Raw genomic sequence first — 115,343 nt, 5'->3', positions numbered from 1 at the left:
TGAGGGAACACTTGCCTTTTTAATTGCAACACTCGCTATTCACCTAATGGTTCTTCTAAGTGTATATGAATTTAATGTAAGAATTGCACTTGTCACTATCTTTAGTTCACTTGTTGTGACGGCCGTCGACTTTATGGATTTTAAAATCGATGACAACCTAACGATTCCTCTATCAACAGCAGGAGCTCTTTGGTTATTTATGGCAATCTTTCTCTAACTGGGTTCTAAAAGAATTTTAGAAATTTCTTTTTCTTAATTTGAACACGACGATAGAAGGCTTCATTCTTGGCCTCGTGCTTTACTTCCACGAGACCTTCTTTGATAAATTCATTTAGGTAGGACTCAAGCACTTCCATATTCACTTCATCAAGAAGACTAAGATCCTCACTTTTGATTGAGATGAGGAGATTCTCCATATTCATCCACTCAAAGAACGAGATATTCTCCAAGATAATCTCCTTGGCCAGATCCATATCATCATTTTGTAAGTTCTCATTGGTTTTAGAATTCACTTTAAAATTCCCCTCGCCCCATCTATTATAGAACATATGGAAAATAATACTAGTCGCACAATTGTTGGTACAAATCTCCCGATTGATTCGCTTGAAATGGGTAATCCTAAAGCACAGAAAACACTTTTAGTTCTTCATGGCTTTGCTCAAAATAATGAACAAATCAAAGAAAATATCGTTGATAAATTATCACCTCAAATTCTCGAGAGTTTTCGTATCCTCATTCCAAATGGAGTTTTTCCTATTCCAAAAATTAGGCCTAAACAAATTACATATCGCTATAGTTGGTACTTCTATGACCACACAAGACAGAAATACTATATTGATATGAGTACTCCAATAGAGGCCCTTGGAAACTTCTTAAAAGCAAAAGACATTGAGTTTAAAGATGTTACTATTGTTGGCTATTCTCAAGGGGGCTATCTGGCCCCAATTATGGCAAGTAACCTTCCAGGAATCCATGCGTCGATTGCCATTAATGCAAACACACGAGTCGATAAACTTGGTGAAAATTTAAACTTTAAGCACCTTTCAATTCATAACGAAGGTGACCCTGTTGTCGAATTTGAAAATTCTCACAATAGCTTTTTGCAGCTAAAAAAGAAAATTACAGATGCTCAATACGAAAGCTTTAAGATTAATACTCATGAGATTTCACCTGAGAATATAAAGGCCCTAGAGTCATACTTACTAGAAATCAAATAAGAGCTTTAAAAATTCTTTTCGTGAGTTAATATCCACAGCGCGCGAAGTATTAAAAGTTACGTGTCCTTCACCTTTGTGAAATTCGATATCCCACATAGACTCTGATGAGTAAGGAAGAATACTATAGCGAGAATCCACGATCGTATTACCTTCTCCCCAATGAAGATAGCCACTAGTAAAACTTCTAAATCTCTCATAATCATAAGGGAACTTATCTGACTTATAATGCTTTAAAAGATTCTTAATTTCTTTTTCTTTAACAATGGAAGCGCTCTCACTTTTTGGATAGAGTTTGATCTTACCAAAAGGGATACTTTTGACGGCATAGAACTTAGCCTGATCTTGGTCAACAACAATTCCACGCCAAACCACATTATTAAAGATTGTCGGCTTAATCATCTTCCTCTCAGTATGCTCATTAATGAGCCCCTTTGTTGTCAGAAAGTTTGTCACACGCTCTCTCTGGTAAAAACCAAGAGACATGAATGCAACGACATAGATGATGGCCGCAGTATTAAATTTTAAATTCTTAGTACGAAGACAAATGATGACAAGAATAACAAGTGGAATTGTACAAAGTGGATCAATAACGGCAACAGTATTTAAAGCAACTCTAGTGGAAGAAAGGGGCCAAAAAAGTTGCGTTCCATAATTTGTAAATGAATCAAGAATACCATGTGTAGCATATGCACAAAATGTATAAAGATAACTTCTTTTAATAGGAACTCTAAATAGTTTAAGAAATAAACTAACGACAAGAGCACCTATAGGAATGAAAAAGAGTGAATGAGTAAAGTGTCTGTGAAATTGTACGTGAAAAAGTGGATCAGTAGATGAACGAATAAGAATATCGAGGTCCGCGGCCATTCCAGCAAGGGCACCCCAAAGAGCTATCACCTTTAAACTAGGTGCTTCTTTAGATTTTTTAGATACTTCATTCTTTCTGCGTATCTTTGGCTTAATTTTGGTCGCTCCTAGAGCTGCCATTGAGCCAAGTACGGCCTGTGATAATGGGTCCACTAAAATCCTCACTTTATGTATTTACCAAGAGTATGTTACCATAAATTCATGAAGTTTTTAAAAGACCAAGCACTCCTTGCAGGCATAAAAAACATTTGTATACTATCTGGTGCCGGAATCTCTAAGGAGTCGGGATTAAAGACCTTTCGCGACCAAAATGGACTTTGGGAAAATCACGATATTTACGAAGTGGCCTCTCCCTTGGCCTTCAACAATAACCCCAATTTAGTTCACGAATTCTATAATCAAAGAAGAAGACAACTCCAATCAGGTGAGGTTCATCCAAATGATGCTCATCTGGCCCTGGCCGAACTTGAAAAGTCAGCGAAGTTTGAAACAACAATTATCACTCAAAATGTCGATAACCTTCATGAGAGGTCTGGCTCAAAGAATATCTTTCACATGCATGGACAGCTTTTAAAAGTTCGCTGCAAGAAAACGAAGAGAGTTTATGAGTGGAAAGATGATCTTACAGTTGAAGATCGCTGCCAGTGTTGTCATACAAAGGGTAACCTAAGGCCACATATCGTGTGGTTTGGTGAAGTTCCGCTTTATCTCGACGAAATCCAAGAAGCACTCCTAAACTGTGATCTCTTTATTTCTATTGGAACATCAGGGCTTGTCTACCCTGCTGCCAATTTTGTTGCTATCGCTAAGAGCGCTGGTGCTCACTGTCTTGAGATCAATCCTCACCCGACAAATAACGCCGAACTCTTTGATGAAACGATCGCTGAAGTCGCAACGCGGGGCGTACGCCACTTTGTGGAATCCATGCTCAAGATCTAGCGTGCAGAAATTACATATTTCATAAAATCACTTTAATTTTCGTTACCCCTTGGCTATAAGTGGGCACTCAATGCTATTGGAGAAGTATATGAAATCAGTGATTTTAACACTTGCGATGCTTTTTGCAGTTACATCTAATGCAAAAGCTTCAAGTAATATTAGAGAAATTTGTGAAAACGCTTACTATGCCACTGGCTATACTAAGCTTCATCAATATAATCTCATCGTCAACTGGGCCCGTATTTCGGATCATGCCCTAGTTGATCTTGAGAATATTATCTACTCAGACAATTTCAGAGTTCTAGCTGAAAAAGTTCTGGGTAATAACAAATCAAAATATACTTTTAAAGAAACTGGAAAACTAAATTCATATCAATATGAAGCTGCCCTTAGTGAACTTGCAAAGATCACTGGAAATCAGGCTTCATGTGTTTATGATCTTTAATCATTAGAGGGAAAAAATATGAAAAAATTATTACTAGCTGCTACACTTTTTATTTCTGTAAACGCAAGCGCAAACCAAATTAAAATTTGTGCGATGGAAGCTCAAGAAACTTGTAAAGAATTAACAAACAAAGAAGATTTCTACACATGTTTCAATTCAGTACGTGACTACTGTATTGATAGCTATATGTACCAATCAGGAAACAAGTCAATGCCATGGTGTTTTGATGAGTGTGCTCTTGTTCAAGACGAAGCTCAAAGAAATCTTTGCTACGAAACTTGTACTGAAAAATAATTTAGATAAATAAGTACAAATAAAGAAGGCACCCATTGGGTGCCTTTTTTTATCTTTTAACGCTCGATAATTGCAACAACACCCATTCCACCTGCTGTACAGATAGAGATTAGTCCACGTCCGCCGCCTTTTTCTTTTAGCATTTTTGCAAGGCCTGCTACAATTCTTGCACCTGTTGCACCAAATGGATGCCCAAGAGCAAGTGATCCACCTTTAACATTAAGCTTTGAGCGATCAATAGATCCAAGAGCAGCGTCTAGGCCAAGCTTTGTTTTACAGAATTCTTCATCTTCCCATGCCTTTAAAGTACAAAGTACTTGAGCAGCAAAAGCTTCGTGAATTTCATAAAAGTCAAAGTCTTGTAGAGTAAGACCAGCACGTTTTAGAAGTTTAGGAACGGCGTAAACAGGGGCCATTAGAAGTCCTTCCTCTTCAATAAAGTCAACTGCTGCCGACTGACAAGTTGTGAAGTATGCTGAAACTTCTAAGTTGTGTTCTTTTGCGTACTCTTCAGAACATAAGAAAACACAAGAAGCACCATCAGTAAGAGGTGTTGAGTTAGCTGCTGTTAAAGTTGCTTTGTCAGATTTTTCGAAAGCTGTTCTTAAAGAGCCCATTTTCTCAACTGTTGTGTTAGCTCTTAGAATTCCATCACGCTCGAGACCTTTAAATGGCACAACTAGATCATTATAAAATCCTTCATTATATGCACGCTCAGCATTTTGATGAGACTCCCACGCAAGTTGGTCTTGATCCTTACGAGCAATATTCCAACGTTGGGCCATAAGCTCACAACTTTGTCCCATTGAAAGACCTGTACGAGGCTCTTTTACAGCAGGAAAGGCAGGCTTAAGGTCAGCAGGGCGAATACTCATCAGTGCCTTAATGCGCTCACCTGTTGAGCGAGCATAATTTGCACGGCTCATGGCATCTGAGAACTTTTTAGAAAATTCAACCGGGATATCACTATTAGTGTCAACACCACCAGCGATCCCGCACTCAATTTGTCCGGTTGCAATTTTCATTGCAATAATATTTGAGGCCTCAAGAGAAAGTCCACAAGCTTTTTGAATATCTGTTGCAGGAGTGTGAAAAGACAGTCCTGATTCAATTGTACACTCACGCGCAAGAGAGAAGTCATAAGCGTGCTTACTTACAGCACCAAGAACAACCTCACCAACTTCTTGCCCTTTAAGATTCATCTTGTCGACTAAACCTTTTAAAGCAGCAGTCATTAGCTCCTTGTTAGAAACACCCTGATACTTTGTCCCAGACCTTGCAAATGGAATACGTGATCCCGTGATAATACAAACTTTTCTTTGTTCCATTAGATTTCCTTTTTATTAATTTGCCTTTTAATTTATAAGGCTTTTTAGTTCGAAAATTATTTTACGATAGCTACTCAAGTGAAAAAATTCTTCTAACTCTAAAAGTATCGTGTTTAATTTTAATTTTTCACGGCCCTCAATACACTTGAGAATTTCCACAACATACTTTTCAATAACAATAAAACATATCGCAAGTGGTGAAAGATTTGACGTGTAAACATCAGGAAAGCCCACACCATTTAATGAACCATGGTGCTGACGAACAATAACATCAATGCCTGTTGGAATTCCTGATATTTCTTGAAGCATAGTAGTGGTCATATTGGCGTGTTCTAAAACAAGCTTCTTTTCTAATTCACTTAAGTCCACTTGTGCCATATCATCGAGAGAGTGAATTTTTAGAAGTTTCTCTTCACGTAAGAGAATATCGTGAAAAAAGCAAATATAACAAACCTTATCCATTGTTTGCTTTAGCTGTTCTCCTCTTCCCCATCCGAGATTTGGAATAATTTGATAGAAGAATAGGCTCGCTAGATAATTTCTTTTAAATGCGTATGTCGTTTCATTCTCGAGTAGAGAACGAAGTAGTGTAGATAACTTCTTTGAGCTACTTACAGTCTTTGTCATGGCAACAATTGACGTTCTAGCTAGCTTCACAGTTTGTGGAGTGATTCCTATTTCATTGAGAAGGTTTTGAGAGATCTCAAAGGTATCACTACTCACTTCCATCACTTTCTTATCTTCTTTGAAGGCCTTTACCACCTTAGTTAGTGACTGAGCAAGGATTTGCCCCATAAGCTTTTCAAAGTCTTCTTTTTGTACAAAGAAATGAGTAAGATTATTTTGCTCATAGCGCCTTACAATATCCTTATCGAGTATATCATTGGCATAGATTCGTTTTACAAAATGCTCCACACCCGCCTTCGTCATTTTTATATAGATATCACAGGATGGATTTGAGAGTTGATAAAAGTTAGCGATTTCAACACTCACAAAATCAGGCATCTTTAAGTGCCTTAGTTCTTCATCCGTAATATTTAAGCTTTTAATAAGTTGAAGGCTAATATCTCTAAGAGAGAATCTTGATGGTAGAGAAACAAAGCTTCCATAATCAATTTCCATCTCACCCAAAATAACAATAGGTTTTTTAATCGTGTGATCGATCATAAAATTAACAAAATTTTGACCGCCAGGGATATTCCTCCCTTCACTATCGATATACTTATTTTCGCAAATTATTCCATCGAAGCTTGCTAATTCATCTGCATTCTTTAAAAGAGAAGAGTTCTCTAGGCACTCAATCTCGAAAGAGTACTCATTTGTTAAGTACTCTCTCACACTTGATTGGATACGCTCATCAGAATGGATGATCAGCAGTTTTCTCATTAGAACGATCTTCTCTTAAAAATAGAGTTAAAAATAAATCCCCATATCGCCAAAGTTGCCACAAGGTGAACAAGACCAAAGACAAAACTCTTAACTATATCTAAGTTTAATTCGGCTCCTAGAGATAACATATCAGCAAGACCTGAGATCTCTCCAATTCTTGGCAGTAGCCAATAAAAGATAAGGCCAAAGATTGATGAAAGGTTAATACCTGATAGAGCAGGATTGCCGGCCTGGATATAAGTGTAGACACCAACCGAGGCAATAACATAAAAACATGTTAGAAGTAGTGTTCCAATCTTATTGAAGAATAAACTAAAGAAACAACTAACAAACATGATAATTAAAATTTGTAAGAAGTGTGGAATAAGAGAAGCGGTCATCTTTATCATTGAAAAATCCACTCCCTTAGGAACAAGGTCATTAGATATTAAGATAATGATACCGATAATAAGAATGAATACTAAGTAAAGAAAACTCAAAAGGGCGCCACCTAGCATACGATTAATCACGTATGATGAGCGATTGATCGGTAGTGCTAAAATTTGAGAAATAACTCCACTTTCTAGATCACTACGAAAGATATTGGCAGAAATAAGAGCGGCCACTAGTTTTGCACTTAGGCTAATAATCCATATAACAACTGTCATACTAGCTGTTGCTAGATAAGTACTAAAGCCCGACTCTTGAATTTCAATTTGTAGAGTATTACTTAAAACACCACCTAGGTACATCACGACGACAGTCATAGCGAATAAGAAAATGACTGATTTATTTCGAACTTCTTTTTCAATTGTATTTTTAATTAGCGTAAAATTAAACATGAGCTTCCTCACTTTCCTCTTTCGTCCCTTTAACAAGAGTATAGAATCGATCCTCTAGAGACATTCCATCACGTACATCATCGATTGGCCCCTGGGCCTGAACTTTACCGTGATTTAAAATAATAACTTTCTTTGCAAATTTCTCCACCTCAGAAAGAATGTGCGAGTTGATTAAAATTGTTTTCCCTTTGCTTGAAAGTTCGAGACAAATATCTTTCACATCTTTAATCCCAATCGGATCAAGGCCAGAAAATGGTTCATCCAAAATAATTAGATCCTTATCTGCAACAATTGCGATACAAAGACCTACTCGTTGCATTTGTCCCTTTGATAACTCACTGAGTTTTTTCTTACCTAACTCTCCAATTGAAAGCTTCCCTAAAGCCTCTTTAATTCTCTCTTTGACTTGAGACTTTTCAACTTGATGAAATTCAGCAAAGAACTTAAGAGTTTCCTCGACAGTAAAATAATTATAGAAAGTGAATTTTTCAGGTAGGTAGACAAGCCGTGATCGTGACATTGGCTCACTTGAATCAATATCATAAATCGAAATTTTTCCACTATCTGCACTAATGAGGTTTAGCATACACTTTACAAAAGTTGTCTTCCCAGCACCGTTTGGCCCCAAAAGAGCAACAACATCCCCATGCTCTACAGTCAGTGAAAAGTCAGATAATGCCTTTTGGTCTCTATAGCTCTTAGAGACATTTTCAACGTTAATTACGCTCATATATAAATCCTTATTTATCGAGAATTGTTTTAGAGTTGATACTACGTGGGCGCTTCTGCTCATCAATGGCCACGTAAGTAAAGATACCATCAGTTACTCTAACTCTTTCTGTTTCAAACTTACGAATAACCCAAGCTTCAACCTTAACGGCAAGAGATGTATTTCCTTCTCTTACAGTTGAGCAGTAGCAACATAGAATATCCCCAACCCCTACAGGTTGGATAAATTTCATTGCTTCAATTGCGATAGTTGCCGTACGGCCATTACAGCGCTTTCCAGAATAGATTGCACCGGCGATATCCATTTGCGAAAGAACCCAACCTCCAAAGATATCACCATTGTGATTTGTATCACAAGGCATCGTTAGCGTGCGAACACATAGTTCTCCTACTGGTTCATTTTCACTATTTTTTCCCACCATTTATATCCTTTTAAAGTCAGTTATAATAAATATAAAATATACCTATAATTTTAGAGTAAAAGGTCATTCAATGCTAGAAAAGAAAGAATTGCAACTCATTGGACAAGCTGTTGTTGTGAGCAGTGTTATGGTGGGACTATTAAACGGAGTATATCTATCTGGTATTTTCCCACAAGATGGAATGGTTTCAAGATTGCTAATTCTCTTAGGTGGAAATTTCATCAAAGGTGGCTACATTCAGTGGCTAACATATTTGGCCTTCTTCTGGTCAATCTCGGAAATAAAAGCATTAAAGGCCCAAATAAAAGCAGAGAAATCCTACTTTAAGGCCAATCTGCTGCCGACAGATGAAAAGCACCTGCTCATGTCTGATGATGTTGTTCAAATTGGTCAGAAAGTGAAAGACTTTGAGAAGAAGTACTCAAAGACTCTTTTAACTCAACTCATTAAAAACTCTTGTGCGAAATTTCGTTCAACGAAAAATGTTTCAGAAGTTCTTGAGGTTATTAATATCATCACTGATCTACATCGAGACAACTCAGAAACTGAACAATCCAACATTCGCTACCTTTTATGGGCCATTCCGTCTCTAGGTTTTATTGGTACCGTACTTGGTATCTCAAGCGCACTCATGTTAGCAAACTCTAAAGACATGCAACTGATTACTTCTACTCTTGGTGTTGCCTTTGATACAACACTTGTTGCACTTATTCTAAGTATCATTCTTATGTGGCTCTTTCACGACCTACAAAAAGCAACAGATCAATTTCATATGAAGACAAAAGAATATGTTATTGAAAACCTTGTTAATAAGATTGAGATGTAGGAAAGCAAAGAATGCGCCAAAGAAAGTCCATAGACGTTTTTAATATTTCATTTCTCGATTTACTCTCAGGAGCACTTGGAGCGGTTATCATCCTCTTTATTGTTGTTCCAAAGAATGAGACTCCTGTTGTCGAAAAACCGAAAGAAGTATGTGTTGATAATTCGCAGGCCCTGTCTCAATGTGAGAAGCTTGCCAAAGATCAAAAGAAAGTCATTCAAGAACTTACTGCACAAATTACTCCACCTAAGGCCAAACCTGAGCCAAAGCCTGAACCAAAACCAACTCCTACTCCAGTTGCCAAAAGCGCTGATGTTGGATTTAACTTTAAAGGCAAACGCGTGGCCTTTCTTATTGATGTTTCAGGCTCAATGGGTACAGATGATCGCATCGGCCAAGTTAAAGCAGGACTTAAGATGCTTATTGCCTCAATGGGTAAGGACTACTATGTCGACATTATCTATTTCCCTGGTAAGAACCGAAGTTCACAATATGCGCTGTGGGGTGTTTTACAAGACCTTAGGGACCTTAAAATAAAAGAAGAGGTATATGAATTTTTGGCAAGCCTAAGGCCTTATGGCGCAACACCAACAAGGGCGGCCCTTAAGTACGTGATTGATCAATACCCTCAACTAACCGATATCGTTCTCCTAAGTGATGGCTCCCCTACGAAGTCTGGACGAACAACTTCACCGGATAATATCGACGACATTGTTAGGGATATCACTGACAAGAATAACGTGCGAAAAGTACAAATTAATGCCATTGGTGTTGGGGCAAAGAATTTCAGTAAGTCGTCGGATTTATATAAATTTTTAAAGAATTTAACAGATGCCAATAACGGTTTTTTCTATGGCTTCTAAAGTTGGCGAAATTTACGGATTTTGCTAACCATAGATTTTATAGTGATTTTCACCTAAGTTACTGATTTAACTGAATTATTTACTCCGCAACTTCAGCGACTTATCCAAAATTGTCATAATAGTGTCAATGAACATGGCACTTAAACCAACATTTCGTCAGCACATTGTCAGAGTCTTGTTAAGAGCAAGTTTTTCGGCACTCTTTTTTGGAGCAACTCTCCTATTTACCTCATGTGCTGGGCCAATGAATCCGTTCGGAAGTGACACTCTTTCAATTATTAATGACGGAGATCATTTCGAGAATCTTGAGGCCTTTACTAATATCTTAGATAACCATCTAAACTTTGATAATGTTGGAACAAGTACAATTGGTATCGAGTTCTTTCCAAAGAAACAAAATCGTCACACTGTTTATGACCTCTATATTAAGATCAACTCAACTCGTGGAAAACTCAACCCTGAAAATATTGTGATCTTTTGGAATGGTAGAAATATCACTTCTAGCTTTAAAAATAATAATAAAGTTATCTATGAAGATGACCAAAATATTATTTATAAAATCAACCGCCTAAGTCTTCCTGCAAGACTTGAGACTGATATTAAAATTGGCTACCAATACCGTGGAGAAATTCGTTCACTTTATCGTTATGAAGAACCTTCATGTAAACAATTTACAGCTGCCAATAATACAACAACTATTACAACGACTGACCCATTCAATGTAAAGTCGAGCTTTATTGATCTAGTAAAAAAAGAAGCATCTAAAGTGCATACTAATCCTTCAATGCTTCTAGGTATTATTGCCCAAGAGTCAGGCTTTAATTATCGCTCGGTAAGCTCTGCAAAGGCAATTGGTCTAACACAAGTTACCGATGCAGCAAGCCAGCACGTCATTAAGAAGTATGACACATGGAAAGTAGACAAGAGAATTGAAAAACTTCCGTATGGACTCGTAAAGTTTATGGTTAGATCTGGAAAGATTAATCAAAACAATGATTGGCGACTTAATCGAAAAAAATCTGTTATCGGTGGACTCGAGTATATTGAATACCTAAAGAAGTATTGGCGTGGCAATATCGATCTTGTTCAAAAGTCATATCCAAAAATAAAAAATCTTAAGACATTTGAGAAAAGCCAACTCTTTACAGACTTGATTCTTGCTAGTTACAACTCTGGCCCATTTAGAGTGAAGTCTCAATTAATAAAGTTAGAAACAGACTGGCGTAACTCTGATCGCCTTCAAGAAGCAAAGAATTATATTAATCGCGTAAATAGTTATTGTTATCACTTTACACAAAATGACACTCAAGGAGTCATCAATGAAGATCAAGCCATTAATCTTTAATATTTATGCATTTGTATTTATTGCAATTGCAGTTAGCATCCCAATTCAGGTCATGTTCCTCTACGGTCATGGTGCAACTGATATTGGTGCCATCTGGTCGAAAATGACAGTCTTTAACTTCATGGTTATGGCCTCTTGTTTTCTTAATGCTTATTTCTCATTTACAGCACAAGATGACATCAAGTGGAGCTTTCCATTATCGATTGGCTTTGTTTGTTTAAATAATTCGATTGTCTTAGTTTATGGTAATGACTTTGAAGCAGCTTCAGTTATTCTATCAACTTTTGCCTATATCCTTATGACTTCATACTTTATCCTAAGTCATGAAACAAATGTTATTAACTCACCTGCTGCTCAGTGGTGGAAAACAGCAATTCGCTACCAAGCACCCCTTCCAACAAAGGTTTCTTCAACAGATATTCCAATTAATCTTGGTGAAACTTTTGATATCTCAAGAACAGGTGCTTATATCTCTTATAATACGCCTACTCAAAAAGAAATCTTCAATTGTGGAGACACTTTTACTTTCAATATCGGAACAGATTTAGAACTAAAGGCCAAGGTCGTTAGAAAGTCGAATGCTGTCGGACGCTACCCAGAGGGAATGGGGGTACAATTTGTCGAACTTGGTGTTGGTGAAAGACTTCAATTAGAAAAGCTTTTAACAAGCCTTAGACAAAGTGTAGATGAAGAAAATATGGATAGTGATAACGATTACGAAGAGTACAATAACGCTGCTTAGTCGTCCCCTAAGTAGCTAAAATAACGAGCTTGATTTTTAAATTGGCAGGACCTCACTGAGGTCCTGTTTTTTTATTGGGGCCATATTTCAAGTAAATTCTACAATCTCCTACCATCTGTTCATAAATTACCGTAAAAGCAAAGTATGTTACGTACAACTCTAATAATTTTAGCAACATCACTAACAGTGGCCCAGCCCCTTGACCTCAAGGCCCATGGAGACACTGATCAACCATTCAACCAAGCAGAATTTAGAAAACGCTTATCTGCACTTATGAAAAAAGGAAAGCGAACGCTCTACTATAAAACAGCAAGGCTTTATCTTTTTAATAATATCTACGCTTACAACAAGAATGGCTCTGAGAATAAGTATCTAAAAGATCTCTACTGTGGAAATGAATACGAAAATAATGTTGATATTCACTTAGATCAAGAAAATCTTCCTGATGGAAATATTATCAATACTGAACATACTTGGCCAAAGTCTCGTTTCTTCGAATATGGGGACTCAGTAGAACACGGCAAGAATGAATATGACGATATGGTTGCAGATATGCACCACCTCTTCCCAACCGACTCTTTCGTTAACAGCATGAGGGCCTCATATCACTACGGTGAAGTCGATGAGAATAAACTTCAAGACTGTGGGGAATCAAAATTTGGGAAAAATAAGAAGTATCCGAATATGCCGTTATTTGAACCACCAAATGAAGTCAAAGGCGATATCGCTCGTGGACTATTCTACTTTGCTGTCACATATGAGCTACCAATCAATGATCGTGAAGAAGAATTTTTAAGAGCATGGGATAAGTTAGACCCGGTATCTGAATTTGAAAAGTTTAGAAATGATGAAGTAGAAAAGTATCAGGGCAACCGTAATCCATTTATCGATTACCCTGAACTAATTAATTTGCTAACGGACCTTTAATTATTTAATCTTTGCCATCTCACTTGCTGGATCCTTAGAGTTTCCATTCAAGCGACGATCTAAGATCATTTTAAAATGAGAATATGGGTATGCGCCTTTAACTGGAACACCGGCCACGACAAAACCAGGAGTGCCACTAAAGCCCAGTTTATTTGCACTTGCTACGTCCGCAGCAATCTTATTTTCAACACGTTTAGAGTTAACTAGTCCTTTAATTTTGTTAACATCTAACTTCATCTCTTTGACGAGACTAACAAAGTATTTTTCACCATGACGGACTTTGTTTTGATTCTTCAAGATTATCTCATGAAAATCAAATGCCTTTTGTCCATACTCAATTCGAATTGCTTCATAGTACTTGGCCGCAAGTCTAGCATTAGGGTGGATTGAATCAATAGGAAGATGACGATAAACAAATGCAACATCATCTTTATAATCATCAAGAACCTGCTTAACAGTCTCTAGAGCGCGATAACAGAATGGACACTGAAAATCAGAGTATTCATAAATAATAACTTTTGCATTCGGATTACCAATAATTAAGTCCTCGCTGTGTTTTTCAACTTCAATTGGATTCTTAAATGCTGCTTCTAAAATTTCTTGCTCTTTCTTATTGCGATCTTCAAGGGCCTTCTCTCTCATTTGAGACGCCATCTTCTGGAGTGTTTCCATGAACAGTTGTGGATTTTTTTTCATGACTTCAGTTAAGATTTCAGGATTCTTCTCCAATGTTTTTTGAAGATCACTTGCTGATTGCTTTGACTGGCAAGATGCTAAGAACAAGGCAACAAAGGCAAAAAGAAGTGGAATGGTTAATCGCTTAGACATAAATGGCCCCTAGTAGTTTTCGTAACTTTTGTTAACAAACCTTTCGTAACATTATGGCCAAGCTTTATTCACTATACGTTAGAGTTATGTCAAATCTTTGAAAAGAATATAAAAAAAGGGCCTTATGAAGGCCCCTATTTATCAGTTATTCGACGTTTTTAATTTTACTGAGCAAATTGTGGGCGAAGCTTGTAACCAATTCCACGAACCGTTTCAATTAAGTTTTCATTAAACTTCTGACGTAATTGTAGAACGTGTGTATCTACTGTACGAGTTGATGGATAGCATTCATATCCCCATACCTTATTTAAAATTTCATCACGTGAAAGAGCACGGTTTGGATTTTCAACAAGTAGCTTTAGAAAATCAAACTCCATTTTTGTTAGTTCAACTAAATTTCCGTCCCAAGTAACTTCTCTCGTATCATTATCAATTTTAAGCTTTCCAAGAGTTAGCACACCCTTTGTGTCAATTTCCTTGGCCGTTGCACCTTGATCTCCTATTCTAAGTTGAACTCGAATACGAGCAAGAAGCTCACGAGACTCAAAAGGTTTTGTCATATAATCATTTGCCCCTGACTCAAGTCCTACGACTTTATCTATTAAGTCAGTTTTGGCCGTTAGAATAATCATTGGCGTGTTATTATTATTTGCACGAATCTCTTTAAGAAAGTCGATCCCTTGCCCATCAGGAAGCATCCAATCTTGGATGATAAGGTTAAATCCTTTTAGATCAATTTTTCTAGCTTCTTCAAGAGTCTGTGCCCAAGTTGTGTCAAACCCTTCCATTTTAAGAAAATCAAGAATTCCTTTTCCTAGTGAAATATCATCTTCAACTAATAGAATCTTATCCATATTTACTTCCTTTTAGGTAGCGTAATAATAAATTTCGTCGGCTTCTTTACCAACTCAATCTTCCCGCCCCATTCATCAACTATATTTTTAATAATATTTAAACCTAAACCAGTACCAGAACTCTTAGAACCTTTCACAAACTCACTAGTCAGTGTATCCAGATCCTTTGTAATCTCACCACCATCACCAACTTCAACAACAAAGAATTTGTCCTTCTCATAAATCTTTAAATAGTGTTCTTCTGCACCATGAATAAAAGAATTCTCAACAAGGTTCTTTATTAAAATTTGAAACCAGTAATAATCAACAAAGATCGTATCATTGACATCGATTGAGATATCAATTTCCTTATCGTAAGTTTCCTTAATAGGAATGATTGTATCATAAATAAGATCTTCTAAATGTTCTAACTTTTCATAACTGAATGTTAACATACCTGAAGCATTTGACCCCTGTAGGTAGTGCTTAGACTTCTCCGTTAATCGTTGTAAGCGGTAAACTTCACCTGCGATACGCAAAACATCTTCTTGCTGGTCTTCCGGCAAAGAACCAAGAGAGCGATTCATTTTTTCGACGATGAGTAGTAAAGATGCAACAGGTGTTCTAAACTCGTGAGTTAGAACCTGAAGGGCCATCTTCTTTCGACTCTCTTCAACCTTATCATCCTTAATTTTGCTAAAGAGCAACCAAAGAATAATAAAGAAGATAACAATAATCCCTGTAAATGATGTCAGGGTCGATGTGGAAACTGTTTGTAAGAGGTGTCTGGTATTTTGTCTCCAACAGATTGGGCCATCATTATAAACACACCACTTCCCTGCTCGTGCCCTTGTGATTTGATAAGGAGTTTGATCTAAGAATCTCTCAATTGAATCATTAGCATAGAAACGATACTCTAAGACATTGTATTGTCTTGGGTATTTGATCCTAGCAAGTAAGAAGTTCTTAGCAAGAATTGTTCCCTCTTCGTTAATAATATCTTGAAGTGTTTCTTGGGAAAGACTTGCAAGAAGTCCATAGATCCCACCTAGTGGGCCTATTTCACGCTGTAATTGTGCAAGCTCAGAGACATGAAAGTATGAAAGCCTTCTTCTTACCCATGAAGTCTGCGAAGCCTGACCTGTTGCTAATTGGTACTGGAAAAGAAGATAAGCGTAACTTACACCTGACTCATGAATATAAGGTGGTGACTTAACAAACCAATTCGGAATATTTCTAATTCTTCCACAACGAATTTGCTCCCATACTCCCTTCTTGCGCGTTCCCGTTAATTGAGATTGAAGAATTTCAATATTTGAACACCCTTTTGAACTTGAAAGAAGAGATGCATCAAATTCTTCAATTGCAAGGGATGGATTAAGAAGCTGGAACTGCTCATCTGAGTAATAAAGAGATGAGAAATTAACAATGGCGTAAGGTGTAATTGAGGTTTGCATCTTAACTTTTAGCTCATTAATTTCATCAATTTGGTACTGACTAGCAAATCGAGGAGCAAAAGTTTTTAAAACAAAACTTCCAGAGAAAAAGGCAACTATTAACGCCGTGAATATAAGTACAATATAAGGTTTCATTAAATCTAAGTAATCCCAGCATTTACAATATTAAACGTATCGTTAATAATTGTCCTAAATAAGTCAGAATATTGTCAATTAATCTTATGGCACACAGCAAGACAAACAAAAGGACGTCAAATGCTCATTCTTGGAGTTGATTTAGAAGGTATTAACGAAAATTTAACGCAAAAAGGTGTAAACCTTGAAGTTGACCGCGTTACAGAAATTGGAGCAGTTCTTTGGGACACACGCATCAACTCTCCAGTTAGAATCTTCTCAGAACTAATCGATGAAAAAGATCGTTTAAAACTTACAGAAGAAGTTATTGAGCTTACAGGTATTGACGAACAATTACTTGCTGAGTGGGGTCGCCGCGGTGATGAAATCAAAATGGCCCTTGAAAGAGTTGCCTTACTCATGAAGAAGGCCGACTATATGATGGCCCACAATGGTGCTAAATATGATAAGCCAATGCTAACGGCGATGTTTAAAAGATATGGTATCGAGATGCCTAATAAAGTCTGGATCGATACGCAAGAAGATGTAGAGTACCCAAGAAAAATCACTCACAAGTCAATGGCACTTCTAGAGCACTCACATGGCTTCATTAATCCATTCCCACATAGAGCTGTAACTGACGTTCTTGCAATGCTTAAGATCGCTTCTCACTATGACTATGTAAGAATGGCAAAATTAGCAAGTGCTCCAAAGGTGCGTATCGTTGCAGAATTAAAAGCACCAAATTGGAAAAATCGTCAAGAAGTTGAAAAATTCAATGCAATCAAACATAAGGTTGCACGTGCAAGATTTCAATGGGATCCAAATGAGAAGGTTTGGTCAAAGATTGTTTCTCAAGTTCATATTGATGAAGGAAAACTTCTCTTTGATTTCGATTGGAGACTTTCATAAGATACTCGACTCGTCCTCTACCACCATATAAATTTCGTCCAGGAGTGAATCCTCACCCCTTAAAAACTGGTGGCCATATGGAAGTTACAGGCGAGCCTCAAACAGCTCGCCTAAGTTCAAGTGATGACTTTAAAAATAATGAAAATTATTTATTTGCCATAGATTTAGTGAATGAAGGCTATTTCTGGGAGGCCCATGCTTACCTAGAGTCTCTGTGGAATGAACATAACCGAACAGATGACTTTGCCATTTTATTTAAGGCCATTATAAAAATTGCGGCAGGTCTTTTGAAATTAGAAATGAAGCAAGAAAGTGCATTTAGAACACATTTTGAGCGCTGTCTCGAACTCTTAAATGAATTACACTATGAAAAATTTTGCGGAATCGAAATCGAAGAACTAAAAGTCTTGGTTTCTCATATGCTCAGCGAATCTTTCGAAAGCACCCCAGAGTTCTTTATCAAACTCAGGCTTTAGTTGCTTCTTATCCATGGCCTTTCTCATACAGTAGAGCCACTCATCTCGCTCAGCGAAGCCAATTTTAAATGGAAAATGTCTCTTCCTCATTCTTGGATGGCCATACTTTTCAATATATAAACTAGGGCCTCCTAACCATCCAGACAAGAACATAAAGAGCTTCTTATTAGCACTCTCAAGTGAGCTTGCATGAATCGCACGACACTTTGATGCCTTAGGATCAGTATCCATAACTTCATAGAAGTCATTGACAAGTTCTTGAACGCCCGCGGCGCCACCTAGTTTATGATAAGGAGTCATTTTTAATTTTCGAATAAGGATTTCGGGTAGTTTGATTTTCATAATAAAAAAGGGAGTCTTAAGACTCCCCTTTTTATATCACTAGTTTTGGATATTGTTAAGTAGGCGGTAAGCTTCAATACGTCCAGACTTAGCTTTTGTGATAAGTCCTGGATTAGGAACAGAAGTCGAATAGATTCTTTCTTTTATTTCAGAGAAAGAAAGTCCATCTTCTTTTGAAAGAAGAAGTCCTAGAACCCCTGAAACCATTGGCGTTGCCATTGAAGTACCAGACATTTTCTTGTAACGGTTATTTGGAACAGTTGAAAGAATATTTGATCCTGGAGCAAATACGTGAACTGTTTCTTGTCCATAGTTAGAAAATGATGAACGATTCCCTTTTCCATCCATTGCACCAACTGTGATCACGTTAGCAACATCATAGTTTGCTGGATACGTTGGTCTTGAATCATTATCCATTCTTGAGTTACCAGCAGCTGCTACGAAAAGAACACCTTTATCACGTGCATTCTCAATCGACTCTTTTAGTGCTTCAGAGTACTCTCCTCCACCCCAAGAGTTTGAAAGAATTTTTGCACCATTAGCAACAGCATAATCAATTGAAGAAATTGCATCAATTGTCTCACCTGAACCACTATCACTTAGGAATTTGATCGACATAATTTTTACATTTGCCATAACACCCATAATTCCAGTTCCATTGTGACGAGCACCAATTACACCAGCACAGTGAGTACCATGAGAGTGCCCATCCATTGGGTCACCATCTTTATTTGCAAAGTCATATCCGTAAACATCATCAACAAATCCGTTTCCATCATCATCAATTCCATTTCCTGCGATTTCACCTTCATTCTTCCATGTATTAGCTTTTAGATCAGCGTGAGTGTAATCAACACCAGTATCAATAACAGCTACAACGAGGTCGCGGTTACCTGTTTCAACATTCCATGCAGCAGATGCATTAATGTCCTCACCAGCTTTTCCTCTTGAGAACCAACCACCAGAGTTGCTTCCATCATTTAAAAGTCCCCACTGTTTCGAAAATTGCTCATCGCGATTTTCAGTTAGTGAAGAATCATCTTGTTGAGGAGCTGAAAATTCATTTAAGTTAATGATCCAGTTTTTCTCAACATACTCAACCGCAGGGTCTTGAACAAGACCTTCGAATTTTTGCTTAACGACAGCAAATGTACCAAAGCTTAGTTTTCTAACCTGAGCATCGGCCATATTTGTGTTAACAAAAGATTCGTAACCTGGCTTTAGTTTAACAATGTAACCATTGTAATTTTGAGCTGAAGCGCTCAGTGCACACGTCATACCTAGTGCAAGAAATAGTTTTTTCATGATTTATCCTTATGTTCATCCGTGATCAAAAGTAATTCGGGTAAAAAAAATGATTTCATTTAAATTTTCTTAAGACAAGTTCAGATTTCAGGTTGTAAGAAGTTGTTACAATACCCGAGTTTTCACATTGGTCTTTTAAACCTTTTCCTACTTTATTGATTTAGGTATTATGAAGGGCAAATTATAAAAGGATTCTAAATGTCAGATACGACTGAATTAAATAAAGAAAACAAAAATGAAAACCCGTTCATCAACATTCTTTGTAATGTTGTGATTCCATCAGTAATACTAACGAAATTTTCTGGGCCAGAAAAACTAGGGCAAGTTAATGCTCTTATTATTGCTCTTGGCTTTCCACTTTTATATGGAGCGTGGGACTTTATCTCAAAAAGAAAGTTTAACTGGATTGCGGCCATTGGTCTTGTCAGTGTTCTCCTTACAGGTGGGATTGGTCTTCTTGAGCTCGATCGCACATGGATGATAGTGAAAGAAACTGCTGTTCCACTTGTGATTGGTCTCTTTGTACTAGCATCGCAATTTACAAAGAAGCCACTGATAAGAACTTTATTTGAACAAATTTTTGATATGGAAAAAATCCACCTTGCCTTTGAAGCAAGAGGTTTACACGACGACTTCAAACAAAAGATTCATGTGGCAGGATTCTACTTTTCTTCAACATTCTTTCTTTCAGCATTTTTAAATTATGTTCTTGCGGTCATCGTTCTGAAAGGAGCACCAGGAACAGTTGAATTTAATGAAAGCCTAGGAAGAATGACTGCTCTGAGTTTTCCAGTTATCTCTGTTCCTACTTTAATCGTGACAGTGGTTATTATTTTTACATTAGTTAATTACATCAAGAAACAAACACAGCTTCCATTAGAAGAAATGGTTAAGCAGCAATAATAAAACCAAATACAAATGAGGGTTTATGAAATTTAATCAATTAGGAAATACAGATATAAAAGTGAGTGAAATTTGTCTTGGGACAATGACATGGGGTGAACAAAATACAATAGAAGAAGCTCATGAACAACTTGATCTAGCAATCGATTACGGCATCAACTTTATTGATACAGCAGAAATGTATCCAGTGCCAGGCCAACAACATACTTACACTAAAACAGAACAATTCATTGGAAAATGTGATAAAATACAAACTCATAGAGACAAGTTTATTCTTGCCTCAAAAGTAGCAGGCCCTGGACCAATGGATAGCTATATTAGAAATAGTGACATTAGAAAGAGTGCCTTTTCAAAAAGTGATATTAAAACAGCTTGTGAGGCCTCACTTAAAAGGCTTAACACTGAATACTTAGACCTTTACCAGATTCACTGGCCATCACGTGTGACAAATTTCTTTGGGCGTCTAAATTACGAGCATATCACTCCTGAGATAGAAGTAAGCTTCAATGAAAGAGTCGAGGCCATGGATGAGCTTATCAAAGAAGGAAAGATTCTTCACTGGGGTCTCTCAAATGAATCACCTTGGGGAGTTATGAAATATCTTGATGCGGCCAAGGAAACAAATACGGCGCGTCCAGTTTCAATTCAAAATCCATACTCACTACTTAATCGTTCATTTGAAGTTGGTCTTGCAGAAATGGCAATCCGTGAGAAAGTTGGACTCCTTGCCTATTCTCCTTTGGCCTTTGGCGCACTCTCAGGAAAGTACCTTGATGGAAAAAGACCTGCAAACTCTCGCCTTACTGAGTACGGCGACTACTTCACTCGCTACTCATCAGAGCATGCACAAAATGCGATTAGAGCATATGTCGAACTTGCAAATGATGTAGGGCTTTCTCCTGCTACTCTTGCTCTTGCCTTTGTTAACAAGCGTGAATTTAATACATCAAATATCATCGGTGCAACGACGATGGAGCAGTTAAGAGAGAACCTTGCCACAAGTGAAGTGACTCTTGATAGCGACACTCTGAATCGTATCGAGGAAATACACAAGGTATTTACTATACCTTGCCCATAGGGCCGGCACTTTCTGCCACTCACTCCACATAAGTTCTTGATTTAATTTAATTTGATAAAATCTAGAACAAGAACTTATGTGGAGGCGTTCATGTTTTCAAAATTTAAGCACAAGAGTGAATTTGATCTTGGCAAACAAGAGCTTGCAAAAATCTTCTTTGAATTAGAAGAGTTTGAAGATGCACCTCTTAAGATGGCCCTAGCAAGTTATGAAAACTTAAAAGCTGGAACAAAATCCACAGAAGACTTCTTCTACTACCTCATTGAAGATTCAATCTTTACTTCCCTCTATGCAACTTTTTATGAACGCATTTTCATGGCCATCAATCAATATCCAGAACGTGCCCTTGAATTAGTTGAGAGCTTTAGTGCGGACGCCGATGAAAGGGAGCAAGTTATTGCAACTCAAACTCAGCAGCATCTGGCCTTTGTCGAAAACTACGGAATGTGTAGCGGATGCGGTTCATGCGAATACCATCAAGACGTCGCAGAACTTATCGCCCATTACCAAAAAGGTGATATCGACTTCTTTACTGAATTGTATATCGGTATGCAGACAATCCAATTTGCCATGGAATACTTTCTCTATGATTATATTCCAAGTGATCCAAAACTTGTTAAGCTTACGGCCCCGGCCCTTATGCAAAACTGGCGTGAATTAATCTACAATTACGCCAAACTTAAGGCCCGTGAGCTCTAGAGCATAAACTTACAAGTTCTATCTTTAAGCTAGATAAAATTGCATAAACTAAAACTCCTTAATATCATTAATAGGATTATAAAAAGGAGTTTATAATGAAAGTACTAATTAGTTTACTAATGCTTCTGCCTGCTTTAGGTGCAGGACTTCAAATCGGTAACGACCTGGCCTCTAATCCAGTCGAAGGTAGCATCCGCTTAACATGTAATGACAGAAATCAGCACCAAATTCGCTACGTAAATTGTAGTGCCAATTACCTAAGCCCATCAGAGTTTTCACGCTTTGTTTTAGAAGAAGGTGAAAAAGTTGATGCAGACGAAGTAACTCTATACTACAAGGATCATAAAGGACGCAAGAAATCGAAGTCATCTTCATTTGATGCTGAAAAAGGTGAAAGTTCTAAGAAGTTTAATCTTTGGATCTACACTCTACTTCAAAGACCACTACTTAACTACTACGGTGAAAATGAAATCGAGTACAAGCTAGAAAAAAATGGACGCGAAGTTGCAACTGGAAAGTTCATTGTTAATGTTGAAAAACAAGACACAAAGTACTGCCAAAGTGCAAGCTACTGGTCAAGCAATATGGATGACTGTCGCTTCCCACAAAACTTCTGTGCTCGCTACTTCCGCGATTACAACTACTGCCAATAAAAAAGCAAAATACAAAGCCTCCAGTTTGGAGGCTTTTTTTATATTTAAAATTTAGAAATTAGTTAAACGCGGTAAAGAGAAGCGGCCCAAGTAAAGCCTGCACCAAAGGCAGCACTTGCCACAAGCATACCAGGCTTAAGAACGCCCTCTTTCATCGCATCGTGCATTCCTAGAGGAATTGTCGCTGCAGTTGTATTTCCATATTTTTGAATTGTATTGAAAACTTTCTCTTCAGGAATTCCCATCACCTCTGCAACTTTAGAATTGATTCTTAAGTTTGCTTGGTGGAATAAGAAAACATCAACGTCGTCAACTGTTACACCGTTTTTGGCCATAAGCTTTGAAAGTGCTTCAGTCATTCTTTTTACAGCGTGAACAAAAACAGTCTTCCCATTCATTTGTGGATAGTGAAGTTTTTCATCAAGCATGGCCTGTGAAAGTCTTTCTGTTGAATCAAAACCAGTTCCCGCAGCTGGAAGCCAAAGCTCCTTTGCATACTTTCCTTCACTATGAAGAGAAGCATCGATAAAACACGGCTCAGTCTTCTTATCATTAACTTCAGTTGCACTCATAACAATTGCACCTGCACCGTCACCAAAGAGAACTGAAACATTACGTCCCTCAGGAGTTTGGTCGAGACCTTTAGAGTGAACTTCTGCACCGACAACCAGAATATTTTTATTTGAACCACTAACAATAAATTTATCAGCAACAGTCATGGCATAAAGAAAACCAGAACACTGTTGACGAATATCGATAGCAGGAATTTCTGAAAGACCTAGCTTATCTTGTAGGAAACAACCTGTTCCTGGAAAGTCAAAGTCAGGAGATAAAGTTGCTAAGATAATCATGTCGATATCTTCTTTATTAATGCCCGCATTTGCAATGGCCTCTTCACTTGCCTTAAGCGCAAGATCAGAAGTCGAAGTCTTTGCATCAACCCAATGACGTTGCTCAATTCCAGTACGTTGAACGATCCATTCATTAGAAGTATTCATCATTTCTTCGATATCTGAATTTTTAAAAACTTGTGGTGGAACGTAAGAACCCACACCAATAATTTTACTTGCCAAAACACCCATAGTATTTCCTTTTCATAAATTTTCTTACATCTGAATTGGTGATTGATATCTTTTCAATTTAACACAATATTCGCCTATGCGATAGAGAGGTGGCTTACAATTTTATTTTTCTTAAATTGCCCCGATGTGTTTTTTATGGGCCAATTCTTGCTCTGTTTTTTTATTGGCCAAGATATGTTTTCTTGTTAACATATAACTATTCCAAGGAAGGAATTAAAATGACTAAGCTTAGTCACCTTTTGGTGCTTATTTACATTCAAATGAGTTTCAGCGCAGCTGCCGCATACAACTCGACCCAACTGACGAAATACCCTTACTATCCTGAGGATACGGCCCAGTTTATCTCAAACACTCTAGAAAACGCGAATAACATTAACCATTTAAATGCGTCATCACAAATCAAAGCAAAGCTTAGACAAATCCTAGTTTCTGCTCATATTAGAACACCAAATAAAAATGACTTACTTGCTAAAGACTGCAAGGGTAGACAAAATTGTTTTACTCAAAGAGTTCCAAGAAATTATAAAGAAGCTAGAAAGTATCTATTTGGAGATGTTTACCTTCAAACTTCTTCTCAGGGTTATTATGTAAAGGATATTTACTGTAACCAGGAAGTTGATGAAAGTGATGGTATTGGTAAAATGCAGATCCCAAATCATCAAGTCATGAATTGCGAACATAGCTGGCCTCAATCAAGGTTTAACCCAAGAGAGAGCCGCAATACACAAAAGAATGATCTTCATCACTTATTTCCTGCAAACTCAAGAGCTAATTCATCACGTAGCAACCACCCTTTCGGTGAGGTTAACGGCCGTGTTGTAAACTCAAATTGTCAGGACTCACATATTGGTGAAGTGAATTATGCAAATGAAACAACAACTTCGTTTGAGCCACCTGAAGAAATCAGAGGAAATATTGCAAGAGCACTATTCTACTTCTCAACTCGCTACAATATTTCTATCGATGAAGCTCAGGAATTTTACTTAAGAAAATGGCATAATGAAGATCCTGTTGATGCATTTGAAGAAAGAATTAACAATCGAATTTATGAAATTCAAAATAGTCGCAATCCATTTGTTGACGATGAAACATTAGTTGATGCTATTAAAGATTTTTAAACTTACCATTGTACTTATCTTAGCTAATTTAATTGCCTCATGCGCAACTAAGCAAACACCTGTAAAGCCTTTAACACAAAGAGAGAGGCAACTTCTCTACTACAAAAAGCTTCGTGCATATAAGTGGGATGAGATTACAAAGAAACGTGCTCAGCAACAACGTCGCTATCATAAGAATAAGAAAATTACTGTTGAAACGAGGAAGAAGAAAGTTTCTCCTAAACCTAAAAAAGTTTCGCCAGTCATTCCTGTTGATCCCAATGAACAACGTATTGAAATTGAACAACTTATCTCTTTTCATTGTATAAAAGAGCGAATGGATAATTGTGATGAATTATCGACTAAAATCTACGAAAAATGCCTCCAAGAGTTTAACCCTGGAGACAAGAGACTTACTTACTGTGTGACAAAAGCTCTAAAATAACTATTCGTTACCTGCTTTCTTTTCTAACTCTTTTTGAAATTCTTTGAGTTCTTTTTCAGCTTTCTTTTTAAGTTCTTCTTGTTTCTTCTTTAAGGCCTCTTTCTGCTTACGTCTCTCCATGAGATCACGTACAACCCCTACTCGTTCAGCATTAGGCCCACTTGCTTTCCCAGCTTTTCTTCATCCTCCTCACTTACAGCATCCTTCTTCTTTGGTTTGACTTTTGAAAAGTGCCAGTAGGCCTTTACTAGATCCCTGGCCTCTTTTTCTTCGAGCTTTAATCTTTCCTTCAAATTCATAGATTTCTCCTTGCCATCATGGTTGAGTGGTCAACTATATTCTATTTGGCCATATGAATCATTTCATATCAACTTAAGATAGTTTTAGATTTTCGAACAAAGTAAAAATTAACTTTGTGTTAAGTTTTTCTATTATTTTTAAACATTAGAGACTGGTTGTTGAGTTAAGTAAGTATCAGATGTATAATTCTATGGAATGAAGAGTTTAGTAATCAATACCATTGTTAATGCAAGTGTCGATGAAATATTGAATAATTTTAATGCGGACACCATGCAGGAGGCAACTCCTCCTTTTATCAATTTAGAAGTGCCACGCTTCGACGGTAACTCTGTATCTGATCAAACTCACCTAATCACTTCAATCTGTGGCCACTACCAATCTTGGGTTATCGAAGTGACTCAGAAGAAAGAAACTTCTGATGGGATTATCATTCGAACAGAGGCCATTGAAACCCCATTTCCATTCACAATGTGGATTCATACGTATCATATTCGCGATATTGGAAATGGCCAAACAAAGATCACAGATAATATTAAATACAAAACTGAAAACTTTGCATTTGATTTACTTATTTATCCAATTATCTACTTCATTATGTACTACCGAAAACCAATTCTAATGGATAAGTACAATAAAGAATTAAATATCTAATTATGGCCAAACGAAATCATTGCCCAAAGTGCCTACGGCCGCAAGGCCAGTGTCTATGTCACACAATTGTACAAGTGCCTTTAGAAAATAGGCTGATCATTCTACAAGATCAAAAAGAAGCACTTCACCCTTTTAACACGGCCAGACTGGCAAAGCTTGTTGCACCAGATATTGAACTTGTGACAAGTGAGAATATCAACGAAGAGTTAATACAAGAGATTAAGAGACTAAGGCCATTCCTACTTTTTAAAAATGAAAAATCGATTGCTTTAAATGCTGAAAATATTCACTTATTAGAAAGTAAGAACTTCATTGCCTTAGATGGAACCTGGAAGAAGGCCAGAAAGATCTATCATACATGGCCCCAGCTAAGTGAACTGCCTTGTTTTCACTTGGAATTAGATGATCAAAAGACAATTTATCAAAGTATTCGTAAGTCTTGCGGGGAAACACACCTATCAACTCTTGAGGCCATCACAGCAACTCTCTTTGCCCTAGGAGATATTCAAGAGAATCAAAAGCATCAATTTCTTGCGCCGTTAAAAGAGCTTATAAAACAACAAGAAGCCTTTCATCAAAAACCTAATTAATGCTATCATATTCAAATGAAAATGATTCTAAGCCCTCGAATTAGCGATCTTGATCAGTGTCCATATTTAAAAGAGGAAATGGAACAGCACGAGTTTTTCTTTAGTTCTGAATTAAATGATATTGAATTAGATTTTCTTCTCGAGCGTGGTTGGAGAAAATTTGGTCAATTCATCTTTAGGCCACTATGTCCCAATTGCCAAAAGTGTATTCCCATTCGAGTAGATCTTAAGAAATTCAAGCTTACAAAGAACCAAGTAAAATTTCTAAAAAGAAATCACAACAAAGGTATACAAGTAAAATTCTCACCGCTTTTATATAGACAAAAGCATTTTGAGATTTATCGCCTTCATGGCCAAAACCGCTTTGTTGACAGTATTGATGCAACAATCATTGATAACGAATTACTTTTTAAAGAAACATTCTATCGCTTTACAGGAACTCAGCTTCTAAGTGAAGTTTTCTTTGATAATAAATTAGTGGCCTTTGGAATTTTAGAGCAATCCCAAAACGCTTTAAGTAGCGTTTACTTCTGTTATGATCCTCAATTTGAAAAGATGAGTTTAGGTCATCTTGGAGCACTTGCTGAAATTATGCATGCAAAGAATATGGGACTTGAATATTACTATCTTGGCTACTGGATTGAAGAGAATGATTTTATGAGATACAAGTCTCGTTACACTCCTTACCAATTATATGACTGGAGCTCAAAGAGCTGGGAAAGCTAGTCGACAATATAACGAAAAGTTAAGTTGATTCTTTCATCAACCTGTTTGGCCGTCTTATTTAATTGATGCTTCCAATTGTGTTGAAGTGCGCCTTTCATAAGGAGTAGGCTCTTATCTTCAAGAACTATCTCAACTTTTTCAACGGACTTATCAAAGCGATGCTTTAAAACGAATTTTCGAGACTCTCCAAATGAAGCAGAAGCAATGACAGGGTTTCTCCCAAGGCTTAATTCATCGTCACTATGCCAGGCCGCATAGTCCTTCCCATCACGGTATAGATTACAAAGACAGCCGTTAAATTGATGCTTTGTTATTACTTCTATCTCTTCTTTTAAAATGCTTAAGCTCTCATTCCAATTATGACGAGGCAACTTAACACCTGAGTAACTATATTCTTTATCATCACTATACCAAGCATGGAGTCTTGGAATCGCGTGGGTTTTACCATAAAGAGTGATTTCCCCTTCTTGCCACCTAAGGGAATTCTTCAAGTCATTAAATTCAATCTTAGTTTTTGCAAAGAAATTTGGATAATAAACGACAATACCGTCTTTTAAATTGTAGACAACTTCTTTACTATCATTTTCACATGCTCCAAAAAGATCAAATTGACTCATTACTCTCCTAAAAATTAAAATTCAAAATTTAATAATCCTAAATACGCTGTGGCAGCATCAAACTCATGCCCATCAATATTATAAAGAGAATAACCAATTGTTAAGTATGGATTCCAGGCAGCTAAATTAAAATCGAATCGTGCCCCTAAGTCACTAATTGTAGTATCAAGATTATAACAATAATCAACTTCGCAAAGATCAGTCTCTCCATAATTAAAGGCCATGTAAGCACCTACTCCAAAGCCACTTGTCACCATATAAGAATAAGAGAGATTCACTCCCGCACCAGAATAATCGACCTTTTTTAAGATATCGTATTCAACACCATTTTCTAACGTGATTGTATCCGCCTTTAGTGAGCGGATCCCTAGGCCAAGGCGAAATTTATGATTATCAACTTTCTTAACTCCACTGATTGAAAGCTCATTTCCGATCAGATTTAAAGAGGCTCCGTAAAAATCCAGTGTCGATGCAATGGCACTTATTCCAAGCTGAACTTTAAAATTGTCTTTTTCAATTAAGAGCTCAGGCGCCACTACTTGTGTACTCTCTACAGTCTTAGGACTTTCTTGTTCTACTTTTTCGCCAGGCGCCTCTTCTACTTCTTTAATATCTGCTTTTTGCGTTGAAAGAGACTTAGCTATTTCTTTTGCCAGCTCTTGCTTAATAAGAAGGCGCATTTGTTCATCTTTAATTGTCGAATTGATCTTATCAACTTGAGTATTATACTCTTCTAATGAAAGCCCAAATGCTTGAGTTGAAAACGCCAAAATAAATAATAAAGATGAAATCCTCTTCACTCTTCTTCCCCCATGTCTGTACTTGCTAATATCAAAGCAACCTGGAGGCCAATCTTATTTATGAATTATTAGCAACTTAGAAAAACTCAGTGCATACTTTCTAAACAAGGAGCCTAATCTTAGAACAATTTTAAATATTGAGAACGAATAGAATCAAACGCCACGAAAAAGACACGGCCGAAAAAGCGTAAAAGATGCCTAAGTATCTAAAATTGCAACAAATCTTATATAATAGTAAGGAGATGGTCACATTTTCGATAAAATACTCTTATAAGGTGAGGAGAACGCTATGAAAATGGCAAGCGGACAATTTATAATTATCAAGAAGTTATTAATAACTCTTATTTCATGGTCAATGCTTTTGACTCCTATGGCCTACGCCCAAGAACAAACAGATGTAAATACACAGGCCCAACAAGAACAAGTTCAATCAGAAGAAGATGGCCGCACAGAAGTACAAAAACAATCTGATCCCAACTACTGTTATCACGATGGAACAAATCAGAAGTGTGATGGTGGAAATGTCTACAACTGTCACCTCGAACAATGTGTTAATGCCAATGACAATAAGAACTACAATATGGAATACCAAAATTGCGGGATTGATAAAAAGTGTCAGGAAGATCTAAAGGCCGATGCAAAGCTCTTTACTAATCATAAGACAAGCGGGCCAAAAGGTGCTTCAGATACAATGAGCTATCTGGCCGCAGCTGCTCAAGTAGGTCAAGGTTGTGTTCTTTTATTCGGTGGAATGTGCCAGACAGATGGGATCGGAACAATGCTCTCAGGCGCAATCATACTAGCAGTTGCTCTTATGTCTGCCATGGGTGATGGCTATAAGAAGAAATTTAAAGGTTATAAAGACGCCTTAGCAAAACTTGATGAAAAAGATGAAAAAGCATGGAATCACCAAACTCAAAGAGTTGCGCTTGAAACTGAAGTACAACTTTTAAAAGATATGGAAAAAGCAGCACAAGATAAGATGAAGCATCATAAGAGAATTATGATGATGATTACAATCTCTACTGCTATTGCGGCCATTTGTGCGGCCCTGACAATCTTTGGTTGTCCGGCCTCAAACCCATGTACATATTGGGTATTAGGTCTTGGTGCTGTCGCACTCGCTCTTGAAAGCCAGGCCCTGTCTTCTGCCAAGAAGGCCCATAAGAGTGCAAAGAGTGCTAGAGAAAAAACAGAAGTTGTTCTTAGAAAGCTCTTGGCACGCTATAATAACCAATACAATCCGGCCTCTAGTCAGAAGACAGCTGTTGCCAGTGCTATGGCCACGCCAGGCTCACAGGGCTTAGGGATGACTAATAATGATGCGACATTCGACGTGGATGAAGTGAAGTCAGAAAAGCTTAAGACAATTCCTAAGATGGATATCAAGATGGGGAAACTTGGTACAACAGGTGAAAACTTTGCCAACACAATTGGACTTAGTGAAGTGCAAGGTGGCTATAATAAAACGAAGGCCACGGGTAACTCAAAGTACGTAAACGAAGCACTTGATAATAATGCTGCAAAAATTAACAAAGCGGCCAATCGTGTTCTTAAAACTCTAGCAAAATCTGATAAGACCAGTGACAAGGCCAAAAAGGCAATCAATGCGATTCTTGATCCAGCAGGAAATTCAAAGTATTTAGCAGATACGCTAGCAGGTCATGTATCCCCTGTTCAGATGGCACTTAATTATAGAAGAGCTGGTGGACGTAATGCGGCCAGAGATATCGCTAAGAACTCACAAGAGCTAGAAAGAGGAACAGGAGAAGGTCTTGCCGTTGCATATGACCCTGCTTCAAAAGACTACCTAAACAAGCTTAAGAGTCAACTTAATGGTTTTGAAAGTTTACTCGACAGTGAAGATGGAGTTATGGCGCTATCTAATTTTGATCCAACAGTGAATGAAGATGCTGTTGAGCAATTAAATGACGAAGAAATTGTTGATGATAAAGGAACAATCCACAAGGACTCAAAGCTGTCCCTGTGGAAGATTATTTCAAATCGTTACAATGTTATAAAATTAAAAAAGACACTAGAGTAATAAACTAAGCTTCGCAGCAGCTATCATCTCTTTGAACCTGTTGTGAAGCTTTCTTAGCTTCAATCACTTCACATATCTTATTAAATTCTTTTAAGAAGATATGTTTAAATTTTACCATCTCATAATTTGCAGAAATACCATGACGCTTCTTAGGATCTTCGTCAGGAATACCTACTTGTACAGGGTATCTAAGTGTAAGGTAATCTGCAGGTAGCTCATGCACACCAATACCAAATGGTAAAAACTTATTTCCATTTGTAAGAACAGGCCTTCCACAACTTAAGGCCTTAAGCGAAAAATGAGGAAACTTATCTGTCGTATCAATAAGATACTTCGTTCCAGCTAAAAGTGGAGCTAGCTCACCTGAGCAGCGATCCCCAAAGAAGAGCTCAGGGTGCTTAGTTGCATATTGCCCTAAGTGATCATGCTTTCCGATAAATTTAAATTTTTTATCACCGTAAATATCGATGATCTTATAAACCTCTGAGCTAGTTAGTGGCTCACAGTTAATTAAGAAGTAATCACGCTTAAACATTCCCTCTGGGAGAATCTTGTAATCTTTTAAAGCAATTGCTGGCGTGACTTGAGTTGCACTTGGAAATTCTTCTAAGATTGCATCTTCATTTGACCAAAGCGTATTTGCTCTTTTCAAATATTTTCTTTGTTTCGTACGAGTGAATGCTTTAAAAAAGAACTCCTTGAAAGAGGATTTCTTCTTAATAGAATTGATATCTTCAACAAAGTAAGTAAAAAGATAAGTATCATCACACATCTTGATTTCTTGAGAAAAGCCACGTGATAGATTAACTACAAGGTCAACACTACATGGAATAAACAATCCTCTCGCAGCACCGTGAACTAAGTGAGACTTATCAACAAGGTCTTCCCACGACTTAACAAAGCGGTTTAGAAATGTTGAGTGAATCTTTCTTTGTTCAACTGGCCCTAGAACCTGACCTTGCCTGTGAACAAGAGTGTAAAGTTCGACGTTATCACCGATAACACCAAGTATTGTTTCTAAACACTCAATATAATAATCTCTTTCAATAACAGCATCACAGCTGACAACAACTTTTAACATATTTATTCTCTAAATCTATTTTTTTATATCTCTAAAATATTTTGCAGTTTTTTCGATACCTTCCGCAAAAGTCACCTTTGGCAAGTATCCTAACTTCATAACACGATTGATATCAGGTCTTCTACGTTTTGGATCATCTTTTGGCAGTTCTTGATATGTTAATTTTGACGATGACTCGAGAGCAGAAACAATTAACTCTCCTGTTTCCTTAATCGTATATTCATCAGGGTTTCCAATATTATATGGCATATGATCACCTAGCATAAGCACATGATCAATGGCATTGGCCAGATCTGTAACATAGCAGAATGAACGAGTCTGACTTCCATCACCATAAACAGTGATGTCAGCCCCCTCAAGCGCTTGGTTAATAAAATTAGGAATAACACGGCCATCATCAGGACGCATACGAGGTCCGTAAGTATTGAAGATACGTATGATACGAGTATCCACTTCAAATTTTCTAAAATAAGTCATTGTTAATGCTTCTGCGTAACGCTTTGCTTCATCATAACAACTTCTTGGCCCAATTGGATTAACATGTCCAACGTAATCTTCAACTTGTGGGTGAACTTCTGGATCCCCATAGACTTCGGAAGTTGAAGCCTCTAAAAACCTTGCCCCATGATCTTTTGCAAGCTCAAGAAGATGTTGTGTCCCAATAGAGTTTACCATCATAATTTCTAATGGGATTATCTTAAAATCAATTGGTGAAGCAGGTGATGCTAGTGAAAGGACAAAGTCAAATTTCACATCACCAAAATCAGGAAGACCTTTAATAATATCGCACTCAATAAAATGGAAATTCTCATACTTAGAGAGAAGCTCAATATTTGATTTAGAACCTGTAATAAAATTATCTAATCCGTAAACGGTAGCGCCTTTTTCTAGGTAAAGCTGGGCAACAGTTGAAGGAACAAAACCTGCGGCACCTGCAATTAAAAAGTTCCTACCTTTATGGTCCATTGGTAATTGGTTCATCTAAACTCCTGATATATCTAATTAACTTGTACGTTTAATTCGTGTTTTCTATTTGCCAATTGTAGCATTGTTGATCCGAGCAGTAAAAATGCTCCACCCAATAGCTGAACAACGCTAAGCTTCTGGTCAAGCGCAACCCAGTTGATTATGACCGCAAAGAATGGAAAAGACATCTCGGCAATAGTACAAACCTTAGCAGACACTAGCCCTAGCCCTCTATAGTAGAAGTACATTCCAAAAATTCCAGAAATAAGGGCCAAGATACTGACCTTTCCCCATAACTCTATTGGAAAATTAAGTCCTGTGCCAGTTCCGATCATGAAAGGAATAATGGCAAGCAGACCAACAGCAAAGCGCAGTGACATCACTTCTTTTTCAACCCAATTTTTCTTCATTAGGTATTTTCCAAATACTGTCGCGCTCCCCCAACTCATGACTGAAATGAGGGCCAAGCAAAGTCCATAGAGAGACGAGCGATCAAAACTGACCTGTCCAGTCTTAATCAAATTAATAGCACTATTAATATCCTGATAGCTAATTAGTATTGCCCCAAATAATGAAACTGCTGCCCACAAAAGAAAGCGCTTCGTGATGCGCTCTTTTAAAATAAGATAAGCAAGGCTTATCGCAATAAATGGTTGAAGCTTTTGTAAGAGAATAACCAGCGATGGATTTAAGAGTGCAAATGATTTTGTAAAAGTTAAAGTTGCAATGGCAGAGCCCATCGCACCAATCATAAAGAAGCAAAGCATTTCAAATGGCTTCATCTTTAAGATTTTCTTTCTCGCAATATAGAGAGTCGGAAGAAAGAGAATGGTAAGAAATAAGTGCTCACCAAAAACAATGATCTCACTGCTATTGTACTTATAAAGCAGAGGATAACGAATAAGCGTATCCAGCGCCCAAATGAAGCAAGCAATGAGAATAAAGCTTAAACCTTTCACTTCGTAAAGTACCCACTCATGAATTCATCAAAAACTAATTTTGCACGATCCGCCGCAAGTTGTTTTTTGACTTTCTTGCGGTTCTTACGATCACGTCTTTGTTCTTTAGTAAGAGTAACCGGAGGAAGAAGACCGAAGTTAATATTTGAAGGTGTTGGCTTAGGAACAGTCATAATATAGTTAACGAGAGCACCTAGGCCTGTCTCCACAGGAAATTGCTTAACTTCCTCACCTCTTAACTTCTTAAGAAGTTGAAGCGCTACATACTGCCCCATGGAAGCTGATTCTGTATAACCTTCAACACCAGTAATCTGACCAGCAAAGTAAATATTAGGAAACTTTTTAACACTTAGATCAAAATCGAGAAGTGTTCTTGAGTTAATAAAAGAGTTTCTATGAACAGAGCCTAGGTGGAGAAAGCTTGCATTTTCAAAACCTGGGATCATTTTAAAGACACGTGTTTGCTCAGGGTATTTTAGACGAGTCTGAAATCCCACCATATTAAATGCCGAACCAAGTAGGTTTTCACGTCTTAGCTGAACACAAGCATATGGAAGAGAACCATCAGGTAATTCCAGTCCAATAGGCTTCATACATGAGAAGCGGGCCGTATCAACACCACGCTCTGCCATAATATCTACAGGCAAGCATGACTCGAAGAATTTATAATCTTCAAAATTCTGGGCCGGTACCTTCTCTGCCTTAACAAGCTCAGCGATAAAAGCCTCATACTGTTCCTGATTCATTGGAGCATTTAGATAATCCGCTTCCTCACCTTCTTCTTCACTTACTGGCTTGTGACGATCTTTATAATAAAGTTTTGAGTAATCAAGACTGTCGCCATCAACAACTGGTGCAATAGCATCGTAGAAGTAGAAGTCGTCATTTGAAATATTTTTAACGATCCAATTTGATAGGCCTTCAGTCGTTAGGGGGCCAGAAGCGATAATACAAGCATCTGCCTGATACTCGGCCATTAGGGCCTGTGGATCAGATGCATCTTGTGCAACAATTGTGATTTTTTCATTTTTATGAAGACGATCAGTTACTTCCCCTGAAAAACCATCACGGTCTACCGCAAGAGCATCTCCTGCCGGAACTGCATGCTTTCTAGCAGAGTCAAGGATGATCGATCCAAGAGCGTCCATCTCATATTTAAGCAGTCCATGACCAGAAGCTGGATTCATCGACTTAAGTGAGTTCGTGCATACTAATTCTGCGAATGCATCGATTTTTTGTGCAGGGTTTTTCTGGATCGTTTTATTTTCTACAAGAATAACTTCAACACCATGATTAGCTAAAAAATTGGCGGCTTCACTACCGGCCATTCCAGCACCAATAACAATTACTTTATGCGAATTAGACAATTTCAACCTCTTCAATATACTTAAATGATGATATAGACCTTATATATGCAAACATGCTATAAAGTCCATTAATTACCAGTATTTAACGTATATTATTAACATAGAGACGACGCAATGCAAATAGTCATTCATCAAACCGATCACACCATTGGCAACTTTACACAAGTTTACAAATACATAGAGAACCTTGTTCAATCTCAAGGCTTTCAGAATAAGATTCACATCTTTCCTGAGACATTTTTAACAGGATACCCTCTTCAGGATTTAGTTCTACAAAAAACATTTATTCGCGAATATCACGAATTATTAGATGCTCTAAAAGAATTATTTGCTAAGACAGATTTTGAAGATCATACGGCCATGTTAATCGGTGGGATTCGTTATGACTTTGAAGAGAATCATGAGATTCCATCAAATATCTATAACGTTATTTATGAAGTCACAAAAGATTCAAACCTAAATGATATCTATAAAAAATGCCTGCTGCCGGCCTATGATATTTTTGATGAAACGAAATACTATACACCAGGAGATTCTGCGACAATTTGGACTCTTGGTGATTACAAATTTGGCCTACTTATTTGTGAAGATATGTGGCACTCAAAGCAGTATGCAATTGACCCGCTCCAGCTCTTAATGGATAAGGCCCAAGGTGAAAGTCTAAATGGTGTCATCAATCTAAGTGCATCGCCTTGGAATATCGATAAAGAAGATAAGCGCCTTAAAAGGGCCAGTGAAATTTCAAAGGCATTTGATATCCCTTTTTACTACGTTAATAAAGTTGGGGCCGAAGACGAGATCATCTTTGATGGTGCAAGCTTTGTCGTCAATGGCACAGCAGTTATTGCCAAGGCCAAGTCATTTGTGGCCGATACTATGGAAGTTGAGGTTGGTCCAGCTGTCAAAATGCAAAAGCTAGGAGCAGCACCTCAGGGGAAACACTCATGGGAATCCCTTTTTGGCCCTCATATTGAGAAGACTCCTAATGGAGCAAGGCTTAGGCCATTGAGTGAAGAAAAGCTCGATGCAATCTTAGGTGCCATCAACTTAGGTCTCCAAGACTATGCCAGAAAATGTGGCATGAATAAATTTCTAGTTGCCCTTTCGGGTGGAATTGACTCGGCCCTTGTCCTAACGCTAGTGAAATTATTTCTTCGTCCTGGCCAAGAGGTCGAAGCTATTTATATGCCTTCAAAGTTTTCGGCAGGACTTAGCTGGGAGATCAGCGAAGAGCTATGTAAGAATCTTGGAGTAAAGCTGCATAATGTACCAATTAAGTTTCTACACTCATCAGTACAAAACCTATTTCAAGACTCGCTAGAGCCACTATCAGGACTGGCCGATGAGAATATTCAATCACGCCTTAGAGGTGCCTTACTGTATGCACGTTCAAACCAAACTGGAGCGATGGTTATCAACACATCTAATAAGTCTGAACTTGCTGTTGGTTACTCAACTCTATATGGAGACTCGGTTGGGGCGCTAAGTATTCTTGGGGACCTCTATAAGAGTGAAGTTTTCGCCCTATCAAGGCATATCAATAAGAACTTCAACAATATTATTCCGGCCGCTGTAATTGAGAGGCCACCAAGTGCTGAGCTTAGGGCCGAGCAAAAAGATGAAGATTCTTTACCTCCATACGATACCCTCGATATGATATTAGAATCATACCTTTCTTATCGTTACGACATGGAAGACCTTCTTAAGCTTGGGTTAAACAAAACTGAAGTTGAAAGAGTCATTAAACTGATATTAAATAGTGAGTACAAAAGGCAGCAGTTCTGTCCTATTTTAAAACTTAAAGATAAAAGCTTTGGTTTTGGAAGACGTGTGCCGATATGTAAGAAGGTTGATTTTAATTTAGACTAGTCTATTGATTTAGGGAGTAAGAAAAAATGAATAAGACATTTGAAAAAGTAGTTAATTCTTTCGATGATGTAAAAGCAATGGTTGATAATGTTATTGCTAATAAATCTGTAAAAGAAGTAGAAAAGAACGTGCTGAACTTTATCGGTCAAGTTGAGAAAGAGGCCCGCAACGTAATGGATAAGGACGTTAAAAAAGTTGTCCTAACTCTACAAAAAGAAAAGAAGAAAGTTGAAAAATTTGTTGATTCAACAATTCAAAAAGAAGTAAAGGCCGCTAAAAAATATCTTGATGGACACATCAAAGATGTTCAAAAGCTTCAAAAGACACTTGATAAGTATCTTAAAGATGAAATGAAAAAAGCCAAAAAAACTGCAACAAAGAAAGTCAAAGAGGCCGAAGCCACAATTAAGAAGAAGGCCAAAACGGCAAAGAAAGTCGTAAAGAAAAAAGCGGCAGCAAAGAAAGCTCCGGCGAAAAAAGCGGCCCCAAAGAAAACGGCAAAGAAGACGGCCAAAAAAGCGACCAAAAAGGTAGCTGCAAAAAAAGCTCCAGCAAAGAAGGCTGCGGCCAAAAAAGCAACTAAGAAAACCACAAGAAAAACTGTAAAAAAATAGTACTCGACACTATTGAGGGAGCCTAATGCTCCCTCAAATATCCCACAAGGTGATATCATGGAAAAGAGTCTCAATTCACATATTCAAAAACTTCTTCCTAAGTTTAAGGCATCTAAGAAAACAGAAATTAATTACCTCCTGCCAAAAATTGCAACGATGCAAGAAAATGAACTACGTCAGGTCCTGCATAAAATGGCCGGAAGTTTCTCATGCTATAACTTTCTTAAAATCGGTGCATCCCTTAAGGCATTTGAAGTCGACCAAGATCTTGACTCTAAGCGTGATTTAGTAAAGAAAACTCTAGAAGAGATTTTAAACGAACTCTAGTCCAAATACCTATTTTTATTAACAATCCCTATCTTTTGAGTGATAATGCCCAAATACTCAAATTAGAATAAGGGAATTTATTTGAAGAAACTTGAAAGAAACTTAGGACTCTCATCAGTTATTTCAATCAGTATTGCATCAATGCTTGGATCTGGAATCTTTGTTCTACCAGGCCTTGCATTCGAAGTGACAGGTCCATACGTATGGATCTCGTATTTACTGGCCGGACTCTGTGTTCTTCCAGCAGCACTATCTAAATCAGAACTTGCCACGGCCATGCCGGCTTCAGGTGGTACTTATATTTATATTGAAAGAACGTTTGGGCCAATGGCCGGAACTATTGCAGGCCTAGGTCTTTGGATCTCACTGCTGCTTAAGGCCGCGTTTGCTCTTATGGGATTTGGTGCCTACCTTGGTGCTATAAGTGCAGGTTTTGATCTTAAGAACTTTGCTCTCATTCTCACAGCAATTATTACAATATTAAATATTGTTGGAGTTGGAAAAGTTAGTGGCCTTCTTATCGCCGTTGTTCTTCTTTCCACAATTGGCCTTACTGTATTAAATATTGGAACTCTCTCAACGGCCCAAGTTATCACAGGTATTCCATTTTCATTTTCACATATGGACTCAATTCTCTTGGCCGCAGGTCTAGTTTTTATTTCATATGCAGGTGTTACAAAGGTCGCGGCCATTGCAGAAGAAATTAAAACGCCAGAAAAGAACCTCCCTAGAGGAATCCTATTATCTCTTTTGATTGTCACACTCCTTTATTGTGTCACAACCCTGGCCCTTGCTAAGTACTTACCAATAGAACAGTTAAAGAATAACCTAAGACCTATTTATACTCTGGCCTATGAGTTTGGAGGAAAGGGATTTGGGATGATCATGGCGATTCTTGCCATCCTAACCATGACTTCCATGGCGAACGCTGGCCTTCTTGCGGCCTCTCGTTTTCCATTTGCCATGAGTCGCGATTACTTAATCCCAAGACTATTTGGTCACCTTGACCGTAGGTTCCTAACACCAGTATGGAGTATCCTTGCCTCAGGCCTAGTTGTCGCCTGTGCAATCTACTTTTTGAATATTGCTAAAATTGCAAAGCTTGCTTCGGCCTTTATTCTAACAATTTATATGATTGAGAATATTGCAGTTATTGCTCTAAGAGAGACACATATTCAATGGTATAAGCCGACTTATAAGTCGCCTCTCTACCCATATGTTCAAATTTTTGGAATCATTTCAACGCTCTACTTACTTGTTATGATGAAGGACCTTGCTGTAATTGGGCTTGTCTCGATTTCTGTCCCAGGTATCTTAATCTATCTCTTCTACGCAAAGGGACGAGTGAGTCGAAAAGGTGTACTTGGAATAAGAGGAAAGAGAACAGACCTTGTTAACGAAGCTCAATTCCCAGCACCAGCGGCTTCTGAAAAGCTAAGCCTTGACCAAGATGCTAATGTTGTCGTTGCACTTGTTGGTAATGAGAGATCTCCAGAAATGCTAATTGACATGGGAACGACACTAGCTGGTGGCGAACATATTGAAGTCGCCCACTTAACAGAAGCCCCTGAACAAACAGATCTGAATGACTTTACCGATGAGGATCCTAAACTTAGATCCCTTCGACGCCGAGTTATTGCCATGGCCATTGAAAAATCGACACCTATTAACTTTGATCCTATCGTCACTCACGACCTCTCAAAGTCTATATTTGAAATTGGCCAAAGACTTCATTGCAATTGGCTCTTTATGGAATGGAAAGGACGCCTTCGAGATACTTTCACAACTCAAAGTCCTGTTGCATGGCTTAGATCACATCTAAATTGTCACCTTGCCATCTTTAGAGACAATGGTGTTCGTTATATGAGAAAGATTATGGTTCTCATTGATCAGAATTCTAATGATGTCACCCTGATTCAGGCGGCCCAGCAAATAGCAGAGGCCCACAAGGCAGAAATTACTTTTATCTATCTCACTGATAAAGATCTTACGATTGAAGAGACATCGCAAGTTGAAGAGTATATACGCTTAATCAGTGATGATATGACGGTTAGAACAACTGGGCATATCATTAAGTATCTCGACAAAATTGACACTCTAGAGACGCTTACAGTTGAATATGATCTACTCGTATTCAATTCAAATAAGAAGCATAGATGGTTTCATGTATTTGGGACTGAAGATGACCAGATTATGGCAAAGGCCTCTTGCTCAGTACTAGGGATTCATACGGGAACAACGAACTAAAGAAGTTCTGACTTTGGAAGGGTGATCATAAAGGTAGTGTACTCTGAGTCAGGGTCATAAGTAAGAGTACCACCATGATCCATAATAATTTCACGGCTGATATTTAAGCCGAGACCTGTTCCCTTTTCTTTGGTTTTAGTTGTATAAAAGCGGTTAAAGATTTTCTGAGCAATATCTTTTTCAATTCCTTGGCCACTATCGAGAACCTCAACAACGACATGGTCTGTATCATCAAGAAGATTGATTTCAATCCATTGTTCTTTAAGTCCAGCAATAGCATCGTGTGAGTTATTAAATAAGTTGATTAGCACCTGTATAACTTCTGATGAATTAATCGTAACGAGATCTGAATCCGCATCATTTGAAAACACAATACGTAGGTTTTCATCAACAAGACCTGTTTTAAACAAGGCAATTGAGTCGTGTATAATTGATGAAAGACTTGTCATTTCACGCATTGAGCGATCATCTTGAGAGTAGATATTAAGGGAACTCACAATATTTGCGATACGGTTTTTCTGATCACCAATTGAACGAATCTTCTCTAAGAGCTGATCTGAAGTGATCTTTTCACCTCGACGCTCTATGGCCTGAACTTGAAGTTCAATAATAGCAAGAGGGTTATTTACCTCATGGGCGATGTTGGCGGCCATCTGTCCAAGAGCTGTCCACTTGCTCATTTTATCAATTGTAGCTTTCTGAGATTCGATTTCACGATTTCGACGAAATCTTTCGGTCACATCGGCCGTACGGTCAAGAAAGAAGTGACCAAGTTGATTAAAATCATGATACTCCATCGAGCATTCAAATACCGACTCTTCATCTTCATCAATTTCGATAAAGACAGTATCTGTGATAATTTCGCCGATAGACTTCTTTGCACGTTCTGCTCGTTGATAGAACTTCTTAAGATTCTTTCCACTAACAACGTCTTTAATATTTTGTCCCACTAAAGGCTTATCATTCCAAGTAGCGTCGACCTTTGAGACATAAACAAAGTTATAATCCTTATCAAAAACAGTAAAAATATCAGAACTTTGTTCAACCATTTCTCGAATAAAGAAATTCGTTGAACTAGTGGTCAAATTAACTTCGTATGGGCGTATTTTAGAAAGAACTCTTTTATTTCCATCATCATCTAAGAAGGGATTGAACTCCACATCCCAAGTAATGGTCTCTTGATTAAAACGATTCGTTAGAATGACTTGCTCACTACAAAACTCACCATCTAGCGCTTTCGCAAAAGATCGTTTTACTTTTTCTACTTCACCTTCACTCAAGTGGCCCTTGTAGTAATCATAGACACTCATGCCAATATAATCTTCTGAAAAGCCAAAAAGAGTTGTTGAAACATAGAGGAAGCGGGCCTCATCATCAAACACAGCAACACGAACATTTTGCTCTTCAAAACTACCAAGCATTAATAAATCGATAAGTTGCTGTGTATTCATATACCGTCTAGTTCTCGTTCTATACGAATTTTACCACACAATAGTTCTTCTTCCCTTTCTTAAGAATCAGACAAGACTCACTCGCCAGATCTGAAGTAGTTATCATGTGTTCGATATCTGCATTTTTAATATTATTAATAGCAACACCGTTTTGAGTGACCATTTTTCTTGCCTCTCCCTTAGATTTAAATAAAGGAGTGGCCGCTAACATATCTAAGTAGCTAATTTCACCTAATTGAGATTTATCAAGCTCTACTGATGGAACGTCATCAAAAATACCTGCAAGTTCAGCATCTGTTGTATTTTCAATTACTTTTCCAAAGAAAAAGTCTGTTGCTTTTTGAGCGGCCTCAATACCTTCTTTCCCGTGAACAAGAGTTACAATCTCCTCTGCAAGACGCTTTTGTGCGGCCCTTAAATGAGGTTCAGTTTCTACTAATTTTTCGTACTCAGCAATTTCTTCTAGAGTTAAGAAAGTTAAAGTTTTAAGATACTTAATTACTGAAGAATCATCAGAGTTAAGTAGGAATTGGTACATCTTATAAGGAGACGTCATTGTTGGATCAAGATAGATTGCTCCACCTTCAGACTTTCCGAACTTCTTACCATTTGAATCAGTCAGAAGAGGAATAGTCATACAGAAAGCAGGTTTCTGATGCATCTTACGAGTAAGATCCATTCCCGCCGTCATATTTCCCCATTGATCAGCTCCACCAATCTGAAGACTTACATCATATTCTTTATTAAGGTGAGCGAAGTCATAACCCTGAATAACCTGGTATGTGAATTCAGTATAACTAATTCCTACTTCAGAACTAATACGTGACTTAACAGAATCTTTAGCAAGCATTTCACCAACACGGAATCTCTTTCCAACGTCCCTTAAGAATTCTAAGAAAGAAAATTTCCCAATCCAGTCAATATTGTTAACCATAGTGGCCGCATTCTCGCCTTCAAAATCTAATAGATTCATAAGCTGTGCTTTTTGGCCCTCAAGATTTTTTAAAACTTGATCTTCAGATTGAAGATTTCTTTCATCACTCTTACCTGAAGGATCTCCAATCATTCCAGTTGCTCCACCAACAAGAACGTAAGGCTTATGCCCTTGTCTTTGGAGGCGCATCATCGTTACAACCGCAAATAAATTTCCTAATTGAAGAGATTTTGCCGTTGGATCATAACCACAATAAAAAGAAATTTTCTTATCATTTAAGATTTCTTTTAATTCTTCATGTGAGTACTGATTTACAATCCCTCTTGCTTCTAATTCTTCAAAAAAATTCATTACGCTAATCTCTCTTTAATTATTTCAATTGGAGTAAGTGCCACAACAGTTTTTAAATCTGGCCCATGCGCTCGTCCTGTCAGACAAACTCGTGTTCCCATAAAAAGTGGCTTACCTTTAATTTTTAATTCTTTCTTTAAGTAGTTCATCCACTCACCAACTTGATCTTCAGTAACGTTAGTCGTTTGATCAGCAAGTTGTGCTTTTAGATATTCCTTAATTTGTGGAGTTGTCTCCCAAGTAAGCGCCTCATTATATTGGTCGTCCGCATCCACTCCAGCATCAAAGAAAATCGGAAGATGTTCAATAATATTGCTAAACAGCTGGACCTTCTCTTTCATAAGAGCTGCAAACTTAACTTTCCAAGCGACGTCTTGCTTATGGTAATCACTCCCCTCAGGAATAAAACGATCAAAGCCAGCTGCAATATCTTTGTCATCTAATTTTCTTAGCCACTGCTCGTTAAAAAAGTTAAGCTTTGCAATATCATACATTGCTGACGATTTAGAAAATCTCTCATAACCAAATTTATCGCCAAGCTCATTAACATCAAAAATATCCGTCTCATCTGGGTGTGACCAACCAAGAAGACATAGGTAATTTGCTAAGGCCTCTGGAAGATAACCTTGATCTTTGTATTGTGTTACCGAAGTTGCACCGTGACGCTTTGAAAGCTTTTGACGATCGTGACCAATAAGAAGTGATACGTGACCAAAATTTGGAGGTGTAACACCCATTGCATCGTAGATCATAAGTTGGCGACAAGTATTGTTTAAGTGTTCTTCTGCACGGAAAACATGAGTCATTTCCATCTTTGCATCATCAACAACACAACAGAAGTTATAAACAGGCATTCCATTAGCTCTTAAGATAACGAAGTCCCCTACCATATTCTCAGGAAATTTAACGTGCCCTTTTACAAGGTCTGTAAATTCCCAAGTCTTTCCTGGATTCTTAAAACGAATAACATACTCTTCACCAGCATCAATTCTCTTTTGTGCTTCAGCTGGATCAAGGTCACGGTATTGTCCGTGATATGCATGTGGGTCTTTATTTTCATTTGTTGCTTTTTCAGTCAAACGCTCTAGCTCGATACTTGTTAAGAAACAAGGGTAAGCAAGGCCACGTTTGACAAAATCCCAAGCAATATCTTTATAAATATCAAGTCTTTCAGACTGACGATATGGACCAAAGTCACCACCCTTATCTGGGCCTTCATCGTGCTCAATTCCCATCCACTTAAGATCAGCAATCTGTGCTTCTTCATACTCACGCTTTGATCTTTCAAGGTCAGTATCTTCAATTCTTAAGATATACTTACCACCATTTGCCTTTGCAAATAGGTAGCTATAAAGAGCGGTACGAGCGCCACCAATGTGTAGGTAGCCAGTTGGAGAAGGTGCAAAACGAACACGAACAGTCATGTAAATTCCTTTGGGTAATTAAACGTATTTAAAATAACTTAGTTGAGCGTTATTATAGCTTTTTAAATAGGAAATGACACTTTCTAAGATGAAATTTTTAAGGAAAAACAATTGAAATCATAGACTGTTCAAGATGGAATCCACATGGTCGACATTCTTTAGGCGCTTGGACATGGAACGTGACACAATGCAATTCTCACCGTAACAAGTATTGGTGATATTTTTAAAGCAAGAACTAAGTAATTGAAAATAACGTGGTGTACCAATAACAATACGGCCAGAGCCATCCTCTTTGGCAATAATTTTACTGGCATGCAGCTTTAAGCACTCATCAACTCCAAAAGTTGTGTACTCTAATAAATACTGCTTGCGGGCCTTAAGATATCGATTCGCAAGATCAACTTTTGGATGAGAAGCATAAGAGCTAAGGCCAAACAGCAATTGACAGGATACGAATAAACTCATTAACTTAGTCATAAATTGATTCTAACAATATATTTTCCTTTAGCAATGAGAAATAAATGCGCAGAGAAATTGAATTAAATTCCAATGGACTTGATACTCTTGATGACTACTTAGTTGAGTGTGGCCGCTTATTTGATTTCCCAAGCTTTTACTCAAATAATATCGATGAGCTCTACGAGTTCATTCAAACCTATACAGATAAAAACTTAAGTTTATATTGGTCAAATACTAAAGATGCTCAAAATAAATTAGGCCAAGATTACTACCGTCTAAAAGAAGTATTTGATTTGATTAGTTCACAATATAGTGAATTCCAATTTCATGTTAATGAGTAAGATAACTCGTCTGCCCCGAGCTTATCTCAATGATTGAAGTCCTTGGACCTTGGGTAATAATAAGCTCACCTCTAGTGTCTCCATCAGACAAATAACCCTTATAGAAGTAGAGGTCATCTCTAATATGAATGAATTGAAAGCGCATACCACGTTGAATATTTTTAGAATGAACCCAAATAGGCCCTTTCTCCTTAGTTCTTAAATACACTGCAAATGTATTTATATCTTTCGCATAATTAATTTTAACTTTCTGATTACCTAGAAACTCTTTTTCAAAAATTGCCAAACTAGAATTCTCACAGCGTGATGGTGAGATGAGACAATTTCTTGAAACAAGTGTTGTGGCCGGAGTTCCAAATATGCGAAAGCGCAAGTGGACTCCATCTATATTATAATGAGTTGAAATCTTATCTTCACTTACTAGATTAGGATTAGAACTCGATGGAGCAACGGCAAAGTCACCCTCAATATCAAAGATACTCGGGGCCAAAGTTGCGGAAATTGTCACATAATTCTTATCTGCAATCATTTCAAAAAATTGTCGACTCTTAAAGTACTCCATCGTTTCAATGACTTTCTTTGAGCCTATCTTCATATTTTTTAATTCTTTCTTTCCAAGAATCGGTAAAATAAATGTACCAAGAGAATAGCCAAGATTTGCGATAATTGCCCCGTAATACGGCGTGGCCATCGTCATAATATTCTTCACTCTAAAATGGATAGGGTCTTGGGCCTGATACATATTTCTAAGCCAAAACATGGTTATGAGGCCACCTTGAGAATGAGCGACTATTGATATTTTAGAATGACTCTCCTTAAATCGATCATGCATAAAAGAGTCAAAACTTTGAATAAAATCATCGAGATTTAACTTATTATTACCGGTATCGTATTCAAAGAAGTGTGAGTTTATGCACTCATTTGGATGGTATTGATTGAGGTACTGGGCCCAATAACCGAAGGCCCCTTTATTGCTTGCGATCCCGTGAATAAAGACCACATCGTGAACTTCATGAGAGTTACTAGTGCCACAAGTAGCACTAGTATTAAATGATAAGAGAAATAGTAAAGATAGTACTAAAAATCTCAACTTACTCCATACCTTCTGGGTAGATTTGAATTGCATGATTTAGCGTTGTTTGTACCCAAGCATATTCCCTTGCAATAAGTGGTGCATTTAAGAAATCTTCTTCACCTTCTTTGACAAGATCGTAATCATATTTTGGCATATTCTCATTTGGATAAATTGAATCGCGAACGTAGAAAACACCTTTAGAAGCACATCCTACTTCTTCAAAACGTTTTTGAACCGCATTTCCCTTGGCCATAACTTTTTCAGCATTAGCTAGGTATTTCTTACGCCAAGTTTCACTCTTCGTTTTTTCTGCCTTCTCTAGGTAGTAATCACGTTTTTCTTCCATATGTGGTTTAAAAGAAGAAACAAATGGGCAACCTTTAGTGTCAGCATTGTCATTATAACCAAAAATATAATTAGCGTGCCAAAATCCCTTGTGATTATAAATGACTAAAACAGGCGCATTTCTTTTATGAAGCGCTTTCTTAATTCTTTCAACAATATCAGCTGGTGCCTTTGCTACGGCCCATTGGTCCTTATCAGCATCAACATGAAGAACTTCTCTTTTAAATTTTGGGAGTTTGAATTCAACAGCATTTTTGTCAATTGAATCTGTTAAATCAATCCAGTTAAACTGAGTTCCATATGACCCATCTTCATCATTAGCATCTGTTACGACACGCTTGCCCTCTACTTTCTTAAAGTTTCCTTTTGTGAAGCGGTAGTCCTGATTAGAGAACATCACAGAACTTTTATTAATTCTTCTGATATTATCAGTTCTCCAATTTTCAATTTCTTCTTGATTTGTCTTATTTGTTTTTAAAGACATATAGTAGCGTTCTGCAAAATTGATTTTCTTATCACCCTCTAGGTTATTAAGGCGGTTATACCACCACTCAACTACACCAGTGTGAGACATATAAAGACATGAGCCAGCATCTTCTTGTGAAGGAGCTGCTACTACATACTTCATTAACTCATTAAAACCACCAGCTGTAACTTCCTCTTCTACAAAAGCATTTGGATTGATTGTACTTACGTAGTCTTTTGGAAGTGATTGATTGCTTGAAATTTCAGAGATTTCGGCCTGTGCTGAGAAAGTAGAAATGGCCGCAGCGATTGCGAGTAAAGTTTTAAACATATTCCCTCTTTTAAAGTAAATTCTTTTCATGTGTGAAGGGTAAAATGCTAGCAAACTTGAACCATAATCACAAAATTTATGGCCAAATGAAGCGATGCGCATGCTTTAGCTGCGCATCAAGTATTGAGAATTTGATTTTCTTCTAAGAAAGATAGATGACTACTGATGCGCCAATTGCAGTAATGGCCAGAAGAATCCAAGTATTCATAGCAGAACTTCTTTTCACTTCTTTACGGTTTGTTACATACTTCTTATTGCGTTTATTCTTATTAGATTTACCCATTTCATCCTCCATAAATAATCACAGGCAAATTATTTTATACAAATTTTATAGCGAGTGCATAGACCGAGTGCTTCACTCGGAATACAACACTCATAAAAAAGTATTTTCTACCTAGCGACAAGCGAGTTAAATCACCAAAATAACTATGATATTATAGTATTATGACAGGAAGAAAATTACTTGATCAAATTATTATTGCACTCTTGCTACTGACGACATTGGCCACTGTTGGTGTCTTCGTTTACACCAATATTATCTATAAGAAAGAGCTGCCAAACAGTGCAACAGAAATGCAAGCGTTAAAAGATGACTTCAAGCAAATCAACTTCCCGACAACTTATGTCTTGGATAAAATTACTGTAAACCTAGACTCAGCAACTCGCCGTCTCAGATTTCTCGATGTTCAAATAAACCTCGTTCTCTTCAGCGAAGAAGATTCGAAGGTGCTTGATCCAATCAGGCCTCAAATTTACGATATCATTATAGATGTTGCTGCATCTATTGAGCCAGATGAGCTTAACTCTCTTTCAGGTAAGCTAATTTTTGAAGGACGAATTAAAAAGCGTATCAACTACTTAGCTAAGAAAAAAGTTGTTAAGGAAGTATTTTATTCAAAATTCGTTGTTCAATAACCACTTAAATCGAATCTATGTTATAGTTTAGAAATCATGAATCTATAATCACTTAGAAATCCATTCCTTTATTTCAATCAATTAACCGAGGTGATTATCGTGAACACTTCTCTCATTTAAAATTCATTTTTCCATTTACACAATTTTAAATTGAGAGGTCTCCATGCGATCTTACTTACTGCTATTCTATCTAGGACTAGGGCTTCCGGCATTTGAAGCTCGCTTTAGTTTTAAAACACAAAGTAAAAATACAGAGAGTATTTCTACCGAATACGACTTAGCTGAGCGAAAGCAGAGGCTAAGAAAGAAAACACGACTTTATAAAAAAGGGAAACGTCGTCGAAAAGAAAAATTTCGTCAAAAGCATTTTGCACTTAAAGGAAGTCATTCAAAGGATTCACGCTATAGTAATGGAAATAAGCTAAGAAGAATGTTTATTAATATGTAAGGCCAAAACGTTATAAGGCCCGCGAGGGAAGCGGGCCTTAAGACAACAACACATGGGAATTTAAAAAAGGAATTTTTAAATTACTCGCAACGGCCTTCATTTACATAAATGGCCTTTGCACGATATAGTTCACACGAATTTGGAAAGCTAATAAATGCATCCCCATCGATGCCACTAATGGCACCACAAACAGGAGCGAAAATTTCTGGACATACGTTAAGTTGTCTCGGCTCATCAACCCAATTCTTACAGTTTAGAACGGCTTCAAGCTTATACTTACCTAGTCCTTCTTGCTTAAGAGCAAATTGTCCATCTTCACAGCTTTGAGTTTCAAAGTACTCATTAACTAATTCGATTTCTTCATTTTGCTCAGTGATAATAACTTTGAAGATTCTTCCTCTAAATGATTGAGAATCTAGTAGATCACCATTAAGAATAATTTCTTTTGCGCTTACATTCATTGCTAGTACTGCAAGAAAAATAACTGAAACTAATTTACTCATAATCCTACTCCCTAAACCTTTCTAAAAGAATTCAAAGTCTTATCTTGTGAAAGGAGTTATAGAACAAAGAATAAATTAGTAGAAATTATATATAATAATCATTATCCATAATTATATGTTATACTTAAGCGGACATAAAATGGCCAAGGTATTGAAATTATGAATATTGACTATATTTCTATTCCAACTTTACGCGTTTTCATCGAAGTTTATGAAACGATGAACATGTCTCAAACAGCAAAAAACCTTGCCATGACTCAACCTGGAGTCTCTCAGCATATCAAATCCCTTGAGGGACTGCTCCAAATATCGCTCTTTGATCGGATTAATAAGAAGGTTCTCCCAACGGAGCAGGCCCACAGGCTTTATAAAGAATGTCGCCAAATTCTTGAGAATCTAGAAAGGGCCCTTGGAGAAGTTTCAGCGAAGAAAAATACTCTTAAGGGAACTCTTCATATTGGGATGCCTATCGAGTTTGGTAACAATAGGCTCTTACCTATTATTGCCCAATGGTTAAAACTACACCCAGAAGTGTCTCTTCAAATTAACTACGACCATGCCGCTAGACAAAGCCAACTTCTTTTAAATGGTGGCCTAGACTTTGCCATTACCGATAGTTTCAATTTTCCAAAACAAATTGCGACTAAAAATTTATCAAGTGAGCGACTTATTCTTTGCTGCTCAAATGAGTATGCATCCCAACATGGACTGAGTGAGAATGCAAAATTTAAGAAAGCAGACGAGCTAGACTTTATTGCTTACCTTGAAGGCTCACCAGTTATCACGAGTTGGTTTAAGTACCACTTAAATAAGAACTTCCACAAACAACCAAAGGCACAGTTAATGGATGTTCAGGGGGTTTTACGTCTTACTCTTGCAGGTGTTGGTATCTCTGTTTTACCTCTGCACGTTATTGAGCGCTCTGATAATAAATCAAGGCTTATGCTTTTTAAGGGGTCAAAAGAACATATGATAAACGAGCTAAACCTCGCCTACTTAAATGCCAGAAAACTGGGTCCAGTGGCCTCTAGTTTATTTGAATTTTTAACTGAAAATATTTAAGAAGAACAAAAAAAAGCCGCTTAAAAAGCGGCCTTTATATAAAAAATTTATTTTGAATTATTGCTTCATTCCAGGAGCTGTCGACTCGTCAGTTGTCGTAACATTTGACTCTTCGTCAGTTAATCCATTTAGGTATTCTTCAACCTGAGCCTTAGTTACTTTACCTTCAGCGATAAGCTTATCTCTTAATCTTAGGTCTAAAATTTTCTCTTGTAACGCTCTTGAAAGTCTCATTGAATTTCCTTATTTAAAAAATTAACGATTGATATATTTATAATAATGTAGCTTTATATCATGTGTTATTTGCTTTGGAAACCCCTAAAAATATCAGGGACTTAAAAAGCTTACTGCCAAAACCTCGGCTCATCTGGGTTTGGACGCTCCTCATCATCAACCAAGCGCAAATGACTCTTCTTTTTCTTACTTGCCTTCTTTCCACCTTGTTTAGGAGAAATACGGGAGCCTTGGTTACGAACATAGCTTCCCAGTGCCCTGAAACCTAAAACAAATACAGCACCAAAGATCATTGAAGCGATATTTGCAAAAGCCTGTGCTCCACCAGGAGTAAAGAAGCCTTGATACACATTCATCCCTGCCAGAATTAAACAGAAGTACTTGGCCTTAACCGGGATGATCATAAAGAATTGAAAAATACGATCTGGATAAATACAAGCATAACTCACACACATTGCAGACGATAAAAATGCCATTCCATGAAATGGATAATTAATCGTTGCACCACCCATAAAGAGTGCAAAAAGAGTATAAGCAAAAGCATTCACAAGAACAGCAATGATAATATACTGAACGTACCTTCTTGCTCCCCAGCGTGCCTCAAGATCACTTCCAAGAAACCAAAAAAGAAGTCCTGTGAAGACGACATTGAATAGGCCAGTATTCACAAATGGATAAGTTACCATTTTATAAATCAGACCGGCCTTAAGTGCTGAAACATTAAGGCCAAAAATATTAACAAGGGAAATATTTAGAAATTGTGCAAAGACTGCGCTAATGACAAAAGAGGCGACAATGATCCCAATGAGATACTTGTTTACCTTTGTTAGTGGCGGCAGATAAATATTTTGCATTCTTTCTCCTTACATCTTTTGAGCAATCTCAATGAGAACTCCACCTGTCGATTTCGGGTGAATAAAGTTCACTAAACAATTATTCGCTCCCTGGCGTGGCGTTTCATAGAGAAGATTATAACCTAAGTCCCTAAGCTCTTGTGATTTTTTTGCAACATCTGGAACGCGATAACACATGTGGTGAATCCCTGGACCTTTTTTCTCAAGATACTTCGCAATTGGACCTTGGCCATCAATTGGTTCAAGTAATTCAACATGAGCATTTTCATCAATATGAGCAAAAGAAGTCGTCACTTGCTGATCTTCAACCACTTCTCGGTGGTTAAATTCTAAACCTAAGTCACGGTAAATTTTTTCGGCATTATCTAGATTCTCAACTGCGATCGCAATATGATCTAGGAAACAATCTTTATTAAACATGATTTCTCCACTTTTCTTACTTAATCGTTTTAAGCATTATAGAAAAGTCAGCAAACTTGAGCAACCTTACAGATCACTCAAGTTAAAAGGTGGCGAATCCAGAACATCCTCACCTGAACAATCAGCAGGTGTCGTTGGAGTTGCTGGCTCCTGAGGTGTAATTGGTGGCTTACAAAGGCCATTTACACAATCGCCAAAAGTTGGAACAGAGTAACATCTCTTCTCACAAGAAAGAGCGTTATTCGGGTCGTTGACGCGAATGAGGTAACACTGTCTAACGTATTCGATACGACAGAACTCTTTCGAAACACAACTTTGGTTCGGAACTTTTGAACAAAGAACTTGTTCAAAGTCATTATTAATATGATCACGACATGTATTAGTCGTCCCATCACAACAAAGAGAAGCACAGTCAAAGTCTGAACCACAGCTATTTCCAGTTGGAAGGTTTCCAGTTGAATCAAAGTCATCACTACACTGCCCTACAATTGAGCGCGAAAAACAACGATTATTAAAACAACACTCTCCAGATCCACATTCACGATTTGCACTACATGACTTTAGTGAATTAAAGTCGTAACCATCTTTAGCTCCAAGACCTGTTTTAAGAAGTTGTAATTTAATTTCTTTCGTTTCAGCAATTTGAACCTCAAAACCGTCTTCCATTGTAAACAGCTCAATTGTTCCTGTAACGTTACAACTTGAAACCGTCTCACCTGTTGAAGCGTTATAATTCTTTGCTCTAATATTACAACCATCCATATAGTACGTATCACCGGCCGCGTTTAAAGTTTGAACTGAACGATTTGCAAATGGTGATTGTGAACCTAAGTATTGAATCCCTGTTGTTTGATAATTAATTTTTCCAGCACGTGGGAATAAATAGGCCCCAGTACCTGAAGCAATATTTGAGAAATCTGCAGCACCTGCTAATGGCGCTTTAAAGATTGCACTTGGAGTTGTTCCCGACTGATAAACTGCTGCACCTTTAATTTCCCATTCGTCTTCATTGTGAATACGATATGGGCCTCTATAGTCATAAGCTCCTCCACCTAGAGCAAGAGCTGTTCCTACGGCCGCAGGGTGATTCACACCAAAGAGACTTTGAAACATCGCCGAGTCTTTCTTATCAGGAAGACACTTATAAAGATTTGTTTCTAGTGATTCATTTGCAAGAAGATTCCCTTCAATATCAATTTGTTCAAATACAGGAGTATTTGTTTTCGAAACTGTTTCAGCATTTACAATTTCGTCATACCAAAGAGTTTGATCTTTAATTTTTGCATAAGAATAAAGACATACATCCCCTGCCTGATTACAGTATGGATGACTAATTGAAGATGTAAAAGTTGGGTCATCTTCTAAACGAAGACCACGACAGTAAAGACCTGCATTAGTTGCATCACCTTCAACATCTTCGGCCGTATCGTTGTCATAATCATTGTAGTCAAATAGATCATACAGAAGTCTAATATCGTTAAACTTCTTATCTGCTAAATCAAATGTGATCACGTTAATTGTCGAAAACTCTGTAATCCCAGAACCCGGAACTTGACCTACAACACCGTCTAAAACAATTGGTGTTCTTTCACGTCCAAAAAAGAAGCGTCCTTTAACAACACGATTCTTTAGTGATGAAATATTTAGGCCTGTTAAATGAAGCTTTCCTCTGAAGTCTTTTGGAATCGATACTTTCTTTTTAAAAGACCCTGTATTCGGATCAATAATTTGTGTGATTTCAACGGCCGTCGATTCAGGAATACTAGTAACAACTTCGTTGTCGCCATCTGTAGCATTATTGCCTCCAGATGATCCGCCACTCCCGTTATCACCACTGCCAACTTCTTCAGAAGGATTCTCCACAAGATCTCGCACAGAACGAGGCTGCTCCATACAAGAGACAAAAAGTGAAAGTGTGAATAGGTAGACTAAGACATTCTTCATCATTTATTAGGCCTTAAGTTAATAATCTTCACTCTACTTATCGAAATGAGCGAAAATTAAGTTAACCCTAAGTAAATATTAACCCTGAACTTGAAAAATATGCCGATTAGTCTCTAAGGAGCTGAATTTACGAATTAGATCGTAAATCAGCTGCCCTAAATATGTGCAATTTCGAGAATTTGTGTAAAGAATTAGGCCTTTCTAAATAAAGAAACGATAACACCTGTTAGAACATCTTGAATAAGAGTCAATAACAGACAAATCACGTAAATTAATTCAATAGCAATCCCTGCTCCAGGAGCATAATTCGTCACGACCTGTGAGATTCCAGAAATGATAAAAACCATCACCAGATAAAAGAAGTACGTTGCCCCAAGAGTTGAAACTTTCTTCTTTGTGATAGCAAAATTAGACTCTCCTTCTTTATCAAAGAGAATCGCCGTCATGGCCACGAAACTATAGAAATAGGCCACGTAGAAAAAAGGAATGATAAAGAAAGCGGCCCCTAATAACATCAAAAGAGATGTTAAAAAGCCATAGAACATATACGTTGGGATATCCCAGAGTACTTTTGAAACTCGATATTGTAATTTCTCAAAAGCAAAGAAAAAGAAATTAAGAATGAATACTGACTGAATGATTGTCCCAAAGACATTAACGGCCGCGACAGTGATAACAGTCATATCATCTTGAACATTAAAGTATGCAAGGCCATAGGCCTTAAGCGCAAATGATAGAAAGAATAGTGGCAGATAATGAGGAAGGTTTCCCTTCATTGCACTTACCGCTTCATACATTGAATCAATAAAAGAAAAGTTCTTACTTACTTCAATTGTTTCCTCTTCATGATGCATATCCATTTGCATCCCCCTTTGATCTAGTCTTCAATATATTCAAAAGTTCGCTTAGCATGATTCTTTCTCACCCCTGGAACCTTAAATAATTGACCGTGAAAAGAAATATAAATCCCTGCATCTGCTATTTTAGCAGCATAAAGGCTTTCTGTAACATTTTGAAAGGCATCACTGTCAACAAATCCCATAGGCTTCATAGCGCCAGTGAAAATAATAGGAACTTGTAGGTCCTTTGCACCGTCTAGAGCGTCGTAAACAAATTTAGCAGACTTTGCCATGGTATCAGTTCCGTGTAGAACGATAAGTGGAATATTTTTCTCCAACTGTGCCTTAATTGTTTTTAACAGGACCTGACGGTCATAATCAGTAAAATACAGAGAGTCTTTATTAATGATATTTGTAATATGAAGCTTAGTATATGGAAGCCTTAGACGGTCAATAATAGTCTGGCGAATAAAAGAGTCGCGATTCTTTAATGAACCGTCACTTTCACTATAAGACTTCTCGATTGTTCCACCTGTTGAAATTAATTGTATATCTTGAACATGGTTTTCCATGTGCCTTCCTCTCTATAAAAAATTGATTTCTATCTTATACCTAATTTTTTCAATGATTTTAAGAATTTAAGTAATTTTTTTACTCTCCACCCTTGACGTAGACACTTTAGCTCCCATCTTTGAAGCGTAAGACAATTATCTACTTGATTATATATGAAGGAGTATCGATGACTAATCGCACAGGACAGATTTCCGTTGCTACAAGTGACATTTTTCCAATTATTAAGAAATGGCTTTACTCAGAGCATGATATTTTCATCCGCGAGCTAATTGCCAATGGAAGTGATGCTATCACGAAAAGATCAACTTTAGCTCGTCAAACAGGAGCAGAACTACCAACAGGCAAGATTTCAGTGGCCGTTGATAAAGAAGCAAAGACCATCACCGTTACAGATAACGGGATTGGGATGACTGAAGAAGAGGTTGAAAAATATATCGCTCAACTTGCCTTCTCTGGCGCAGAAGAGTTTATTAAGAAAATGGAAGATGCTGGTGGTGAATCAAATAAAGATATCATTGGTAAATTCGGTCTAGGTTTCTATTCGGCCTTTATGGTTGCAGGAAAGGTAGAAATTGACACACTTTCAATGACAGAAGGTGCAACGGCCACAAAGTGGACTTGTGAAGGTGATACTGAATACACTTTCTCAGATTCAGATAAAAAAGAGATTGGGACAACAATCACTCTCCATATTAACGAAGACTCTGTTGAGTTCTTAAATAAGTGGAAACTTAATGAAACTCTTTCTAACCACTGTGACTTCATGCCATATGAAATTGCACTTAGTGATGCTAATGAGAAAGATGAAGATGGAACGCAAAAAGCACCAACAATTATTAATGATACAAACCCAATTTGGAAACGTGATCCAAAAGAACTAACAGATGAAGACTATAAAGGCCTTTATCGTAAGCTCTTTCCAATGGACGGTGAACCACTATTTTGGATTCATCTAAATGTCGATCACCCATTTACTCTAAATGGTATCCTTTTCTTCCCTAAGTACAATCCAATGAAGCCAGTTGGAGATAAGAATATTCGTCTATACTGCCGTCAAGTCTTTGTATCAGATAACGTAAAGAATATTATCCCAGAGTTCTTAGGTCTTCTAAAAGGTGCTATTGACTCACATGATATTCCACTCAACGTTTCACGCTCTTCTCTACAAGGAGATCCAAACGTAAGAAAGATTTCAAACTACATTGTTAAGAAAGTTGCAGAAGCACTTAAAGTTCTTAACAAGAAAGATAGAACAAAATATGAGAGTATCTGGGAAGATATTGGACTCTTCGTTAAGTACGGTTGTGTATCGGATGAAAAATTTGATGCAATTATGCGTGAGCGTGCCCTATTCAAAACAAACGAAGGAAAATTCGTTACACTTAATGAATACCTGGAATCAGTACCTGCTGAATATACAGAGAAGATGGCCGGGAAAGTCCTATACTTTGAAAAAGATGCGGCCAATCAATCACTACTAGCACAGCTTAAGGAAGTTGGACTAACTGCACTTGAGACTGACAATCATATTGATCCACACTTTATTCAACACTCAGAAATGAAGAAATTCAAAAAGGGTGAAGAAGAAGTTGAGATTAAATTTGTAAGTGTCGACTCAGAGATTGAAAACCTTCTTGGAAAAGAGTCAACTTCTGAAGACGATATAAAAGTCAAAGAGATGTTTGCTAAATTCTTAGATATCAAACTTGAAGAAAAAGAAGGTGAAGCACCGGCAAGCAAGGGACTTGAAATTGGACGTATGGCCAATGCACAAACTCCAGCATACTTTAAAGTTGATGAGTCAATGAAGCGTTTTGCACAAATGACTCAATCAATGGGTGGAGACCACCAATTCCCAATTAAGAAAACTCTTGTTGTAAACACATCGAACCCACTCGTTCAAAGTGCATTCAAAATCCACACAAGTGGCAAAAATGAAGACTTAGCTAAGAAGCTATGCCAGCACGTTGAAGACCTTGCGGGAATCTCTAGCGAAGGCCTCAAGCCAGAAGAAAGAGATGTATTCGTAAAACGTTCTCAAGAGCTTATTAGCGAATTATCTAATCATATCAACTAAATAGTACGCGCCACCTTTTCGTGATTTTAAGACGTTAAGAGCTTAATATTGAGAAAAGGTGGTGCATATCTCTATATAATTTTCAAAACTTACCCTATCAAGACATTTTTCGTTTATATTCTCACCAAATAAATCTAAAGAATAAATTTGAGGGAAAAAATGAAAAAAATTACTTTATCAATTTTAATGGCATTAACAATTACTAATTCGGCCAATGCCCTTGAAGCAACAAAAGACTTTTTAGATACAAGCTCGATGGTGACAACGGGATGGGTTTATGCCGCGGGCCTTTATACAGAAATGACTGCAACGCTAGGATTTCAAACTTCGTTTGCAGCAAGTGTTTCTTCACTACAAGTTACGGCAAGAGCAATTAATGGCCTTAATCGCGAAGAAGTAGAAAGAGCGATTGAAAGAGAAGATCAAGACACTCTTGATTCGATTAGAGATCTTATTAGATACGAGCTAGAAGAAGCTGGAGAGATTTCTTCTGGTGATGAGTTAAGTAATGAGGAAGTTGATATTCTTCTTTATGTTATTCTAACAAAATAAATTTTCAAATAAAAAAAGGCCAGTTCAAAACTGGCCTTTTTTATATCTATCCTTTGCTTTAATTTATTTTTCTAAAATGCTGCATTCTTCTCATCAAAGCTTCTTGCGAAAGTTTCAATTGAAACAACATTTGTATTCTCATCCATTCCATCGGCATGCTTAAAAGCTACATTCTTATTATGTGCGCTCATTGCATTTCCATTTGTATGAGAACGCTTTTCATATGTACGAGAATTCTCTTCTCTTTCAAGCTCTTCTTTACAAGAGATACAACAAGTTGCGATTGGTCTTGCATGAAGTCTTTTGATTGAGATTTCATCTCCACACTCTTCACACTCTCCGAAAGTACCGCTAGCGATTTTTTCAAGAGCACGATTAACTTTGTTCAGTAGGAATTTGTCTCTTCCCATGAGCTTAAGTTTAAGTTGAGCATCTCTTTCATTTGAAGTTTGGTCGATAATGTCACCACTGGTCTCGTTAGTTAGTACTTGCTCGACACTTCCTGTTGCACTGACCAGCTGATTTTTAAGATTAATGAATAAGTTTTTGAAATGTTCTTTTTGTTCAATGTTCATAGTATCTCCATTCAATCTAAAAATTAGTAGTCCTTCACGTCATACCTAAAGTCTTCTTCCTGATAACTTTAGAGAGATTCCTTTCTCTGCAATTTATAAAGCAATGCCCGTGCCAACTTTTTAGTCAGTTATTCGGATAAATTTTATGGAATTAGGTGGTGCCAGGGAGGGTTTTGGTGCCAGACTGACTTTTTAAGGCCAGTATTGGCACTGTCAGAACGCACCAGTCCTCAATTTTAGTTGAGTTTATACGAGCTTATCATCTCGCGAGATAATCAGACGTTCATCATCTATCATCTTTGAATAGATTAGCATAACTTCCTGATGGGCCTCTAGGGCCTGAGACCTTGGAATTTTTTTCTGGGTAAAGAAAAGAATGTCTTCACGAATACTCTTAGGAAGCTTTGCAAGAATACCATTGCGATCCTCTTCCTTTTCAAGCTTTAATGCATTCGCTAAGGTTTCAGTCTTAACTTCCCTTAAGAACTCACTCATCATTTGAGGAGTGATAAATTGTAGATCTTTTAAGCGGTACATACTCGTACGTAACTTATCAGCTAAATCAAAATCCATTTTCGTAATATTTGAAATTAAGGTTTCCTTCTCTTCTTTATTCATTAAAGAGATGGCCTCAAGAATTGCTTCAAACCCAGATTCTTTAGAGTTTTTCGACATATGGATTTTCCTTCATCAGGTGATTCTTAACATAGTCGGCAACACCTTCATCAACAATACGGAACTCAAAGTTAGGAAGAATCTTTCTAAACTTATCCATATCTGCTTGTGTGTAGTATTGATATTGATTACGAAGATGCATCGGCATATCGATGAACTCAACATTAGGTTCACGTCCCATAGCAATGAATGTTTGATTGACTAGATTAAGAAAACTGTCTGCTCGCCCAGTACCGATATTGTAAATACCAGAGTGCTTGGCCATCTCCTTCTCAGATAATTCAAGCATGGCGTTGACGACATCCTTAACATAGACGAAATCACGCAGCTGCTTTCCATCCTCATAACCTTCTTTATGAGACTTAAAGAGCTTTACCTTACCTACTTCATTAATTTGTTCAAATGCCTTATGAACAAGAGAGCGCATTTCTTCTTTGTGGTATTCGTTAGGCCCATAGACATTGAAGAATTTTAACCCAAACCAATGCTTTGGACGATCTGTTTGGTTTAATACCCATTCATCAAATAATTGTTTTGAGTAACCGTACGGATTAAGTGGACGAAGCTTACCAAGCTCCTCTTCCTTGTCTTCATAGCCAAGTTCACCATCACCATAAGTAGCAGCAGAAGAAGCATAAATATAAGGGATATTTAAATCAAAGGCCAAGTCAAAGTAGAACTTCGAATGACCAACATTATTAGTCATTAAGTAGTCCATATCCATCTCAGTCGTCGATGAACAGGCCCCCATATGATAGATGCAAGAGATTTGCTTATGGACTTCCTCTAATTGAATATCAATGAATTCATCAGCATGAAAATACTCAGCATACTTTACGCCTTTTAAGTTCTTCCACTTCTCATTGTGATCGAAGCGATCAACAATGATAATATCATCGCGTCCAAGCTCATTTAGTTTAGCAACGAGAACGCTCCCTATAAAACCAGCGCCACCAGTTACTAAAATCATGCCTCACCTTCTTTGCTTTCTAGTCTCATTAGACTTGTTAGAGAAACTCCACACATTGTTAAAAGCGCTAGAAGCTTATAGCTATCAAGGCGAACATAGAGTTTATGATAACCTCTTAGTTTATCTTCAAAAACCTGGTACTCTTCATCTGTATGAGCGTAGTTTGATTTTGCAATCTGAGAGTCACGAATTCCAGGAGAAAGCTTAGTCGTATAAACGATAGCAAGAATGAGAGTTGTTACAGCGATAAACTTCATAACAACAGATGTCTTGCCTTCTTTCTTATAAAGAAATGTGGCCATAATAAGTAGCACGGCAAAGATCATTTCAATAATATTAAATGAAGTGAAGATGATCCCACCTAGTGTTCCAGCTTCTTTTAAAGAGCTAACATTTCGAAAGATACTAGGGGCCGCAATGAAGTCGATGAAGACCGTTGCAAAAAACCATGAAAGGCAGACGCCAAAAATTAAACTTAATAATACGTGTTTCTTTAGTAGTGATTTCATAAAGAAATCATACCGCCTATTTCATGTGATGACGAGAAAGATATGGGTGAACAATTAACGCAACGGCCAAGATACCCAATTCAAAAAGTGCGACAAGAGGTACCCAAAGGCCCATCATTGTTATCACATCTGGAGGTGTCAGCATGGCAGAGACCACAGCAAAGCCAACATAAACATAGCGTCTCATTTTAGCTAGCGACTGCTTTGTCACTATTCCCATAAAGCCGAGAATAAGAAGAACATTTGGTAATTGAAAAATAAGCCCTAGAAAAACGAGAACCTTACTTGAAAGAACCAAATAATCCTTTAGGCCAATTGTGGCCTCAACATTCTGCACTCCAAATCCCATGAGAGTTTCAAATGTAAGAGGAAAAACGATAAAGTAGCCAAAGCTTACACCAGTGGCAAAAAGAAAGAGGCCGATGATGAGGAAAGGTTTAACGGCCTTCTTCTCATGATCGTAGAGACCAGGAGAAATAAACTTCCAAACCTGGTAAAACCACAAGGGACAAGAAAGAATAACACTTGAGTAAAATGCTACTTGAAATTGAGAAAGTACTTTATCGAGAAGTCCAAGGTAGACGACCTTGCCCCCACCAGAATCACCTAAAGCGTTTCTAAGTGGCCTTAGCAGAATCTCCTGGATGAGGTCCCCATAGGCATAGCAAACCACAAAAGATACTAAAATAATGATTAGTATTTTAATAAGTGCAGAGCGCAACTCTTCTAAATGGTCAATTAATCCCATCTCTTTCAAAACTTACCCTAGTTTTCCATCCATACTTAAAGTAAAATAAATTGATACTAATAATTTAACACAGTTAGAACGAATGAAATACCCATTATTAATTTTTATTGTTAATTTTATGATCACTCTTCCTGCCCAGGCCAAGACGATATTGCTGTGCCTAGGACAAGAGGAAAGCTACTATGCTAAGAGACACGATACAGGTCCACGCTATCACTTAAATCAAATTATGATCAATGAGATTTCTTCTGTAGGTAACCCTCAGTTCTCAAAAGGTTATTACAATAAGTTTTGTTCTGACCCAAGTAAGTCACCAACTCTGAAGCTTCTTAAGGCCCTAACAACAGGCCAAAGAAATATCTTTGACTTTAAGGAAGAAGACGGTGGTATTGGTGTTCAATATTCAGTGTCGACTTATAATGAGTTTCGTCTAAAGTCTATTAAGATCCTAATGGAGTATCTTGCCAAAATTCAGATGCAAGCAAGCAGCGCAGACTGTCTTGAACAAAATATTCCTGGATTAAAAGAGTTCTATGCTCGCTATCGCTATCTTGAAGGAGAAGTAAGTCTCTCAACTCTAAAAGGTTCAAAAGAGTCGCTGTTAAAGATTTATGATTCTTTAGAAAATATTGATGCGATATTAATGAAGTGTAAAAAAACTAAATAAAGAAAATACTTAATTGAGAATCCAGTGCAGTTAAAGTAGAGATAAACTCTTTTGCACTTGCGGCCTCTTCGTCACCAATAATATAAAGATGGTGTCCAATAAGTCCCTCGACACTAATTCCTCCAAGTTTTTCAGCAAGAGGATAAATATCTTCTAATAGGAATTGATATGGCCTTTTTCCTGCAACCATATCTTTTTTGAAACCATTGAAAGTCACACTTGGAACAACCTTTTCCTCGCGACTTGTTTTAAACATTGGAATGATATCGGAAAGACAAGAACCACACCCACCTGCGGCCTTTGATAGGTTCGTGATCGTTAAAGGATCACTAGCTCCCCTTTCTATAAGAGCTGCAACTTCACTACGACTCACGCCAAAACATCGACACAGAGTATTTTCTGTATCAATGGCCATGAGTTGATTAGGAGAAAAATAACTTAAGACTTCTTTAAAGAAGCTAAACAGCTCTAGTGACTGCCCTGTGTTTTCGACAAGAGCAGCTTCAATTTCATTTAACAATTGTGATTTAGAGCTCTTTGCCTTTTCAAGAACCGACACGATGATCTCTTTTAAAGAACTATCATTACTTTCTACAAAGTACTCACGCACTTCATTGAGCTTAGAAAACCTAAGCTCAACTCGGCATGGATTATTAATCTTTAAATCTGGTGCAATTAGGCTCGTATTCACTATTAAGGATGAACCTCATAGCTTCTAAGAGTTAGAATCTCAAAGCCACCTTCTGTAACTAAGATTGTGTGCTCAAATTGTGCCGACCACTTCTTATCCTTTGTAAGAACTGTCCAACCATCTTTAAGAACTTTACAGTCCTTTACACCTAGGTTGATCATTGGCTCAATAGTAAAAGTCATACCAGGCTTCATCTCTGCGCCCTTACCTCTCTTACCAACGTGAACAACTTGAGGGTCTTCGTGAAATTCACGGCCAATACCGTGGCCACAATAATCTTCAACGACACCATAACCGTGATCGTGAGCAATCTCCATAATAGATGCTCCAATATCACCAATGTGGCCACCTGGACGCACCTGTTTAATCCCTTCCATCATACATTGATAAGTAACATCAACAAGCTTCTTAACTTCATCAGAAACATTACCAACTAAGAAAGTTTTATTTGTATCACCATGGAACTTATTTAAATATGTAGTGACGTCGATATTTAAAATATCACCATCTTTAAGAACATCTTTTGTACTAGGGATTCCGTGGCAGACAACTTCATTAAGTGAAGTACAGACCGACTTTGGAAAACCGTGATAATTTAATGGTGATGGATAAGCACCATTTTTAATAATATATTCATGACAAAGATTATTTAATTCCTCTGTGCTCACACCAGGTTTTACGAATGGTTCAATATACTCAAGAGTTGATGCCGCTAACTTCGACGTTGCTCTCATTAATTCAATTTCGCGTTTCGACTTGATCGATATCATACTTTTCCCTTCGGTTCATTCTAAGTACTTAAATATACATTCCTTTTAACATAGTTTGATCCACTAAAGAATAGACAAAGTTAAAAATTTTACAATTTACAACACGCTAAGTACCTAAAATGGCATAATGGCGCGAAAGAATTCAAGAATTAGGACTTTAAAATGAAACAAATTATCGCCATTTTCCTCTTAACAATGAACGTACTCTACGCTCAGGCCCAGAGCAAGAAAGACAATAAATTGTTCCACTCGACAATGACTCAGATAAATGAAATCCAAGATAGAATAAATGACACAGGCTATGACCCATTAAAGCTAGGCTACAATATTCGTGAACTTGAAAAACTAATCAACGCAAGTCGACAACTTGTGAACGTCACAACAGAGTACAGTAAAGTTCTCTACCGACAATCAAAAGATGATAAACCAATTCGTGGTGCCGACTTATCCATTATTGGTAACCTCATGAATACAGCTGCACTTATTATGGAAAAGTCCAGCCTCTACACAGTTAGAGATTTTAGACAAAGTCGTTCTTACTCAGAAATTGATTATGCACAAATTAGAGTTACAAACCTGCTTGCAAAACTTAATTATGTGAATCTCTACTTTGCGACACATAATATATTCTATAAGAATCCAACGATAAAAAAATTAACAAAAGAAGTTATTAAAGTTCTGGATAACGAGAAACAAGTCGAAGTTCTCAAGCAATTTACAAAAATAGCAAAGAGTGACAAGTTTAATGATGAACTACAAAGTGACCTTAGAGTCTTTCTTGATAATCACTACTACTATCTAAAGCTTTTAAATCCTGACCTAACAAGAGGAGTTGTGCTTGTAGAGAAGTTTCAAATCGAAAAACACTTACTTGGAAAGAGACTTCCAACTATTAAGTTTTATAGTATTGGCGATTGGTTTATTGAGATCTTTAATCGTACGACAAATTTCATCTCAGGACTATTTGGAAACCTTGTTGGGAAACTACGTTTTCGCCATGGTCATATGTATGCCAACGAACGAGCACTCGATTACCTCGATACGGTACTGAAGCCGCTGGATATTATTGCAGAAAAAACACCATTTGCTGCAACAGACTTCTTTATCCCAGGACACTTTGGTCATATCGCCATCTATCTTGGTACTGAACAAAAACTAAAACGAGCAGGGCTATGGAATACTCCATATATAAAGAAATATCATAATGATATTCGCAAAGGAAAAACGATTGTTGAATCAATTCGTCCAGGAAGCCGTCTTGTTTCTCTTGAAGACTTTCTAGAGATTGATGAAATCACAATAGTCCGCGAAAAGGGAATTCTAGAAAATAAATGGGCAAGAGAAATGGTGACAAAGGTTGCACTTGAGCAACTGAATAAAAAGTATGACTTTAACTTCGACGTGACAACTCTTGATAAGGTAGTCTGCTCAGAAGTTCCTTACCATGCTTTTGGTCATAAAAGGTGGCCAACAAGCTATATCTTAGGACGAAATACAATTTCTCCAGATGAGATCATTGAAAATGCATACCGTAAAGGATCTGGAATTGAGTTTGTTTCATCGATAAAGGCCAACAAAGAGAAAGAATTATTCAAGGTTTCAAAAGAAGAGATGGCAGAGAATCTGGACTTTGATTATGATGATTCGCGAAATATGTTCACAAAGAAGATTAAATCATGCCGTTTAATTAAAGTTCTTGATCATGATCAACACTCAACGATAAATGGCCGATATCGCACAATAAAAAAGTGTAAAACGATCAAGCAGGACTTAATTTACTCTAGCTTCTAGCAAAGCAAAGGAAAAATTGATAGATTAAGGGTATGAATTATTACTTCTATCGACCAGAGATTTCTAGCTATCAAGGAGAGGCCTTTCGCGTAAAAGAAAGGCAGTCACTAGGCCAGCTTGGTATCAAGTGTGTGGACACACCTATTGAGATTCCAGAGGGTGAAAATGTTATTGTGATCTCAACAAGCTACACAAATAACGAGAGCATTGTAAAATCGCTTGAACATGCCAATATTGCACTGTGGATTCATCCAAATTCAGGCTATGATAACTTCTCTCTTGAGTTTGTAAAAAACGCAAAATTCCCTATCGTTTTAGGAAATGAAATAAGAGCAAATGCAGTTGCCCAATTCTATCTCCAGGCATTACTAAACCATCAAGGACAAATTCCTCACAGATATCAGTGGGATGAAGCGAGAAGCTATAACCGAGAACTTTTACACACAAAGAAAACTCTAATCATAGGTCGTGGCCCAATTGGTGCAAGACTAGGCAATGCCCTTGAAACACTTGATGTAAATATCAGCTACTACGACCCATACCAAAATAAGCAGCAAAGTACAAAGTACTTTAAAGAAGAGCTGGCCAACTCTGATATTATCATCATGGCCTGTTCACTAAATAAAACGTCTTATCACATTCTCAATGAAGATATTTTTTCGCTCTTAAAAGATAATGTTCTCATCATGAATGCTGCCAGAGGTAAGCTTATCGACCAGCAGGCCCTCGTAAAGTTCTTAAGTAAAAATAAGAATGCCCATGCAATTATTGATGTATTTGAAAAAGAGCCAATTGACTTTAATGAATTTAAACACCTTCCTAATATAACCCTAAGCTCACATATTGCAGGAGTGTATAAGGGAATTAACGACGCTATTATAAAGTTTGAAAAACGTGTTATTCGAGACTATCTTCACGACCAGGAACTTGACCTTTATAAAACAGCACTCCTAAGCTCTCGAGTTAAGGGTGATTTCTTAATATAAATTTAAGGACTATATATGACTAAAACAAATGAAACATTATTAAATGATTATCTATGCCCTCCAGGTTTTGGAGTATTCACAGTTAATACAGCGAAAGACAGAAAAGATAAATTAACTAAAGTTCTCTATAACACAACAGAAGATCAAGATATCAGAACAGCTTGGGCAAATGAACTCTCTAAGCTTGCAGATGTACATGGTTGCGCTATTTTAGGAGTTGCCTCTGACTGTGGAGGAGGAATTCAAAGAGGTGCAAACTGGGGGCCTTTATTTCTTAGAAATACACTAATTGAAGAACATCTTGAAGTGTATAAGCAATGTTTTGATTTAGGTGATATTAGGGTAATTCCTCACCTATTACATGATAAATACTTAAATAATGAAACAATAAAGAGTGCTCAAAATGCACTATACGGTGGAAAGCAGCTTAGTGTTTCTCCGCTTAGTATTGCAAAAGCAAGTGTTGATGAGGTTTTCAAAAATAACAAAGATCTAAAGATCTTTAGCATTGGAGGAGACCACTCGGTAAGCTTCCCACTAGTTAAGGCCTGGATCAATAATCGCAGATCACTTGGTAAGAAAGTTGGACTTATTCACTTTGACGCACACACAGACCTTTTAAGAGAAAGACTTGGTATTGATTACTGCTTCGGTTCATGGCTAACACATGTCTTAGATGATCTTGAAACTCCTAAGCATTGTTATCAATTTGGAATTCGCTCAACAGGAAAATCAAAAGAGCACTGGGAAAGTGAGTTTGGCCTAAACCAATACTGGGCCAAAGATGTAAAAGAAATTGGGGCCAAAGAGCTAGCACTCAAAACAATTGAAGAGCTTAAGGCACAAGGAATTGAAGAGATTTATATCAGCTTTGATATTGATGCCCTAGATGAAAGTGTTGCAAGTGCAACTGGAACACCTGAACCAGAGGGACTAATGCCACATGAATGTGCTACAATGATTAAAGAGTTTACTAACGCCTTTAAACTAACTGGTGCTGATATGGTAGAGATTGCTCCATTAGTAGGCCTAAGCGAAGAAGGCTCTCGTACAACACTTGAAGTAGGAGCTGCAATGAGCGCTCTTATGATGGAGGCCATGATACGTGCCGATAATTGAGTTTCCCCCAGTCGAAATCGCAGATGAGCAAGGGCTATTAGCAATTGGTGGAGACCTCCATCATGACTCTCTTCTACTGGCCTATCAAAGTGGAATCTTTCCTTGGCCAATATCCCAAGAGTATCCCCTTGCTTGGTTCTCACCTCCGCAAAGAGGAGTTATTCGCTTAGACGACATTCAAATAAGTCGATCCCTAACTAAATTTGTCAAAAAAAGTGAATGGACAATATCATTCAATCAAGATTTTCTAGAAGTCATCAGACAATGCCAAGAAGTTCACTCAGATTCTTTAGAAGGTACTTGGATTACAGATGAGATCATTGAAGGCTACTTTAATTTATTCCATAAAAACTTTGCCTATAGTGTAGAAGTTAGAAATGAGAAAGATCAACTTATTGGCGGGCTCTACGGAGTTAGCATGGGACATTTCCTAAGTGGTGAGTCCATGTTTTATAAAGAGTCTAATGCTTCAAAAATTGCCCTATTAGCAATTCTTTCGATAGTTAAAAGCAACCACATTCCATTTCTTGATACTCAAATGGTTACACCTATTACTAAATCGTTTGGAGCTATTGAATTAGATCGAAGTATCTTTATTAGCGAAATTCGACAATTATTTAATCAAACACCTATCGAATTTCCAAATACTAGAATACCTGTTAAAGATCTACTTAAGTCTTTTTAATTTTAAATATAATGCGGCCCTCTTAAAAAAGATCACAATACGCCAGCGGCTTTGATAAATATTTTTAGATAGAATCATTTTACAATTTCCTCTTCACTAATCCCTAAAGCATTCCATTCACAAGCAATTTGTGAAAGAGCGAATTTCTTTAGTCTTTTTGAGAAGTATTTTAAATTTGCCATTGTCGGCGACATCAAGTGAAAGCGATCAATCACACCATCTTCTTTGAGATATGAAATGATAGAAACGTCACCAGAAGATACTTGTGTTGTTGCAAGAAATATCCCTGTTTTAATCGAGTTAGGCTTATGCTCAACTCCTTTTCTTATAATAGGATATTCTTCACAGATTTTAATAATATTTGAATAGGTATTCTTTAATTCTTTTAAACGAATCAACAGGAGTTCATAAGTTGTTCCATTAAGAGCAAGGAACTCAGTACTTGCAAGATCACTATATTCATAGAAAGGTTCATACTTCTTACTATTATAGTGATAACCATAGCTTTGTAGAGGCATTGATTTAAGTGAAAAATCGAGGGCCCCAAGATTTGAATGAAAGTAGCTTTCTAAATTTAAAAAGTACTTATTCCCCTCTATCGTCTGAATGATATCATTTATAATTTCCTGATAATCATGAATACGATCTCTAATATCGTAAACCCATTTGCGATCTTCAGAGTTAATTAGCTTACTAAGCTCGTCTTTTGATTGAACCTGTGAAAGATTTGTGAAATTATTTAGAGTCTCAAACTGATAATTTAAAACTTGATGTAACTCTTTGAAGGATGAAAGATTAAAAACTTTCTCTAAACACTTTAAATTCTCAAGTGCACAAAGAATTTCATAAATAAACATACGATGAATTTTTACGGAGCTACTTGTCTCTATGTTTTCAACGTACTCACTTAATTCAAGACTTAACAAAGATGTAATAGTCTTCAGAGGTAAGTTTGACTTTAATAATAATGAGATGGCCTCTTCAAGGCCCTTTCCTTCAATTTGCTTTTCTAAAGACTCAGACTTACTAAAGTCAAAATCAAAGAAGCTATCACTAATACGATTTTCATCGATATTAAAACGAACAACTGAACTTGAAAGTGGGTTATTAAACTTTTTAACCGGAACTTCGACTTCTTCACCAGTCACTTTAAGGGGCGAAAGGTACGACTTACATAAAGAATCTTCAAGGTTATCTTTTTCTAGGTGGTATTTCCCCTTAGGTGTAACAACCTCATATTGAATACGATCTTCTTTTCGATAAAAGTGAACACCAAAGTTTCGATTAACTTCGGCCTCAAACCAAGTCATTGACTCAAATAAATGAGAAAATGAAAGCGCTGTTTGTCCATAGCCTAATGAGAGGGCATAGAAATGTCTTTTGTGATTATTTAAATTTTGAAATTGATAGATAAGTAAAAAGCGCGAATTTAAAAGATTATATTTTTCCTTAAGCTCACCTGCATTTAAGAGGTCAAGACATGTCAGGCCAGAGAAAACAATATGTTGATTATCAAAGTTAGAAAGCATAAGCATTGATAGCTCTGCTTTTGATTTTACCTGAATTTCGTTCGTGATATCAAAAATATTCATCTATTTAATTATCCAATTACTTTAAATTAAATCTTACGTCGTATGGAAAGATTGGCCCAACTTCTTTATCTGGAGCACAACTTTGTTTCTTACCGTTTGACCACACCCAATTATATATCTTTTGATTGAATGTGTCTGCACCACTATCGTATTCAATATAGCGATAATATGGGGCCCCTGAGTTAGCAGCACTAGATAATAATGTGATTGCTGCAGGAAATGAAGCTGCAATTTCACGATCACGACACCCACCAATTAATTTTCTTTGATCGACAACAAACTTACCTTTGCTATCTCTCACATTGCGCACCCATGTCTTTAAACGACAGTCAAAATAATAGCCTGTTTGAACAGCATTTTCAAAGGCCGTTAAATATTCTAGCTTCCAATGCTTATCCTTCTCTTTTTGAATATTAAACGGACGCACATACTTTCGACATAGACTAAAACGATCAAGGTGATTGCGATAGAATTCAATAAATCGTTGTGAAATCCCTTCTTCTTTTCTAAAAATGACGAGGGCATCATCATAGACCTTACGACACGACGTTTTTAATGTTTGTAGTTCACTATTTGAAAACAAGTGACCAGAGTTGATTACATATTTAAGAGCACGATTGGGTAGAATTGGAGATTCTAAGCGGTAGGCTCCCTTTAGCTTTCTTCCTACATCGTTGCGGCCCATTGAGTTTTCGATAAAGGCCTTAGCATACTTCCAATCGACATATTTCTTTAAGGTATTAAGCCCTTGAACCTCTTGAAGAGACTCATCAAGCATACTCTTTGCAATTAGAATTACTTCTGAATTCCAGTCATCATTTAAGTCACACAGCCCCGTTAAACAAGATTTTAAAATATAGCCACCAATGATTTGAACTTGAATGGTTTCCTCACGCGGGAAGCTACCATCAACAAGGTATTTTAAGTCACCGAAGACGGCCACTCGCTGAGGCTTTCCATCCCGGCCTAGAAGTCTTGGAATAACGGCCCAAGAAAAATTTGGAGTTGATATATTTGATGTGTAATCATTCCAAATATCTTTTTCTTTACAAAATTTACGTTCTTTGAAAATTCGTCCACTAACTAAATCAAGTTCGAAATGAACCTCACTATCACGGGGCGTTGTAATAAAAACATCCACAAGCTTAGTACGCATATCAATACGTGGTGCAAAGTCGAAAAATAAATGAGGAACAACTCTCCCCTCATAAGTTAGATAATTGAAATTGCCTTCTCCTGAAAACCAAGTCGGCTTAACTTGAGAAGTTGGTAGAACAATTTTTTTTGTTGCACATCCTACAATGAAAATTACAAGTAAAAGAAAAATGAATTTAGTAGTTTTTTTGAATTGACAAATATACACGTTATAGTCCAAAATCGTTAAACACAAATAGCGGTTCGGTGTTGGAATTGGTAGACAATCTGGATTTAAAATCCAGTGGGGGCAACCCCGTGCGGGTTCAAGTCCCGCCCGAACCACCATTCCTTTTCTTAATTATCAACGGATACATTTATTTAATCAAGGACTTAGACTGATTCAGTCCGTTTTTTTGAAACGCATTGCGAAATACTGAATTAAGCAGCTTTCTTAGAGTCATCGTTATTGTTAAGGATTTCAATCATACGCTCTCCAATAACTTCCATGATCGAGTCCGAAACAGACTCAAAACGCAGCCCAAAGCCTCTAGGACGATTCTTTGATGCTCTCATGATAGTGAAGTCAACTGCGAGTGCGCGGCCAAATAGGCCTTCAGAGATATAGATTGTTCCACGAGTATTTTTGTCAAATTCTTTCTCAAATTTCGTCACTTCAACAAATCCTCCACTAAGGGAAAGATTTGTCAGGTAGCCCTTATAATCTTTTTGAACACCTACAAGTGAAAATGAAACCAGTTCTTGAAGATCGACTCGATACTCAGTTCTTTCAATTTGATATTTATTATTTTCTGGATTTTCTTTATCTTCAGAAACCAATTGCGCTTGCGTATTTAGCTCAAGGCATTCTTTGGCAGCAACCCAAGGTGCACCGGCCTTCTTTTTAACAAGTGTTTCAGATGTAATAATATTCTTCTCTAAGTCAACTAGCATTTCATCGAAGCGTAAAGGACCAACAACACCGGCCCCCGTATCATATTGCCATGACTTCTTATTAGAGATTTCAAAAGACTTACCATTTTTAAGTCCTTCAATATTTAATCGATCAAGTTCTAAGTCATCAACTTGAGCGCGGGTCGCTATTTCAAGTCCACCACTTGAGATATCAAACTCTCCTGTAGCTTCTTCACTTAAATCAATTTCAACAGTACGGTCCTCATCTTCTAAGACAAGTGAGTCACGTGAAATAAGGTTAATTTTAGGTCCAGCACTAGTAATTTCTTCTTGTGGTGTAACATCTTCAATCTTCACTTCTTCATTGACTGCAGAAATGCCGATCTTACTATCAGTATAACTCTTGAAATTTTCTAATTCTTTTTCTGCAACTTCTAGTTTTGCATTCAAGGCCTTGGCCTTTGCTATTACTTTTGAAAGATTCTTTCGTGCAATTTTATTTTCAACGGCGAGATTTTTATATTTGATTTTAAGTGCATTAAATTTCGCTTGGTACTCTTGAGAGTTTGAATTTCCATCCTCCAGCTCACGTGCTGTGGAGAGAACTTTTGTTATCTTACGATTAACATCACTGATAAGATTAGTTTCATCTAAGATAGATTCTAGCTTACCTATAATGATCTCGCTGCGATCACTCCCCGATGAACCAATAAGTTGTGTGATATCTCCGATCCTCTCTTCGACATTTGAAATCTTTTGACCAAACTCATCTCGAAGTTGATTTCCGATTGTTGAAACTTCATCTTTTACAATTTTAGAAATTGCGCTTAGTAATTCATTATTTTGGGTACTCTTAATCTCTAACTCTTCTTTCTTAATACTGTGTCCATCTGGTGCAGATTGAGGTTTTTCAAAGCTCTCAGGACTTGGCTTAAGAGCGTCAATCACAACTCGAGGTAAACTCATCTTAGATAACTCAAACCATTGTGACTTCTTAACATCAAAACCATACTGATTCGAAAAAACGACACCTGAGAGCGCTTCAACGTAGAGATCGTTAATATCGATTTCTCTAAAAGTTGTGAATGTGTCTGCGATGAAAAGTTTCTTCAATATTTCCTCAGCTGTTCTATCTAGTATATCGGTAAGATTTAAACTAAAATTTAATAATATTAGTAGTTTACTCTGTTTTTGTTTACAAACTCCTATTTGATTAATGATAAGGTATTGAATTGTGGAAGATTCCAATAAAAACCACTTAGAAAAAAGAGAAGAAGAATTGGCCAAATTAATTGGCTTTCAAGTGCAAGTTGTTGAAAAAATCGAAGCAGGCTTAAATGAGAAAGTACAAACTTCACCTGAAGAACTTTACCTTTGTGGCCTACAAGAAGAGGCCATTAATACTTCCCTTTCAGACTTCTATGAGATTCTTGCGAAAATCAATGAATTAAAAGATGCAAAGGAAATCGTCATCTGCGATATCGGAGCCTCTTATTCAAAGATGGCCTTTGTCGCAAATCACTTCTTTCCAAATATCAAGATCATTAGTATTGAGCCAGTCAAAGAGCGAATTGATTATGCAGCAACTAAGCTATCATGTACGAAGCACATCTTCATCAATGATATCTTTCATAAAGACTTAATCAAAGACTATAAGATTGATTACTTCTTCCTCTACTTTCCTGTTGGAAAGATTCTAGATGAAATCATCGCGCAAATAGATGCTCCTATTATCGCCATCGAATCCCATGGTGAACTCTTGAATCGCCTGGGGCATAGTTTCTCTAAGAAAACAAAACTGACACAACTTATTTATCCGCGCCACAATCCTCATAGCTATATCTTTTCAGACAAAGAGGAAACGAGTTTGTATAAGGCATTTAAAGCGCTTCAAGAAAAAGGTGATGATCTTATTATCATCAAGGATCAACGCCCGTGGTTAGCAGATTCAGAAGGCCTAAAGCACTACTTTGATGACGAAGATAAGATTACTCTTGAACTCAAGTCACCTCCTCGAACAATTTACTTTAATCATGAGCTTAAGAGCGCCAGCTCTAGTGACTACTCCCAAGACATACAGCAGCTCATTCAAAAGCGCCGTGCTAATGAAAGAATTGATGGATATTTAATTCGAAAGATATTTTTGGATGGGAGTTTTGAGTTATCGTCAGGGGTCATAAAAAAGGCACCCTAAGGTGCCTTCTATCTTTAGCTAGATGTTTAGCGGTTTTTTATCAAATGCATCAAGAGCAGCTTCTTTGAATGCTTCAGAGTAAGTTGGGTGCGCATGACAAATGCGTCCAATATCTTCAGCAGCAGCTCTAAACTCCATTGCAGTCACAGCTTCAGCAATTAAGTCTGCAGCACGTGGGCCAACAATGTGTACACCTAAAATCTCATCAGTTTCTTTACAAGCTAATACTTTTACGAAACCAGCTGATTCATTTGAAGCACGGGCACGACCACTTGCTTTAAATGGAAACTTACCTACTTTATAAGGAGTCTTATTTGCTTTTAGTTCTTGCTCAGTTACACCAACAGAAGCAACTTCTGGCCATGTGTAAACAACACCAGGAATTAGGTTGTAGTTGATATGTGGCTTTTGACCAGCGATGATCTCAGCAGCAACAACCCCTTCTTCCTCCGCTTTGTGAGCAAGCATTGCACCAGTTGTAACGTCACCGATTGCATAAATATGTGGAACGTTAGTTCTTAAGTGATCATCAGTGATAACACGTCCACGCTCATCAAGATTCACACCAGCGTTCTCAAGACCAAGGTTGTCAGTGTATGGGCGACGGCCAACTGCCATTAGACAGTAGTCACCTTCTAGTTTGATCTCTTCTTCATTCTTTTTGTTCTTGGCCTTAACAACAACTTTAGCACCTTTTCTAACGACTTCAGTTACACCATGACCAGTATAGAATTCCATTCCTTGCTTCTTAAGAACTTTTGTCATCTCTTTTGCACAATCTTTATCCATTGTTGCAAGGATTGAATCTGCGTACTCAACAACAGAAACTTTTGAACCAAGTCTTAAAAAGACAGAACCAAGCTCAAGACCAATTACACCACCACCAATAACAATGAAGTGTTTTGGAAGAGTTTCAAGCTTAAGAGCTTCTGTTGAAGTGATAATTCTTTCTTTATCAATTTCAATTCCAGGAATTGTCGCAGGCTTTGAACCTGTAGCAATGATAAAGTGCTTAGCTTTAAGAGTTTCCTCTTTCTCACCTTCAACTTTCAGAGTGTGTGCATCAACGAATGATCCAAACCCATGGAAAGTTTCAACTTTGTTCTTTCCCATTAGGTATGTAATACCACCTGAAGTATCGGCAACAACGCCAGCTACACGCTCGGCCATCTTTTTAATGTCGGCCTTAACTTTTCCAGTAGTGATTCCGTGTGCTTCAAATTCATGAGTTGCTTCATGAAATTTTTCACTTGAATCAAGCCATGCCTTTGATGGGATACAACCTACATTTAGGCATGTTCCACCAAGAGTATTATATTTTTCTACGATTGCTACTTTCATTCCAAGTTGTGAACAACGAACAGCACTGATGTATCCACCAGGACCAGAACCAATTACAACAACATCAAATTCTTTACTCATACTTATTCCTTAAAAATTAAATTTAAAATTAGATATCTAGAAGCATTCTAGCAGGATCTTCTAACATCTCTTTTACCATCTTAAGGAATGTTACTGACTCCTTACCATCGATGATTCTGTGGTCATAAGATAGTGCTAAGTACATTACAGGGTGAATAACAACCTGTCCGTTTACAGCAACTGGTCTTTCAACAATATTGTGCATTCCTAGAATCGCAGACTGAGGAACGTTGATAATTGGAGTTGAAAGCATTGAACCGAAAACACCACCGTTAGTGATTGTAAATGTTCCGCCAGTCATTTCGTCCACAGTAAGTTTTCCGTCACGACCTTTAAGCGCAAGTCTTCTTACTTCCTTTTCGATCTGAGCAAGACTTAGGCTTTCTGCATTTCTGATAACTGGAACAACTAGACCTTTTGGAGTCGATACCGCAATACCAACGTCAGCATAGTCGTGATAGATGATATTCTCACCATCAATTTGTGCGTTAACACCTTTGATCTCCATAAGAGCTTTCGTACATGCTTTTGTGAAAAAAGACATAAAACCAAGTCCGATATCGTGCTTGTCTTTAAAAGCATCTTTATACTTCTTACGAAGCTCCATTACATTATACATATCAACTTCATTGAAAGTTGTAAGCATTGCCGTTGTATTCTTTGCTTCCACAAGACGCTTAGCAATTGTCTTACGGATACGCTTCATTTTTACTTCTTCTTTCGCTCTACTTGCACCACCCATTGGAACTTGAGTTTCAATAGTTGGAGCAGGAGCTGCCTTTGCTGCTGGAGCCGCTTTTGGAGCAGCACTTGCGTTCATAGCATCAGCTTTCGTGATCCTTCCATCTTTCCCACTTCCTGCCACAGCACTGGCCGCAACGCCTTTTTCTGCAAGAATTTTTGCAGCTGCTGGAGATGGATAATTCTTATCTCCACCTGTAGCTGGAGCACTTGCCGGTGAAATTGGAGTTTCTACTGCAGTTGGAGCTTCATCGCTTGACGCTTGAGCTGGAGCCGATGCAGAAGTATCAAGTTCTGCAACTACCGCACCAATTTCAAGTTCAGCACCTTCTTCAGCGATAATCTTAATCACACCACTTTCTTCAGCTGGAAGAGGAAGTGTTGCTTTATCTGATTCTACTTCTACAAGTTCATCACCCTCATTTACAAAGTCACCATCTGCAACAAGCCACTCTCCAAGAGCAACTTCTGTGATCGATTCTCCAATTGGTGGAATAGTAATTTTTACGATTGCCATTTTTTATCCTTATTTATTTTTTAGCTAAAAGCTTTTTCTACAATTGTTTCTTGTTCTTTAAGGTGTACAGATGCATATCCTGTCGCTGGTGAAGCCGAAGCTTTTCTAGAAACACAATCAATATCTCTGAAAGTGTCACGCCAACGGTTAAGGTGCATCCAAGCTCCCATATTTGAAGGCTCTTCCTGTACCCAACGATGAGTTGCATTTGGATACTTATCAAGGATTGCCTTAATCTTTTCTGTCGGAAGTGGATATAATTGTTCAAGACGAATAACGGCAACATCTTTGCGATCATTCTCTTGTTGGTACTTTAATAGATCGTAGTAGATCTTACCTGTACAAAGAACAACTTTCTTAACGTCTTTTGGGTTAACCCAAGTATCATCAAAAACTTCTTCAAACTTACCTGATGTAAACTCTTCTACTTTTGACTGACATAGAGGATGTCTTAAAAGTGACTTTGGAGTGAAAACAACTAGTGGCTTTCTAAACTCCCACTTAAGCTGGCGTCTAAGCGCATGGAACATATTTGCTGGAGTTGTAATATTACAAACAACCATATTCTCTTCAGCACATTGCTGTAGAAATCGTTCTGGACGACAAGAAGAGTGCTCTGGCCCTGCTCCTTCATATCCATGAGGAAGAAGCATAACTAAGTTACTCATTCTTCTCCACTTACTTTCTGCAGCTGAGATAAATTGGTCAATAACGATTTGAGCACCGTTAGTGAAGTCTCCAAATTGTGCTTCCCAAATATTTAGTGCATGCGGTGTTGCTTGAGAATAACCATACTCAAAAGCAAGTACTGCATATTCTGAAAGAAGAGAGTTGTAGATATAGAAGTCACCTTGCCCCGTTGTTAGGTGCTCAAGGCCACAATATGCTTCATTAGTTTTCTCATCAAAAACTTTTGCGTGACGGTGAGAAAATGTCCCACGAATAACGTCTTCTCCAGAGAAGCGAACATCGTTACCTTCTGTAAGAATTGATCCGTATGCAAATAGCTCAGCTAGGGCCCAGTCAATTTGATCACTTTCAAAAGCGGCCTTTCTTTGATCAAGAAGTTTCTGCGCCTTTCTTAAAGTTTTAAAACCTTCAGGCGTTTGAGTGATTGATGAAATAATATTTTCAAGTGTCTTCTTATCAACACTAGTATCTGGTGAACTTGCAAAGTCTTCTAATGTAGAGAAGCGAACATCTTTCCACTCTCTATGTGGTCCCGGAACCTTCTTAGGAATAACATTTTGCTTAACATTGTTGAAACGATCAGAAAGAAGATTCTTGTATTCTTCTTGCATTTCTTTTGCCACGGCCTTATCAAGTGCACCGTGACTAGCAAGTTCTTCGATATACATTTCACGTGGGTTCTTATGCTTTGAGATCATTCCATAAAGCTCTGGTTGAGTATATTTAGGCTCATCACCTTCGTTGTGACCGTGCTTGCGGTAACAAACCATATCAACAAAAACATCACGCTTAAATTTTTGTCTGAACTTAACAGCAAGCTCACATGCATAAACAACATCTTCAGGACAGTCTCCATTTACGTGGATAACTGGAATATTTAACATCTTAGCAACTGACGTTGAGTACTGAGATGAGCGAGCATCCGTAAAGTCAGTTGTAAAACCTATTTGATTATTAATTACAAAGTGTAGTGAACCACCTGTACGGTAACCAGGAAGCTCTGACATTTGAAGAGTTTCATAAACAATCCCCTGGCCAGCAACAGCAGCGTCACCATGAATGACAATTGGGATAATTTTGCTCTCATCTCCTCCGTACGCAATATCAATTTGAGCTCGAGCATAACCAGTGGCAACAGGAGAAACTGTTTCTAAGTGTGATGGGTTTGGTAGAAGCTTTAGGTAAACTTCTTTATTATCTTCAGTCTTCGTTACTGAAGTAAATCCCATGTGGTACTTAACGTCACCATCTCCTTGACCTGCTAATTGCTCAAGAGAGTTTCCTTCGAATTCAGAAAAGATATACTCATAAGTTTTACCAAGAGTATTTGCTAGAACATTTAAACGTCCACGGTGGGCCATACCGATAATAAATTCTTTGGCCCCTAATCTTGCACCTTCGTTAATGAATGCATCAAGACCTGGGATCGTCGACTCTCCACCTTCTAGTGAAAATCTTTTTTGTCCCGTATATTTTGTTTGAAGAAAGTTTTCAAAAACATTTGCTTCATTCAGTTTGTGTAGGATTCTTTTTTTCTTATCAACATTGAAATTCTTATTTAGGTAAGTTGTTTCAAACTCTTCTCTAAACCAACGTCTCATTTCAGTATCTGTTGAGTGCATATACTCAACTCCGATCTTACCGCTATAAAGCTTACTCATGTGATCCATGATATTTTTAAGAGTCGTTGCACCAAGGCCAACAAACTCACCACATGTAAAAACTTCATTTAGATCAGCATCTGTTAGATCATAATCCTGAAGAGAGATACGTGCATGACGATCAAGTCTTGGACGAATCGGGTTTGTATCCGAAAGTAGATGTCCTCTTGATCTGTAAGATTGAATTAGTCTGAATACGTTGAATTCTTTACGTAACTTCTCATCACTTACTTCACCACCGGCACCTGTGCTACCTTTACCGGCACCGAATTCAAAACCTAGAAAAAAGTTGCGCCAACTTTCTTCTACTTCCATCGGGTTTGATTCGTATTGTTCGTAGAGAGAGTCAATGTAAGAAATGTCTGAACTTGATAGTGTTGAAAAGTCGAATTTATCCATTTGATTTAAATCCATTTTACCGCTTTGCGGCTATTACAAAATTAATAATTTAGGCACGTTAATATACCTTATATCTTAACAGTTCGTGAAGTTTTCTTTTTGCACAGGCAAGCTTTGACTAGATAAAAATCAAAGTGATAAAGTTCGATCAACTACCCAACTTTTGACAGGAGAAATTATGGATTCAAAAAAATATATGAGTGATGCAATCAGAACAGAATCAAGAGATTTTGATGCAATGAATACACGTCTAAATGACGATGGAATAAAAAGACTTCTTCACGCAGGAATTGGCCTTTCAACAGAAGCAGGAGAATTCCTCGATGCTCTAAAGAAGCATATATTCTACGGGAAGGATCTTGACCGTGTAAATCTGGCAGAAGAGCTAGGAGATCTTTTCTGGTATATGGCCATAGTTGGCGATGAGCTTGGAATCAAATTTGAAGATGTCATGGAGAGAAATATTACAAAGCTTAAGGCGCGCTACGGCGAAAAATTTAGCGAAGAAAAGGCCGACAAGAGAGACCTTGATAGCGAAAGAAAAATTCTTGAGGAACAGGCGTTTAATTAATGAGACTTAACAAAATCTTTATATTTGGAATGGTTCTATTGTTAGGACTCTTAACTTCTTGCAACAGCGAAAAACTGCAAATTTATCGTGTCACTGGCCCAACTATGGGGACGACATACCACATCAAGTATCTTGCTCCTAGCGGCTTCGATGAAGACTCGGTAAAAAAAGATATTGAGATCAGATTAGATGAGGTTAATAAGGCCATGAGTACTTATATTAAGGACTCAGAAATTTCACTCTTTAACAAAATGGCAAAGAATGAAAAATTCTACCCTGGTCCAGACTTTACAAGAACGCTAACCCACGCGCTAGAGGTAGCAAGGAAGACTGATGGTACATTTGATCCAACAATAGGAACTCTTGTAAACCTTTGGGGATTTGGTCCTAATGGCAAGCGCAAGATCCCTTCAAAAGAAGATATCGCTGCGGCCAAGAATAAGGTTGGATTTGAAAAAATCATTTTCAAAGACGGCATCTTAACAAAAAGTATTGATGGTGTTTATCTTGATCTATCTGCATCAGCGAAGGGATTTGGAGTTGATGCCATCATCGAGCTTCTTCAAGCAAGAGGAATTAAGAATGCCCTTGTAGAAGTTGGCGGCGAGGTTCGAACAATGGGTGAATCTCTGACACGTCCATGGCGTATTGGCGTTGAGTCCCCTAGTAACAAAGATAATAACCCGGTTGTTAAGGTCGTAAAAATCAAAAATGTTGCCCTTGCGACTTCTGGTGATTACCGAAACTTCTTCAAAGAAGGCGGCAAGCGCTATCAGCATACGATAAATTTCAAATCAGGTTCACCTGTGGAGTCACAACTTGCTTCAGTTAGTGTTATCTCTGACACATGCATGGATGCCGATGCCTGGGCAACGGCGTTAATGGCCATGGGTGCTAAGAAGGCCATTGCTTTCGCTAAAGAAAATAAATTGAAGGCGTTCTTTATCTACCGTTCAGATGATGGATCAGGAAAGTATTTAGAGACATCAACGCCAGGATTTGATAAAGTGACAGAGTAATCTAATCAGATAATTTTTATCGGAGAATATTATGGATGCTAACATTAAACTATTCCTTATTACTTTCGCTGTACTTGCTCTATCAATTACAGGAATGGCCGTTGGTGTGATTCTATCAAATAGGAAACTTCAAGGATCTTGTGGTGGACTTGGGAAACTCATTGGTGAAGATTGCCAATTCTGCGATAAGAAGGATGAGTGTACAGATAATCCAGAGCAGGCCGAAGACTGTCTAAAAGCCTAATATAAAATGCAAATCAAATAAACAGAAAGGCCCCATTATTGGGGCCTTTTTTGTTCATAAATAGGGCCAAAAAGCGCCCCTTCCCCTAACGACACCACCCATAATTCTGTAAGTAGCTGATTGTACGTGTTCAATTTTTGGCACAGTTCATGCTTTTACTATACCAACAAAGCTCTTAAACAGGATGTTTAAAGCTGAAGGCTTCAGGAAGAACGAACTTAGCGGAAAAGAGGCCATTATGAGAAGTACATTAAGGAGAGCACTTTACATCACTTTAGGATTAGTTATCTTATCGATCACAATCCAAGAAAAAGTTCATGCAAGAACGATGAAGAGAATCACGCCTGAGCAGATCCAAAAACTAGATCGTGCTATGGCAATTGAAACATTTAATGGTGAATTTCTCGACATCACAAAAGTGGCAAAAATCAGAAAAACTTTTGGAAATCTTGAGGGACTAAAAGATGGTGCACAAATCAAATTAGCAAATGGTGATGTACTAACTGCAAGAGATATTCGTTTTCTATATGTAGAAAGACTCAAGCAACAAAAGGAGAAGAAATCGATAGTGGGGCGTACTCCACACGACGAAGAATAGTCGAAAATATTTTGGGAATCTGTAACTAATTTGCTACGTCTTCCTTAGTAGCAATGACCAGTAAGACATCCGGGTCGCTCGAAAGAGCGGCCCTTCTTTTTTTATCCGCAATGATTTTACGGCCACTCGGTAACATCAAATAAATAATGCGAAGGCCGGCCGCTGTCACGATTCGCTCATATTCAAGATAATCTAAAACAGTAACGGATAAATCAGAAAGAATCATCTTCTTGCTCTTAACCATCGCTTCAAAACAAAAAACTCCCCCATTACTTAGAAGAGCATAGACATTGCTAATATAGCGAGAAATTTCATCTTGAGATTGTAAGTAATGGATTTGGTGAGAATCGAGAATAAAATCAAAGCTCTCTTGCAGTTGCCCTAACTCAAGACTTGAGAGGGTTTTAAATTCATCATTTGGAAAGTTTCTTTTGGCCTTATTAACGGCGGCTTCAGAGATATCAATTCCTAATAATTGAGAGAAATTGAAGTCGGCCAAATTAAGCCCTTGGCCACAGCCAACTTCTAAGGCCTTAAGGCTTTGAGGGCCAAGAGACGTAATGGATAGTGCTTTTTGAGCTAGCTCAATAAGTGTCTGAGATTTGAGAAAGTGATCACTTTCTTTATGGGCCTGATTAAATTGATTCACAATTTAATATAACGGCCCCATATCCTTGAAGTCACCATCAAATCCAGTTGAGAAGAAGAAATCGTTAGGAGAAAGTCCCAACTTCCCACTAGGAGGAAGTTTTCCACCAAAGTAGATCTCCCAGCCTTTTGGGTTCTTATCATATGTCATAGGTGTAGGCTTAAACTTCTCAATTGCATAAACGCTTTTTAGAAGCTTATAGATGAACTCTGAACAATATAATTTTCCATCGTCCCAAAGATAGTCGTGATCAAAATCCATTCCAAGATACTTTCTTTTGTAATTTTCAAGTAATTTTCTTTTCTTTGAGAAGTTAATATGTTTTGGACGAATCACGTGTGGAGTTTTATTTGTGTAGCCAAGAAAAGCTTGTAGTGGAATATGATGAACACTCCCAAGAGACTGGGCCACATAGACTTGCGAACCTAACTTAAGCACAATTCCCGAATGAGAGAAAGGGCCTCCTGTTTCATTTTCGATTAGCTCACAACTAAAGCAGTCCATATCTAACAGGATAATATCACCTGTTTGTAGATCTCTTAGTGGCAGTGCCAAAGTTTTAAGGCTTACAAAAACAAAGAATAACACCAAAATACGTCTTAAATTCACAACAAAACCCCTGTAATAACAGAAACTTAAATGATTAAACAGCAATTGCCCTACTATTAATAACTAAGGCTTTGCTGTTATACTAAGTAAGTAACTAGATTGATAGCCTAAAAAAGCAGGAAAAGTAAAAATGAAAGGCATTATTTTAACACTCATATTTTTAAGTTTTGCACTTGGACACTTTGAAGTCTTTGCGACGACAAACTGCCCTACAGGACAGGTTTTCAACGCAAGTTTAAATCGCTGTATGTATACAGAGGGTTCAATTAAGAACAGAGATGAGTATCAAGACTGTGATTCTAAATCGAGTGAGACTGAGCGTAATGCTTGTATGAAATCAGCGGCAGATGCTAGACAACAAAAAACAATTAATGAATTAAATGCAGGACGTGTTTCTGATAGTGAAGTTGAGAGCAAAGGGAAAGGAAATCTTATTACAGGTTTTGCTGAAGCCTGGGGAATCGTTACCGGTGTAACGGCCCTCGTTGTTCCAAAGTTCTTTAATGGTGAAGATGCGGCCAAAAAGCCAGTTGATAGTACAGTTAAAGGAGATGCGAACGTACAAGATGCAGGAGCAAAGAAAGCAGAGGTCTCAAAAGATGAGAACCGTTCAAGCTGTAAATCTTGTATGCTGGTGGGAGCAGTCTCTGCCTATAGCTTCTATCAAACAAAGGTCAACAAAGAAGACGTAAAGAAGAAAACAAAAGAATTCAAAGAAGAATACGAAGAGATTTCAAAAGACCCTGAAACAATGAAGAATGCTCAAATTGCAGCATTTGATATGCTTGAAAAAGAACAGCAGTACCTAGCAGATGTATCTTCTAAACAGGCCAAGCAATATAAAACGCTAGCTCTTGGTTATACTGCTGCAGCTGCAGTTGCTGTATATGAGACTTTTTCATCATTTGGAACAAGTTGTATGAATCAATCACCGGGTGAAGCTGGTGGTGCTTCAAAGTGGAACTTCAGCGATATGGCAAATGGCTTTCGCTCAATCACTAATAACCCGTGTACAGTTATTGTGGCCTCAGCAGTAACAGTTCCTGCGGCCCTGACTGTTTCAAATCAAGCAAAGAAGAATAACAAAGACGCCAAGTCAAATGTTGAGCAGATTAAAATTCTAAAAGAAAAGTATGTGAAGAGTGTCGCTTCTTTCTGTCCAGATGGAAGAGATAGTCTAAGCAATCCGGCCTGTTACTGTTATACAGCACAAGGAAATAAAAATCCTAACCGTGAAAAATCAAAAACATGTCAGGATTATTGGAACAAGTACAATGGTTCATTTATCGCCTCGGCAGATTCATCTCGTGCAGGACAGGTTAATAACCCACAAGGTTGTTTCTATGTTGATGGCAAGTTTGATCGCGAGTGTAATTGTCGAAAGCTTAAGAATAATAAAGGTGAAAATGCTTGTAAAAAGATCACGGTTTCCCCTACTGCTTTAAGCTCACTCGGCGGACTAGATGTCTCAGAGGCCATTAGAGCGGCCAATGCTGCAACACAAGGAAACGGTGGAACTTACAATGCTTCAACAACTGATGCACAAGCGGCCATGGCGGCAAAGGCAATGGATGCAATTAAGAAAAAACTAGAAAATCCATTTAAGAAAAACACAGGTCTTGGGCTAAGTAAGATCAGCGATGAACTTGCTAAGCAGGCCGGTAAGTATGGTGACAATAATAACGTTTCAATCTTTAATGGAAGTGGTGCAAGTGAGGCCTTTGCTCGTCTAAGACCAACAGAGCCTTCTTTCCAAAATGCCGTTGAGAGTGTTTCAGCAAAGCTTCCGGCCAAGGGACTTGCAGCACCAGCAAAGAAAACGGTTAGAAAAACAACAAATAACAACACTAATCGTTGGAAGTTTGACGACAGCTCAAGCTCGCAGGTTCTAAGCTTTGGAGCAGGAGCTGGTAACGGTGATTCTAAGAAGAAATATGATTATGGAGATAACGATATTATCAAGGATAAGTCGGTTTCAATTTTCAAGGTTATCTCTCATCGCTATGTTCAGTCAGGACTAAAGAAATTATTCTCTGAATAATAATTGGAATTTATATGAGTAAGGTAGACAAGGAAGTTCTATTCGGTATGACAAAAGATCACCTCATTTATGATGAGAGTATCAACCGCTACTTCCACAAAGATTCATTTGATGACTTTAAACGTTTTAAAGAAGATGCTCTAACAGAAGGTATCGACTTCTATGTCACAAGTTCCTTTCGTTCATTTGATGACCAATTAAGAATCTGGAATGAGAAGTGTGCCGCTAAACGTCCTATCTATGATCGCAATGGAGTAGAACTCGATCACACCAAACTCTCCCCTTCAGAAATAGTAGCGGCCATCATTAATTGGTCAGCGCTTCCCGGAACATCTCGCCACCACTGGGGAACGGAGCTTGATGTGGTGGATGGCAATAGCTGGCCAGAAGACTATCACATTCAACTCATACCTGAAGAGTTTTCTGAAGGTGGCCCATTTGAGGATTTTAGTAAGTGGTTAAATTCTAAGATTGAAAACAAGCAAAGTTATTCTTACTATAGGCCATACGTTGAAGACCTTGGTGGAGTTGCACCAGAGGCATGGCATATTAGCTACAATAAGGTTTCGGCCGAATATCACCAAGAATATACTTATGAGTTATTTTGTGAATTATTAGAGCATAAGAAGATGAATGAGCTTACTTATCTAGACGAAGTAAAAGCAAGCTCACAAGAAATCTATCATCACTTCTTTAGGCTTTTAAAGTAAGTCCTACGGCCTTTAGCCATTCAGGGTCGTGACCCATAAGCTTTCTTTCCTTAAGGTCAAATAGCCCTGCTGTCATTTTGAATTTAGTGTAAACCTTTCCACTATCATCAAACATTTCCTGCTCGTAAACTAGAACCTTACTATTAACAAAGCTCGTTGCTTTTGAGCGAATTTTAATCATTTGTCTTAGGCGTAGCTCAGATTTAAAAGTGATATTGATATCTAAAACAACTGGCCCTTTTTTTTCACGCATAATGCGATCCATACCCCAACCATTCTTTGTAATCATATCCCAACGGGCCTGCTCAAAAATCGTCAGATAAGTTGCATTATTCATGTGGCCAAAAGTGTCCAGATGAGTTTCTTGTACCTGAAACTCATAAATGCCCTCTTCTATGTTGAAATCATCGATTGTAAGTACTTTTTGTGATGTCATATATCCTACCTCTAACTTATTAAATTTCCTTAAATGGCCACAATCATGGGCATTCGTAAAATTTAATTTTACATGGCCGCTACCCAAAAATGAACATATTTTTAAGGACTTATCTTGTGCAACACCCCTCAAATCCCTAAAACATGCTTAAATACTCAACTTTTCGAAGAATTTAACCGAATAGAACTTATAATTTAAGTAAGGAACACCTAACTTTCGAGTCACTTATGAGCAAGAAAACAACTTTATTAAACACATTTACCTTATCTCTTCTGCTAGCTTCAGTGCCACTTAGCTCTGCCTATGCGTCGCTTAACTGCCCAGATAGCGAAGGTAATATGCATCAGTTCGAATACTCCTTTCCTGGACTTGCCAAGCCATCAGATGAAGATGTCCAAAAAGCATGTGAAGAACTTATCTTTAAAAAGGAAAGAGAACTTGCCAATGAACTAGCAGATCAGCCAACTCCTCCTCAAGATGAAGACGATGTAGATGGCCAACAAGATCCAAAGCATGCAGACTGGAATGGTTGTTTACAAGAAATGACGACTAAAGAGAATAAGTCACATATCGAGGCCTTTAAAGCATGTGCAAAGTCTGTTTCAAAGCTTAGCTTCCAAAATGTCGAACCAGACTTTACAGGTAGTAGTGGCGCTATAAAATGTCAGCGTGCTTTTAAAGTTTCGGGAAAAAATGGGAATGCAAATTGGCAGGATGTTGCCCAAGAAGTTTACCGCAATGGTAGCTCGTCATCGATTGACTACACTAAGGCCGTCGCTGTTTTCATTTATGCAGATAATCCTAAAGAAGTTGATGGAAATGCAATTTCAACTGCCATTAAGAATGTTACAGCATGTAACCAAGTTGCGGCCGCATTTGGAGAAAACTTTGCAGAAGATCGCCAATCAGAAGATCAATACTCTAATCCAGAAAAACTTACTTCAATTGATGGACGTATCACTTGTAAACTTTCAGGCCTTGAGACAATTGACTACGACGAGTGTTCAAATCTAGTTCTTGCTCACAACGCTGCCCAACTAGGAAAAACTGCCAATGCAACTTTTCAACAGTTTCAAGCACAGGACTTTAGTAATAAGCAACAAAATAAACTAATGAATATGGATGCGTCAGAGAACGTAACGACAACGGCCCTTAAATCACAAAAAGATGGCCTAGCAAAACAACAGGATATGGCCGAAACACGTCGTACAATTGAAGTTGCAAGACTTGGTACAATCTTAACAATGACTTCAAGTATTCCAACGAGTGAAACTTACTTTGAATCAAGTGAACTTTGTACGAAGCCTGTTGAGCAAGCACTGTTGGGAATTCAAGGATATGTTACAAATGACGGCGGAGCAGGTTCAGTTGGTTCCGCAGCACAATTATGTCGTATCAACTTTAAAAAATTTGCTATCTTAAAAAATGGTGGGGCCAAGAGAGCTGGTAACCAGATCGCAGCAGAAGCTGGGGTTGATGTTGCCAAAGAGCAGATGGCCGTAAGCCAACTTGGAAAGCAACAAAAGATGATTTCAAATGCCATTGGTAAAATTGAAGGAATGGATACAATGGAGCTTCCAGAAGATTTCTTTGAAAACCAAGATGTCTACATGGAATTTTGTCAGGCTAACCCTGCACACGCTCAATGTCAGTCAGGTTGGGCAAATACGGTTAATGTTCCATCATTTGGGGACTACTCTGTTGGTGGCTTTGGAACGAATCAGGCCTATCAGCACACAGACCAAGATCAAGCAGTAGCTGCAACGGCAGCAAGTACAGATGACCCAACATCAGCTGGTGTGGATACATCAACTGTTGTGAATAAGGCAAAAACTGGTGGTGGACTTAAAGGTAATTTTGGTCCAGTTGCCACAGTATCTGAAGGTGGACAGATCGCACAAGGTGCCGGAGGTGGAGGAAGCTCCCCTGGCGGTGGAGGCGGTGGCGGAGGCTCATCGGCAGGTGGAGCTGGTCAACCAGAGGCCCTATCAGGAAATGCTGGGAGCGGTTTAAAAGGGATCAGCTACGTTGGTGGCCGTGGTCCAAGCTTTGTCGGTGGACGAGGAACGGCCTCAGTAAAGAAGAAGAATAATGGTAATCCATTTAGCAATATGTTTAAGAAGAACCAAAACCGTAACCTAAGTTCACTTAACTTTAAGGGTAAGTCAGCAATTGGTTCAAAATCGGATAATATCTTCCAAAGAATCTCAACGGCATATGATAAGGCCAACGATGCTGGAAACCTTCTTAAGTATGAAACAAAAGCTCTTGAATAATGAACACTTAGAGTACTTATCCAGAAAACTAAAAAGAGATAAAATATAGACACTGGGGCCAATATTTTGGCCCCATCTTATTTTTACCTATCAAATATCAGACAGTTACAATTAAGATTTTTGGCACGTAATGTGTATATGTATAAACTAACATGTCAACGACTTGTTGATGCGTCACAACGTAGACAAGATGAATCATAGAGTGCATATTTCAGGGACGAAATATGAATATTCAAGGGAAGAAATCACTAAGATGAATACTATTCAAGAAATTTTATTAAGCGAACTTACACAATCAAGAAGCTACCTAGATAGAATCCTACATGCTGTTTGTGAATTAAGTGAAACTCACCTCGATGCTAAGGCGCGCCTTATTATTGAAGAGTTTAGTTCTGAATACGACAAGCTAGTAAGTGAATTACTAATTCCATCTCACTTTGGTGATCTCAATCTTCTCCATCAAAATAATTTTCGTCAAGGGCGTGAAAACTTAAGGCTCATGAATAACTTTATCGAAAGCTTTATTGCTCTCGCTCCAAAAAATGATGATGAAGTTGTTGGTGTTATCACTCGCCTCATCAATCTCTCATATAAGTACACAAGAGAACTTCACCTCATCTTAATTGAGCGCTCATCACTTGATGTTGCCACACCGAGAATGGGGCTTTTAAAAGCAATCGATATTAAAGAAAAGAAAGAAGTTGTTGTTGCAAAAGAAATCATTAAAAAAGGTCCATTCACACTTATTGAAGGTGGACGCGTGGATGAAGATGATGAAGATATGGAGCACGAAGAAGACTTCACTCCTCCACTATACTTCCTAGAATCCCTTGAGATTCTAAATCTTGCTCACTCTAAAACAGCACCAATCCTTGGAATGAATGCAAAGAGAGAAGAAAAGTACGAACAATATATTTCAGATGCCCATGTGCTAGTTTCTAAAAAAGACCTGGCCGGAGCACTAGAGTTATTTAACAAAGCACGTGGCCATAAAGAAACAGCAGAAGTACTTACTCTAATGGGTTGGGTTACGTCTCAGATGGGAAATATTGAAGATGCGAAGTCACTTTGCCTAAAGGCAATTGAAATCGATCCAGAATATGGTGCTCCTTACAATGATCTAGGAACACTTCTTTTAAATGAAGGCCATATCAATGAATCGATCAAATGGTATGAGCTTGCAAAAAAAGCACCTAAGTATACAAATCGCGAATATCCATATATCAATGCAGGCCGCGCCTATATGCAGCTTAATAATTTTGATAAGGCCATGGAAGAATTCGAGGTTGCCTTAAAACTAGTCCCAGAAAATCAGGAACTACGCCACACAGTAAGTAAAATCCGCTCAAGTGTAAAAAAACCAGAGAATACGGAAAAGACTCGTGGATTTGAAAAGTTCAAAGTTGATTTCTCTGGCCGCCAAGGGGATAATGATAACCAACCAACACAATAATTTTAACGGTATGGATATCATTTATGACAAAAATCTCAGCCTGTGAGCTTGGAAAGTTCTTAGCAAAACACCTTAATACTTACGAGTATAACGACTACGGCCCAAATGGCCTACAAATCGAAGGTCGTCCAGAGATTTCAAAAATTGCATTTGCAGTTTCTGCGCAAAGAGACTCTGTCGCAAAGGCCTGTGAGTTTGGCGCTGATGCCATGATAGTTCACCATGGACTTTTTTGGAAATTCCACGGTGTCAGAACTATTACAGGAAGCTTCGCAAAGAGAGTAAAACCTCTCATTCAAAATGATATCAATCTATTCGGCTACCACCTACCTCTTGATGCCCACCTTGAAGATGGTAACGCTGCCGGTATCGCGAAACTAATCGGCTTAACAAATTTAAAACCATATGGTGACTACAAGGGAATGCCTACAGGTATCCAAGGTAGTTTTGAAAAACCACTTACACCAAGTGAGTTAAAGGAACTCCTAAAGAAAGTCCTTAATCACGAAATCATTCATAGTGATCCAAACAATGAAAAGATCTCGTCAATGGGAATCATTACTGGTGGTGCAAACTCAGACTGGCGCTACTGCGTTCGCGAAGGCCTTGATGCTTACCTGACAGGTGAAATGAGCGAGCATGACTGGCACGAATCTCGTGAAGAAGGGATCCACTTCTTTGCCGGTGGCCATAATGCAACTGAGAGGTTTGGCGTTCTTGCCCTTAAGAAATTAATTGAAGAAACTTATGGGCTAGAGTGTATCTTTATCGATTCACCCAACCCGGCCTAAGCGGATCGCCTAAGGAGCAATTATTTTCTCTTTAAACTTAAAGTAATCGTAAACTTTGCGACAGGTTCATCCCCTGATACATCTGGGCAAGTTGCAATGATATCCAGTGGAAGATTGTGACGTTCATCACTTGCTAAAACTTTTTCAACAAAAGCATCAATTTCTTTACCTTGAGTACAAGTAAAGACCGTATCACCTTCTGCTCTTTTTAAAAATTCAGCATGAAATTCTTTAAAGGCAAGAGATACCCTCTTTCCTTTATCCATTGTCTTCTTCATTGCTGCAAATCCACCAGCAAGATCAGCACCACAAGCAAGAGCACCAAAGTACATGCTGTTTAGGTGATTTTTAGAGCGACGAGAAAGAGGAATCTTAATGGCCGTTACTTCTTCACTCAATTCTACAACTGTTGGCCTAAGCCAAAAAATCATTGGAACTTTTGTTAGGCCAAAAAGTCTAACGAAAGCAGTATTTCTTAAACCTTCTGGTAATTTATCTAAAACTTTTTTCATTACTTACTTCCTTTTAATTCAAGTGTTCGCTGGTAGGCGCGCTCAATTGCACGATTAAACATCTCCTCCATCCCCGACTCTTTAAAGGATTCAAGGGCCTCATAAGTGACACCGTTTTTTGATGTGACATTATTGCGAAGAGTTTCCGCATCAGAGTTTTGAGACAGCATGCGACCTGCCCCCTCTATTGTACCCGCAACCATTTGATGTGCAAGGGCACCATCAATGCCGCGTGCTTTCATATCTTCAATTAAGATACGTGCAATTTCAAAGAAGTATGCAGGGCCTGAGCCTGAAAAAGGGGTAATTGTATCAATATCGTCTTCATTTTCAAAAACAGTATTGATTCCACTTGTATTAAATGCCTGCCAAAAAGCTCCCCACTTATCCTGATGAACAGTCTTTGTTTTATAAAGAGCATTTACCCCAAGGCCAACTTGGGCCGGAGTATTTGGCATAATTCTAATTATTTGGTCAGTTGATAAGAAGTCAGCTAACGCCTTTGCATCACTTCCCGCAAGAAGTGAAATTATTGTTAAATACGGGTGAGTAAGAAAATCAATTTCTAGCGCAACTTGTTTTAACTGTTGAGGTTTAAAACAGGCCCAGAGGTAATCAATATGAGTATTACGTAATTCTTCGAGATCCTTAACCCAAATCGCACCAAATTCGTCCGCAAAGCTTTTCGCCTTAGCTCCACTAGGAGTAAAAACTAAAAACTCACAATCTTCAGAGTTTCTGATGAAACTAGGGATTAAAGCGCGGGCCATATTGCCCGCTCCTAAGATTAAGTGACGATACTTCATTATGAGTCTAACTCCATTGGTGCTCCGTGCCTCATGATGTTGACAGCGTAGCTTCGTTCACATGAGAACATATGGAAAAGGTCAAAGTAAGACCCACTAATATAGTCTTCAAGTGGAGAGACAAATGTTGTCATAACGAATTGTCCATTCTGATCCCCCACGGCCCCATTGAATTCTTTTATTGATTCAAGATCACCATCACAGATAACTACATCAAAGTTTTCACTTAGAAGAGTATGCATCTTTTCTTTGCTTACGTGGTAGCAGTCGATATTTTTCTTAGAAAAACGGTTTCTCTTTAAAATATCAATTAAGTAATTCCACCAACGATAAGCTTCAGCATTTGAACAAAGGATTGTTACTCCTGTCCCAGTTGTTAAAGACATAAGTACTGCAAAGAAAGTTTGCATATTAATTTCTTCATTTAAGCTTAAATAAAGCGCACGGTCTTTATTGCAATCAAAAACAGAGTAATTTATTTGTCCTGGGATATAGCGATTATCACGTCCTTTATTTAAGAATTCTAGATAATCAACCTCAAGCCATTTCTTCAAGTCCTTAAGAGCATGTCTCTGCTCTCCGAAAGTTCCCGGAAATAAAGGACCGAAGTTACTGATAATCTCATCCAGTGCAGACAGCATTTTCTCACGTCTTACAAAGTGATCAGAAGAAGAACTACGAGAAACGACTGGCTCATAATCACTTCCAACATCAAATTTTGAAGACTTAAGATCTTGCGAACTATTACGAACAAAGAGACTTCTTAGGTAGTCAGCACCACCGGCCTTAGGCCCTGTACCAGACATTTTAAATCCACCAAAAGGTTCGATAGCTACACGAGCACCAGTGATTGGACGATTGATATAATTATTTCCAATATACATCTCTTTCGTTAAAAAATCGATATCATCTTGAGATTGAGAGAATACCCCTCCAGTTAATCCGTACTCAACACTATTAAAAATATTCAACGCATCTTCATAGTCATCATAAGCAACGATATGAATAACAGGAGCAAAGAGTTCGCGCGAAGCATAACTTTCTTTCTCTAAAGCACGTGACTTTGGCAGTTCAATAATTGTAGGTCCTACACAGTAACCAGGAAGGTTTTCCTCTGAGCGGTTAACGTGTACAACTCCTCCGTATTTTTTAGCTTCTTCACTGGCCTCTTTTACTTGAGCAATTAAGCGATCTTTCTCTTCTTGACTAACAAGAGGATTGATAAAACTAGCAAAGTCTGTTGCTGGCCCAACATAGATATCATTAGCGGCCTGCTTAAGACGAGCAACTAACTTATCCTTCACTTCTTTGTGCACAAGAACACGAGAAGCGGCAGAACACTTCTGTCCGGCGTGAGCAAAAGCAGAATAAAGAATTCCAGAAACTGTCTCATCAAGCTCAGCATTATTTGTTACGATAACAGCGTTCTTGCCACCCATTTCGGTGATGACACGAACTGGATAACTCTTAGCAGTGTTGCGATTTTTATAAAGTCTTTTGGCACAAGTTTTTGCGATATGAACACCAACAGGTTTAGAACCAGTAAAGATAACACCAGCAATACGCTGATCCTCAATAAGCTTTTGTCCAACCGTCTCACCAACACCAGGAAGGTGAATTAAGGCATCTTTAGGTACACCTGCCTCATGGAATAAGTTAACTAATTCACAAGTAATAAGAGGTGTTTGCTCAGCAGGCTTTAAGATAACAGTAGAGCCTGTTAAAAGAGCTGATGCCGTCATCCCACATGGGATTGCAAGTGGGAAGTTCCATGGTGCGATGATAGCAAATGGGCCACGGGCCTTGTATTCTTCGTTATCACCTACTTCTGCTAATTTTCTGATATAGAAATTTAAGAAATCAATTGCTTCATCTACGTCAGCTAGAGCTTCGCCAATGGCCTTTCCTGACTCGTGCATAATAAGTGCAGAATAGTAATTACGGCGAAGGTACATAATCTCAGCAGCACGTGCCATAACAGCAGCTCTTTCTTGCCAAGCAGACTTAGACCACTCACCTTCATAGAAAGACTTATCAATTGCCGCAATAGCTTTTTCAGTATCATCTAAATTAGCAAAAGTTATTTTACCAACAACACTCTTTCCATCAGAAGGAGAAAGAACTGATTCAGAATCTCCTGTTAGAGAAAAGTCTGTTGCATAATCTTTTCCTGATTCAAATTTTTCAAATTCACTTCTAAAGTACTTAAGCTCTTTTTCAAGGTAAGTTTTTAGTGGTGGACAGTTACTAAATTGTCCATGAACTTGAGTTAACGTCGAGTCTAAATTTAGAAGACCTTCACTTTGGTGTTTTTCAAAAATCTCATTTGGGGCCATAAGTTTTGCATTCTTCTTATGGCTTCTCATGATTGTTAGGACACCAACTTGAGAAGAGTTTTCCATGATACGACGAACAAGGTAGGCCATCCCTACAATCAGAGAACCAATTGGAACGTAATTTCTTACGGCCCATCCCATCTTGGCCATCGCAGTCGACAGGGCTTCATAAGTCATATGCAGACATTGGTGCTCAATCTCATCAATGTCGTTGAATTTCATCTCTCTTAGTGCTTCAGCGTAAGCATGATCTGCAAAGTTATGAGAAGCAATACAAAGCTTGATATGTGGAAATGCTTTATACATTTCATAGATCATTTGTCTGAAGTTGATATCTGTTTCTTCTTTATTTAAGAATTCAGGAGCATTGTGACCATGGGCCTCGGCCTCAACAGTCTCAGCATCCCAATAAGCACCCTTAACAAGACGAATTGGCATAATCATGCCACGCTCTTTTGCTAACTCGACAACATCTTGAAGGTGATCGTAACAGTCACGTAGATAAGCTTGAACAACAATACCTGTATCCGCATAATCTTTTAGTTCTTCGGTTTCAAGAAGGGCCTTCTTATAGATTTCAAAAACGATATCACGGTAGTGGTAATGTTCAGCATCGATATTAATAAAGACTTGCTGCTCTTTTGCTGTCTTTAGGATTTTAATAAGTCTAGGAGAAACTAGCTTATAAGTATAATCAAATGCCTCAGGTTTAAAGTCAGAACAAAGGGCCGAAACTTTGATTGAAACGTGAGCTCTTAAAATCCCCGCTTTATTACGACTTCCAGGAGTAATGTGCATACTAAAACCATTAACTAGTTTTAGAACTTCATTCATATAATTATCAGCTTCAGACTCAGAGACAACTAACTCTCCAAGTTGATCAAGAGTAACATCCCTTCCAGTATTAAAGATTGCTGCAAAATTCTTTTGAGCACTTTCAATTGTTTCACCGGCAATAAATCTCTTTGCCATGAAGCGAACTTTAAAACGAACAATATTAGCAAGGGCCTTAGCAGGGAAAATACGTACAATTAAAAGAACAAAGTAAAAGAGAACAACTAACTGCGGTGGCAGAGGTTGACGATCCCCTTTTAGATCAAGTCTTTTTGCTTTTTTCGAATCGAGAATAAGTCGTCTTAGCGACTCTCTCAAAATTCGCTTAACTTCCTTTCCCTCTTTATCGTGATCAAGAGATGGTAAGATAGCTAAGAATTTTAATAAGTGGATTCTTAGAAGTGCATAATTTGCAGTAAGACCTAGAGCAAAGTCAGAGATCTTCTCAAAGAAGACTGGTTTATAATCATTAAGAAACATAAGTAGCTTCTTTGTGATTGTATCAGACATTTCACTTACAGATTGATCTTCGATCTCATCAAGTTTCTTAAGTCCATAGCGATGACTAATGATATTACTTACACCAGGAAAATCTGCAATTTTAACACTCATAACATTTGTTACATGTGCTTTGAATTTCTTATAGTCTTCGCTTTCTTCTCCAACATAGTTATCAAGAAGAAAAATTTCATTGGCCATTTTTATATTACAAAGGCGTAGTACTTTTTCGTCTTTATCAATTCCTAATAAAAACTGAACACCTTCGAGACCTATTTGAAATTTGAATGAAGAATCAAACTCCGTCCAAAATAGTAAATCTTTTTTAATAGACTCTTTAATTTGTGAACCATCAAATAAAAGAGATTCAAAATGATCATAATAGTCTAAGCGAAATGAATCATTTAATTGTGTGCTTTTAACCACAGGTAACTTCACATTAACTCCAATTAAAGTATGTTTCTCAACGAAAAGTTGATTTCTTTTGTCATTTAATTATCAGCGGGTATAATAAACTAAAGTGAAGGTTTAAAAAACAAAATTCACACATCTAACTCATAGCAATAAATTACTAAAAATTACTTTTGATATTAGTTAAGTTTTGAGAAAATATACTTATGAATGAAGAGATCCTATTTATCGATGACGATGAGAATATTGCAGAGCTCTTTGCTCTTACCCTAAGCCAAGAAGGCCATGAAACATTGGCCCTGAGCGGTGAAGTTGACGTGGAGCACTACTTCGACAATATCAGCGATAATCTCAAGGTGGTCATTGCCGATAAGAATATGCCGGTTATCAATGGTGCGGAGGTTGTGCGTCGATTTGAGAGTAGCTCTAAAGCTGGTACATTGAAATATATCATCATCTCCGGTGACGAAGAGCTGGACAATGAGGAACTTCAAGACAAGGTGCACTTCATTAAAAAGCCTTTTAAAAAAGAAACTCTCTTTTCAGTGATTGAGGACATTATTTAAATGCGCTTATTGGTTTGTCTATTTATATCACTCCTAGCAGTCAAAGTTCAGGCCATCACTTATACGATGGATGATCTTCGTGTGCTCTATAAAGACAAATCTCACCGTGAATATATGAAGCACTTCTTAGATGTAAGGCCTTCTCAAAGAGACTTTGAGTGGAAGAAAATGACACGAGAGATGGCAACATCATATGTCGAAGATCTTATAAAGAAGAACGAGATCAATAAGGGCCAGTTCACAAGAATTACAAAATTTATTGAAAACAAGAACCTTAAGGCCTATGCCTTTTTCACTCTTGCCTATTCTAAGTACGCTAGACTTTACTTCCAAAAGTGCACTAACTGCCAAAAAGATTTAGATACCTATATTTCTCATTCGGCCCGCTACCCTGATATCGACTTTGATATCTATAAGGTCCTAGCAGCGCCACTGCAGAGCAAGTATGACAATCTGGTCAAGGCTCCTTTAAAAAGTAATGATTCAATCTACTACTGTCGCGAAGAACAGGGCCAGAAGGCCTTCTTACAAATTATTGTCAAAGAGATTTCTCGCACAGATTCAAAGGCTTCAATCATCAACAAGGCCAAAGATATCTTTAATCCAGATTGCCTAAATGGTTTTGCCAAGGCCGACCTCGAATCACTTCTTAGGCCAAGTAATTATAATAGCGAGATCATTTTCCTTACATTTAATGCTTTTGATAAGATTGATGAGCAAATGAAATCAGTTTTTCTAACGAATTACCTTTTGACTAATCCAATCCCAGGGCCTGTGATGAATATGGCCTGGAACAAGATGGAAGAGTTATCGGCCAATTATGACAGCAGAAAGAAAGTACTCGATGATCTTCTTAAGTATCATCCTCTAAGAGGAGAGATCTTTCATCGTCGAAATGGTAAGGCCAGCACAAAAACGAAGGTTATTATCAAAAGATTTGCTAAGAATTTCCCAGAATATATCGAAAATTACGCTCAAACTTGCCTCAACTTCTACAATGGTAAAAAGAAGTTTCCACGCGGTAATCCGGCCCGCTATTGTGATGATTTCATGGCAGAGGACGTTGCTGGCCAGTGGTTAAGCGATGAAATTCGTCTGCGCTACTCAGGCGCTAAGAAAATCAAGTAGTTATATCCAGTACATTATACAACTCGCCGCACAAAGCCTTGCCTGTTAAGCGTAACTATGGGAGGATGCCCGTATCAACAAATAATATTAGGGAATTAGGGAAATGAAAAAAACAATACTAGCACTACTATTTGCTCTGCCAGTGTTTGCAAATACTGGAGATCAAGATCAAGAACCTACACCAAAGCCTTGTCTTGAGTTAACTCAGGAAAAGTTAATTGGCCTAGAAAGTAAGCCGGAAAATGAGTTAGTATTTATCTCTAATAAATGTTCTTATGCTGACTTTTCTAAAGAGCTAAAAGAAGGGCTACAAAAAGCAATTCTTGATGCAGATGACAGCAGACTTCAACTACTTTTAAAAGACGAAAAGATCAATGTTATCATGGACACACTTGCCACAGATCATGTTGGCTCAACTCGTTTTTCATATGAAGACACAAAGAAGATTGAAGACTTCTACTCTTCAACAAAGGCCGACTCTCTAAAACAATCAGGAAACCTAGAGTCTTTCAGAGAAGAGCAATCTGATGATTTCTACTTAGTGCTATTTTTTAATGCTGAAAAAGATCGCCTTATTGTTATCTACAAAAGACTTACAGAAGCTCCAGTTAAGCCAGTGCCGACAGAGCCTTCTGGGCCAAATGATGGTTCATCAGACGATCTTCCTTCTGAAGAAGTTCAATAAATCAAAAGGCCCTTGAAGTCATTTTCAAGGGCGCAAAATCACTTAATATACATTGAATGCAATCAAGATCGATGCTAAAATTACAAGCAGGTGGGCGGCCTGCTTGCAAAATCCAGCGATTTTGCTTTCTTTTTTACTCATACGCATTCCTTTGCCTAAGAGGTTAGCTCGGGACAAGATTGTCCTGAGCAAGTATGAGCTCAAAAGTTTTTGAATCCTAAATTTCTATCATTTAAATGAAAAGCGAATTGCTTCTCTTCTTGCATCTATTTCTAAAATAGAAAACCAATTTATAGAATTAAAAATTTCTTGGCATAAAGACTCGCGGCCAAGTCAGCATTTTTACGATTGCGATTTTCGACACGGTAGCCAATGAAAACTCGCTTTCCACCTTGGAAGCGATAAGCAGGACTAAGCCTTACAAACTTATCCATATCACCTTTATAAACAATAAATTCTTCACCAGGCTTTAAGTCTTTGGCATTAATAAGAAGTGAGCCTAAATCAATACTCTCAGCACTCCAAGATACCTTAATCTTCTTAACATCACCTTTTTCACTAGCAATACCTCTGCCCTTTTCATCTTTTTCATAGGCAAGGCCATTGAACATTTTTGAAATCTCAGATGCATCTGGGTGATTAGTAATCGAAGCTGGTAGCGTTGCTCCAGAACTTTGAAGATTATTTAAATCAATATTTGGTGCTGAACGCCCAGTGATATCAACTACTGTTGCCTTCGCTTCAGGTTGCGTAAACGTTGAACTTCCTGTTGAAGATGATCCAGCACCACCTGTGGCAAAATTTGATCCGCCACCCGATCCTGTGCTAGCAACATTTGCAATAGGATAATTTCCTGGACCGTTTGGGCCTCTACCTTTTCTTCCTCTTTGGATTGGTTCTAAAGTTTCAGCGTCATAGCGTTGGTACTTATCTTGATTCTCACGCGCTAATTTTTCTCTTTCTCTTTTCAATCTCTTTTGTTGTTGTGATAGAGCATCAGCAAGACTACTTCCAGCTTGTCTTAGTGTCTTAATAGTCTCAACAATCTGCTTCGTATTTCTTGAAACATTACGATTACTTCTTGCTCGAGTCCCCATTCTTAGACCACTTCTACCAGATGCCATTTGTACAGAAGCAGAACTAATACCATCACTTACACTTACAGACTCCACTGCTTGTTTTGTCGGTGGCTGCTGAGAAGGTCCAGTCATTTTGGCTGCGATTGGAGAACCAGCAGAGGAATCATTTTGAGATGGAGTTTGTGCCACTTTTTCATTCTTTTCTGGGCCACCAATGTCAAGGGCCTCACCATCTTTACTGGCAAAGAATTGCGAAACAAGTGAACCCTTCTTCATCGAGCTAGACTCAATCTTTGCAAGTTCAATTCTTTCTTCTAATTCATTATAATCATCTTCATGCAGATGACTCCTAAAGAAGGCAATATCATCTTCATTTAACTCACCTGATTTGAAATCTTTTAATAATTGGTTTCCTATTGCTTCTTTCAAAAATTTACAATCCGGAGTCTCAGAATTTTCAATGCAATTTGCTTTTTTAAATTCAGCTAGTGCCTTATTGTTGTCAACATGACATCCATGTATTGAATAAGGAGCTTCGTCCATGCAGATTTTCCCACAAGTTGGATCAACATCACCTTCAAGAGAATTATGAGCAGCTTTTAAAGCTGATAAGATATTTTTTGAGATGTCGACTCTTTTCGGTCGATCTTTTATTTTACAAAAGTAATTAAAATTATCAATATCTGGAGTACTAGTTAAATCAAAGTCAAATTTATCAAATTCAGGTTCTGATAGAGACTCTCCTTTACAAAAACCAATAACCTCATTTTCAAACTTCTTACAAGCTTGATCTAGCTCTTCTTGCTGAAGCTTACCTACAGATGCTGTATTACCTAGTGATGATTGACATATATTTGTTCGAAATTTATTAAGGGTGTTGATACTTGTATTAGTAGAATTAAAAATTTCATTATAATCATTTCCGATCTCCGTACCTAAATCCTTCCCAAGATATTCAGGAAATAGCTCATCAATCATTGTCTGATCACAGCTTCTTGAGAGGGTATCATTAAGCACACAGTTTAGCGTCAAGTCAGTGTTTTCACTATTCGAAATAATTTGAGCGATTTCAAAAATAGCACCTTTTAGCTGTTTCCCACTTTTTTGACGAAATGCCTTTCGACTTTGCTCAAAATCTGTTTTCTCATCATTAGAAATGCATTCACAATATGTATCAGAATTAGCATCGAAGCCAAGCTTTTCAATACATTTTTTTCCTACATTAACCCTTGTTCCGCGATTCATTTTTGAAGCAATTTCTTCAATTGTATCACCACCATTAAAGATTGTAGCTATCCCCATACGACATTGTGCATTCGCAGAAAAAGATATTTGAATAAGTAGAAAATAAAATATAGCTCTCAAGCTGTTCCTTAATTCACATTAATTGGCATATCAGGATCTTCTTTTTTAATCTCTTCAATTGACTTTACAGGAAATAAATTAAAACGTTTTCCTGACCTAAGGCGTCTCATTACAGCAGCATATTCTCTCGCACGTTTAGAGTTTGGATAATTCTTTTCAAGATAGGCGAAAACATGAAAAATTGGTCCTTCTACTATCTTCCCTTCTCTATTAATTCGAATATAAGCATTAGGGTCAACTCCACCAAATTGAGACTTCATTACTGTTCCCAAATAGCTTGAATAATTTCCGTCCTTACTAGTATCATCGAAGAAGTTCTCACGGAACGCCCAGCAATCCATTGTTAAGACATACTTGTAGAAAAACTCTCTATGCCCTCCAGGATAAGTCTTATCAATATTTTCCATTATCGAATTATAGGTCGGCATTATCTTATTTGCAGTAGCGTAAGCATCACAAACACCCTTCACACTAGGTTGCATAATTTCTTTCATATTTGCGGGCCAGTCTTTTGGATAATTTGGATTTGCGCCGTACGATCTAACATTGGCAATTTTACGAATATTCTCTTCGTTTACAGAATCCAGAGTTTCGAGAGTCCCCTTCACACAATTAACACCATCAGAAGCAAAACTATGGCCGTTTTGCACTAACAATAATAATAAAAATGGTAAAATCAACTTCCTCATAAACTAATCCTTTGTGAACTAATCGGAAGCAAAATAATTGACTTTAGGGATTAATTCACAAACTTATGCATAATTTCAACAACTTACTTGAGTAAACCAATTCACTAAGTACTTAAAAACACATTAGTACCAGAGAGAACGCCTCAGCTAATATTATAATTGAGTTGAAAAATAAGACCAAAGCTGGGCCTTAAGCACTTGATTGCTTATTAAGTGGGCCCCTATAAAAGTTGGCAAATTAGAAATTATAGATTTTCGAAATACACCAGTGTCTCAGGGTTTGCCACGGCCTGAACATTATCCAGAGCACGGCCATTGATTAGACGGCTTACGGCCATCTCCATCTTCTTACCTGAGCGAGTATATGGAATACCCTTTACTTGAATCACACGTCTTGGCATATGCCTCGGCGTTGTATTTTCACGAATACGAGATTTTATAAGTTTAATATCTTCTTTTGATATCTCACGCCCATCCTTTGTGACAACGAAGAGCCAGACTTCCACATCACCATCGACATTCTTTCCTACGCAAACGGAGTCTTCAATAAAATCGATCGTCTCAGTTTGGCGATAGATTTCGGCCGTACCAATTCGGACACCACCAGGATTTAGAGTAGCATCAGAGCGGCCAAGAACCATTGCTCCACCACCCTCAGTGATCTTGATAAAGTCACCGTGGTGCCATACTCCTTTAAACTCCGAGAAGTATGCCTTATTGATACGCTCACCATCATCATCGTTTAAAAAGTATATTGGGCGCGAAGGGAAACTTTGAAGACAAACTAACTCACCCTCTTCACCTGTATCAACTTTCTTTCCACTTGAATCAAAGCAAGTTACATCCATCCCAAGGCCCGCACATTGCAGCTCACCTCTAAAGACAGGAAGGATTGGGTTTCCTAGAAAGAAACAACCAATAATGTCAGTTCCACCAGAGATACTTGAAAGCTGAATATCTTTTTTGAATTTCGAATAAACATAGTCAAATTGTTCAGGAAGCAGAGGTGCTCCTGTTGAAAGAATCGTTTCAAGAGACGACATGTCATACTTAGAAAGGTCGATATTTGAATCTTCTAAGGCCTTTAAGAATTTTGGACTCGTTCCAAAAATATTAAGCTGTTCTTTCTCAATAAGAGAAACAAAATCGCCAAATGTTGGATAACCCGGTGAGCCCTCATAGAGAACAACAGTTGATCCAAAGTATAAAGATGAAACAAGCCAGTTCCACATCATCCAACCACAAGTAGTGAAGAAGAAAATTGATTTGTCTTCTTTAAGGTCTGAGTGAAGGCCAAGCTCTTTAATATGATTAACAAGAGTTCCACCGATACTATGAACAATACACTTAGGTTTTCCAGTTGTTCCAGACGAATACATAATATAAAGAGGATCGGCAAAGTCACACTCTGTATACTCGATCTCTTTATCGACTGGTTTTACAACATCACTCCAGCTAACTCCCTTGTGAACAGAGCTTGCATCAAGCCCCTCACCTTTGAAATCAACAACGATGACTTTCTCAATAGAATCAACCGCCTCAACAACAGCATTAATCTTATCTGTTAAATCAAAGTACTTACCACCGTACTCATAACCGTTAACGGTAACAAGGACTTTTGGTTTTGATTGACCAAAGCGATCAATGACACCTTCAATACCGAAATCACATGACGTCGATGTAAAGACTCCACCAAGAGAAGTTGTTGCAAGCATTGAAACAACTGTTTCAGCAATATTAGGCATATAGCCAGCGAGAACATCGCCCTTTGAAATATGAGGAGCGAGAACTTCTTGAAGGCCCGCAACCGTATTTCTTAAGTCTTTATATGATATTTTTTGAGTTTGGCCGTTTTCTCTTACGCTATTTAAAGCGATGGATACATCACGGCCATTTTTTAAAAGGTTCTTTGCGAAGTTTAATTTTACCTTTGGAAACCATCCATAAGTATCAAAGCTTAGGTCTGTGCATACTGGTTCTAAATCGCCAGTATAATCAACGTCAAAGAACTTAACGAGTTCTTTCCAAAAGCTTTTTGGATTATCCACCGAGTATTTATGTAGCGAGTGATAAGACTTACAATCAAGTCCTTGGGACTTATTAATTTGTCTTATAAACTCCATCATATTTGATGACTGAATTCGCTCACTACTCGGCGTATATAAAATTTTATTCACTTCTTCTAACCTCAAAATGCTTAGTTAAAACTAAACTAGTCCCTTTAGGATTTCAGCACTCTCCGCTTCCACTTTGGAGTGCAGAGAATTTCCATGAGCATCCATTGTCACAACAACAGGAAATTCATCAACAGTTAATTCCCAGATTGCTTCAGGTGAACCAAGGTCACGCCAATAAACATTGTCTACAGACTTAATTTTCTCAGCTAAAACCTGGGCAGCACCACCGATACCGTGGAAGTAAACACATCCATACTCACGACATCCGTCAAGAGTCTTTTGTCCCATTCCACCTTTACCGATAACACCAAGGATACCGTGGTCACGCATGACTTCCCACTGGTATGGTTCTTCACGAATTGAAGTTGTCGGTCCTGCGGCCTTAACTTCATAAGTCCCGTCTTCTTTTTCAAGAACAACAGGTCCACAGTGATAGATAATTTGATTATTTAAATCAACTGGTGGGTTTGTCCCTTCGTGAAGACGTTTGTGAACGGCATCGCGTCCTGTAAACATCTTCCCAGAGATTAAAACCATATCTCCTACTTTAAGTTCTCTTATTTGTTCTTTTGTAAATGGATAGTCTAAACGTTTCATATACGCCTCTTAGTATAGCCAGTTTTTAATTTGGTTATTAGGTTTAAGTGCAACCCCTTGTCTTCTAAATGCCCAACACATATAAGACACAGAAACAAAGAATGATGCCGGTAAACGGTTAAGGTCAGTAACTTTACAACCTAGAAGAGTTGTCTTACCACCAAATCCCATTGGCCCAATACCAAGCTTATTTGCAGTTTCAACAATATCAGCTTCAAGAGCAGCAAGTTCTGGTTTTGCATTTGTATCATCTAACTTTCTTAAGAATTGATCCTTAGCTGCAACATGTCCTGTACCGCGATCTCCACCAATACATACACCTAGAACACCTGGACCACATCCCTTACCTTGTGCTTTTTGAACACAATCAAGGATTGCTTTTCTTACACCATCAAGGTCACGTCCTGCGTTTAGCTCTGTATTTGGAAGAGAGTATTGAGCACCTACGTTTTCACATCCCCCACCCTTAAGCATAAGCTTAACTTCTAGATTCTTAGACTTGTGTTGCTCAAATTTGATTACTGGGTGTCCACCACCTACATTCATACAGTCGTTCTTACCAGTTAGTGAATCAACTGAGTTCTGTCTTAGGTAACCAATCTTTGTCGCTTCTAGGACGGCCTTTTCACAAACCTTTCTAAATGCAGCTTGGTCAAAATCTCTTGGGTGATAAACTTTAAATACGATAGTTCCAGTATCTTGGCAAAGTGGCTGAGACTTCTGCTCTGCCATCTTGATATTTGCTTGAATAATATTCATTGCGTATTCAGCAGTTGTATTCTTCTCTTCTCTGTGAAGGGCCTCTAGAACTACTTTCTGAATATCGTCTGGAAGAACTGTTGAAGTTACTCTGATTAGCTCTAGAAGAGAGTCAAAAAGATCCTTTGAAGGATTTGCTTTTTTTACAACTTTCTTCTTAGTCGCTTTCTTCGTAACTTTCTTAGCTACTTTTTTCTTAGTTGCTTTCTTCGTAACTTTTTTTGCTACTTTTTTCTTAGCCGCTTTCTTTGCGACTTTCTTAGCAACCTTTTTCTTAGTTGCTTTCTTTGCTACTTTCTTAGCAACTTTTTTCTTAGTCGCTTTTTTTGCAACTTTCTTCTTTGCTACTTTCTTAGCAACCTTTTTCTTAGTCGCTTTCTTCGCTACTTTTTTAGCCACTTTTTTCTTAGTTGCTTTCTTTGTTGCTTTTTTTGCTACTTTTTTCTTAGTTACTTTCTTTGTCGCTTTTTTAGCAACTTTTTTCTTTGCTACTTTCTTCTTGGCCATGGCCATCTCCTTAATCTATATAGAAAAAATTTCCAAAATCATGTGCATATTTCTGAGTAATCATTCCATAACCAGGATAGCTTACTCCATCTAGTTTAAATCTTTTTCCAAAGCCTTTAACACCCCAAGAGTTCTTAAAGTAATAAACACCTTTGTACTCAAACTCCTGCCAAGAACCGTCTTCCATCTGCATTCTCGTCTTAACGATAACATCATCATCGTAGCCAACAAGAATCATCGAATGGCCACCACCATTGGTTCTTGAAATACGGCGATCACGAGTTCCAACTTCAGGATAACCAACAATACCGGCATACCACTTTGACTTATCTCGCTCTTGAATTTCATATGTTTCAGTTTTCTTAGAATTCCACGAACCATAGTATAACTTAGTCCCTAGAATAACTGACTTTCCATCACTTAACCATTTCTTAATTCTGGATAAGTCTTTCGACATGTATGACTTCTTTCTTGAGTAGAGGTCACCAACAAGAGTATCCCTTAAATAAATTGCCTCTTTTCTAATAGGGATAAAGTCAGGATCGATTTGCGCAATATCATAATCGGCCATTTCAAATAAACGAGGATCTCGTTGGCCCAGTAGACATGACTTTAAATACTTTGGTAGCGCAACTAAGTGACCACAGGCCTGTTTGGCCATTGTAATCTCGGGATAGTCTTCATCAAGAGATGGCCACTTCTTACGAGAGTAAGGCCATGTCTTCTCGTGAACAACTCCCCAATCAAGAATGGCGCGCATATTCTTAGAAGTTGTCGAGCCTTCCCAGCTCTTATCCTTCATGATGAGATATTCCATCCACTGCTCTGATAAATCGAGCTCAACAGGAAGAAATCCGTGTTTACGAATGAGTAAGTGCTCAACAATTCCAATTGCACTAAACATTGTGCATGTACCGCGAGAGCCTTGAGATTTAACGGAAGTCTGATGGCCAATTAATGCATGGATATCGCTTCGACTTGGAAGCTCTGATGCTTGGGTATATAGCGCACCCAGTAGAATTATTAAATTCAATAAAATCGATCGTAGTTGTGTTGTGTTCATACATGAAATTCTGACTCTTTAGCTCGGTTTTATCAAGATGCAATGCATTTAAAAAAGTAGGTCAGAATTGATAAAGCGATTGCCTAATCGACTCTCTGGAGGCACATTATAAGCATGATTTCATTGGCAGGATTAAACGACAAACAACGCGAGGCGGCTGAGACCATCGAAGGCCCAGTACTGATTTTAGCAGGTGCTGGAAGTGGTAAAACACGTACTATCACGTACCGTATTGCGCATATGGTAGATAACCTGCATATTCCAGGTAAGCAAATCCTGGCCGTATCATTTACAAATAAGGCCGCAAAAGAGATGAAGGAAAGGGTCCACGGTCTCCTTGGGAAGAATAAGTCTCGAGGAATGACACTAGCGACATTTCACTCTCTCGGTCTAAAAATTCTTAAGAAAGAAATTACTCATCTTGGTTATCATAAAAATTTCTCGATTTATGATCAAACAGATCAGATGAGTATCATTCGTGAAGGGCTTAGGCTTTATCACGATAATAAAGGCTCTTTTAAAAAAGAAGTTATTCAGTCGAAGATTGGTAAGTTAAAAAATGAAGGAATCACACCTGAAGACTTTGCAGACTCACCTTTCTTTGATGGTGAGGATCCTTACGATCACGCAGTCAATTTTCTATATGAGTACTATCAAGAGAAGCTTAAGTTTTATAATGCCATCGATTTTGATGATATTCTTCTACTTACTGTAAAACTATTTGATGACAATCCTGAGATCGCTCTCGAGTATTCAAATGGCTTTAAGTACATCATGGTTGATGAGTATCAGGATACAAACCCGCTTCAATTTAGGCTTATTCGTCACTTAACTTGTGCACACGATAACCTATGTGTTGTTGGTGATGATGATCAGGCCATTTACTCATTTAGAGGCGCAGATATCTCAAATATTATTGGTTTTGAGAGAGACTATTCAAGAGCTAAGATTATTAAACTTGAGCAAAACTATCGTTCAGTTTCTCCAATCCTAAAACTTGCTAACGCTGTTATTCAAGAAAATACAGACAGACGAGATAAGACACTTTGGTCAGATAAGCCTAGTGATCACAAACCAATTCTTTGGGAGCTCGAAGATACTGATCATGAAGCAGAAATCATTGTTGAGGATATCATCTCCCACCAATCAAAAGGTGGGCACCTTGGTGATATTGCAATTCTTTACCGCTCAAATACACAAGCTGCTCCAATAGAAGAACAGTTAAGACTTTCACAAGTTCCTTATACAATCATTGGTGGTCAGAAATTTTACGAAAAGAAAGAAGTAAAAGATATCATGGCCTACCTTTCAGTAATTAAGAACCCGGCCGACCAGATGGCGCTTCGAAGAATTCTAAATGTTCCAAATCGCGGAATTGGGATGAAGACGCTAGAGAAGTTTCTTGAAGAAAGTGAGGCCCATCAAATTGATCTCTTTAGTGCGATGAAAGGTGCTCCAGAGCTTGCAGGGCCAAGAGCTGAGAAGATATCGGCATTTGTTCAATTGATCGAAACGGCAAAAGGATATTTCGAGAGACAGCCCCTAGGTCAAGCGATTACAAGTCTTACTGAGGATCTAAAGTATTTTGAGTATATTGATAAATGCTATGATCAAGTTAAACAGGCCTCAAGAAGAAAAGATGATATTCACTTCTTTATTGAGTCAGCGGCCCGTTTCACAGAGAATTTTAAGGAACAAGCAACCCTAAATAAGTTCATGGAAAAACTCATGTTACAGGACTCTCAAGATTCAAAAGATGATGAAGAGGACGATGATGTGAGAAAGAATGAAGTAACATTAATGACACTTCACTCGTCAAAAGGCCTTGAGTTTAAACAAGTTTATATGGTTGGTGTTGAAGAAGAAATCCTTCCTCACAAAAGAACAATTGTTAACGGTGAAGGCGACGCTGAAGAGCGTAGACTTTGTTACGTTGGAATTACACGTGCTCAAGAAAAGTTAATTATGACAGTTTGTAAGCAGAGAAAAATCTATGGAAATATGCTTGCACGTCACCACTCACGCTTTCTATGTACAGATAAAGCGAAGAGCTTCTTTGTCAAACAAGATCGCCAGAATTTTGGTCACCTTGAGTCACAAGAAGAAGTAGACGCTTATAAGAAAGACTTCTTTTCAGGCCTTATGAATCTTCTAGATTAAAATCAATGATAACTGTATTTGAAGAGTAACCAGGGATAAGGCTAATCAGGGCCTCAAAGAACCCCTGTTTGATTGTGACTCGCATTTTACTAACCATGCGGCAGTCATAACTTCTTTGTCTAAAGATATCTCGAATTCTTCTTTCTTCAATTCCAAAACCAGAAATATTTTTTGAGACCTGATACTCAAGTTTCTCTTCAGAGTTTGCCCATACGCCGTTCTTTGAAGCACAGAATTGACTATTAAGCTTCACACCACTTGAGGCGCAAGAGGTTAAAAGCAGTACCAAAGGAAGAATGATAAGCTTAATAAACTTCATACTCATTCTCTCCTATGTCCGTTGCGGCCTTTACTTCAATTTGTTTTTTTGAGAAAAGACCGAAGCTTAAAAATTTTATAAACTGATCTAATGGTGATTCTATTTCTTGTATTTCAATTCGAGAGACATATTCACTTCGACGGCGAAAAAAGTCGTTTCCTAATTTCACATGATGTTGTTTTGGAAGTGTTCCATAGAACATATTTTGGATTTCATGGTTAGCTTTTAGTGTAATGGCCTCTCGGTTAGCATGTTTTGAAATATGCAATATTCTCTCACCCTCTCCACTATAGAGAGTGTTTGAACAAGACGTGAGAAAAGAAACCAAAAAGGCCAAGACGATAAGCTTAATACTAATTTCCTTTAAAATCTGGATTTCTCTTTTCTTTTAGGGCCGAAAGACCTTCAAAGTGGTCATTTGTTCTTTGCGCAATCCCTTGATAAGCACTCATAAGATTTAAGTGAGACTCAAGATCATCATGGGCAGCACGTTTCATCGCAGTCTTTGTTAATTGAACTGCAACTGGAGCATTAGCAGAGATCTCATTTGCAAACGCAGTAACGGCAAGTTCAAGGTCTTCACCTGTTACAATATTATTAACGAGGCCCATCTGCATTGCCTCTTTTGCCGTATAGATTCGGCCTGTTAAGTACATCTCCATTGCTTTAGTGTAACCAACTTTTCTTGTAAGAAAGTAAGGGCCACCATCACCAGGAACAAGTGAAAGCTTACAGAACGTTTCTCCAAATTTAGCATCATCACTTGCCACTGCAAGATCACACATTGCCACAAGATCACAACCTGCCCCGATAGCACCACCATGAACCATAGCAATAATAGGCTTTTGAAGTCTCTCAATAACTCTTGGAATATTTTGAATTCCTTTTGAGTAACGATTTCTTAATTCAAATGATTCTCCAGCAAACATTCCCTTGCGAGCAACCATTGCCTTGATATCGCCTCCAGCACAGAAGTTATCTCCCTCGCCTTTTAAGACAATCACACGAATATCAGGGTCACCATCAGCAAATGTTAGAACTTCAGTAAGTGAAGCGATCATTTTATTTGTGATAGCATTGGCCATCTTTGTATTATCAAGACTTACCCAAAGGGCAGCATCTTTCTTTTCAATTTTTAAATGTTCAAATTCGTAGGCGTAAATAGACATTACTTTCTTCCTTTGTAAGCTTGAAAAAACTTAGACGGTGCAGAGTGACCAATTTTAGAAATGATAAATGAACTAGCATCATGAAGTTTATCCATATCCACACCAGTTTCATAACCTAATTTATGTAAGAGATTAACAACATCATCAGTTGCAACATTACCACTTGCCCCTTTGGCATATGGACAACCACCTAGGCCTGCTGCAGATGAATCGAAAACTTCGATTCCTTCTTCAAGAGAGGCATAGATATTTGCTAATGCCATCCCTTCAGTATCGTGAAAATGCATGGCCATTTGTTTTAAGTCAAAATGCTTAGCGATGAGTTTTGTTATTCGTTTTACCTGGGCAGGATTAGCAACACCAATCGTGTCACCTAAAGAGATCTCATAACATCCAAGGTCCAATAACCTTTGAATACCATCAAGAATGGCCTTATCATCAATATCTTTTTCATAAGGACAACCAAAGACAGTTGAGAGATAACCTCTCACTTTCATACCATCATCAAGAGCGGCCTTGGCCACTTCGACTTGTCTTGCATGGGCCTCTTCAATTGTTGCATTGATATTCTTTTGATTAAATGTATTAGACGTTGCTGTAAACATGCTAATTTCTTTAACACCAAGTCCATTTGCGACTTCGAGACCTTTAAGGTTAGGAACTAAACAAGGAGTTGCAATCCCTTTTCCCTCAGTGATCTTTAGAACTTGAGGATAGAGATCCGCAGCATCTTTCATTTGAGGAATTTTATCTGGACGAACAAAGCTTGTTACTTCAATCGTTGATAAACCTGTTTCACTAAGAAGCCTGATAAACTCAAGCTTATCTGCAGTGGCCACAAAATTCTTTTCATTTTGTAATCCATCACGAGGTCCTACTTCAACAATCTTAATTTTCTTAGTCATAGTTAATCCGAGTTAGTTTAATTCTACGAGGTCAACTCCACCATCAATTGTTTGGCCTTCTTGAACAAGTATAGCATCAATCTTTCCATCACGAGATGCCTTTACTGTATGTTCCATTTTCATGGCCTCCATAACAATAAGAGCGTCACCAATCTTTACTTCTTGTCCTAGCTCAACATGAACCTTAAGAATCTTCCCAGGCATTGGGGAACTCATCTCATGGGCCTCTCCAGTTGCAGATCCAGAACGTTTTGCAATATTTCTTTTAATTTCAACACGCTTACTATTTACAATATAAGCGTCTTTTTGAGTTAAAATATGAAATGGCACTTCATTAATCCAAAGTGCATCCTCTTCAATATCCACAGCACTCGTAAAGCCTTCAAAGCGAACAACTAAAGTACTTACTCCAGAGAACTTGAAGAATGCTTCAAAAGTATTATCTCCAAACTCATAAACTCTCTTCTCTCCAGCATCTCCACTCATTCTAAATGAATCAAAAAGAATATCATCTTTTAAGAAATCATGAGCAAGTGCCGCAGCGATTTCCTCCGCATAGACTTCAGCAGGAGCAAGATCTTCTTCATAAGTTTTTACAAAGTGAGTATATGTGTTTCCTGCTAAGAATGCTTCATGCTTTAAGATTCTTACAAGGTAATCATTATTAGTCGTTAGACCTTCAAATGGTAGATGATTTAGACCCGCAATCATTGTCCCAACAGCTTCGTTTCGTTCTGCTCCCCAAGTGATAACCTTTGCAATCATAGGATCAAAATTAACAGTTATTGAATTTCCGTTCTTATAACCAGTATCGAGACGTACACCATCAATAGCGTCTCCAATATATTCAAGACGGCCAATTGCAGGCATAAAATCATTGTCAGGATCTTCGGCATAAATACGACATTCAATAGCGTGTCCTACTTGCTTAATATCATCTTGAGTAAAGTCAAATCTTTCACCACTAGCGGCCATAAGTTGTAATTCAACGAGATCATAGCCTGTAACCATTTCTGTTACTGGGTGCTCAACTTGAAGTCTTGTATTCATTTCTAGGAAGTAAAAATCTTCTCCATCAAGAATTAACTCAACAGTACCTGCACCGTGATAATTAATTGCAGTAGTGATCTTTACAGCAGCATCAGTCATGCGCTTTCTTAATTCATCACTTAATGCCATTGAAGGAGTCTCTTCAATAATTTTCTGGTGACGTCTTTGGATCGAGCACTCTCTTTCAAAGAAGTGAAAGTGATTGCCATGAGTATCACTCATCACCTGAATTTCAATATGGCGAGGACTTGTGATAAATTTTTCAATAAGTACGATATCAGACCCAAAAGAGCTTAATGCTTCACGCTTACAACTTTCGAGTTCAGCTAGAAAGTCTTTCGAATCATTAACAACTCTCATCCCCTTTCCACCACCACCGGCAGATGCTTTAATAAGAACAGGGTATCCCATCTTATCAGCTTCAGCTTTAAGAAACTCAGGATCTTGATTTTCTCCATTATATCCAGGAATAACAGGGACACCAATTTCGATCATCTTATCTTTTGATCCCTTCTTATCACCCATTAGAACGATATGTTCAGGTGTTGGACCTATAAAGATGAGTCCTGCGTCTGTTACCTTCTGAGAGAAAGTAGCATTTTCCGAAAGGAATCCATAACCAGGGTGAATTGCATCACACCCACTATCTTTAGCGATCTGAATAATCTTATCCATATTTAAATAAGTTTCACTAAGAAGTTTCCCTTCTAAGTAATATGATTCATCAGCGAACTCTCTTTGAGGAAGATTTCTTTCTTCAAAAGTGTAAAGAGTTACAGTTTTTATACCAAGGTTGCGACAAGTTTTAATAACTCTTAGTGCAATCTCTGCGCGGTTGGCGATTAATACTTTTTCAATCTTCTTCATATTATTTATTTCCAGTTAGGTTTTCTTTTTTCAAGTAATGCAGTCATTCCTTCCTGACCTTCATCAGAAATTCTTTGTTTTGCAATTACTTCACAAGTGTAATTCATCGTCTCTTCATCATTTCCAAGACGCTCTTTCACACCAAAAATAAGTTTCTTTGCAACTCTTTGTGCATTTGGGGCAACCTTGATTAACTCTTTGGCCATACTAACGATATCGGCATCGTAGTAGCGATCAAGTGATACCTTATGAATCAGGCCAATCTCTAGAGCACGTTTCCCATCAAATCTTTCACCAGTTAGGAAGAGGTGGCGAGCATTTGACTCTCCGATTTTTGCCATCACAAATGGAGAGATAACAGCAGGAACTAGTCCTAAATTAACTTCAGTTAATCCAAATTTCGCACTTTCACTTGCAATGACAAAGTCACAACAAGCAACAAGTCCAACTCCACCGCCTAGGGCAGCACCGTTTACTCGACCAATCACTGGCTTAGAAAGATTATTAATTGCATGGAATAACCCTGCTAACTTTTTCGAGTCAGCAATATTCTCCTCCATCGAGTAATCTTTCATTTTCTTCATCCAATTAAGATCCGCTCCTGCACAGAATGACTTTCCAGCACCGGTAAGAATCACAACGCGTACGCTATCATCGTTTTCAAGTGCTAAAAACTCTTCTGTAAGTGCTGCAATCATTTCATCATTGAACGCATTATGTACTTCAGGGCGATTAAGTGTAATAAAACAAATCCCACTCTCTTCACCTGTTCTTATCTCTTTTGTAAATCCTGTCATAAAAAATCCTTTCTTATTAATTACATTCTAAAGACACCAAACTTTGTCTCTTCAATAGGTGCTTGCTTACTTGCTTTTAGAGCTGCACCTAAGATGTCACGAGTCTTGTGTGGCTCGATAACACCATCATCCCATAGTCTGGCCGTTGAGTAATATGCACTACCTTCATTTTCGTACTTATCTAAGATCGGTTGCTTAAACTTCGCTTCTTCATCAGCACTCATTGGCTTTTCACCTTTGGCCTTTAGTCCATCTTGACGAACAGTAGCGAGTACTCCAGCAGCTTGCTCTCCACCCATTACCGAGATACGAGCATTAGGCCACATCCATAAGAAACGAGGAGAATAAGCACGTCCACACATACCGTAATTTCCAGCTCCAAATGAGCCACCAATCACAACAGTAAATTTAGGAACATTTACAGTTGATACGGCCGTAACCATTTTAGCACCATGCTTGGCAATCCCTTCTGCTTCATATTTTGAACCAACCATAAAACCTGTAATATTCTGTAGGAAAACAAGAGGAATATTTCTTTGACCACAAAGTTGAATAAAGTGAGAGCCTTTAATGGCAGACTCAGAAAATAGAATACCGTTATTAGCAACAATCCCTACTCTTTCTCCACAAATTTTTGCAAACCCACAAACAAGAGTCGGACCGTACTTTTCTTTAAATTCATGAAAGCGTGACCCATCAACTAGACAAGCGATGATCTCACGAATATCAAATGGCTTCTTTGTATCGCGAGGTAAGATTCCGTAGATATCTTCTGCATCATGCTTTGGCATCTCAAAGTTAAAGTCGTCTTCATTTTGCACAAAGTTTGTATTCTCAACGATTGATCTCGTAATAGCTAGAGCATCTTCTTCATCTTCTGCAAAGTGATCTGCTACACCTGATTCACTCGTGTGAACTTTTGCCCCACCTAAAGTTTGAGCATCAACTTCTTCTCCAGTTGCTGCTTTTACTAACGGTGGGCCACCTAAGAAGATCGTTCCATTATCTTTTACGATGATTGATTCATCGGCCATGGCAGGAACATACGCCCCACCAGCAGTACATGAACCTAGAACAACCGCAATC

115 protein-coding genes, 1 tRNA gene and 1 pseudogene (2 of these 117 cut by a window edge) are annotated in these 115,343 nt (G+C 37.9%); 52 read left to right on the top strand and 65 right to left on the bottom strand.

Annotated features, from left to right (window positions below):
- Window positions 1-217 carry the final stretch of a diacylglycerol/polyprenol kinase family protein gene (locus ACRXC1_RS06390; protein WP_392907868.1) on the top strand. The gene continues 500 nt to the left of window position 1, outside the view, so 217 of the gene's 717 nt are visible here — the last part of the coding sequence; the start codon falls outside the window, past its left edge; it ends in the stop codon at window positions 215-217.
- 7 nt (window positions 218-224) lie between these two features.
- Here ACRXC1_RS06390 and ACRXC1_RS06385 read toward each other — a convergent pair whose 3' ends face one another.
- Window positions 225-512: a hypothetical protein gene (locus ACRXC1_RS06385; RefSeq protein WP_392907866.1), complete on the bottom strand. Its 288-nt coding sequence runs from the start codon at window positions 510-512 to the stop codon at window positions 225-227.
- Window positions 513-548: 36 nt separating this feature from the next.
- On the opposite strand from ACRXC1_RS06385, the gene ACRXC1_RS06380 reads away from it, so the two are divergent.
- Complete coding sequence (locus ACRXC1_RS06380) at window positions 549-1,217, top strand: acyl-CoA thioester hydrolase/BAAT C-terminal domain-containing protein (protein ID WP_433657392.1); 669 nt, start codon at window positions 549-551, stop codon at window positions 1,215-1,217.
- Here ACRXC1_RS06380 and ACRXC1_RS06375 read toward each other — a convergent pair.
- Window positions 1,203-2,237, bottom strand: coding sequence for a metal-dependent hydrolase (locus tag ACRXC1_RS06375; RefSeq protein ID WP_433657390.1), 1,035 nt, complete (start codon window positions 2,235-2,237; stop codon window positions 1,203-1,205). The genes ACRXC1_RS06380 and ACRXC1_RS06375 overlap by 15 nt on opposite strands.
- A 48-nt stretch (window positions 2,238-2,285) precedes the next feature.
- On the opposite strand from ACRXC1_RS06375, the gene ACRXC1_RS06370 reads away from it, so the two are divergent.
- The 3 genes from ACRXC1_RS06370 (at window position 2,286) to ACRXC1_RS06360 (ending at window position 3,762) form a co-directional block, all read left to right on the top strand.
- A complete protein-coding gene (locus ACRXC1_RS06370; protein ID WP_433657388.1) occupies window positions 2,286-3,023 on the top strand; it encodes an NAD-dependent deacylase in 738 nt (245 codons plus the stop codon).
- Between the two features lie 88 nt (window positions 3,024-3,111).
- Entirely contained in the window at window positions 3,112-3,468 is a 357-nt protein-coding gene (locus ACRXC1_RS06365; RefSeq protein ID WP_392907855.1) for a hypothetical protein, read from the top strand.
- Between the two features lie 18 nt (window positions 3,469-3,486).
- Window positions 3,487-3,762 carry a hypothetical protein gene (locus tag ACRXC1_RS06360; protein WP_392855911.1) on the top strand — a complete coding sequence of 92 codons (276 nt, stop codon included), beginning with the start codon at window positions 3,487-3,489 and terminating at the stop codon, window positions 3,760-3,762.
- A gap of 56 nt (window positions 3,763-3,818) precedes the next feature.
- Here the strand turns inward: ACRXC1_RS06360 and ACRXC1_RS06355 are convergent, their stop codons facing one another.
- Genes ACRXC1_RS06355 through ACRXC1_RS06335 form a run of 5 tightly spaced genes read right to left on the bottom strand, consistent with a single transcriptional unit; the run spans window position 3,819 to window position 8,451 of the window.
- A complete protein-coding gene (locus tag ACRXC1_RS06355) occupies window positions 3,819-5,090 on the bottom strand; it encodes an acetyl-CoA C-acetyltransferase (protein ID WP_433657385.1) in 1,272 nt (423 codons plus the stop codon).
- A 27-nt stretch (window positions 5,091-5,117) separates the two neighbouring features.
- Window positions 5,118-6,476: a hypothetical protein gene (locus tag ACRXC1_RS06350; protein WP_433657383.1), complete on the bottom strand. Its 1,359-nt coding sequence runs from the start codon at window positions 6,474-6,476 to the stop codon at window positions 5,118-5,120.
- On the bottom strand, window positions 6,476-7,300 hold the full coding sequence (locus ACRXC1_RS06345) for a hypothetical protein (protein ID WP_392907847.1): 825 nt from the start codon (window positions 7,298-7,300) through the stop codon (window positions 6,476-6,478). Before ACRXC1_RS06345 ends, ACRXC1_RS06350 begins: the two co-directional genes overlap by 1 nt.
- Window positions 7,293-8,030, bottom strand: coding sequence for an ABC transporter ATP-binding protein (locus tag ACRXC1_RS06340; protein ID WP_433657381.1), 738 nt, complete (start codon window positions 8,028-8,030; stop codon window positions 7,293-7,295). Before ACRXC1_RS06340 ends, ACRXC1_RS06345 begins: the two co-directional genes overlap by 8 nt.
- A gap of 10 nt (window positions 8,031-8,040) precedes the next feature.
- The gene (locus ACRXC1_RS06335) at window positions 8,041-8,451 is read right to left on the bottom strand and encodes an acyl-CoA thioesterase (RefSeq protein ID WP_392855921.1); all 411 of its coding nucleotides are present in this window, start codon (window positions 8,449-8,451) and stop codon (window positions 8,041-8,043) included.
- A 70-nt stretch (window positions 8,452-8,521) separates the two neighbouring features.
- On the opposite strand from ACRXC1_RS06335, the gene ACRXC1_RS06330 reads away from it, so the two are divergent.
- The 5 genes from ACRXC1_RS06330 to ACRXC1_RS06310 all read left to right on the top strand — a co-directional run bounded on the left by ACRXC1_RS06330 (window position 8,522) and on the right by ACRXC1_RS06310 (window position 13,151).
- Window positions 8,522-9,277 carry a MotA/TolQ/ExbB proton channel family protein gene (locus ACRXC1_RS06330; protein WP_392907843.1) on the top strand — a complete coding sequence of 252 codons (756 nt, stop codon included), beginning with the start codon at window positions 8,522-8,524 and terminating at the stop codon, window positions 9,275-9,277.
- Between the two features lie 11 nt (window positions 9,278-9,288).
- Complete coding sequence (locus tag ACRXC1_RS06325; protein WP_433657378.1) at window positions 9,289-10,137, top strand: vWA domain-containing protein; 849 nt, start codon at window positions 9,289-9,291, stop codon at window positions 10,135-10,137.
- Window positions 10,138-10,264: 127 nt separating this feature from the next.
- Entirely contained in the window at window positions 10,265-11,482 is a 1,218-nt protein-coding gene (locus ACRXC1_RS06320; RefSeq protein ID WP_433657376.1) for a transglycosylase SLT domain-containing protein, read from the top strand.
- Entirely contained in the window at window positions 11,457-12,224 is a 768-nt protein-coding gene (locus tag ACRXC1_RS06315) for a PilZ domain-containing protein (protein WP_433657374.1), read from the top strand. Before ACRXC1_RS06320 ends, ACRXC1_RS06315 begins: the two co-directional genes overlap by 26 nt.
- A 144-nt stretch (window positions 12,225-12,368) precedes the next feature.
- Window positions 12,369-13,151 (top strand): endonuclease I family protein, encoded by a 783-nt coding sequence (locus ACRXC1_RS06310; RefSeq protein ID WP_392907834.1) that lies wholly within the window; start codon window positions 12,369-12,371, stop codon window positions 13,149-13,151.
- On the opposite strand, the gene ACRXC1_RS06305 is transcribed toward ACRXC1_RS06310, so the two are convergent.
- From ACRXC1_RS06305 to ACRXC1_RS06295, 3 genes are all read right to left on the bottom strand, one after another.
- The gene (locus ACRXC1_RS06305) at window positions 13,152-13,979 is read right to left on the bottom strand and encodes a DsbA family protein (RefSeq protein ID WP_433657371.1); all 828 of its coding nucleotides are present in this window, start codon (window positions 13,977-13,979) and stop codon (window positions 13,152-13,154) included. It lies immediately after the preceding gene.
- Between the two features lie 164 nt (window positions 13,980-14,143).
- A complete protein-coding gene (locus tag ACRXC1_RS06300; RefSeq protein ID WP_392907829.1) occupies window positions 14,144-14,833 on the bottom strand; it encodes a response regulator transcription factor in 690 nt (229 codons plus the stop codon).
- 2 nt (window positions 14,834-14,835) lie between these two features.
- Window positions 14,836-16,404: a sensor histidine kinase gene (locus ACRXC1_RS06295; RefSeq protein ID WP_433657369.1), complete on the bottom strand. Its 1,569-nt coding sequence runs from the start codon at window positions 16,402-16,404 to the stop codon at window positions 14,836-14,838.
- Between the two features lie 120 nt (window positions 16,405-16,524).
- On the opposite strand from ACRXC1_RS06295, the gene ACRXC1_RS06290 reads away from it, so the two are divergent.
- Both ACRXC1_RS06290 and ACRXC1_RS06285 read left to right on the top strand, forming a co-directional pair.
- Window positions 16,525-17,295, top strand: coding sequence for a 3'-5' exonuclease (locus tag ACRXC1_RS06290; RefSeq protein WP_392907826.1), 771 nt, complete (start codon window positions 16,525-16,527; stop codon window positions 17,293-17,295).
- Window positions 17,296-17,372: 77 nt separating this feature from the next.
- On the top strand, window positions 17,373-17,771 hold the full coding sequence (locus ACRXC1_RS06285; protein WP_433657367.1) for a DUF309 domain-containing protein: 399 nt from the start codon (window positions 17,373-17,375) through the stop codon (window positions 17,769-17,771).
- Here ACRXC1_RS06285 and ACRXC1_RS06280 read toward each other — a convergent pair.
- Together ACRXC1_RS06280 and ACRXC1_RS06275 are read right to left on the bottom strand one after the other, a co-directional pair.
- Window positions 17,694-18,113 carry a group II truncated hemoglobin gene (locus tag ACRXC1_RS06280; RefSeq protein ID WP_392907822.1) on the bottom strand — a complete coding sequence of 140 codons (420 nt, stop codon included), beginning with the start codon at window positions 18,111-18,113 and terminating at the stop codon, window positions 17,694-17,696. The two genes, ACRXC1_RS06285 and ACRXC1_RS06280, sit on opposite strands and share 78 nt — an antisense overlap.
- Before the next feature lie 39 nt (window positions 18,114-18,152).
- Window positions 18,153-19,418 carry a S8 family peptidase gene (locus ACRXC1_RS06275; protein ID WP_392907821.1) on the bottom strand — a complete coding sequence of 422 codons (1,266 nt, stop codon included), beginning with the start codon at window positions 19,416-19,418 and terminating at the stop codon, window positions 18,153-18,155.
- A gap of 198 nt (window positions 19,419-19,616) precedes the next feature.
- Between ACRXC1_RS06275 and ACRXC1_RS06270 the strand changes: the two genes are divergently transcribed.
- The 4 genes from ACRXC1_RS06270 to ACRXC1_RS06255 all read left to right on the top strand — a co-directional run bounded on the left by ACRXC1_RS06270 (window position 19,617) and on the right by ACRXC1_RS06255 (window position 22,751).
- Window positions 19,617-20,321: a VC0807 family protein gene (locus ACRXC1_RS06270; protein ID WP_392907818.1), complete on the top strand. Its 705-nt coding sequence runs from the start codon at window positions 19,617-19,619 to the stop codon at window positions 20,319-20,321.
- Between the two features lie 25 nt (window positions 20,322-20,346).
- Window positions 20,347-21,399, top strand: a complete 1,053-nt coding sequence (locus tag ACRXC1_RS06265; protein ID WP_433657364.1) for an aldo/keto reductase — start codon at window positions 20,347-20,349, stop codon at window positions 21,397-21,399.
- A 90-nt stretch (window positions 21,400-21,489) separates the two neighbouring features.
- A complete protein-coding gene (locus tag ACRXC1_RS06260; protein ID WP_433657362.1) occupies window positions 21,490-22,098 on the top strand; it encodes a hypothetical protein in 609 nt (202 codons plus the stop codon).
- Window positions 22,099-22,193: 95 nt separating this feature from the next.
- Window positions 22,194-22,751 (top strand): hypothetical protein, encoded by a 558-nt coding sequence (locus ACRXC1_RS06255; protein WP_433657360.1) that lies wholly within the window; start codon window positions 22,194-22,196, stop codon window positions 22,749-22,751.
- Between the two features lie 62 nt (window positions 22,752-22,813).
- Here the strand turns inward: ACRXC1_RS06255 and ACRXC1_RS06250 are convergent, their stop codons facing one another.
- Window positions 22,814-23,833, bottom strand: coding sequence for a 3-oxoacyl-ACP synthase III family protein (locus ACRXC1_RS06250; protein WP_393098654.1), 1,020 nt, complete (start codon window positions 23,831-23,833; stop codon window positions 22,814-22,816).
- Window positions 23,834-24,051: 218 nt separating this feature from the next.
- Here ACRXC1_RS06250 and ACRXC1_RS06245 point away from each other — a divergent pair, with 218 nt between their 5' ends.
- Complete coding sequence (locus ACRXC1_RS06245; protein WP_433657357.1) at window positions 24,052-24,951, top strand: endonuclease I family protein; 900 nt, start codon at window positions 24,052-24,054, stop codon at window positions 24,949-24,951.
- The gene (locus ACRXC1_RS06240) at window positions 24,932-25,375 is read left to right on the top strand and encodes a hypothetical protein (protein ID WP_433657355.1); all 444 of its coding nucleotides are present in this window, start codon (window positions 24,932-24,934) and stop codon (window positions 25,373-25,375) included. The genes ACRXC1_RS06245 and ACRXC1_RS06240 overlap by 20 nt, the downstream gene beginning before the upstream one ends.
- A gap of 137 nt (window positions 25,376-25,512) precedes the next feature.
- Here the strand turns inward: ACRXC1_RS06240 and ACRXC1_RS06235 are convergent, their stop codons facing one another.
- Window positions 25,513-25,674, bottom strand: a complete 162-nt coding sequence (locus tag ACRXC1_RS06235; RefSeq protein ID WP_392907795.1) for a hypothetical protein — start codon at window positions 25,672-25,674, stop codon at window positions 25,513-25,515.
- Between the two features lie 196 nt (window positions 25,675-25,870).
- Here ACRXC1_RS06235 and ACRXC1_RS06230 point away from each other — a divergent pair, with 196 nt between their 5' ends.
- From ACRXC1_RS06230 to ACRXC1_RS06220, 3 genes are read left to right on the top strand one after another with little or no spacing between them, the layout of a single operon-like run.
- A complete protein-coding gene (locus ACRXC1_RS06230; protein WP_393061197.1) occupies window positions 25,871-26,326 on the top strand; it encodes a hypothetical protein in 456 nt (151 codons plus the stop codon).
- A 2-nt stretch (window positions 26,327-26,328) separates the two neighbouring features.
- A complete protein-coding gene (locus tag ACRXC1_RS06225; protein ID WP_433657353.1) occupies window positions 26,329-26,916 on the top strand; it encodes a tRNA-uridine aminocarboxypropyltransferase in 588 nt (195 codons plus the stop codon).
- 15 nt (window positions 26,917-26,931) lie between these two features.
- Window positions 26,932-27,642 carry an arginyltransferase gene (locus ACRXC1_RS06220; protein WP_433657351.1) on the top strand — a complete coding sequence of 237 codons (711 nt, stop codon included), beginning with the start codon at window positions 26,932-26,934 and terminating at the stop codon, window positions 27,640-27,642.
- On the opposite strand, the gene ACRXC1_RS06215 is transcribed toward ACRXC1_RS06220, so the two are convergent.
- Both ACRXC1_RS06215 and ACRXC1_RS06210 read right to left on the bottom strand, forming a co-directional pair.
- Window positions 27,639-28,259, bottom strand: a complete 621-nt coding sequence (locus tag ACRXC1_RS06215) for an alpha-ketoglutarate-dependent dioxygenase AlkB family protein (RefSeq protein WP_433657349.1) — start codon at window positions 28,257-28,259, stop codon at window positions 27,639-27,641. The genes ACRXC1_RS06220 and ACRXC1_RS06215 overlap by 4 nt on opposite strands.
- A 14-nt stretch (window positions 28,260-28,273) precedes the next feature.
- Window positions 28,274-29,059 (bottom strand): hypothetical protein, encoded by a 786-nt coding sequence (locus ACRXC1_RS06210; RefSeq protein WP_433657347.1) that lies wholly within the window; start codon window positions 29,057-29,059, stop codon window positions 28,274-28,276.
- Window positions 29,060-29,348: 289 nt separating this feature from the next.
- On the opposite strand from ACRXC1_RS06210, the gene ACRXC1_RS06205 reads away from it, so the two are divergent.
- The gene (locus tag ACRXC1_RS06205; protein WP_433657345.1) at window positions 29,349-31,103 is read left to right on the top strand and encodes a hypothetical protein; all 1,755 of its coding nucleotides are present in this window, start codon (window positions 29,349-29,351) and stop codon (window positions 31,101-31,103) included.
- 4 nt (window positions 31,104-31,107) lie between these two features.
- Here the strand turns inward: ACRXC1_RS06205 and ACRXC1_RS06200 are convergent, their stop codons facing one another.
- The 4 genes from ACRXC1_RS06200 to trmFO are packed head-to-tail and all read right to left on the bottom strand — an operon-like array spanning window position 31,108 to window position 35,476.
- A complete protein-coding gene (locus tag ACRXC1_RS06200; protein ID WP_433657343.1) occupies window positions 31,108-32,184 on the bottom strand; it encodes a hypothetical protein in 1,077 nt (358 codons plus the stop codon).
- 15 nt (window positions 32,185-32,199) lie between these two features.
- Window positions 32,200-33,165: an NAD-dependent epimerase/dehydratase family protein gene (locus ACRXC1_RS06195; protein WP_433657341.1), complete on the bottom strand. Its 966-nt coding sequence runs from the start codon at window positions 33,163-33,165 to the stop codon at window positions 32,200-32,202.
- Between the two features lie 17 nt (window positions 33,166-33,182).
- The gene (locus ACRXC1_RS06190) at window positions 33,183-34,109 is read right to left on the bottom strand and encodes a DMT family transporter (RefSeq protein WP_392907774.1); all 927 of its coding nucleotides are present in this window, start codon (window positions 34,107-34,109) and stop codon (window positions 33,183-33,185) included.
- Complete coding sequence (gene trmFO, locus ACRXC1_RS06185) at window positions 34,106-35,476, bottom strand: methylenetetrahydrofolate--tRNA-(uracil(54)-C(5))-methyltransferase (FADH(2)-oxidizing) TrmFO (protein ID WP_433657339.1); 1,371 nt, start codon at window positions 35,474-35,476, stop codon at window positions 34,106-34,108. The genes ACRXC1_RS06190 and trmFO overlap by 4 nt, the downstream gene beginning before the upstream one ends.
- A gap of 114 nt (window positions 35,477-35,590) precedes the next feature.
- Between trmFO and ACRXC1_RS06180 the strand changes: the two genes are divergently transcribed.
- The 4 genes from ACRXC1_RS06180 to ACRXC1_RS06165 all read left to right on the top strand — a co-directional run bounded on the left by ACRXC1_RS06180 (window position 35,591) and on the right by ACRXC1_RS06165 (window position 40,533).
- The gene (locus ACRXC1_RS06180; RefSeq protein WP_433657337.1) at window positions 35,591-37,345 is read left to right on the top strand and encodes an NAD+ synthase; all 1,755 of its coding nucleotides are present in this window, start codon (window positions 35,591-35,593) and stop codon (window positions 37,343-37,345) included.
- A gap of 26 nt (window positions 37,346-37,371) precedes the next feature.
- Window positions 37,372-37,959, top strand: coding sequence for a hypothetical protein (locus ACRXC1_RS06175; RefSeq protein WP_433657335.1), 588 nt, complete (start codon window positions 37,372-37,374; stop codon window positions 37,957-37,959).
- 57 nt (window positions 37,960-38,016) lie between these two features.
- Window positions 38,017-38,286 (top strand): hypothetical protein, encoded by a 270-nt coding sequence (locus ACRXC1_RS06170; RefSeq protein ID WP_392907765.1) that lies wholly within the window; start codon window positions 38,017-38,019, stop codon window positions 38,284-38,286.
- Window positions 38,287-38,367: 81 nt separating this feature from the next.
- Complete coding sequence (locus ACRXC1_RS06165) at window positions 38,368-40,533, top strand: amino acid permease (protein WP_433657332.1); 2,166 nt, start codon at window positions 38,368-38,370, stop codon at window positions 40,531-40,533.
- On the opposite strand, the gene ACRXC1_RS06160 is transcribed toward ACRXC1_RS06165, so the two are convergent.
- The 4 genes from ACRXC1_RS06160 to ACRXC1_RS06145 form a co-directional block, all read right to left on the bottom strand.
- Complete coding sequence (locus ACRXC1_RS06160) at window positions 40,530-41,984, bottom strand: ATP-binding protein (RefSeq protein WP_433657330.1); 1,455 nt, start codon at window positions 41,982-41,984, stop codon at window positions 40,530-40,532. The genes ACRXC1_RS06165 and ACRXC1_RS06160 overlap by 4 nt on opposite strands.
- A 19-nt stretch (window positions 41,985-42,003) precedes the next feature.
- A complete protein-coding gene (tyrS, locus tag ACRXC1_RS06155) occupies window positions 42,004-43,269 on the bottom strand; it encodes a tyrosine--tRNA ligase (protein ID WP_433657328.1) in 1,266 nt (421 codons plus the stop codon).
- Entirely contained in the window at window positions 43,269-44,693 is a 1,425-nt protein-coding gene (gene gltX, locus ACRXC1_RS06150) for a glutamate--tRNA ligase (protein WP_393061207.1), read from the bottom strand. The genes tyrS and gltX overlap by 1 nt, the downstream gene beginning before the upstream one ends.
- Window positions 44,694-44,810: 117 nt before the next feature.
- Complete coding sequence (locus ACRXC1_RS06145; protein WP_392907754.1) at window positions 44,811-45,170, bottom strand: hypothetical protein; 360 nt, start codon at window positions 45,168-45,170, stop codon at window positions 44,811-44,813.
- 44 nt (window positions 45,171-45,214) lie between these two features.
- Here ACRXC1_RS06145 and ACRXC1_RS06140 point away from each other — a divergent pair, with 44 nt between their 5' ends.
- Entirely contained in the window at window positions 45,215-45,493 is a 279-nt protein-coding gene (locus ACRXC1_RS06140) for a barstar family protein (protein ID WP_392907752.1), read from the top strand.
- Here ACRXC1_RS06140 and ACRXC1_RS06135 read toward each other — a convergent pair.
- The 3 genes from ACRXC1_RS06135 to ACRXC1_RS06125 form a co-directional block, all read right to left on the bottom strand.
- The gene (locus tag ACRXC1_RS06135; RefSeq protein WP_433657325.1) at window positions 45,483-46,583 is read right to left on the bottom strand and encodes an esterase/lipase family protein; all 1,101 of its coding nucleotides are present in this window, start codon (window positions 46,581-46,583) and stop codon (window positions 45,483-45,485) included. The genes ACRXC1_RS06140 and ACRXC1_RS06135 overlap by 11 nt on opposite strands.
- Before the next feature lies 1 nt (window position 46,584).
- Window positions 46,585-47,709, bottom strand: coding sequence for a hypothetical protein (locus ACRXC1_RS06130; protein ID WP_433657323.1), 1,125 nt, complete (start codon window positions 47,707-47,709; stop codon window positions 46,585-46,587).
- A gap of 142 nt (window positions 47,710-47,851) precedes the next feature.
- Window positions 47,852-47,992, bottom strand: coding sequence for a hypothetical protein (locus ACRXC1_RS06125; protein ID WP_433657321.1), 141 nt, complete (start codon window positions 47,990-47,992; stop codon window positions 47,852-47,854).
- A gap of 161 nt (window positions 47,993-48,153) precedes the next feature.
- Between ACRXC1_RS06125 and ACRXC1_RS06120 the strand changes: the two genes are divergently transcribed.
- A complete protein-coding gene (locus ACRXC1_RS06120) occupies window positions 48,154-48,624 on the top strand; it encodes a flagellar basal body-associated FliL family protein (protein WP_433657319.1) in 471 nt (156 codons plus the stop codon).
- Window positions 48,625-48,787: 163 nt separating this feature from the next.
- Window positions 48,788-49,072 carry a hypothetical protein gene (locus tag ACRXC1_RS06115; RefSeq protein WP_433657318.1) on the top strand — a complete coding sequence of 95 codons (285 nt, stop codon included), beginning with the start codon at window positions 48,788-48,790 and terminating at the stop codon, window positions 49,070-49,072.
- Window positions 49,073-49,152: 80 nt separating this feature from the next.
- On the opposite strand, the gene ACRXC1_RS06110 is transcribed toward ACRXC1_RS06115, so the two are convergent.
- Window positions 49,153-49,575, bottom strand: coding sequence for a hypothetical protein (locus ACRXC1_RS06110; RefSeq protein WP_433657316.1), 423 nt, complete (start codon window positions 49,573-49,575; stop codon window positions 49,153-49,155).
- A gap of 159 nt (window positions 49,576-49,734) precedes the next feature.
- On the opposite strand from ACRXC1_RS06110, the gene ACRXC1_RS06105 reads away from it, so the two are divergent.
- On the top strand, window positions 49,735-50,637 hold the full coding sequence (locus ACRXC1_RS06105; protein WP_433657314.1) for a LysR family transcriptional regulator: 903 nt from the start codon (window positions 49,735-49,737) through the stop codon (window positions 50,635-50,637).
- A gap of 57 nt (window positions 50,638-50,694) precedes the next feature.
- On the opposite strand, the gene ACRXC1_RS06100 is transcribed toward ACRXC1_RS06105, so the two are convergent.
- The 6 genes from ACRXC1_RS06100 to ACRXC1_RS06075 form a co-directional block, all read right to left on the bottom strand.
- A complete protein-coding gene (locus tag ACRXC1_RS06100) occupies window positions 50,695-50,871 on the bottom strand; it encodes a hypothetical protein (protein ID WP_433657312.1) in 177 nt (58 codons plus the stop codon).
- Between the two features lie 110 nt (window positions 50,872-50,981).
- On the bottom strand, window positions 50,982-51,725 hold the full coding sequence (locus ACRXC1_RS06095; protein ID WP_433657310.1) for a rhomboid family intramembrane serine protease: 744 nt from the start codon (window positions 51,723-51,725) through the stop codon (window positions 50,982-50,984).
- A 9-nt stretch (window positions 51,726-51,734) separates the two neighbouring features.
- Window positions 51,735-52,145: a methylmalonyl-CoA epimerase gene (mce, locus tag ACRXC1_RS06090; protein ID WP_433657308.1), complete on the bottom strand. Its 411-nt coding sequence runs from the start codon at window positions 52,143-52,145 to the stop codon at window positions 51,735-51,737.
- 66 nt (window positions 52,146-52,211) lie between these two features.
- Entirely contained in the window at window positions 52,212-54,092 is a 1,881-nt protein-coding gene (locus ACRXC1_RS06085; RefSeq protein WP_433657306.1) for a hypothetical protein, read from the bottom strand.
- A gap of 188 nt (window positions 54,093-54,280) precedes the next feature.
- A complete protein-coding gene (locus ACRXC1_RS06080) occupies window positions 54,281-54,949 on the bottom strand; it encodes a hypothetical protein (RefSeq protein ID WP_433657304.1) in 669 nt (222 codons plus the stop codon).
- Between the two features lie 17 nt (window positions 54,950-54,966).
- The gene (locus tag ACRXC1_RS06075) at window positions 54,967-55,500 is read right to left on the bottom strand and encodes an asparaginase domain-containing protein (protein ID WP_392856029.1); all 534 of its coding nucleotides are present in this window, start codon (window positions 55,498-55,500) and stop codon (window positions 54,967-54,969) included.
- Window positions 55,501-55,667: 167 nt separating this feature from the next.
- Between ACRXC1_RS06075 and htpG the strand changes: the two genes are divergently transcribed.
- Window positions 55,668-57,578 carry a molecular chaperone HtpG gene (gene htpG / locus ACRXC1_RS06070; RefSeq protein WP_433657302.1) on the top strand — a complete coding sequence of 637 codons (1,911 nt, stop codon included), beginning with the start codon at window positions 55,668-55,670 and terminating at the stop codon, window positions 57,576-57,578.
- A gap of 159 nt (window positions 57,579-57,737) precedes the next feature.
- Entirely contained in the window at window positions 57,738-58,130 is a 393-nt protein-coding gene (locus tag ACRXC1_RS06065) for a hypothetical protein (RefSeq protein ID WP_433657300.1), read from the top strand.
- Window positions 58,131-58,201: 71 nt separating this feature from the next.
- Here the strand turns inward: ACRXC1_RS06065 and ACRXC1_RS06060 are convergent, their stop codons facing one another.
- The 5 genes from ACRXC1_RS06060 to tatC all read right to left on the bottom strand — a co-directional run bounded on the left by ACRXC1_RS06060 (window position 58,202) and on the right by tatC (window position 61,607).
- Window positions 58,202-58,705, bottom strand: coding sequence for a TraR/DksA family transcriptional regulator (locus ACRXC1_RS06060; protein ID WP_433657298.1), 504 nt, complete (start codon window positions 58,703-58,705; stop codon window positions 58,202-58,204).
- A gap of 246 nt (window positions 58,706-58,951) precedes the next feature.
- The gene (locus tag ACRXC1_RS06055; RefSeq protein WP_433657296.1) at window positions 58,952-59,380 is read right to left on the bottom strand and encodes a FliG C-terminal domain-containing protein; all 429 of its coding nucleotides are present in this window, start codon (window positions 59,378-59,380) and stop codon (window positions 58,952-58,954) included.
- Window positions 59,364-60,350 carry an ADP-glyceromanno-heptose 6-epimerase gene (gene rfaD, locus ACRXC1_RS06050; RefSeq protein WP_433657294.1) on the bottom strand — a complete coding sequence of 329 codons (987 nt, stop codon included), beginning with the start codon at window positions 60,348-60,350 and terminating at the stop codon, window positions 59,364-59,366. Before rfaD ends, ACRXC1_RS06055 begins: the two co-directional genes overlap by 17 nt.
- Entirely contained in the window at window positions 60,347-60,859 is a 513-nt protein-coding gene (locus tag ACRXC1_RS06045) for a DUF4149 domain-containing protein (protein ID WP_433657292.1), read from the bottom strand. The genes rfaD and ACRXC1_RS06045 overlap by 4 nt, the downstream gene beginning before the upstream one ends.
- A gap of 16 nt (window positions 60,860-60,875) precedes the next feature.
- Window positions 60,876-61,607: a twin-arginine translocase subunit TatC gene (gene tatC, locus ACRXC1_RS06040; RefSeq protein WP_392908602.1), complete on the bottom strand. Its 732-nt coding sequence runs from the start codon at window positions 61,605-61,607 to the stop codon at window positions 60,876-60,878.
- Window positions 61,608-61,689: 82 nt separating this feature from the next.
- Between tatC and ACRXC1_RS06035 the strand changes: the two genes are divergently transcribed.
- Window positions 61,690-62,274 (top strand): hypothetical protein, encoded by a 585-nt coding sequence (locus ACRXC1_RS06035; RefSeq protein WP_433657290.1) that lies wholly within the window; start codon window positions 61,690-61,692, stop codon window positions 62,272-62,274.
- Here ACRXC1_RS06035 and ACRXC1_RS06030 read toward each other — a convergent pair.
- Both ACRXC1_RS06030 and map read right to left on the bottom strand, forming a co-directional pair.
- Entirely contained in the window at window positions 62,267-62,965 is a 699-nt protein-coding gene (locus ACRXC1_RS06030; protein WP_392907723.1) for a (2Fe-2S)-binding protein, read from the bottom strand. The two genes, ACRXC1_RS06035 and ACRXC1_RS06030, sit on opposite strands and share 8 nt — an antisense overlap.
- A 2-nt stretch (window positions 62,966-62,967) precedes the next feature.
- On the bottom strand, window positions 62,968-63,735 hold the full coding sequence (gene map, locus ACRXC1_RS06025; protein ID WP_392907721.1) for a type I methionyl aminopeptidase: 768 nt from the start codon (window positions 63,733-63,735) through the stop codon (window positions 62,968-62,970).
- Between the two features lie 162 nt (window positions 63,736-63,897).
- Here map and ACRXC1_RS06020 point away from each other — a divergent pair, with 162 nt between their 5' ends.
- The 4 genes from ACRXC1_RS06020 to aat are packed head-to-tail and all read left to right on the top strand — an operon-like array spanning window position 63,898 to window position 68,316.
- Complete coding sequence (locus ACRXC1_RS06020; protein WP_433657287.1) at window positions 63,898-65,526, top strand: YiiX/YebB-like N1pC/P60 family cysteine hydrolase; 1,629 nt, start codon at window positions 63,898-63,900, stop codon at window positions 65,524-65,526.
- A 32-nt stretch (window positions 65,527-65,558) separates the two neighbouring features.
- Window positions 65,559-66,512: an NAD(P)-dependent oxidoreductase gene (locus ACRXC1_RS06015; protein ID WP_433657285.1), complete on the top strand. Its 954-nt coding sequence runs from the start codon at window positions 65,559-65,561 to the stop codon at window positions 66,510-66,512.
- Window positions 66,513-66,527: 15 nt separating this feature from the next.
- Window positions 66,528-67,631, top strand: a complete 1,104-nt coding sequence (locus ACRXC1_RS06010) for an arginase family protein (RefSeq protein ID WP_433657283.1) — start codon at window positions 66,528-66,530, stop codon at window positions 67,629-67,631.
- A complete protein-coding gene (gene aat / locus ACRXC1_RS06005) occupies window positions 67,618-68,316 on the top strand; it encodes a leucyl/phenylalanyl-tRNA--protein transferase (protein WP_433657281.1) in 699 nt (232 codons plus the stop codon). Before ACRXC1_RS06010 ends, aat begins: the two co-directional genes overlap by 14 nt.
- A 74-nt stretch (window positions 68,317-68,390) precedes the next feature.
- On the opposite strand, the gene ACRXC1_RS06000 is transcribed toward aat, so the two are convergent.
- Window positions 68,391-69,908 carry a hypothetical protein gene (locus ACRXC1_RS06000; protein WP_433657279.1) on the bottom strand — a complete coding sequence of 506 codons (1,518 nt, stop codon included), beginning with the start codon at window positions 69,906-69,908 and terminating at the stop codon, window positions 68,391-68,393.
- Between the two features lie 16 nt (window positions 69,909-69,924).
- Window positions 69,925-71,271: a hypothetical protein gene (locus ACRXC1_RS05995; protein WP_433657277.1), complete on the bottom strand. Its 1,347-nt coding sequence runs from the start codon at window positions 71,269-71,271 to the stop codon at window positions 69,925-69,927.
- A 32-nt stretch (window positions 71,272-71,303) separates the two neighbouring features.
- On the opposite strand from ACRXC1_RS05995, the gene ACRXC1_RS05990 reads away from it, so the two are divergent.
- Window positions 71,304-71,390: transfer RNA gene (locus ACRXC1_RS05990), tRNA-Leu, on the top strand.
- Between the two features lie 93 nt (window positions 71,391-71,483).
- On the opposite strand, the gene ACRXC1_RS05985 is transcribed toward ACRXC1_RS05990, so the two are convergent.
- Window positions 71,484-73,070, bottom strand: a complete 1,587-nt coding sequence (locus tag ACRXC1_RS05985; RefSeq protein WP_433657275.1) for a PilZ domain-containing protein — start codon at window positions 73,068-73,070, stop codon at window positions 71,484-71,486.
- Window positions 73,071-73,191: 121 nt separating this feature from the next.
- On the opposite strand from ACRXC1_RS05985, the gene ACRXC1_RS05980 reads away from it, so the two are divergent.
- A complete protein-coding gene (locus ACRXC1_RS05980; protein ID WP_433657273.1) occupies window positions 73,192-74,151 on the top strand; it encodes a hypothetical protein in 960 nt (319 codons plus the stop codon).
- Window positions 74,152-74,169: 18 nt separating this feature from the next.
- Here the strand turns inward: ACRXC1_RS05980 and lpdA are convergent, their stop codons facing one another.
- Genes lpdA through ACRXC1_RS05965 form a run of 3 tightly spaced genes read right to left on the bottom strand, consistent with a single transcriptional unit; the run spans window position 74,170 to window position 79,596 of the window.
- Window positions 74,170-75,573, bottom strand: coding sequence for a dihydrolipoyl dehydrogenase (gene lpdA / locus ACRXC1_RS05975; RefSeq protein ID WP_392907702.1), 1,404 nt, complete (start codon window positions 75,571-75,573; stop codon window positions 74,170-74,172).
- A gap of 28 nt (window positions 75,574-75,601) precedes the next feature.
- Window positions 75,602-76,831, bottom strand: a complete 1,230-nt coding sequence (gene odhB / locus ACRXC1_RS05970) for a 2-oxoglutarate dehydrogenase complex dihydrolipoyllysine-residue succinyltransferase (RefSeq protein ID WP_433657271.1) — start codon at window positions 76,829-76,831, stop codon at window positions 75,602-75,604.
- 20 nt (window positions 76,832-76,851) lie between these two features.
- Window positions 76,852-79,596 (bottom strand): 2-oxoglutarate dehydrogenase E1 component, encoded by a 2,745-nt coding sequence (locus ACRXC1_RS05965; protein WP_433657269.1) that lies wholly within the window; start codon window positions 79,594-79,596, stop codon window positions 76,852-76,854.
- Window positions 79,597-79,759: 163 nt separating this feature from the next.
- On the opposite strand from ACRXC1_RS05965, the gene ACRXC1_RS05960 reads away from it, so the two are divergent.
- The 4 genes from ACRXC1_RS05960 to ACRXC1_RS05945 all read left to right on the top strand — a co-directional run bounded on the left by ACRXC1_RS05960 (window position 79,760) and on the right by ACRXC1_RS05945 (window position 82,013).
- Window positions 79,760-80,152, top strand: coding sequence for a nucleoside triphosphate pyrophosphohydrolase family protein (locus ACRXC1_RS05960; protein WP_433657267.1), 393 nt, complete (start codon window positions 79,760-79,762; stop codon window positions 80,150-80,152).
- Complete coding sequence (locus ACRXC1_RS05955) at window positions 80,152-81,171, top strand: FAD:protein FMN transferase (protein ID WP_392907692.1); 1,020 nt, start codon at window positions 80,152-80,154, stop codon at window positions 81,169-81,171. The genes ACRXC1_RS05960 and ACRXC1_RS05955 overlap by 1 nt, the downstream gene beginning before the upstream one ends.
- Window positions 81,172-81,202: 31 nt before the next feature.
- The gene (gene nqrM / locus ACRXC1_RS05950) at window positions 81,203-81,415 is read left to right on the top strand and encodes a (Na+)-NQR maturation NqrM (RefSeq protein ID WP_392907689.1); all 213 of its coding nucleotides are present in this window, start codon (window positions 81,203-81,205) and stop codon (window positions 81,413-81,415) included.
- Between the two features lie 238 nt (window positions 81,416-81,653).
- Window positions 81,654-82,013, top strand: coding sequence for a hypothetical protein (locus ACRXC1_RS05945; protein ID WP_392907687.1), 360 nt, complete (start codon window positions 81,654-81,656; stop codon window positions 82,011-82,013).
- A gap of 25 nt (window positions 82,014-82,038) precedes the next feature.
- On the opposite strand, the gene ACRXC1_RS05940 is transcribed toward ACRXC1_RS05945, so the two are convergent.
- Entirely contained in the window at window positions 82,039-82,662 is a 624-nt protein-coding gene (locus tag ACRXC1_RS05940; protein ID WP_433657264.1) for a class I SAM-dependent methyltransferase, read from the bottom strand.
- 3 nt (window positions 82,663-82,665) lie between these two features.
- Window positions 82,666-83,271, bottom strand: a complete 606-nt coding sequence (locus tag ACRXC1_RS05935) for a YiiX/YebB-like N1pC/P60 family cysteine hydrolase (protein WP_392907682.1) — start codon at window positions 83,269-83,271, stop codon at window positions 82,666-82,668.
- A gap of 130 nt (window positions 83,272-83,401) precedes the next feature.
- On the opposite strand from ACRXC1_RS05935, the gene ACRXC1_RS05930 reads away from it, so the two are divergent.
- Complete coding sequence (locus ACRXC1_RS05930) at window positions 83,402-85,312, top strand: hypothetical protein (RefSeq protein WP_392907679.1); 1,911 nt, start codon at window positions 83,402-83,404, stop codon at window positions 85,310-85,312.
- Between the two features lie 14 nt (window positions 85,313-85,326).
- Entirely contained in the window at window positions 85,327-86,022 is a 696-nt protein-coding gene (locus tag ACRXC1_RS05925; RefSeq protein ID WP_433657262.1) for a M15 family metallopeptidase, read from the top strand.
- On the opposite strand, the gene ACRXC1_RS05920 is transcribed toward ACRXC1_RS05925, so the two are convergent.
- A complete protein-coding gene (locus ACRXC1_RS05920; protein ID WP_433657260.1) occupies window positions 86,006-86,458 on the bottom strand; it encodes an acyl-CoA thioesterase in 453 nt (150 codons plus the stop codon). The two genes, ACRXC1_RS05925 and ACRXC1_RS05920, sit on opposite strands and share 17 nt — an antisense overlap.
- 227 nt (window positions 86,459-86,685) lie before the next feature.
- Here ACRXC1_RS05920 and ACRXC1_RS05915 point away from each other — a divergent pair, with 227 nt between their 5' ends.
- The 3 genes from ACRXC1_RS05915 to ACRXC1_RS05905 all read left to right on the top strand — a co-directional run bounded on the left by ACRXC1_RS05915 (window position 86,686) and on the right by ACRXC1_RS05905 (window position 90,978).
- Window positions 86,686-88,734, top strand: a complete 2,049-nt coding sequence (locus ACRXC1_RS05915; RefSeq protein ID WP_433657258.1) for a hypothetical protein — start codon at window positions 86,686-86,688, stop codon at window positions 88,732-88,734.
- A 190-nt stretch (window positions 88,735-88,924) separates the two neighbouring features.
- Complete coding sequence (locus ACRXC1_RS05910; RefSeq protein WP_392907668.1) at window positions 88,925-90,187, top strand: tetratricopeptide repeat protein; 1,263 nt, start codon at window positions 88,925-88,927, stop codon at window positions 90,185-90,187.
- 23 nt (window positions 90,188-90,210) lie between these two features.
- Window positions 90,211-90,978 carry a Nif3-like dinuclear metal center hexameric protein gene (locus ACRXC1_RS05905; protein ID WP_433657255.1) on the top strand — a complete coding sequence of 256 codons (768 nt, stop codon included), beginning with the start codon at window positions 90,211-90,213 and terminating at the stop codon, window positions 90,976-90,978.
- 20 nt (window positions 90,979-90,998) lie between these two features.
- Here the strand turns inward: ACRXC1_RS05905 and ACRXC1_RS05900 are convergent, their stop codons facing one another.
- The 3 genes from ACRXC1_RS05900 to ACRXC1_RS05890 are packed head-to-tail and all read right to left on the bottom strand — an operon-like array spanning window position 90,999 to window position 96,402.
- A complete protein-coding gene (locus tag ACRXC1_RS05900; protein ID WP_392907663.1) occupies window positions 90,999-91,490 on the bottom strand; it encodes a PaaI family thioesterase in 492 nt (163 codons plus the stop codon).
- Window positions 91,490-92,296 (bottom strand): pyrroline-5-carboxylate reductase family protein, encoded by an 807-nt coding sequence (locus ACRXC1_RS05895; protein ID WP_392907661.1) that lies wholly within the window; start codon window positions 92,294-92,296, stop codon window positions 91,490-91,492. The genes ACRXC1_RS05900 and ACRXC1_RS05895 overlap by 1 nt, the downstream gene beginning before the upstream one ends.
- Window positions 92,296-96,402 (bottom strand): proline dehydrogenase family protein, encoded by a 4,107-nt coding sequence (locus ACRXC1_RS05890; protein WP_433657252.1) that lies wholly within the window; start codon window positions 96,400-96,402, stop codon window positions 92,296-92,298. The genes ACRXC1_RS05895 and ACRXC1_RS05890 overlap by 1 nt, the downstream gene beginning before the upstream one ends.
- Before the next feature lie 179 nt (window positions 96,403-96,581).
- Here ACRXC1_RS05890 and ACRXC1_RS05885 point away from each other — a divergent pair, with 179 nt between their 5' ends.
- From ACRXC1_RS05885 to ACRXC1_RS05875, 3 genes are all read left to right on the top strand, one after another.
- The gene (locus ACRXC1_RS05885) at window positions 96,582-96,941 is read left to right on the top strand and encodes a response regulator (RefSeq protein WP_392907656.1); all 360 of its coding nucleotides are present in this window, start codon (window positions 96,582-96,584) and stop codon (window positions 96,939-96,941) included.
- Window positions 96,942-98,069 (top strand): hypothetical protein, encoded by a 1,128-nt coding sequence (locus ACRXC1_RS05880; RefSeq protein WP_433657250.1) that lies wholly within the window; start codon window positions 96,942-96,944, stop codon window positions 98,067-98,069. It abuts the gene before it with no gap.
- A gap of 103 nt (window positions 98,070-98,172) precedes the next feature.
- A complete protein-coding gene (locus tag ACRXC1_RS05875; protein ID WP_433657248.1) occupies window positions 98,173-98,754 on the top strand; it encodes a hypothetical protein in 582 nt (193 codons plus the stop codon).
- Window positions 98,755-99,044: 290 nt separating this feature from the next.
- Here the strand turns inward: ACRXC1_RS05875 and ACRXC1_RS05870 are convergent, their stop codons facing one another.
- The 5 genes and pseudogenes from ACRXC1_RS05870 to ACRXC1_RS05850 form a co-directional block, all read right to left on the bottom strand.
- Window positions 99,045-101,198: a hypothetical protein gene (locus ACRXC1_RS05870; RefSeq protein WP_433657246.1), complete on the bottom strand. Its 2,154-nt coding sequence runs from the start codon at window positions 101,196-101,198 to the stop codon at window positions 99,045-99,047.
- A gap of 8 nt (window positions 101,199-101,206) precedes the next feature.
- Complete coding sequence (locus ACRXC1_RS05865; protein WP_433657244.1) at window positions 101,207-101,887, bottom strand: hypothetical protein; 681 nt, start codon at window positions 101,885-101,887, stop codon at window positions 101,207-101,209.
- Window positions 101,888-102,132: 245 nt separating this feature from the next.
- Complete coding sequence (locus ACRXC1_RS05860) at window positions 102,133-104,064, bottom strand: acetoacetate--CoA ligase (protein WP_433657242.1); 1,932 nt, start codon at window positions 104,062-104,064, stop codon at window positions 102,133-102,135.
- 30 nt (window positions 104,065-104,094) lie between these two features.
- Window positions 104,095-105,537: pseudogene (locus tag ACRXC1_RS05855) on the bottom strand (FumA C-terminus/TtdB family hydratase beta subunit); the annotation flags it as partial.
- 400 nt (window positions 105,538-105,937) lie between these two features.
- A complete protein-coding gene (locus tag ACRXC1_RS05850) occupies window positions 105,938-106,990 on the bottom strand; it encodes a C1 family peptidase (protein WP_433657240.1) in 1,053 nt (350 codons plus the stop codon).
- 114 nt (window positions 106,991-107,104) lie between these two features.
- Between ACRXC1_RS05850 and ACRXC1_RS05845 the strand changes: the two genes are divergently transcribed.
- Window positions 107,105-109,150: an ATP-dependent helicase gene (locus tag ACRXC1_RS05845; protein WP_393061262.1), complete on the top strand. Its 2,046-nt coding sequence runs from the start codon at window positions 107,105-107,107 to the stop codon at window positions 109,148-109,150.
- Here the strand turns inward: ACRXC1_RS05845 and ACRXC1_RS05840 are convergent.
- From ACRXC1_RS05840 to ACRXC1_RS05810, 7 genes are all read right to left on the bottom strand, one after another.
- Window positions 109,131-109,469: a hypothetical protein gene (locus ACRXC1_RS05840; protein WP_433657237.1), complete on the bottom strand. Its 339-nt coding sequence runs from the start codon at window positions 109,467-109,469 to the stop codon at window positions 109,131-109,133. The genes ACRXC1_RS05845 and ACRXC1_RS05840 overlap by 20 nt on opposite strands.
- Window positions 109,456-109,737 (bottom strand): hypothetical protein, encoded by a 282-nt coding sequence (locus ACRXC1_RS05835; protein ID WP_392907635.1) that lies wholly within the window; start codon window positions 109,735-109,737, stop codon window positions 109,456-109,458. The genes ACRXC1_RS05840 and ACRXC1_RS05835 overlap by 14 nt, the downstream gene beginning before the upstream one ends.
- Window positions 109,738-109,822: 85 nt before the next feature.
- Entirely contained in the window at window positions 109,823-110,638 is an 816-nt protein-coding gene (locus ACRXC1_RS05830) for an enoyl-CoA hydratase-related protein (protein ID WP_433657235.1), read from the bottom strand.
- Window positions 110,638-111,543, bottom strand: a complete 906-nt coding sequence (locus tag ACRXC1_RS05825; protein WP_433657233.1) for a hydroxymethylglutaryl-CoA lyase — start codon at window positions 111,541-111,543, stop codon at window positions 110,638-110,640. The genes ACRXC1_RS05830 and ACRXC1_RS05825 overlap by 1 nt, the downstream gene beginning before the upstream one ends.
- A gap of 12 nt (window positions 111,544-111,555) precedes the next feature.
- Complete coding sequence (locus tag ACRXC1_RS05820) at window positions 111,556-113,460, bottom strand: acetyl/propionyl/methylcrotonyl-CoA carboxylase subunit alpha (RefSeq protein WP_392907629.1); 1,905 nt, start codon at window positions 113,458-113,460, stop codon at window positions 111,556-111,558.
- 5 nt (window positions 113,461-113,465) lie between these two features.
- Window positions 113,466-114,257, bottom strand: coding sequence for an enoyl-CoA hydratase-related protein (locus ACRXC1_RS05815; RefSeq protein WP_392907628.1), 792 nt, complete (start codon window positions 114,255-114,257; stop codon window positions 113,466-113,468).
- A gap of 20 nt (window positions 114,258-114,277) precedes the next feature.
- Window positions 114,278-115,343, bottom strand: partial view of a carboxyl transferase domain-containing protein gene (locus tag ACRXC1_RS05810; RefSeq protein WP_433657231.1) — the 3' portion only. The gene runs 554 nt beyond the window's last position; the window shows 1,066 of its 1,620 coding nt (coding positions 555-1,620); its start codon lies beyond the right edge, outside the window — the gene reads right to left on this strand; the stop codon is at window positions 114,278-114,280.

Source organism: Halobacteriovorax sp. GFR8, from assembly GCF_050955245.1.
GTDB lineage: Bacteria > Bdellovibrionota > Bacteriovoracia > Bacteriovoracales > Bacteriovoracaceae > Halobacteriovorax_A.
The sequence above is the reverse complement of the archived record's forward strand: the minus strand, read 5'-3'. Positions and strand labels throughout refer to the sequence as shown.

Bases quoted from the DNA above. Each gene is read 5' to 3' on its own strand.
- ACRXC1_RS06380 (WP_433657392.1), top strand. From the start codon at position 549: ATGGAAAATAATACTAGTCGCACAATTGTTGGTACAAATCTCCCGATT.
- ACRXC1_RS06370 (WP_433657388.1), top strand. From the start codon at position 2,286: ATGAAGTTTTTAAAAGACCAAGCACTCCTTGCAGGCATAAAAAACATT.
- ACRXC1_RS06365 (WP_392907855.1), top strand. From the start codon at position 3,112: ATGAAATCAGTGATTTTAACACTTGCGATGCTTTTTGCAGTTACATCT.
- ACRXC1_RS06360 (WP_392855911.1), top strand. From the start codon at position 3,487: ATGAAAAAATTATTACTAGCTGCTACACTTTTTATTTCTGTAAACGCA.
- ACRXC1_RS06355 (WP_433657385.1), bottom strand. From the start codon at position 5,090: ATGGAACAAAGAAAAGTTTGTATTATCACGGGATCACGTATTCCATTT.
- ACRXC1_RS06350 (WP_433657383.1), bottom strand. From the start codon at position 6,476: ATGAGAAAACTGCTGATCATCCATTCTGATGAGCGTATCCAATCAAGT.
- ACRXC1_RS06345 (WP_392907847.1), bottom strand. From the start codon at position 7,300: ATGTTTAATTTTACGCTAATTAAAAATACAATTGAAAAAGAAGTTCGA.
- ACRXC1_RS06340 (WP_433657381.1), bottom strand. From the start codon at position 8,030: ATGAGCGTAATTAACGTTGAAAATGTCTCTAAGAGCTATAGAGACCAA.
- ACRXC1_RS06335 (WP_392855921.1), bottom strand. From the start codon at position 8,451: ATGGTGGGAAAAAATAGTGAAAATGAACCAGTAGGAGAACTATGTGTT.
- ACRXC1_RS06330 (WP_392907843.1), top strand. From the start codon at position 8,522: ATGCTAGAAAAGAAAGAATTGCAACTCATTGGACAAGCTGTTGTTGTG.
- ACRXC1_RS06325 (WP_433657378.1), top strand. From the start codon at position 9,289: ATGCGCCAAAGAAAGTCCATAGACGTTTTTAATATTTCATTTCTCGAT.
- ACRXC1_RS06320 (WP_433657376.1), top strand. From the start codon at position 10,265: ATGAACATGGCACTTAAACCAACATTTCGTCAGCACATTGTCAGAGTC.
- ACRXC1_RS06315 (WP_433657374.1), top strand. From the start codon at position 11,457: ATGAAGATCAAGCCATTAATCTTTAATATTTATGCATTTGTATTTATT.
- ACRXC1_RS06310 (WP_392907834.1), top strand. From the start codon at position 12,369: ATGTTACGTACAACTCTAATAATTTTAGCAACATCACTAACAGTGGCC.
- ACRXC1_RS06305 (WP_433657371.1), bottom strand. From the start codon at position 13,979: ATGTCTAAGCGATTAACCATTCCACTTCTTTTTGCCTTTGTTGCCTTG.
- ACRXC1_RS06300 (WP_392907829.1), bottom strand. From the start codon at position 14,833: ATGGATAAGATTCTATTAGTTGAAGATGATATTTCACTAGGAAAAGGA.
- ACRXC1_RS06295 (WP_433657369.1), bottom strand. From the start codon at position 16,404: ATGAAACCTTATATTGTACTTATATTCACGGCGTTAATAGTTGCCTTT.
- ACRXC1_RS06290 (WP_392907826.1), top strand. From the start codon at position 16,525: ATGCTCATTCTTGGAGTTGATTTAGAAGGTATTAACGAAAATTTAACG.
- ACRXC1_RS06285 (WP_433657367.1), top strand. From the start codon at position 17,373: ATGGAAGTTACAGGCGAGCCTCAAACAGCTCGCCTAAGTTCAAGTGAT.
- ACRXC1_RS06280 (WP_392907822.1), bottom strand. From the start codon at position 18,113: ATGAAAATCAAACTACCCGAAATCCTTATTCGAAAATTAAAAATGACT.
- ACRXC1_RS06275 (WP_392907821.1), bottom strand. From the start codon at position 19,418: ATGAAAAAACTATTTCTTGCACTAGGTATGACGTGTGCACTGAGCGCT.
- ACRXC1_RS06270 (WP_392907818.1), top strand. From the start codon at position 19,617: ATGTCAGATACGACTGAATTAAATAAAGAAAACAAAAATGAAAACCCG.
- ACRXC1_RS06265 (WP_433657364.1), top strand. From the start codon at position 20,347: ATGAAATTTAATCAATTAGGAAATACAGATATAAAAGTGAGTGAAATT.
- ACRXC1_RS06260 (WP_433657362.1), top strand. From the start codon at position 21,490: ATGTTTTCAAAATTTAAGCACAAGAGTGAATTTGATCTTGGCAAACAA.
- ACRXC1_RS06255 (WP_433657360.1), top strand. From the start codon at position 22,194: ATGAAAGTACTAATTAGTTTACTAATGCTTCTGCCTGCTTTAGGTGCA.
- ACRXC1_RS06250 (WP_393098654.1), bottom strand. From the start codon at position 23,833: ATGGGTGTTTTGGCAAGTAAAATTATTGGTGTGGGTTCTTACGTTCCA.
- ACRXC1_RS06245 (WP_433657357.1), top strand. From the start codon at position 24,052: ATGACTAAGCTTAGTCACCTTTTGGTGCTTATTTACATTCAAATGAGT.
- ACRXC1_RS06240 (WP_433657355.1), top strand. From the start codon at position 24,932: ATGCTATTAAAGATTTTTAAACTTACCATTGTACTTATCTTAGCTAAT.
- ACRXC1_RS06235 (WP_392907795.1), bottom strand. From the start codon at position 25,674: ATGAATTTGAAGGAAAGATTAAAGCTCGAAGAAAAAGAGGCCAGGGAT.
- ACRXC1_RS06230 (WP_393061197.1), top strand. From the start codon at position 25,871: ATGAAGAGTTTAGTAATCAATACCATTGTTAATGCAAGTGTCGATGAA.
- ACRXC1_RS06225 (WP_433657353.1), top strand. From the start codon at position 26,329: ATGGCCAAACGAAATCATTGCCCAAAGTGCCTACGGCCGCAAGGCCAG.
- ACRXC1_RS06220 (WP_433657351.1), top strand. From the start codon at position 26,932: ATGAAAATGATTCTAAGCCCTCGAATTAGCGATCTTGATCAGTGTCCA.
- ACRXC1_RS06215 (WP_433657349.1), bottom strand. From the start codon at position 28,259: ATGAGTCAATTTGATCTTTTTGGAGCATGTGAAAATGATAGTAAAGAA.
- ACRXC1_RS06205 (WP_433657345.1), top strand. From the start codon at position 29,349: ATGAAAATGGCAAGCGGACAATTTATAATTATCAAGAAGTTATTAATA.
- ACRXC1_RS06200 (WP_433657343.1), bottom strand. From the start codon at position 32,184: ATGTTAAAAGTTGTTGTCAGCTGTGATGCTGTTATTGAAAGAGATTAT.
- ACRXC1_RS06195 (WP_433657341.1), bottom strand. From the start codon at position 33,165: ATGAACCAATTACCAATGGACCATAAAGGTAGGAACTTTTTAATTGCA.
- ACRXC1_RS06180 (WP_433657337.1), top strand. From the start codon at position 35,591: ATGCAAATAGTCATTCATCAAACCGATCACACCATTGGCAACTTTACA.
- ACRXC1_RS06175 (WP_433657335.1), top strand. From the start codon at position 37,372: ATGAATAAGACATTTGAAAAAGTAGTTAATTCTTTCGATGATGTAAAA.
- ACRXC1_RS06170 (WP_392907765.1), top strand. From the start codon at position 38,017: ATGGAAAAGAGTCTCAATTCACATATTCAAAAACTTCTTCCTAAGTTT.
- ACRXC1_RS06160 (WP_433657330.1), bottom strand. From the start codon at position 41,984: ATGAATACACAGCAACTTATCGATTTATTAATGCTTGGTAGTTTTGAA.
- tyrS (WP_433657328.1), bottom strand. From the start codon at position 43,269: ATGAATTTTTTTGAAGAATTAGAAGCAAGAGGGATTGTAAATCAGTAC.
- gltX (WP_393061207.1), bottom strand. From the start codon at position 44,693: ATGACTGTTCGTGTTCGTTTTGCACCTTCTCCAACTGGCTACCTACAC.
- ACRXC1_RS06145 (WP_392907754.1), bottom strand. From the start codon at position 45,170: ATGACTAAGTTAATGAGTTTATTCGTATCCTGTCAATTGCTGTTTGGC.
- ACRXC1_RS06140 (WP_392907752.1), top strand. From the start codon at position 45,215: ATGCGCAGAGAAATTGAATTAAATTCCAATGGACTTGATACTCTTGAT.
- ACRXC1_RS06130 (WP_433657323.1), bottom strand. From the start codon at position 47,709: ATGTTTAAAACTTTACTCGCAATCGCTGCGGCCATTTCTACTTTCTCA.
- ACRXC1_RS06125 (WP_433657321.1), bottom strand. From the start codon at position 47,992: ATGGGTAAATCTAATAAGAATAAACGCAATAAGAAGTATGTAACAAAC.
- ACRXC1_RS06120 (WP_433657319.1), top strand. From the start codon at position 48,154: ATGACAGGAAGAAAATTACTTGATCAAATTATTATTGCACTCTTGCTA.
- ACRXC1_RS06115 (WP_433657318.1), top strand. From the start codon at position 48,788: ATGCGATCTTACTTACTGCTATTCTATCTAGGACTAGGGCTTCCGGCA.
- ACRXC1_RS06110 (WP_433657316.1), bottom strand. From the start codon at position 49,575: ATGAGTAAATTAGTTTCAGTTATTTTTCTTGCAGTACTAGCAATGAAT.
- ACRXC1_RS06105 (WP_433657314.1), top strand. From the start codon at position 49,735: ATGAATATTGACTATATTTCTATTCCAACTTTACGCGTTTTCATCGAA.
- ACRXC1_RS06100 (WP_433657312.1), bottom strand. From the start codon at position 50,871: ATGAGACTTTCAAGAGCGTTACAAGAGAAAATTTTAGACCTAAGATTA.
- ACRXC1_RS06095 (WP_433657310.1), bottom strand. From the start codon at position 51,725: ATGCAAAATATTTATCTGCCGCCACTAACAAAGGTAAACAAGTATCTC.
- mce (WP_433657308.1), bottom strand. From the start codon at position 52,145: ATGTTTAATAAAGATTGTTTCCTAGATCATATTGCGATCGCAGTTGAG.
- ACRXC1_RS06085 (WP_433657306.1), bottom strand. From the start codon at position 54,092: ATGATGAAGAATGTCTTAGTCTACCTATTCACACTTTCACTTTTTGTC.
- ACRXC1_RS06080 (WP_433657304.1), bottom strand. From the start codon at position 54,949: ATGGATATGCATCATGAAGAGGAAACAATTGAAGTAAGTAAGAACTTT.
- ACRXC1_RS06075 (WP_392856029.1), bottom strand. From the start codon at position 55,500: ATGGAAAACCATGTTCAAGATATACAATTAATTTCAACAGGTGGAACA.
- htpG (WP_433657302.1), top strand. From the start codon at position 55,668: ATGACTAATCGCACAGGACAGATTTCCGTTGCTACAAGTGACATTTTT.
- ACRXC1_RS06065 (WP_433657300.1), top strand. From the start codon at position 57,738: ATGAAAAAAATTACTTTATCAATTTTAATGGCATTAACAATTACTAAT.
- ACRXC1_RS06060 (WP_433657298.1), bottom strand. From the start codon at position 58,705: ATGAACATTGAACAAAAAGAACATTTCAAAAACTTATTCATTAATCTT.
- ACRXC1_RS06055 (WP_433657296.1), bottom strand. From the start codon at position 59,380: ATGTCGAAAAACTCTAAAGAATCTGGGTTTGAAGCAATTCTTGAGGCC.
- rfaD (WP_433657294.1), bottom strand. From the start codon at position 60,350: ATGATTTTAGTAACTGGTGGCGCTGGTTTTATAGGGAGCGTTCTCGTT.
- ACRXC1_RS06045 (WP_433657292.1), bottom strand. From the start codon at position 60,859: ATGAAATCACTACTAAAGAAACACGTATTATTAAGTTTAATTTTTGGC.
- tatC (WP_392908602.1), bottom strand. From the start codon at position 61,607: ATGGGATTAATTGACCATTTAGAAGAGTTGCGCTCTGCACTTATTAAA.
- ACRXC1_RS06035 (WP_433657290.1), top strand. From the start codon at position 61,690: ATGAAATACCCATTATTAATTTTTATTGTTAATTTTATGATCACTCTT.
- map (WP_392907721.1), bottom strand. From the start codon at position 63,735: ATGATATCGATCAAGTCGAAACGCGAAATTGAATTAATGAGAGCAACG.
- ACRXC1_RS06020 (WP_433657287.1), top strand. From the start codon at position 63,898: ATGAAACAAATTATCGCCATTTTCCTCTTAACAATGAACGTACTCTAC.
- ACRXC1_RS06015 (WP_433657285.1), top strand. From the start codon at position 65,559: ATGAATTATTACTTCTATCGACCAGAGATTTCTAGCTATCAAGGAGAG.
- ACRXC1_RS06010 (WP_433657283.1), top strand. From the start codon at position 66,528: ATGACTAAAACAAATGAAACATTATTAAATGATTATCTATGCCCTCCA.
- ACRXC1_RS06000 (WP_433657279.1), bottom strand. From the start codon at position 69,908: ATGAATATTTTTGATATCACGAACGAAATTCAGGTAAAATCAAAAGCA.
- lpdA (WP_392907702.1), bottom strand. From the start codon at position 75,573: ATGAGTAAAGAATTTGATGTTGTTGTAATTGGTTCTGGTCCTGGTGGA.
- odhB (WP_433657271.1), bottom strand. From the start codon at position 76,831: ATGGCAATCGTAAAAATTACTATTCCACCAATTGGAGAATCGATCACA.
- ACRXC1_RS05965 (WP_433657269.1), bottom strand. From the start codon at position 79,596: ATGGATTTAAATCAAATGGATAAATTCGACTTTTCAACACTATCAAGT.
- ACRXC1_RS05960 (WP_433657267.1), top strand. From the start codon at position 79,760: ATGGATTCAAAAAAATATATGAGTGATGCAATCAGAACAGAATCAAGA.
- ACRXC1_RS05955 (WP_392907692.1), top strand. From the start codon at position 80,152: ATGAGACTTAACAAAATCTTTATATTTGGAATGGTTCTATTGTTAGGA.
- nqrM (WP_392907689.1), top strand. From the start codon at position 81,203: ATGGATGCTAACATTAAACTATTCCTTATTACTTTCGCTGTACTTGCT.
- ACRXC1_RS05945 (WP_392907687.1), top strand. From the start codon at position 81,654: ATGAGAAGTACATTAAGGAGAGCACTTTACATCACTTTAGGATTAGTT.
- ACRXC1_RS05930 (WP_392907679.1), top strand. From the start codon at position 83,402: ATGAAAGGCATTATTTTAACACTCATATTTTTAAGTTTTGCACTTGGA.
- ACRXC1_RS05925 (WP_433657262.1), top strand. From the start codon at position 85,327: ATGAGTAAGGTAGACAAGGAAGTTCTATTCGGTATGACAAAAGATCAC.
- ACRXC1_RS05920 (WP_433657260.1), bottom strand. From the start codon at position 86,458: ATGACATCACAAAAAGTACTTACAATCGATGATTTCAACATAGAAGAG.
- ACRXC1_RS05915 (WP_433657258.1), top strand. From the start codon at position 86,686: ATGAGCAAGAAAACAACTTTATTAAACACATTTACCTTATCTCTTCTG.
- ACRXC1_RS05910 (WP_392907668.1), top strand. From the start codon at position 88,925: ATGAATCATAGAGTGCATATTTCAGGGACGAAATATGAATATTCAAGG.
- ACRXC1_RS05905 (WP_433657255.1), top strand. From the start codon at position 90,211: ATGACAAAAATCTCAGCCTGTGAGCTTGGAAAGTTCTTAGCAAAACAC.
- ACRXC1_RS05900 (WP_392907663.1), bottom strand. From the start codon at position 91,490: ATGAAAAAAGTTTTAGATAAATTACCAGAAGGTTTAAGAAATACTGCT.
- ACRXC1_RS05895 (WP_392907661.1), bottom strand. From the start codon at position 92,296: ATGAAGTATCGTCACTTAATCTTAGGAGCGGGCAATATGGCCCGCGCT.
- ACRXC1_RS05885 (WP_392907656.1), top strand. From the start codon at position 96,582: ATGAATGAAGAGATCCTATTTATCGATGACGATGAGAATATTGCAGAG.
- ACRXC1_RS05880 (WP_433657250.1), top strand. From the start codon at position 96,942: ATGCGCTTATTGGTTTGTCTATTTATATCACTCCTAGCAGTCAAAGTT.
- ACRXC1_RS05875 (WP_433657248.1), top strand. From the start codon at position 98,173: ATGAAAAAAACAATACTAGCACTACTATTTGCTCTGCCAGTGTTTGCA.
- ACRXC1_RS05865 (WP_433657244.1), bottom strand. From the start codon at position 101,887: ATGAGGAAGTTGATTTTACCATTTTTATTATTATTGTTAGTGCAAAAC.
- ACRXC1_RS05850 (WP_433657240.1), bottom strand. From the start codon at position 106,990: ATGAACACAACACAACTACGATCGATTTTATTGAATTTAATAATTCTA.
- ACRXC1_RS05845 (WP_393061262.1), top strand. From the start codon at position 107,105: ATGATTTCATTGGCAGGATTAAACGACAAACAACGCGAGGCGGCTGAG.
- ACRXC1_RS05840 (WP_433657237.1), bottom strand. From the start codon at position 109,469: ATGAAGTTTATTAAGCTTATCATTCTTCCTTTGGTACTGCTTTTAACC.
- ACRXC1_RS05830 (WP_433657235.1), bottom strand. From the start codon at position 110,638: ATGTCTATTTACGCCTACGAATTTGAACATTTAAAAATTGAAAAGAAA.
- ACRXC1_RS05825 (WP_433657233.1), bottom strand. From the start codon at position 111,543: ATGACTAAGAAAATTAAGATTGTTGAAGTAGGACCTCGTGATGGATTA.
- ACRXC1_RS05820 (WP_392907629.1), bottom strand. From the start codon at position 113,460: ATGAAGAAGATTGAAAAAGTATTAATCGCCAACCGCGCAGAGATTGCA.
- ACRXC1_RS05815 (WP_392907628.1), bottom strand. From the start codon at position 114,257: ATGACAGGATTTACAAAAGAGATAAGAACAGGTGAAGAGAGTGGGATT.